Raw genomic sequence first — 115,343 nt, 5'->3', positions numbered from 1 at the left:
CGAAGGTGGCGATGGCGACGGCGATGGCGAGCTCGAAGTTGTTGCCGGCGGCGGTGAAGGCGAGCGTTGCGGTGCGGTCGTAGGTGAGGCCGATCGCCTTGCCGAGGGCGAAGGTGCCGAACCACATCACCGCGAAGTAGACGAGGAGCGGCAGCGCGATCCTCGCGACGTCCAGCGGCTGCGAGGTGACGGTCTTCCCCTGAAGGGCGAAGAGGATGACGATCGTGAAGAGCAACCCGTAGAGCGCCCACGGTCCGGTCTTCGGCAGGAACCTCGTCTCGTACTGCTCCCGGCCCATCCTCCTCTCACCGATCCGGCGGGTGAGGAACCCGGCCGCCAACGGAACGCCGAGGAAGATGACGACGTTCAGGGCGATCTTCCCCATCGAGATGTCGAGCGTCTCGCCCTCGCCGAGGCCGAGCCAGCCGGGCAGCAGGTCGAGGTAGAACCAGCCCAGGACGCCGAAGGCGATGACCTGGAAGACGGAGTTCAGGGCGACGAGGACGGCGGCGGCCTCGCGGTCGCCGCAGGCGAGGTCGTTCCAGATGATGACCATGGCGATGCAGCGGGCCAGGCCGACGATGATCAGGCCGGTGCGGTACTCGGGCAGGTCCGGCAGGAAGATCCAGGCCAGCGCGAACATGAGCGCCGGGCCGAGGACCCAGTTGACGACGAGCGACGAGACCATGAGTTTCTTGTCGCCGGTGACGGCGTCGAGCCTGTCGTACCGGACCTTGGCGAGTACCGGGTACATCATGATCAGCAGGCCCACGGCGATGGGCAGTGAAATGCCGCCGATCTCGACCTCGGCCAAAGCGTCGTTCAGGCCGGGGATCAGCCGCCCGAGCCCGAGGCCGAGGCCCATGGCGAGGAGTATCCAGACGGCGAGGAAGCGGTCCAGCGTCGACAGCTTCGCGACGACCGAGGAATCCGCCGCCTGAGAGGGGGCTTGGGTGGGGGTCACGGACAGGCCCTCTTGTTCTCGGCAGCGGTACGGGCGGATGCGGCCAGGTCGGCGAACTGGCCGGCCAGCTGGGCGATGACGTCCGGCTTCAGGCGGTAGTACGTGAAGCGACCGCAGGGCTCCGTCTCCACCACACCGGCCTCGCGCAGCACGCGCAGGTGGTTGGAGAGGTTGGTCTGCTTGGCGCCCGTCTCCTCGACGAGGTGGGTGGTGCAGAGGGTCTCGCGGGCGAGCAGGGTCACGATCTGGAGCCTGAGGGGATCCGCCAGAACCCGGATCAGATCAGTATCGACTGACGTCATCATGGACTGATACTGTCACATCACTCGCTGCTGATACCAGCCGGGGCTGACCTCTTGCCGGCAAGGAAGAACTGATGACCACCGCTCCGCTCGCGTCCGTGCTCTTCGTCTGCGTCCACAACGCGGGCCGCTCCCAGATGGCCGCCGGATTCCTGCGCCACCTGGCCGGCGACCGCGTCGAGGTCCGCTCCGCCGGTTCGATTCCTGGCGACCAGGTCAACCCGGCCGCCCTCGAGGCCATGGCCGAGGTCGGCGTCGACATCTCCGACCAGCAGCCCAAGGTGCTGACCACCGAGGCCGTCCAGGCGTCCGACTACGTCATCACCATGGGCTGCGGCGACGCCTGCCCGGTCTTCCCCGGCAAGAAGTACCTCGACTGGGCCCTGGAGGATCCGGCCGGCCAGGGTATCGAGGCCGTCCGCCCGATCCGTGACGAGATCAAGGTCCTGATCGAGGGCCTCATCGCCGAGATCGACGCGAAGCAGGAGGCGTGACTCTCTTGACCGACTCGAACCCTGCGACCGTGGACGACGTCCGTGAGGTGATCGTCACAGGCTCCGGACCCGCCGGATACACCGCAGCCCTCTACACGGCCCGCGCCCAGCTCAGGCCCCTGCTCTTCGGCAGCTCGATCTTCGTCGGAGGGTCCCTGACCACGACGACCGAGGTCGAGAACTTCCCCGGCTTCCCCACCGGAATCGACGGACCCGACCTCATGGACAACATGAGGGCCCAGGCCGAACGCTTCGGCGCGGAGATGATCGACGACGACATCGTCTCCGTCGACCTGACCGGAGACATCAAGGAAGTCACCGACAGCGAGATCGCGGAGATCAAGGCCGAGAACGGCATGCGCGCCGGCGTCGTCCTGCGCGACACCTCCACCCGCACGAACCTGCCGGGAGTCTTCGCCGCCGGCGACGTCGTCGACCACACCTACCGCCAGGCCATCACGGCCGCGGGCTCCGGCTGCCAGGCCGCACTCGACGCGGAGCGGTACCTCGCCGCCCTTGCCGACAAGCGCAAGGCCGCCGCGAGCGTCACCGTCGCGGCCTGAGGCCCCAGCGAAGCCCACGCTGTCGGCACTCCCCATGAACACCAGCTCCTGCCCGTCGCGTTGGCGGACCTGCCGGGCAGGAGCTGGCACATTCCACAGGTCGGCTCGACGAGTCGTACCCCAACCGGTCTCTCGTCTTCGTACGGCGGCACGTGAGCACAAGGAGCCGGCAACGGAACGCGTTGCCGGCTGATCTGCTCTGCTCACGGTTCGGACCTGCTCGGCAGACGCCTGCGGAACGGCTGCGACCGCAGGGCCTTCAGCTGGATTCCGGTTCCCCGCACGAGTGGACCGGTGCGCCGATGAGGATGTCGGCGGCGCTGGGGAACTCGGTGATGCAACGGGGGTTGACGGCGTACCGGATGCTGGCACCGGCCCGGCGCCTGGTCAGGAAGCGGACGGTGTGGAGGACATGGGAATCCTTGGCGGCCACGGGGATCGCCTCCACACCGTCGGCAGCGGCGGAGTGCGGACCGGTCGAGCCATCGGGAGCGTGGTCGTCCGCCCACGGTCACGAGGGGACGCGGGCGAGTACAACGGTGCGAACCGTGGCCGGAGCTGTGCGCTCCGGCCACGGTTCGTGTGCGATGACGTGCTCAGCAGCAGGTGCCGCCGGGCTCACACTCCTGCGCGTCGGCATCGACCAGCTTGTGCGCGCGGATGATCGCGGCGTGAAGGCCGTCGGCCGCCTCCTGCGTGAACACGACCTCCGCGTCCTTCAGGCCGACCGCGTCGAGGAGTTCCTTGTACTCGGCCACCGAGAGGGCGCCGGCGATGCACTGGCTGTGTCCGCCCCGTTCGGCCCGCTCCTCGGGGCTGAGCCGGTCCTCTGCGACGACGTCGCTGATGCCGAGGCGGCCGCCGGGGGTGAGGACGCGCGCCATCTCGGCGAAGACGGCGGGCTTGTTCAGCGACAGGTTGATCACGCAGTTGGAGATGATCACGTCGACGGTGTCGGCGGGCAGCGGGATGGCCTCGATCGTGCCCTTGAGGAGGACGACGTTGTCGATCTCGGCGTCGGCGACGTTGCGGGCGGCGAGGGCGAGCATCTCCTCCAGGAAGTCCAGGCCGAAGACGCGGCCGTCGGGGCCGACGCGCCGGGCGCTGAGGATGACGTCCAGGCCGCCGCCGGAGCCGAGGTCCAGGACCGTCTCGCCCTCGCGCAGTTCGGCGACGGCGCTCGGGTTGCCGCAGCCGAGGCTGGCGAGGAGGGCGGCGTCCGGGGCGGTACCGGGGCCGATCTCGTCGTACGCGGCGGGACCGAAGGTCTGCGGGTCGGGCGAGCAGCAGGCGCCGCTCGTCTCGGCTTCCGCGGCCTTGGCCCGGTAGTACTCCCGGACCTCTTCCTGCAGGCTGCCGGCAGTGGTGGTGTCGCTCATGACGGGTGGTCCTTCTCGGTCAGGCGCCGGCGGGGGCGAGGCGGTGCACGGGGCGCGGGTAGGAGGGCTTGAACGACACCGGGGTGGTCGCCGAGGAGGTGACGGCGGCGGCCAGGTCGGCGGCCTTGACGGCCTCGGTGACGGCCGCGTCCAGGGCGTCGGGCTCGCAGGCGACCCGGGCGTTGACGACGGCCCGGCCGGCCGGCGCGTGCGCGTCGACGGCGCGGTCGAGGGTGGGCTGCGCGCCGGACTCGGTGAGGCTGAGCTTGGCGAAGTCGCCGTCGGCCGTCTCCACGGTGATCTTGGCATGGCCGATCACGGCGTCGTGCTCCGCGGCCCAGCCGGACAGCTCCTGAAGGACGGTGCGGGCCCACGCGGTCGCGTCGAAACCGTCCCCGGCGGCGGTGAGGTCGAGCTCCTGGTTCATCCAGGCGAGCTGGGCCTCGGCGGCCGCGTAGCGGTCGTAGTCGATGTCGAGGACGACGTCCTCGTTCGTCGCCGGCGCCTGCCACGCGTCGAGCAGCGTCTCCAGGTGGGCGCCCGTGGTGGCCGAGTAACCGACGACGGTCGCCTTGGGGTTGCTCGTGCGGAGCGAGGCGAGCAGCTCCTCGGCCCGGTCGGCCTTGATGGTGTCCAGCTTGTTCACGGCAATGACGTCGGCCTCGGTGACCTGCTGGCGGAAGAGGTACGACAGATCCGACTCCGGCTCGCCCCGCTCGACGGCACGGGCGAAGGCCAGGTGCCGCAGCGGGTCGACCACGGTGGTCAGCGGGGCGACGACCATGTCGTCGCCGTAGTACTGGCGCAGCGGTCGTACGACGGTGGCCTGGAGGTCCGTGCAGCTGCCGACGGCTTCGGCGATCACCGTGTCGACGCTGTCGGAGGCGACGAGCGCGACGATGGCCTCGACGAGGTCCTCGAACTTGCAGCAGAAACAGCCGCCGGTGACCTCGGCGACGCTGTCGAGCTTGCTGCGCACCAGCTTGGTGTCGACCAGTTCGACGCCCTGGTCGTTGGTGATGACGGCGACCTTGCGGCCCTGCGCCTGGAGCGCGAGCGCGGCGGCGGTCATGGTCGTGGTCTTGCCCGCCCCGAGGAATCCGGTCAGGGGGATGAAGGTGATCATGTGGTCCTTCTCGTCCTTGTCGTGGAGTCGGGCGGGGTCAGCCGCAGCAGCTGTCGCCCGATCCGCCCAAGAGGGGCAGGTTCGCGGGCTGGGCCGGGGCGGGGGACGCGGCGCCGAACGCGGCGCGCCTGCTGTTGCCGAAAGCGTCGAGCCAGGCTTTCGCCTGCGGCCGCAGCGCCGGGTCGGAGAGCAGCATCGAGGTGGTGACCTCGCGCGGCGTGCAGCCGCGCAGCGCCTTCGCCTGGTGGGCTCCGGCGCCGAACTCGACGGTGCGCAGCCCTTCGGCGTAGGCGTCGCGGACGGGCGCGTCGAGGACGAGGGCGAAGTAGATGCCGCTGCGCTCGCCGATCGCCGCGTAGTCGAAGCCGGCCCACTTCGGGAAGAGGCGGTGGTTCTTGCGGATGGTGACGCAGGTGGCGACCAACGCGCCGTCCTTGTAGCCCAGGTAGGCGCGGACGTCCGCGCCCTCGTCGATGAGCGCGGAGAGGATACCGACGATGTGCTCGGGCTCCTCGCCGGCGCCGTTCTTCTCCCTGTTGAGGCAGGTGAGTTCGGCGATGCGGGCGATGTAGGGGCGGATGTCGGTGCCGTCGACGCGCTCGATCGTCACGCCGGCGGCCTCGGCGCGGCGGACGTCGCCCTTGATGCGCTGGCGCTTCTTCAGCGGCAGGGCGGCGAGGTGTCCTTCCCAGTTCGGCGCGTCGAGGCTCATGAAGTCCTCGTAGCCCCAGAAGGTGCTGGACGCTCCGGCTGCGTTGAGCGCGTCGACGAGGGCGTCGTTGCCGCGCCGATCGGGGATCCAGGGGGCGACGATGCAGCGGATGCCGGCTTCGAAGGCGGCGGGCACCAGCTTGTCGACGATCGCCCCCATCAGGGTCGGCGTCCAGAAGTTGTAGGCGACCTCGGTGCGGTAGCCCAGCGGGGAGCCGAGGAGGAGGGTCGGGAAGAAGGGCTCGGTTCCCAGGGCGTCGACCTCGGCGCTGCGCGCGGCGTCGGTCTCGGCGCCGCAGCACACCTCTTCGCCGGAGGGCGCCTGCCACCCCAGGTAGGTGCGCGGCTCGTGGTCGACGACGGGCGGGGTGGTGAGGATGTAACCGGGGAGGAGGGCCAGTTCGCCGCGGGCGCGGTGGGCGAGAGTGTGCCAGGGCTGGATGTCGGGGAGCACCTTCTCCGTGGCGCGCAGCCAGGTGGGGCCGAGGTACGGCCACGAGTCGGTGAGCCCGGCGAGCTCGCCGGTCCAGTCCATGTCCGGGAGGGCCTGGCCGGTGGAGATGACGACGCGGGGTGATCCACCCATGTCAGTGTCCTTTTCGTGTGAGCGGGTGGGTCAGCACTTCACGCAGCAGCGGATCTTGCCGGCGTCTTCGGCGTCGGTCCGGCGCTCCTGCCAGAGCTCCTCGACGCGCTTGTCGGGATGCGTCCACTCGACCCAGAAGCCTCGGTCGACGGTGGCGATGTCCTCCATCCACGGCGAGGAGAGCAGCGGGGAGCCCTTGAAGAGCAGCAGCCGGGTCTGCAGGGCGGTGGGGTCGGTGACCCGCGCCAGGCCCGTCTCGACCAGCCAGTCCTCGAAGCAGAGGAGCTCCTCGTACTCGATCCACGGGGTGAAGGGGATGAACGTCGGGTACAGCTCGAAGCCGATCCGCTCGGCCTCGTCGACCGCCTCGCGCATGTGGTCGACGTCGATGTGCTTGTCGAAGATGCGCAGGATGCGGTTGGAGGGGAACTCCAGGGCGCAGGTGACGCGGCGCAGACCGAGCGAGACGAGCTTCTCCAGCTCCTTCGTGTAGTCCAGGACGTGGTCGACGCGCGTCGTGAACTCGAAGGTGATCGGGCCGATGGCCTCGACGAGACGCTCGACGACACCGATGCCGATGGTGCGCGAATTGAAGAACTCGGCGTCGATGAAGCAGAAGTGCCGGACGCCCTCCTCCGCCAGCTGCAGTGCGTCGGCCAGGACGCTGTCGGCGTCGTAGGCGGCGACGCCACCGTCGTACGCGCCGTAGACGGAGCAGTAGGTGCATTTGTGGTGGCAGCCGCGGGAGGCCTCGATGTTGCCCATCAGGCCGAACGGCGAGTGGTGCGCCGGGTAGTGCACGAGCGAGGGGAACAGGTCCCGCGCGGGCTTGGTGACCGAGATGCGCCGGCGCGGGGGCTTGGGCCGCATGCCCGTGCGGGTCATCAGGGCGGGCACAGCGTCGAGCGCGAGGGTGCCGGCGGCGAGCTGGGCCAGCTCCTCGCTGATGAGCTCGGGCTCCTCCATGATGATGCCGTCGGCGACCTCCAGGAACTCCCGGTGGTTCATCTGCGCGTACTGGCCGAAGGTCACGACCGTGGTGCCGTACGCCTCCGAGACCCTGCGCGCCAGGGCGATCCCCCGCTCAAGGCCCTCGAACTGCTGGACGGAGACGAGCGTGAGGTCGAAGGGGCCTTCCGGAATGGCGTCGGGAAGCAGGTGCGCGTCCCAGCCGACGACGTCGGCGCCGTGATGCTGCAGAGCGGCAGCCGCACACGCGGACGTCAGAGGCTGGAGCTCCGCTTCGAACGCGGAGGCAACCAGAACACGGGCACTACTCACACTTCCCCCCAGGGAGTGATCAAGGAGCGTGACGGATCGAGAGGGGGCCGGGTCAGGGCCCAGGTCGGTAACGACGCTGTCGACCGACCGACGGCCGGAACCCTGCCAGCGTTGAGCGATGTATGTCAATAGATCGATGAATGGCTCAAAGACCATCCCTGTGGACCACCGTCGTCGCGGGGCATCAGTGCCCCGATTCGCCCTCCTCTGTGACTGGATGCGAAGAGAGGTCACTCACCTGAACCCCCTCGCCCACACAGCTGGAAGGCGTCCAGAGCGAGGGTGCCGAGTGCGGTCACCTGGGCTTCGAATGTCGTTGCCGACCGCAGGAGACCCACCTGCCATCTCGACGCATGACTCAAATTCAATCGCCGATCATCGATAATTTCGCCCCACCAGATCTCGCCAGGGCGAGCCCGAGACGGTAGCGTTCGGCCACGGCATCACGGTCCGCACCCGGGGTCAGCGGGTGAACGGCTACCGACGCCTTGATTCTTCAGGCCCTTCAAAGGGGAGTGGGCCGAGCTTCAATCACAGAGACGCGTGCGGACCCGACGGCAACTCGCCACGGTCCGGCGCGAGTTCAACCTGCAAGCGAGAGAGAACTCAGGGAGTTCGGGCTTCAGGCCCTGAACAGTCGTCATCCGCAAGCCCGGTGGTCGCACACCGTCCTCCCGGCGCCCCCGCACTCTCGTCCGGCGCCTCTCCCTGTCCACGCGTCAGGGGCGCGACCGGCGCTCACGTCCACACCTCTTTTCAGGTCCCGACCTCAGACCCGCATGCCCTACGGGTGGCGATCCGCCACCGGCGTTCCCCGATCACCGTCCCTCCATCACCGCAAAGGCACCGCCATGTCTTTCATGTCCACCGAATCCCGCAGCAGAGCAGCGCGCCTCACCGGCCGGCGCGTCCGCCAGGGCGCTTCCGTCGCCTCCGCCTCACTCCTCCTCTCCGCCGCCCTGACCGGCTGCGCCGGCTCCGCGAAGGCCGGCTCGGACGCCATCCAGGCCAGCGGCTCCACCACCGTCGCCCCGGTGGCATCCGATGCGGCCGAGGCGCTGAAGGCCAAGGGCCTGAACATCACCGTCGCCACCCAGGGCGGCTCCGCCGGCGGCATCTCCCAGCTCGGCACCGGCCAGATCAACATCGCGCTGAGCTCCAAGCCTCTGTCGGAGAAGGACCAGAAGGCCTACCCCGACACGGACTTCGTGACCACGCAGATCGGCGCGGACGCCGTCGGCGTGATCATCACGAAGGAAGTGGCCGACGGCGGAGTCAAGGACCTGACCAAGGCGCAGGTCGCGGGCCTGTTCGAGGGGAAGATCACCAACTGGAAGGAGGTCGGCGGCCCCGACCTCCAGGTCTTCGTCTACGACAAGGAGCCCGGCCGCGGCACCCGTGAGGTGCTCGACAAGTTCATCTACGGCAAGGGCGAGGCGCCGGCCCCGCCCAAGTCCGCGAACTACGCCATCGTGGGCGGCAACCTGGAGACCCGCAACAAGCTCAAGTCCACCCGCGGTTCCATCGCCCCGCTGTCCACCGGTTTCATCGAGGGTCACCCCGAGTTGGTCGCCGTGCCTCTGGAAGACGTCGCCCCCACCCTGGAGAACGTGGCGTCCGGCAAGTACCCGATGACCCGCCCCCTGTACATGATCACCAACGGCAGGCCGAAGGACGGCGTCAAGCAGTACATCGACTACATCCTCTCGCCCGAGGGCCAGAAGCTGCTGCCCCAGCACGGCTACCTCACGCGTGAGCAGATGGGCCTCTGATCATGGGTCTCACTCTGGAGCGCCCCACCCAGGCGCCCGGACCCGCCGTGCCGCGGCCCTCCCCCGGGAGCGGCCGCGGCAGCCGGGCGAGATGGGTCTGGGGCTGGGCCTACAGCGGCATCCTGTCGGTGCTGCTCACCCTCACGGTCCTGCTCGGCTACCTGGTCACGGGCATCGCGAGCGGAACCGTCGACTGGACGGCACTGCTCACCTCGTCCACCTGGAGTCCGGGGAACCTCGCGTTCGGCGGCCTGGCCATGATCTACGGATCGGCGGTCGTCTGCGTCCTGGCACTGGTTCTCGCCGTCCCCGTGGGCTGGGCGGCGGCCGTCGCCCTGTCCGAGTACCTTCCGCCTCGCCTCGCCAAGCCGCTGCGCCTGAGCATCGAACTCCTGGCAGCGGTCCCCTCCATCGTCTACGGCCTGATCGGCATCATGGTGATCCGGCCCTTCGTGGCGGATCTCGGTGACGTGCCGGGCGGAGACAGCCTGCTCGCCGCCGGCATCGTCCTCGCCGTGATGATCATGCCGACGATCGTGGCGGTCAGCGTGGACGCGCTGGCCGCCGTACCCGGGCGGTACCGGGAGGCCGCGTACTCGCTCGGCCTGACCCGGCGCGAGGTCGTGCGGTCGGCCGTCCTGCCCCAAGCGCGTCCCGGCATGCGGGCCGGCGTCCTGCTCGGCCTGGCGCGGGCACTGGGTGAGGCCATCGCGGTCTTCATGGTCATCGGCCGCGCCGACGACCGGCTCCCCGAGTCACTCGGAGACGCCTTCTCCTTCCTCGTACGCCCCGGCCAGACGCTCACCACCAAGCTGGCCGGCCCCGAGCCGATGCTCGCAGGCACCTCCGGCCCGTACTTCGCGGCCCTGTGCGGGCTGGGCATCATCCTGCTGACCCTGGTTGCCGTCGCCACCGTGTGGGGCACCCGCGGATCCACGGGACGAGCCGTACGCGTTCCACGTGCCCGGCGGTCCTCCGCATGGCTGCGCATCCCGAAGGACCGGCTCACCACCGCAGTCCGGCTCGGGGCCCTGCTGCTGCCGGGGGCACTCCTCGTCGGCATGCTCGGCATCCTGCTGGCCCGCGGCGGCGCGGCGCTCAATCCGGTCTTCTGGTTCACGGCCTCCGAAGGTGCGGCGGGTGGCGGTATCCGCGACCAGATCCTCGGCACCCTCCTGCTCCTTGCCACCACGGCCCTGATCGCACTGCCGCTCGGCTACGGAGCAGGCATCGTGATCGGCACGCGTGCCTCGGCGAAGACCGCTCGCGTGCTGGAGACGCTGACCGTGGCGGTCGGCGGAACGCCCACGATCCTGCTGGGCCTCGCCGGGTACGTCCTCTTCTGCACGACCATGGGCTGGGGCCGCTCCTGGCTGGCCGGCGCCGTGGTCCTGGTGCCTGTCGTGATCCCGGTGGTCGCCCTCACGACGGCAGGCCGGATTCGGAGCATGCCTGCGGAAATCACCGAGGCCGCGCTCGCGCTGGGCCTCACGAGCTCCCAGTACGTCCGCTCGGTGGTCATCCCGTACACCTGGCCGGCCACGCTCACCGGCCTGCTTCTCGGCCTGGCCCGCGCGGCGGGAGAGACGGCCCCCCTGATCTTCACCGCCACGGTGTTCTTCGGGGCACCCGCCCTCCCGACCGGCATCGTCAACGCTCCGGTCCAGGCCCTGCCCACGCACATCTTCACCCTGTCGCAGGACTCGGGCGCCCCCGAGGCGATCGCCCAGGCATGGGGCAGCGCTCTCGTCCTGGTCCTGATCACCGCGGGCCTGCTCAGCCTCGCGGTCCTCCTGCGCAACCGCTTTGAAGGAGCCCGACGATGGACGACCTGACAACCGGTCTCGCTCCGCTGGACGACGCGGTCGACAAGACTGTCATCGCGGTCCGCGACCTGCAGATCTTCGACGGCACGAAGCGCCTGGTCGGTCCGGTTACCTTCGAGCTGGCCACCGGATCCACCACCGGCCTGTGCGGCCCGTCGGGCGCGGGCAAGTCCACGGTGCTGCGCGCCCTGGTCGACCTGCTGCCCCGCGGGCTCCGCCGCGAAGGTGAGGTGCGGGTCCTCGGCCGTCCCGTCCGGTACGCCAAGGGCGACGCCGGCCTGCGCAGCACGGTCGTCCTGGTGCCGCAGACCCCCGTGGTCTTCGGCGGCAGCATCCTGGACAACGCCCTGTTCGGCCTCCGCCACCTGGTACGGGCGTCCCGGACGGAACTGCACGACCGCGCCGAGCAGGCACTGCGCGAGGCGGGCCTGTGGAACGAGGTCTCCGACCGCCTGGACACGCCGGCCCAGACCCTCTCCAACGGCCAGCGCCAACGACTCTGCCTGGCCCGCGCCCTGGCCCTCGAACCGGCGGCACTCCTGCTCGACGAGCCGACCAGCGCCCTGGACGAGCGGAGCCGCGACACCGTCGAGGAGTCCGTGGCAGCCCTGCGGGGCAACCGGACGGTCCTGCTCGTCTCGCACGACCCCGCGCAGGTGGAACGACTCTGCGACCGGACGGTCCGCATCGACCTGCCGACCACCGCAGCGGCGGTCTGAACGCTCGTCCACCCCACAGGACTCAATGGACTTGGGCCCGCCCTCGCAGCGAGAGCGCGACGGCGGGCCCAGGAGCGTGATCGGGATCTCGGCGGCGCCACCGGCCAGTACCGCGCTGGTCGACGGGCGTGGGTCCGTTCCAGTCCAAGATCCTGCTCAGGCGCCTTACCGCGGGTCGAGGTTCAGCAAGCGGGGACACGTCCGGGACGCATGCTGACCGTTTGCTGACCTGAGGGGGCACATGATGCCCCTGACCTGCGGCGACGCCGAACAGCTAGATCTTGGACTTGAACATGGTTCGCATCACCGCGGTACTCCTGGGCTAGGCTCCCTGCCTGCGTTTTTGCAGGTCAAGTGCTGTTCCAACACTTACAACGAGGCGTGATCCCGGAGCGGCCCGTCACGTGGTCCGCTCGGAGACCGCCGGAAGGACGGTCTCGGCGATGGCGAGGAGCGCGCTGTCGTCCGGGAGGGCTCCGGACCTGCTCCAGACCGTGATGTCGCAGTAGCCGCCCCGGTCCTTCCGGTCGAGGGCCACGGACAGCGTTCTGGACGGAGGGCCCTGCTCGACGGGTCCGCCGGAGCCGCCGCTTCCGAGATCGATCTCGATCGCCATGGTGTGACCGGAGGAGAGGACCGCGGGCCGGTCGAGGACCGAGACCTTGCTGACCTCCGGCTCCTTCCCGAGTTCCATCAGGTTCACGTACTGGGCGATCGACAACTCGTTGTACGCGACCGAGACGTTCACGGTGTAGGTGTCGAACTGGACCTCGGCCTTCGGTCGGGCGACCTTTCCGTCGGTCAGGGGGGCGGTGTCGCTCGTGCCGGATGCCACGGTCGCGGTCTCCGCGGGTGTTCCGAGGAGCCGGGCCAGGTCAGGCGTGTTGAGTGCTTCGCACAGCTCGTCGCCGGTGACAGCCCGGGGCGTCTTCTCGTACGCGCCCGGCAGCGCCTCGCCCTCCCCGCGCGGACACGAGGCGGCCCGAGGCGTGCTGTCGTCTTCCGAGGGCAACACCCGTGGGCCCAGCCACAGCGCGGCACCCAGGACCGCGAACAGGGCCACGGCGGCGACGGCTTGGCCCCATGCGTTGGGTTCCTTCCCCGGGGCGGCCGAGGCGGGACGCCGACCCGCTGGAGGCCGCGGCTGCGGCCGGACAGCGGCGTCGGGCGCCGTGGAGTCCGCGGATGCCGTCGGCCGCGTGTCCCGGCGGGCGCGGAGCGCCCGGATCACCGTGTGGACGCGCACTGCGGTGAACACCAGGAACGCCACGCCGATGCCGACTGCCGGCCATGCATGGTCGTGGAGGGCGAGATACATGATGCGTACCCCGAAGACCGACCCGACCACGATGAACAGGGGCTCACGGACCCAGAAGGGCAGGAGCCGGAAGAGGAGACCGAGCACTCGGCGATCTTGACCTGGTGAGATCGCGTTGGCTGTGGCGGAAGCCACAGTTCCGGCTCAGGACTCAACCGTGATCAACCGAGGGCTTCCGACGGCAGGGCTTCTCACCTGGCGCCGACATGGCCCGGTCCGGGATCCGTACGGGGCGCCAGGTCGGCGCAGACGCGGCCGTCGCACGCCGGGGTGCCGGTGCCGGCGGCGGCAGTGCGGGGGCGGATCGGGACGCCGTTGGCGCGCAGCACGTCGCGAACGTCCAGGATCAGGGGGAAGACCTCGTGGTTGCGGTCCTCGCCCTGCTCGTCCCACGCTCGCTGTTCGGCCTCGACGGCCATGCGGTCCTCCGCGAAGACCCGTTCGGTGAAGTGCCGGATGAACGGCCAGGCCATATGCAGGACGGCGGGGACTCTGGGCTTCTCGATCATGAGCAGGCCGTACGCGTGGCACCTGCGTTGCTCCGCGTCCTCGGGTACGTAGACGGCCCAGAGGCGCAGTGCCGGGCGGTCGGCCTTCTCCGGGACCAGGTCCAGTGTCTGGTACGGGTACGCGGTGCGGATGGTCATGACGTCGCTGGAGGGCCGGCCGCCGATGCCCTCGGCGGCGAGCACGCCCGCGCTGCGGCTGCGCTTGCCCCCGGTGTGCGTGAAGAGGTAGCGGGCCTCGACCGATCGTGGGCCGCTCTCGTACCCCAGCAGCTGCGGCTGGAGTTTGCCGACCACGCCCCGGTGGAGGAACTGGTGGTTCATGTCGAGCAGGTTCTCGTGCATGAACGAGTAGTGGCAGCGCACGGTCCGGGAGAAGGTCATGGTCCGGTACGTCGGTGAGGCGAAGTCGGGGAGCTCGGGCAGTCCGGTGACCGCCGCCTTCTCGGCGTCGCCCGGGAAGACGAACACCAGGCCGTACGCCTCGCGGACCGGGTAGGCGCGCACGCCGCGTGGCGGCCGGCCGTCGCCCTTGGACAGGTACGGGATCTGCGAGATGCGGCCGTCGCCGCGGTAGGCCCAGGCGTGATAGCAGCAGCGGAGCGTCTCGCCGTCCACGACGCCCATGCTCAGCGGCACCTGCCGGTGGGCGCACCGGTCCTCCAGCGCGTGGACGGCACCGCTCCGGCTGCGGAAGAGCGCGATGCGCTCCCCGGCGAACGCGGTCGGCACCACCCGTCCCCTGCGCACCTTCCGGGACAGGGCCACCGGGTACCAGAAATCCGGGTTCGCCCCGAACCGCCGCAGGTCGGGCAGGCCGGACCGGGGGTCACCGCGCTCCCCGGGCCCACCGCGTGCGCTCTTGTCCGACCCGTTCCCGGTCATGCCTCTCCCTCGTACGTGGGCGCCCCTCTCCATCCTGGCCGCAGCCCATGGACGCGCGCCCGCCCTGGACGCCCGGACGGGTGCTTTCGCGGAAAGGGCTGTTCCGCCGGTCACGGGGCACGCGAGCCAGTAGCGTGATCGAACGGAGGCCGACATAAGACATTCCGTGAGACATGGGGGGGTGCGGAGGTGCAGGCGCCTGCGACCGTTGTGCAGCTCGCTCTGCTCGTCCTTCTGGTGCTGCCCGGGGTCACCTACCAGTTCATCCGGGAACGCCGTCGCGGGCCGGTGCCGGGTGAGCGTGATCTGGGCGAGCGGGTGCTGCGGGCGATCGTCGCCTCGATCGCGCTGGACGCCCTGTACGCCGTGGTGGCGGGGCCGGCGCTGGTTCGTCTGGCGCGCGGCACCGGCAGCGGCGGCGGCACCGGCTGGGACGGTTTCGTGGAGCGGCCGCGGATGGTCGGATTCGTCGCCCTGATGCTGTTCCTCGTCGTGCCTGCCGTGGCCGCGGTCGCCGTCTCCCTGGTGGACCGGCAGCGCCGCAAGGCCCGGTTCCTGCGCACGCCCAGCGCCTGGGACCACGCGTTCCGCGACCGCGAACCGTGCTTCGTCCGCGTACGGCTCAAGGACGGCAACTGGGCGGGTGGTTGGTACGGCCACCGGTCGTACGCCTCCTCGTATCCCCACCCGGCCGAGCTGTACCTCGAATCGGCGCGCGTGATGGGTGCCGACGGGTCGTTCGGCGCGCGCGTGCACGGGACGGCGGGGCTTCAGCTGCGGGCGGAAGACTTCGACGTTCTGGAGTTCGTCGAAGCCGGAGAACCGGCCACGGTGCCGGATGAGGAGCGGTGATGGCGTACGAACCCGAGCTCTCGCCCGAAGAGGCGGCGCTGCTGGAGGCGGACGAGGGGCGCGGCTACACCCCGAAACGCGAGGTCGCCGAGCCGGACGAGGCGCCCGGCGGACCGGCCGGCACCTCGAACGGCACCTCGAACGGCACCGAGGACTGACGCGTGGGCGGCCCCGTGGACGAGCCGGCCGCGCGGTTCGGGGAGGCGTTCCGCGTGGCCCGGCACAGCCCGGACCCCGCGTCGGTCGAGAGCGCGGTCGAGCTCGGACGCGCCGTGCTGTCCGAGCTCGACGCGGACGCGGACGCGTCCGAGCGCCGCTCGGTGCTGTCGAACCTCGGGGGCCTGTTGCAGACCCGCTACCACCAGGCCGGCGACTTCGCGTTCCTCCAGGAAGCCGTTCAGCACGTCACGGAGGCGTATTTCCTGGCGTACGAAAGCCCGGAGGACTCGGCGAGCTACGCCAACAACATCGGCATGCTGCTGCACACCGCGTTCCAGCGGAACCAGGACCGCGACACCCTGGCCGACGCGGTGGACTGGAGCCGGAGCGCCGTCGACGAGGCACCGTCCGCGAAGAAGGCGTTCTACCTCGGCAACCTCGTTGTCGCGCTGCGGACGGCCTTCACCGTGACGCAGGACCTCGCCCCGCTGGCGGAAGCCGTCGAGCACGCGCGGGACGCCGTCGACTGCTCCCCCGATGACGCTCTCACCGCCAGGAGTCTGCATTTCCTCACCGTCGTCCTGCGCGACTGGTCCCGCGCCACCGGGGACACCGGTGTCGTGGAGGAAGCCGTCGACGCCGCGCGGCGAGCGGTGGAGTTCACCCCGGCCGGATCGGACGACGTACGCGAACGGCTGAGGCACCTCGCGTACCTCCTCGGCGACCGCTACCGGGCGCACGGAGCACGGGACGACCTGGCCGAACTGCTCCGGGTCCGGCGGACGCTGGTGGCCCACACCCCGGTCACCGATCCGGGGCACTCGCGGAACCTCGTCGATCTGACGACCACGGAACGGGACTGGGCGGCGCTCACCGGCGAGCGCCCGGAGTCGACCGGCTGCTGGGAACGCGCCGACACCGAGGCCGACATGTGCGGCCGCTACGCCGCCGAGTTCCAGCGGAACCGGGACCCGGACCTGCTCGACCGGGCGATCGAGCTCGGGCGCTCGGTGGCGGCGGGGACGCCTGCCGGGCATCCGCGCCGGTGCGTGCGGCTGGACCACTTCGCCGCGGCGCTGGCCACCCGGGGTGAGGAGTTCGGGGACCACGCCGCGCTCGCGGAGGCCGTCGCCGTCGAGCGGGAGGCGGTCGCGTGCACGCCGGCCGGCCATCCGCTGCGGGTCCAGTTCCTCGGCAACCTCGCCGTCAACCTGAACGCGTGGTTCCACGCGACCGGAGACCTGGCCCACGTCGTGGACGCGATCGACGTCGCCCGCCGTGCCGCCGAGGCCTCGGCCGGGCGGGGTGACCACCCGCGTTCGCTCGGGATCCTCGCCGTCGTGCTGCACAACCGGTTCCGGGTGACCGGCGAGCTGCGGGTGCTGTCGGAGGCGGTCGACCACGCGCGGGAGTCCGTCCGCCTCGGCGCGAGCCTGGTCGCCGGACAGGCCCAGCGGCTCTCCAACCTCGGCGCCATCCTGTCCGACCGGTTCACCAGGACGGGCGGGGCGAGCGTGCTCGACGAGGCGATCGACGCGCACCGTGCGGCCGTGGAGGTGACGGCGGACGACGACCCGGAACGGGCGGGGCGGCTGGCCAATCTCGGCGGTGTGCTGGAAATGGCGTACACCAGGTTCGGCGACCGGAACGCGTTGCTGGACGCGATCGCGGCGCGGCGCGCGTCCGTGGCGGCGACTCCGGAGGACAGCCCGCACCGGCCCGGGTACACCGCGAGCCTGGCCACCGTGCTCGGCGACTGGTGCACGAGCCTCGCCTCACCCGCCGCGCCCGCCGTCCACGCCGCCGTGCCTGCCGTCGCGCGACAGGAGCCGCCGGAGCCGGTGGACACGCAGGTTCTCGCCGAGGCGGTCGGCCTGGCCCGGAGTGTGGCGCTGATGCCCGAGCAGGACGCCTACTCCCGGTCCGGTCTGCTGACCGGCGTCGCCAACGTCCTGGCGCTCGGCTTCCGGCACCTCGGCGACGACGACGCGCTGGCCGAGGCCCTCGACTGCTACCGGGAAGCCGCGGCGTCCGCCGGATCGCCCGCGCGGAACCGGGCGGAGGCGGCGGGCCGGTGGGGTGATCTGGCCGCCGAGGCCGGGCGGTTCGACGTCGCCGCCGAGGGGTACGCCGCCGCGGTCCGGCTGCTGCCCCGGATCGCCGGGCGCCGCCTGGACCGCGAGGACGCCCAGTACTGGCTCGGCCGGTTCGCCGGGGTCGCCGCCGACGCGGCCGCGTGCGCGCTGGCCGCCGGTGACGAGGTGAGCGCGGTGACCCTGCTCGAATCCGGGCGCTGCGTGCTGGCCGCCCAGGCGCTCGACAGCCGCGGCGATCTCTCCGATCTGCGCGAGCTGGCTCCCGAGTTGGCCGATCGCTTCCGTACGCTCACCGCGGAGTTCGAGACCGACACCGCGAGCGACCGGGTGGCCCTCGCCGACGAGCTCGACGCGGTGACCGACCGGATCCGCGCGCTGCCCGGGTTGGAGCGGTTCCTGCGGCCGCCGCTGCTCACCGACCTCACCGCGCAGACGCACGAGGGTCCGATCGTGTACGTCAACGTCAGCCGGCACCGGTGTGACGCGCTGATCCTCACTCCGGACGGGGTCCGGCCGCTCCGGCTGGACGGGCTGAGCTCGCAGGCCGTGAGTCAGCGCGTACGCGCTCTGCACACCGCGTTCTCCGAGGGCCGGATGGCCGCGGAGCAGACGGTCCACGACACGCTCGGCTGGCTGTGGGACACCGTCGCGGGGCCGGTGCTCGACGAGTTGGGGCTGACGGAACCACCGGCGGCGGACGGTCCGTGGCCGAGGATCTGGTGGGCTCCGGTCGGGGCGCTCAGCCTGCTTCCCCTCCATGCGGCGGGCCACCACCGCGACGGCGGACCCGCGCTCCTCGACCGCGTCGTCTCCTCGATGACGCCGACGATCCGCGCACTGGGCCACGCCCGCGCGGGCCGCCGCGACGACCGGACCGAGCCGCGGCTGCTGGTGGTCGCGATGCCGCACACTCCGGACGCCCCGGACCTGCCCGGCGCGGCGGCCGAGGCCGGGCACCTGGCCGCCCTCGTCCCGGACGCCACGGTCCTGGTCGGCGCGGACGCGACGCGTGACGCCGTTCTCGACGCCCTGTCCGACGGCGGCTGGGCGCACTTCGCCTGCCACGGGTACAGCGACCCGGACAATCCCTCTGACAGCCACCTCGTGCTGCACGACCACGACCGCGCGCCGTTCCGGGTGCTGGACCTTTCCCGACTGCGCCTGCGGAACGCGGAGTTCGCGTTTCTGTCCGCCTGCGACACGGCCCGTACCACCGCGCGCCTGTCCGACGAGGCGATCCACCCGTTGGCGGCCTTTCAGATCGCCGGCTTCTCCCAGGTGGTCGGAACGCTCTGGCGCGTGGACGACGCTGTGGCACCGGCCTTCAGCCGGCAGGTCTACGGCGAGCTGACGGCCGGTCGATCCGGTGTGCTGTGCGCGTCGGCGGCGGTCCACCGTGCGGTCAGGCTGCTCAGAACGACGTATCCGAACCTGCCGTCGGTGTGGGCCGCGCACGTCCACGCGGGCGCCTGAGCACGGGGCGACCCGGCTGTCGCGCCCTCAGCCGTCGTGCAGGGCCTTCTTGAGTGCGTCGACGGCGAGGGTGCGGGCGACGTTGGCGGCGCGGGTGTCGCGCAGGCTGTCCAGGAGGAGGAAGTCGTGGACCATGCCGGCCACCCGTACGGAGGTCACGTCCACGCCGGCCTCGCGCAGCCTGTTGGCGTAACTCTCGCCCTCGTCGCGCAGGACGTCCGCCTCGTCGGTGATCACCACGGTGGTGAGCAGCCCCCGGAGCTGGTCGAGGGAAGCCCGGAGCGGGGAGGCGTGCACCTCGGTGCGCTGGGCGGGGTCGCTGGTGTAGGCGTCCCAGAACCACTTCATGCCGTCGCGGGTGAGGTAGTAGCCCTCGGCGAACTGGAGGTAGGACGGGGTGTCGAAGTCGGCGTCGGCCACCGGGTACAGCAGGACCCGCGCCTTGAGGTCGATCCCGCCGTGCTCCTTGTTCATCAGCGCGAAGACGGCGGACATGCAGCCGCCGACCGACTCTCCGGTGACGGCGATCCGCGAGGTGTCCAGGCCGTGTTCCGCGCCGTGTTCCAGGACCCACCGGCCGACCGCGTAGTTCTGCTCGACCTGGGTGGGGTACGTGGCCTCGGGTGCACGGTCGTACACGGGGAAGACGCCCGCCGCACCGGCGCCGACGGTGAGTTCGCGGAAGAGGCGGTCGTGGGTCCTGTCGTCGCCGAAGACCCAGCCTGCGCCGTGGATGAAGAAGACCACCGGCAGCGGACCGGTGGTCCCCTGGGGCCGGATGATCCGGGTGCGGACCGTGCCCCACTCGCCCGCGTCCACGTCGACCCACTCCTCGCCGACCTCGGGACGGGGCACGCTCAGGTCGCTCTGCAGGCCGAGCAGAAGGTCACGGCCCTTCTCCGGGGGGACCTCGTAGATCCGCGGGTGCGGGTCCGTGGCCTCGCACAGCTCCTTCGCCGCGGGTTCGAGGCAGGGGGTGATCGGAGGAGGTAGGTCAGTCATGTCGGCTCCCTGTCACGGGCACACGAAATGCCCTTTCCATGGATGGGCGATTCCACCCTTTGCCCGGTTCGTCCGCCGCAACCCGCACAGGAGCCCGTCAGGCGGTCATGCCGCAGTGGCGCACTCCCCCGTCGACCACGGCCCGGACCGCGGACATGCCGGAGGGACCGGGTCCGGCTTCCGCCCCCTCCGGATCGGTCATCCCGACCACGCCGCCGCGTGCGGCTTCCGGCGCTGTACGCTGCGATCATGCAGCCGTCCGTCCCCTCGCCCCCGTCGGACTCCGCGCGGCCCGGTCCGGTCGCGGACCCCGCCCGGCGCGGGCTTCTGACGGAGCGCATCGCCCGTGAGCTGGAGCACGACATCCGCTCCGGCACCATCGCCGTCGGGACGAAGCTCCCGTCCGAGCGGGAGCTCGCCGCACAGTTCGGCGCCAGCCGGAACGTCGTGCGCGAGGTGTTGCGGCGGCTGGAGGCCCAGCATCTGATCGAAGTCGCCCCGGGACGCGGCTCCTTCGTCCGCGAGCAGTCCTCCGGGCAGGCCCGGGGGTACGACGCGCTCTACCGGGCGGGCCGGCCCACCGTCCGGCAGCTGATCGAGGCGCGGATCCCGCTGGAGGTCGAGATGGTCCGGCTGGCGACCGAGCGGGCCACGGACGAGGACATCGCGGCGATGCGGGCCGCCCGGGACGCGCTGGAGTCGGCGACCGACGTCGTCGTCAAGGCCCAGGCGGACATGGACTTCCACGATGCCATCGCGGTGGCCAGCAAGAACCCGGTGCTGCGGATCATGCTGTCCTCGATCGGCGGGATGATGTTCGAGATGATGCTCCGCTCGAACTCCGATCCCTCGATCGGCGAACCCGGCGTGCCGCACCACCCGGAGATCTTCGAGGCGGTCGAGGCCCGGGACGTGGACCTCGCCTGTGCACGGATGCGGGAGCACTTGATGCTGGGGCTGCGGACGTACGGGGCCGATCTCGATGTCCAGGTCGACACGATGGCGCGCAATCACATCGGGACGCTGCTCGACCAGGCCGAGGGCCGCCGGACGCCTCCGGGACGCTAGCCCGGTCCAGCCACCGGAATCTTCGCTTCAGGGTCTGGTCGTAGAGGTTTCCCTGCTGTTACGGTCACGTCCGGATCAACTGGTCCTACCAGTTGGACCAGGTAGGACCAGAGTCCCGCACGCGCACCCCCACACGCACACACCCCCACAAGCACGCACGTACCGCAGAGCAACGCAGAGAAACGAGGACAAGGATGTCCACGAGCAGCCAGCTCCTGAGCCGGCGCGCCTTCGGCAGGCTGGCCGCAGGGGTCGCGGCGGGCGCCGGGGCGGGCGCGCTGAGCGCCTGTTCGGGCGGGGGCGGCACGCCCTCGGCCGGCACACCGTTGCGGATCATGGCGATCAACCACGTCTGGTCGCAGGCGGTCAAGCGCCGCACCGCGGAGTTCGAGGAGCGGATCGGGCGGCGGGTCTCCATGACGCTGCTCACCGCCGACCAGCTCGCGAGCAGCTACAACGTCAAGCTCAACGCGTCGGGCACCGACGTGGACGTGATGATGGTCCGCGCGCTCCAGGAGCAGTTGCTCTTCGGGCACAACGGCTGGCTGGCCGACCTCAGCGACCGGGTCGCCGACGACGCCCGGTTCGCCTGGGACGACTTCCAGGACGCGCCGCGCGAAGCGTCGGTCACGGCCGGGAAGGTGCTGAGCGTCCCGGTGGTGACCGAGCGCCCCGCGCTCTACTACCGCAAGGACCTGGTGGAGGACCTGGGCGGGCCGCCGCGCACCCTGGAGGCCCTGATGGAGGGCGCGCGGGAGCTGACCCGCCGGAAGGACGGGTTCTACGGGTACGTCGGCCGGGGCCAGCGCAGCGGCGCGGTGTCCCAGTGGTCGAGCTTCCTCTACTCGCACGGCGGTGACTTCGTCGTGGACGGCACGTCCGGGATCGGCAGCGCCGAGGCCGTCGCCGCGTACGAGTACTACGGTCGGCTGCTGGCCGGCTCCGGGCCGCCCGGGGCGACCAACATGAGCCTCGAACAGGCGATGCCGATCTTCGCGCAGGGCAAGGCCGCCTTCTTCGTCGACGCCGACGCGATCTACAGCAGCTTCCTCGACCCGAAGGTGTCCCGGGTGCGTGAGACCGTCGGCTTCGCCCCGTTCCCCGCCGGGCCGGCCGGGGCCAGGCCGCACAACATCCCGTCCTGGAGCCTCGGCATCAACACCTTCTCCCGACTGCGCGACGACGCCTGGGAGTTCATCCGGTGGGCCGCCGGCCCCCAGATGTCGGCCGCCCTCCAGTCGGAGGGCATACCGGGCGCCCGCTCCTCGGTGTGGTCCGACCCGAAGACGCTGGCCGCCTTCCCGCCGGAGCTGGCCGAGTCCATGCGGCTCAACGCGGAACGCGGCGTCGGCTACGACCGGCCCCGGGTCCTCCAGGTCGGCCGGGCCCGGGACATCGTCGGCCGTCCGCTGGTCGCGGGCATCCTCGGCGAGTCCGTCCGGCCGGTCGTGCGCGACGCGGACGCGGAGTTCGCCGATTTCCTCGTACGCGACAACCGCCACAAGGAGTCCTGATGCCCGCCACCGAGGCCACCGAGGCCACCAGGAGCACGGCAGCCCCCCGGGGCTCCGCCGTCCGTACGTCGCGCCCGGCGCCGCCCGGGGCCGGGCGGCGGCAGCGGACCTTCGAGCAGGCCAACCGGCGGCTCAAGTGGGCGATGCTCGCCCCGGCCGTGCTCTTCGTCGGCCTGATGATCGTCTTTCCGCTGGTCTTCACGCTGAACCTCAGCCTCACCGACGCCTTCGGCGCGGTCAACGCCGACAGCGCCCACGTCGGTCTGCGCAACTTCGCCGACGCGCTGGGCGACACCCGCCGGTTCTGGCCCGCCGCCCGCCGCACCCTGGTCTTCACCGTCGGTGCGGTGGTGCTGGAGACGGTGCTCGGGCTCGCCCTGGCGATGCTGATGCGGCGGCCGTTCACCGGGATGCGCTGGGTCCGTACCGTGCTCATCGTTCCGCTGCTCGCCACGCCGGTCGCGATCGGCATCCTGTGGCTGCTGATCCTCGACCCCACCAACGGCATCGCCAACCACCTGCTCGAAGCGGTCGGCGTGCCCCGGCAGGAGTTCCTCGGCTCGGTCGGGCAGTCGCTGCCGACGCTGATGCTCATCGACGTCTGGCAGTGGACGCCCATGATGACGCTGCTGCTGCTCGCCGGGCTCACCACGCTGCCCGAGGAGCCGGAGGAGGCCGCCCTGGTCGACGGGGCCAACGCCTGGCAGCGCTTCCGGTACGTCGTCCTGCCGATGCTCGGCCCGACGCTCGCCACCGCGCTCGTGCTGCGCGCCGTCGACGCGCTGAAGACCTTCGACATCCTCTACGCCACCAAGGGCGCGGGCGGCGGTTCGGACTTCGAGGTGGAGACCCTCAACGTCTACGCCTACGGGCTCACCTTCGACTACCAGGAGTACGGCCTGGCCGCCGCCGTCCTGGTCCTGTTCACGCTGTTCATCATCGGTGTCGTGGTGCTGCTGCGCCGCCGGGGCGGAAGGAAGAACGCATGAGTGCCACCCTCTCCCCCGCACGCCCCCGGCGGGGCCGGCCGTACGGGTCGTGGCTGCGCGGGGCCGCCATCACGGTCGTGTCGCTCGTCTTCGCGCTGCCGGTGGTGTGGATGTTCGCCGCGGCGTTCAAGACCAATGTGCAGGTGACCGATCCGTCCGTCGGGCTGTGGTTCACGCCCACGCTGGACAACTTCCGTGCCGTCGTCGAGGCCGGGCAGATCGTGCGCTCGATGGGCAACTCCCTCCTGGTCGGGGTGGTTTCGACGATGCTCTCCGCCGTGATCGCCGTACCGGCGGCCTGGGCGGTGGGCCGGTTCTCGATGCGCCGTACCGGCTCCGTGATCCTCGTGGCGCGCATCGTCCCGGCGATCTCGCTGCTGGTGCCCTGGTACTACCTGTTCGCGCGGATGGGCCTGGTCGGCTCCTACACGGTGCTGATCCTCAGCCATATGTTCGTGTCGGTGCCGCTGATCATGTGGATCATGATCAGCTTCTTCGCGGGGCTGCCGGTCGAGCTGGAGGAGGCCGCCCGCACCGACGGGCTGAGCGCCTTCGGCGCGTTCTGGCGGATCTCGCTGCCGCTCGCGGCGCCGGGCACCGCGACCGCCTCGCTGCTGGCCTTCGTCTTCAGCTGGAACAACTTCATGTTCGCGCTGGTCTTCTCCGACGACCGGACCCAGACCGTGCCGGTCACCCTGTTCAATTTCATCTCCTACGCGAGCACGGACTGGGGCGGCCTGATGGCCGCCGCCTCCCTCATCACCGTGCCCGTCGTCCTCGCCGCCGTCCTCGGCCAGAAGTACCTGGTGGCCGGGCTGACGTCCGGCGCCACCAAGGGCTGAGAGTCCCACTCCCCCGACCTCCGACCCCCACCTGCGGAAAGAGCGCACACGCATGAAGATCGTCGACGCGAAGGTCGTCGTCACCAGCCCCGGCCGCAACTTCGTCACCCTGAAGCTGACGACCGACGAAGGGCTCACCGGCCTCGGCGACGCGACCCTGAACGGGCGGGAACTGTCCGTCGTCAGCTATCTCACCGACCATGTCGCCCCCCTGCTGATCGGCCTCGACCCGCATCGCATCGAGGACACCTGGCAGTCGCTGTACCGGGGCGCGTACTGGCGGCGCGGTCCGGTGACGATGGCCGCCATCGCCGCCGTGGACGTCGCACTGTGGGACATCAAGGCGAAGGCCGCCGGGCTGCCCCTCTACCAGTTGCTGGGCGGCGCGAGCCGGGAGCGGATCGGTACGTACGGTCATGCCAACGGCCGGGACATACCCGAGCTGCTCGACTCCGTACGGGCCCGGCTCGCCGAGGGCTATCCGGCCGTCCGCATCCAGTCCGGCATCCCCGGCCTCAAGGCGGTGTACGGGGTCTCCGACACCGATGACACCGGGGCGCCGGTCCTCCACCAGCAGGCCCGCCCACTGGTGGAGGACTGGGACACCGCGGCGTATCTGCGCCATGTGCCGGCCGTCTTCGAGGCGGTGCGCGCGGAGTTCGGCGCCGAGCTGCCGCTGCTCCACGACGCCCACCACCGGCTCACCCCGGTCCAGGCCGCCCGGCTCGGCAAGGACCTGGAGCCCTACCGGCCGTTCTGGCTGGAGGACTGCACCCCGGCCGAGAACCAGGAGGCGCTGCGTCTGGTCCGCCGGTCCACCACCACGCCGCTGGCCGTCGGCGAGGTGTTCAACACGGTGTACGACTACCAGGCCCTGATCACCGAGCAGTTGATCGACTACGTGCGCTCGGCGGTGACCCACTTCGGCGGCGTCACCCCGCTGCGCAAGCTCTTCGACTTCGCCGCGCAGTACCAGATCAAGAGCGCTGTCCACGGCCCCGAGGACATCTCCCCGGTCGGGATGGCCGCCGCCGTCCACCTGGACCTGGCCGTGCACAACTTCGGCATCCAGGAGTACTCCGGCCACACCCCGCTCACCGAAGCGGTGTTCCGGCACGCCTACACCTTCACGGACGGGTATCTGCACCCGGGCGAGGCGCCCGGCATCGGGGTGGAGCTCGACGAGGAGCTGGCCGCCGCCCACCCGTACGCGCCCGCGTATCTGCCGGTCAACCGGCTCCACGACGGGACCGTGCACGACTGGTGAGTTCCCTTCGCTCATGAGTTCCGCGGGGTCCGGCGTGCGCCGGGCCCCGCACCCACATGGGCCGAAAGAAGTCTTGCGCGATCCCTTGACCCGTGCGGAACGGAGGTTCACAGTACTCACTAATGCGCATTACTAATACGCATTAGTGATCCGGAGGAACACCGTGGAAGAACCCAGGAAGCGGTCCAGGCCGGGCCGGGCGCCGGCTCCCGCAGGCCGCACGTCCCGGCCGCGTCAGGCCGAGGTCGCCCGGCTCGCCGGGGTCTCGCAGGCCACCGTCTCGCTGGTGCTGGGGGCCCGGAAGCAGGGCGCCACGATCTCCGAGGAGACCCGGCGCAAGGTGCTCGACGCGGTGCGGGCCCTGGGCTATGTGCCGGATCCGGCCGCCAGCCGTCTCGCCGCCGCCCGGAACAATCTGCTCGGGGTCTTCAGCTTCACGTCCACCTTCCCCACCGACGTACAGCACTCGTACTACCCCTTCCTCGTCGGCGTCGAGCAGGAGGCCGCCGCCCGGGGCTACGACCTGGTGCTCTTCACCGGCTCCAGCACCGGCGGCGCGGGGGCCGCCGGACCGAACGCACTCAACCGGGTGCGGCTCGCCGACGGCTGCCTCTTCCTCGGCCGCCACGCCCCCGCCGACGAGCTGCTGCGGCTGGTCGCCGACGGCTTCCCCGTGGTGCACCTCGGCCGCCGGGACGAGCTGGAGGGGCTGGCGTGGGTCGGCGCGGACTACATCAGCGCCGCCCAGGAGGTCGTCGCGCACCTCGCCGCGCTCGGGCACCGGCGCATCGTGCTCGTCCGCGAGGACGACGAGGCGCCCGCCTCCACCGACCGTGAGCACGGCTTCCTCAAGGGCCTGGAGGAGGCGGGGCTGCCCGGCGGTCCCGCCGCCGTCTTCCGCTCCGCCGACCCCGAGCGCGACCTGACGGCCGAGCGGCTGCGCGGCTGGCTGGACGAGGGCGTGACCGCGTTCGTCGCGGAGGAGACCGACACCGGCGACGCCTGGCGCGCCCTGCACGGCGCCGCGCACTTCGTCGGCATCGACTGCCCGCGCGACGCCTCGCTCGCCCTGCTCGGCAGCCCCCCGCCGGATCTGGCGGACGGGCCCGTCCCCACCGGCTTCGACGTCCCCCGGCCCCAACTGGGCGCGGCCGCCGTGCGGATGCTCGCCGCGCTGGTGGCCGGGGAGGAGGCGACGGAGCCCCTGGTGGCCTGCACCTTCCGGCCCGGCTCGACGGCAGGACCGGCCCCCGTACACCTCTGACCCTCGTAGACCCGGCCCCGGGAGGAGGCCGGCCGACGCTTCAACGCACCACGTACACCCAGCACTTCAAGGAGAACCGTGACATCCGAACCCGACATCCTCATCGTGGGCGCCGGACTCGGCGGCGTGGCCGCCGCTCTCGCCGCCTGCCGGGCGGGGCGCACCGTCGTCCTCACCGAGGAGACGGACTGGATCGGCGGCCAGCTCACCTCGCAGGCGGTTCCGCCGGACGAGCACCCGTGGGTCGAGGAGTTCGGCACCACCGCCTCGTACCGCACCCTGCGCGACGCGATCCGGGACTACTACCGCCAGTGGTACCCGATGCGTTCCGAGGCGCTGGCGCTGCGCAACCTCAACCCGGGCGCCGGGCGGGTCAGCAAGCTGTGCCACGAGCCGCGCGTCGCCCTCGCCGTCATGGAGGCCATGATCGCGCCGTACCGCTCCTCGGGTCTGCTGACCCTGCTCACCGAGCACCGGCCGGTGGCCGCCGAGGCGGGCGAGGACGACACCGTACGGTCCGTGACGCTGGCCGACCTGCGCGGCGGCAACCGCCTGACGATCAGCGCCCGTTACGTCATCGACGCCACCGAGACCGGCGAACTGCTCGAACTCGCCGGTGTGGAGCATGTGATCGGCGCCGAGGCGCGGAGCGAGTACGACGAGCCGCACGCCCCCGAGGAGGCGCAGCCCCTCAACCAGCAGGGCATCACGGTGTGTTTCGCGCTCTCGCACCACGAGGGCGAGGACCACACCATCGAGCGCCCGGCCGACTACGACTTCTGGCGCACCTATCAGCCGGACTTCTGGCCGGGTCCGCTGCTCGGCTTCCTGGCCCCCGATCCGCGCAGCCTGGAGTCCGTGCCGCGCACCTTCGTGCCCAATCCGGAGCTGGATCCGCTGGACGTCAGCGCCGACCAGTCCGCCGACGCCGGCGACAAGGAGCTGTTCGGCTTCCGCCGGATCCTGGCCCGCAAGCTGCACCGGTCCGGTGCGTTCGACTCGGACATCACGCTGGTCAACTGGCCGCTGAACGACTACTGGTTGAAGCCGCTGATCGGCGACGGCGAGGAGACCTCGGCGGCCGCGCTGGCCGAGGCCCGCCAGCTGTCGCTCTCGGTGCTGTACTGGCTCCAGACCGAGGCGCCCCGGGCGGACGGCGGCACGGGGTTCCCGGGTCTGCGGCTGCGCCCGGACGTCACGGGCACGGCGGACGGTCTGGCGAAGGCGCCGTACGTCCGCGAGTCACGGCGGATCAAGGCCGTCACCACGGTCACCGAGCACGACGTCTCGATCGACATCGTCGGCCCGTACGGCGGCACCCGCTACCGGGACTCGGTCGGCGTCGGCAACTACCGTATCGATCTGCATCCTTCGACCGGTGGCGACAACTACATCGACATCGGTTCGGTGCCGTTCGAGATACCGCTCGGCGCGCTCGTCCCGCGCCGCGTCCGCAATCTGCTGCCGGCCGGCAAGAACATCGGCACGACGCACATCACCAACGGCTGCTACCGGCTCCACCCGGTGGAATGGAACATCGGCGAGGTCGCCGGCGCGCTGGCCGCGCACTGTGTCGCCGAGAGCGTCGAGCCGCACCAGGTCCAGGCCGAGGACAAGCGGTTCGAGGTGTTCGCCCGGCTGCTGGAGCGTGACGGCGTGCAGCGCCACTGGCCGGACGTACGCGGCTACTGACCCCGTACGCGCCCGACGGGCCACGGACTACGAACCACGGCCCACGGACGGCGCGAACGACGCATCACCACCCGCTTCACCGCACGACACCCGCTTCACGCACCACCCCGTTTCACCGCACGGCCCCCAGGGCTCACGCGGAGCGCCGGGCGGGCGCAGCTCCACCTGTACCCGCCCGGCCCCAGGCCCCGGACCTCTCGCGAGGCCCGGACCTGCCGCCCTCGCCCTGCCACCCGCACAAGGAGGTGCCCAGCCATGAACACCCACCGCATACGCGTCGGCATCGACGTGGGCGGAACCTTCACCGACGCCGTGGCCGTAGACGCCACGACCCTGAACCTGCTGGGGCAGGTGAAGGTTCCCACCAGCCACCATCACGAGGACGGTGTCGCCCACGGCATCGTCGAAGCTCTCGACCGTCTGCTGGAGCAGACCGGCCACACGCCCGAGGACGTGACGTTCCTCGCCCACGGCACCACCCAGGCTACCAACGCCCTGCTGGAGGGCGACGTCGCCACCGTCGGTCTGATCGGCATCGGTGCAGGCCCGAGCGCCGCCCTGACCCGTCGGCTGGCCGCGTTCCGCAAGCTGGAGCTGACGCCCGGCAAGCGGCTGCCGCTCGCCTACGGGCATGTGGCCGACCCCGACGACGCGCCCGCGATCCGGGCCGCGCTCGACGCGGTCGTGCGGGAGGGCGCCGAAGTCGTCGTCGCCAGCCAGCCGTTCAGCGTCGACCGGCCCGAGGGCGAGGACGCGGTGGTGGCCGCCGCCGAGGAGCGCGGGCTGCCGACGACGGCGGCGCACGACATCACCTCGCTGTACGGGCTCCACAAGCGGACCCGTACCGCCGTGGTGAACGCCGCGATCCTGCCGCGCATGCTCGCCACCGCCGACCTGGTCGACGCGTCCATCACCAAGGCGGGCGTGAGCGCGCCGCTGATGGTGATGCGCTGCGACGGCGGGGTGATGTCGCTGGACGAGATGCGGCGCAGACCGCTGCTGACGGTGCTGTCCGGTCCGGCGGCGGGCGTCGCCGGCGCGCTGATGCAGGAGCGCATCAGCGAGGGCCTGTTCCTGGAGACCGGCGGCACGTCCACGGACATCAGCGTCGTGCGGCGCGGCAAGGTCGCCGTCCGGCACGCCACGATGCTCGGCCGGACGTCGTATCTCTCGGCGCTCGACGTGCGGACCGTCGGGGTCGGCGGCGGCTCGATGGTCCGGGTCGACGGCGGCAAGGTCGTCGGCGTCGGGCCGCGCAGCGCGCATATCGCGGGGCTGCCGTACGCCTGCTTCGCGAGCCCGGAGGATCTGGCGGACGCGACGCTCACCACGGTCCGGCCGATGGCGGACGACCCGGCCGACTACGCGGTGCTGGACGCCGCCGGGGGCCGCTTCGCGATCACCATGACCTGTGCGGCGAACGCGCTGGGCCGGGTGCCGGAGGGGGACTTCGCCCGGTGCGACCCGGCCGTGGCGAAGGCCGCGATCGCCCCGCTGGCCGCCGCGCTCGGCACCGATGTCGCCACGGCCGCGGCGAAGCTCCTGGACGCGGGCACCGAGCAGGTGAGGTCGGTGGTCGAGGCGATGATGCGCGACTACCGGCTGGACAAGGACACCGCGCTGCTCGTCGGCGGTGGTGGCGGCGCCGCCTCCGTCACCCCGCATCTGGCGGCCGTCACCGGCCAGGAGGGCCGGATCGCCCGGCACAACGAGGTGATCAGCCCGATCGGTGTGGCGCTGGCGCTGATCCGGGAGCAGGTCGAGCGGATCATCCCGGGCGCGGGTCAGGAACAGATCCTCGCCGTGCGCGCGGAGGCCGAGGCCGCCGTCATCGCCCAGGGGGCCGCCGCCGACGGGGTGGAGGTGGAGGTCACCGTCGACCCGCAGACCAGCACCGTACGGGCCGTGGCGACCGGCGCCACCGAGCTGCGCACCCAGGACCGCGCCCACCGGGCCGACGAGGCGGACCGGCTGCGCGCCGCCGCCGACAGCCTGCGGACCGACCCTGCCTCGGTGCGGGTCCTCGCGGGCACGCCCGCCCACACCGTGTACGGCACCGAGGTGCACCGGCGGTTCCGGGCCGACCGGCATCCGGTGCGGGTCGTGGACGCGGACGGCGTCGTACGGCTGCACGCGCCGGACGCCCGGGTGGAGACGACCACCGTGGGGCAGGCGCCCGAGGTCCTCGCGGGGCTGGTGAAGGAGGCCACGTCGTACGGGGACGGCGGGGTGCGCGCCCCGGCGCTGCGGCTGCTGCTCGGTTCCCGGATCGCCGATCTGTCCGGGGTGATCGACCCGGATCCGCTGCTGGCGCTGGCCCGCAGCGAGCTGCGCTCCCGGGCCGCCGACGAACCGGTCGTCGCGGTCGTGGAGGTGCGCTCATGACGGCCGCCCTGCTCGACCGGGCCGCGCGCACGGCCATTTCGGCGCTGGAGGCCGACGACGACGTCGAGTTCGGCGTACGGCTGCTCGCGAACACCCCGACGCACGAGGGGCGCGATCCCGAGCTGCTGCGCCACTGGGCCCGTACCGCCGACGCGTTCGGCGCGGCGCTGCCTCCGGTGGCCTCGACGGCCCGGATCGTGGAGAGCGACGGCGGCCTGACGCGCGGGCTGCTGGCCCGCTACACCTCACGGCCGGCGCCCACCGTCGAGCTGTTCACCGACACCCTGGCGCTCGCCGAGGAGCTGATCGACCTGCTCGGCTGGCGGCACTGGTATCCGGCCGGTTCGGTCCGGGCGGCGGCGATCGCGCACGAGGCGGTGCACGAGCGGCTCCACCACGGCCCGGCGAAGAAGTCGCTGAAGCGCGCCCTGGACCATGTGGTGCTGCGCGCCGGACGGCACACCCTGTACGGCCATGTCGCGGGCGCCGACGAGATCGCCGCCCACGCCCACGCCCGCACGGTCTGCGGTCTGGGCCGCAGTCCGCTCCTGCTGACGGCCGCCCTGGCCACCGCGGCCGAGCCGCGGCACGGGTCCGCGGCCCGATCCCCGCACCCGCACCCGCACGGAAGAGAGAAGTAGCGCCATGGGCATCGTCATCCTTCTTGTCATGGCGGCCGGTGTCGCCGCGATGCTCACCCGCAGGCTGCCCACCGCCTTCGCGCTCGTCATCCTCGCCGTCGTCATCGCGTTCGTCGCGGGCGCTCCGCTGACCGGCGAGAACAGCGTGCTGGACACGGTCGTCCAGGAGGGCGCGCCGGCTCTCGCCGCCACGATGATCGCGATCCTCCTCGGCTCCTGGCTGGGCAAGCTCCTCGACGAGACCGGCATCGCGGGCACCCTGGTGCGCAAGATCGTCGAGTTCGGCGGGGACCGGCCGGTGGTGGTCGCCCTCGGCGTCCTGGCCGTCTCCACGCTGGTCGGCACGGTCACCGGATCGGCTCCGGCGGCGATGCTCGCCGGGATCATCGGCATCCCCGCCATGATCGCCGTCGGCATCCCGAAGGTCACGGCCGCCGGGACGATCCTGATGGGCATCGCCGCCGGCATGCCGTTCGAGCTGCCGATCTGGCAGTTCTTCTCCACCGCGCTGGAGCTGCCGGTCGAGACGGTGCGAGGCTTCATGTTCAAGCTGTTCCCGTTCGCGCTGGCCGCCGCCGTCCTCTTCGTCCTCATCGAGACGCGGCGGCGCGGCGTCGAGCACGCCTGGTCGCTCAAGTCGGCGTCCGCCAAGCCCGTTTCGCGCCGCAAGCAGCTGGGCGACGCCCCGTGGTACGCCCTGCTCACCCCGGTCGTGCCGCTGGTGCTCGCCCTGGGCTTCGAGATCGCGATCCTGCCCTCCATGCTGGCGGGCGTCCTGTTCGCGCTGGTCACGACGACCCGGCCGCGGGAGATGAACAAGCGGCTGCTGCGGACGCTGTACGGCTCGTTCGAGGTCGCGGCCGCTCCGATCGTCCTGTTCGTCGCCATCGGCATCCTGCTGGCCGCGGTGAAGCTGCCCGGTGCGGTGGAGTCGCTGGAGCCGCTGGTCAAGGCCGTCAGCCCGCAGAACCCGGTGCTGTTCGTGCTGGTCTTCACGCTGCTCGTGCCGCTCTGCCTGTACCGGGGGCCGCTGAACGTCTTCGGTCTCGGCGCGGGCATCGCCGGGGTCCTCATCGCCGCCGGCATCTACCCGGCCGTCGCGGTGCTGGGTCTGGCCACCTCGTACAACCAGGTCTTCGGGGTGTCGGACCCCACCAGCACGCAGACCGTGTGGAGCGCGCAGTACGCGGGGGTGACGCCGCAGCAGGTGATGCTGCGGACCCTGCCGTACGTCTGGGCCGTGGCGCTCGGCGGATTCTGCGTCACCGCCGCCAGCTATCTGTGATCGCTCACTCTTCGGGACGGAGAACGACATGACACAGCACGAGGACACCACCCCTTCCGCAGCCGGGGCGTTCCGGCCGAGCCGCCGGATCTTTCTGCGCGGCGCGGTGGCGGGCACGGCGGCGACCGCCGGGCTGATCGCCACCGGGGCCGCGGCCGGGCGCGCCGTCGCGGCCCCCGGCGGATTCCCGGACTACCGCCATCTGAAGCCGCTGCTGACGCCCTCTCAGCTGAAGTACAACCCGACCGGCGAGATCATCTTCCCGTGCATCCGGGGCGTCTACGACAGGCTGGCGAACCCGCTGGGCCGCTACTACCTCTACTACGCCCCGCACGATGCGCCCGGCGGCATCTGCCTGGCGTACGGCGACTCGCTGGAGGGCCCGTTCACGGAGTACCCGGCGAACCCGCTGGTCTCCAACGACTGGCAGCCGCACTACAAGGTCAGCCATGTCTCCTCGCCGCACGTCCTGTGGAACGAGGACGTCAAGGAGCTGTGGCTCTACTTCCACGGCGAGAACCACACCACCCGGCTCGCCCGTTCCAAGGACGGCATCACCTTCACGTACGACCGGACCGTGCTGACCAAGGACATGCTGCCGGCGGGCACCAGCGAGACGTCCTACGCACGGGTGTTCCGGCACGACCTGCCCGCGCGCGACGCGCGGTACGTCATGCTCTTCATGGTCAACAACCAGTCCAACCACCGTGACATCGGCTGGGGCTGGTCGAAGGACGGCCGGGCCTGGACCTTCTCCCAGCAGCCGCTGGTACGCCATGCGGACGTCGGTGTGAACAACCTGAGCGGCCCGCATCTGCTGACCCGGGGCGGCAGTACGTACGTCGTCTACCACACCGGCAAGGAGAACGGCGGGAACATCCTGATCACCGAGGTCGGCAACGACTTCTCCCGCCGCGACCACCTCGGCGTCTTCTACGACTCCGGCAGCGCGGCCCCGGAGAACGGCCGCGCCGCCTCGCCGAGCTTCGGGACGGACCGGGGCGTGCCGTATCTGGTCTACGAGGCGGGCGACCGGCTCGGCGGGTCGATCGCCGTCGCACGCGGCTGACCCATCCCGGCCGGGGTGTGCCGCACGACGAACGGCACACCCCTGCCGCCCTCCCCCGCTGCCTCTTCACCGCAGCCACCGCAGCCTTTCCCCGCCCAGGAGTCGCCCAGTGACGTACGGAACGTTCCTCTCACGCCGCACCCTGCTGACCGCCGCCGGCGCCGCAGGCCTCGCCGCCGCCCTGCCCGCGCCCGCCGCCCTGGCCGCCACCGCCGCACCGAACCTCGCGGCCCTGCCCCCGGTCTCCCCCGACCGGCGCGCCTTCGCCGCCGACGAACAGCTCTACGCGCCCTATCTGGTGAGCCTGGCCGGCATGGTCGGGGACATCAGGACCGGCTCGCCGAACTCCGGTTTCCTGGGCGGCGGCTGGTGGCGCAAGCCCTCGGAGCCGTACAACGCGCGGGTGCAGGAGCACGTCTACACACTCGCCTGGTTCCTCACCACCTCCCGCTCCTGGAACCCGTACCGGGGGAACGCCGAACTGCTCGCGGGGCTGGACGCGGCGCTCGGCCACTATCTGGGGCTGCAGCACGCGGACGGCTCCTGGCCGGAGTACAGCCCGGACGAGCACTCGCTCGCCGCCACCGGATTCGCGCTCGGCTATCTGAGCAAGACCCATGTGCTGCTCAAGAACGCGCAGTTGCTGCCCGCGCGGCGCACCCAGATCGCCCGCGCGACGCGTGCGGCGATGATCTGGCTGCTCAACCCGGCCAACGGGCGGGTGTGGCAGACGCCGATCTCCTTCGCCAACCAGGTCGCCGCCGGGCTCGCGGGTTCGGCCCTGGCGCTGCGGACCAACCCCGACGCGGCGCTGCGCACCCAGCTGAACAACGCCTTCGCCCGGATCGCCCAGCACGGGCAGGGACCGGCCGGCTTCTTCTACGAGAAGGGCGGCACGGACATGAACTACAACTTCGAGGTGATGCTGCCCGAACTGGCCGACGCCTGGCGCCAGTCGAACAACGCCCACCTGGTGGCCATGGCCCGGAAGTACACCGGCTGGCTGGGCTACAACCTGCTGCGCGAGCCGGACGGTTCGGGCTGGTTCAGCAATGTCGCGCCCTCCACCCGGACCAGCGCGCTCGCCTACGACAACACGCGCCCGGATCCGGAACGTACCGCGCTCAACGCCCAGTTCGTGCCGGAGGTTCCGGCGCTCGGGGCGTTCACCTCCGCCCGCGAGGATCTGTCGGCCGCGCGCGCCGCCTGGGCCGACGACGCCGCTCCGGTGGCGGGCCTGACCAAGCAGGACACCTCGCCGCGGATCCTCGCCCACGCGCTCTACGGCGAGCGGTACCCGACCCGGCAGGCCAAGGCCGACGCGGTGCGGGCCCTGCCGTATCTCGCCTCGAAGAACTTCACCGAGCGCCGGACGGACCGGGGCCAGGACTTCCTCTACATCCGGCGGCCCGACGTCTATCTGGGCGCGTATCTCGGCGACCGGGCGACCACCATGGCGCGCACCGGGCTGTCGTTCCTGTGGCACCCGGTGGCCGGCACGGTCATCCAGACCCTCAACGACAACGACCACGGGGTGTGGGCGACCGTACTGCCCGGCCAGGCCCCGGACTCCGACGGGCCGCAGGCCGGACAGTTCCTCGGCGGCAGTCCGTACGCCTTCCGCTTCGCCACCCCCAGCGGCTCGGTCGTCACCGATGTGCGGGTGAGCGACGGGCTGGTGCGGCGCTCGGTACGGGCCGTCTCGTCCGCGACCGAGACGGTGCCGCTGATCCTGAAGGCCTCCGACCGGGTGGTGTTCGGCAACGGCACCACGGTGCCGTGGGGCGGCTCGGCCTCGGCCACCGCCACGGGCCTCGACCTGCACCGGGGCCCGGGTGTCGTCCGGATCCGGTGGGGCGCGGCCCGTGCCGCCTCCGTCGCCGCCGCCTCCATCCGGTATCTGCGCGACGGCAGCCGCAGGATGCACATCCTGAAGATCCCGCACAGCGGCTCGATCGAGGTGAGCATCACGCTCGACTACTGACGGATCTGCCGGTTCGCGCTCCGCGGCCGTGCCCCGCCGTCCGGCGCCGGGCGCGGCCGCGGAGTCCTCAGGAAGGCTCCACCCGATGTCGTACGACCCCCGCCTGGACCCGGAGATGGCGGCGGCGCTGGCCGCCGCCCCGCTGCCGCCCACCGTCCTCCCGGGCCTCACCCGCGAGGGGCTGGCCGCCCTGCGCGCCGCCCGCGCGGCCGCCGTTTTCCCGCCGCCCGCCGAAGGCGTCCGGGTGACCGACCACCGCCTGCCGGGCCCCGGTGCCGTACGACTGCGGGTCCACCGGCCCCGTGCCGCCCCCACCGGGCCGCTGCCGTGTCTGGTGTGGATGCACGGCGGAGGCATGGTGCTCGGCACGCCCGAGATGGACGACGCCCGGCTCTCCGCGTACGTCCTGGAGGCGGGCTGCGCCGTGGTCTCCGTGGACTACCGCCTCGCGCCCGAGCACCCTTACCCTGCGCCCGTCGAGGACTGCTACCGCGCGCTGCGGTGGACGGCGGAGCAGGCGGACGCGCTCGGCGTCGACCCGGAGCGCCTGGCGGTCGGCGGGATCAGCGCGGGCGGTGGGCTGGCCGCCGCCACGGCGCTGCTCGCCCGGGACCGCGGCGGACCGCGCCTCGCCTTCCAGTTGCTGCTCTGCCCGATGCTGGACGACCGCAACACCACTGCGTCCAGCCGGGAGTTCACCGATCCCGTCACCTGGCCGCGCGCCAACAACCTGTACGGCTGGGCGGCGTTGCTCGGCCCGCTCGCCGACGGCGACGAGGTGCCCCCGTACGCGGCGCCGGCCCGCGCCACCGATCTGTCGGGGCTCCCGCCCGCGTACGTCGACGTCGGCGAGCTGGAGGTGTTCCGGGACGAGTGCGCGCAGTACGCGCTCCGGCTCATCGCCGCCGGGGTGTCGACCGAATTCCATCTGTGGCCGGGCGCGTTCCACGGATTCGACGGTGTGCTGCCCCACCTGACCCTCCCGCGCAGGGCCGCCGCCGAGCAGATCGCGGTGTTGCGGAGGGCTCTCGGGAACCCCGCGCAGGGGGCCTGAGTACACCCTCGGTCCGGGTCCGGACGGCCTGCCCCCGTGCGGGGCGGCCGGCAGGGTCGTGGGCGGAAGAACGATCCGCACGGCCGGGGCTTCCCGAACGGCCCGGCCGGAGTCACGTCCAGGGGGACCCATGTACCGCAAGCGCCTCACCGCCGCCCTCGTGTGCACGACCACGCTCGCCGTGGCGTTCGCCGTTACGTCTATACGGCCGGCAGCCGGTACGGCTACGGCGTCGCCTCCGTCCCGCTGAGCTGCGGCGGGGTCTACTGGGGCCACGGCGGTGATCTGCCGGGCGGGTCGGTGGGCGGCGGCCGGGCCCCGGACGGCCGCGGCACCGTCACCGTGTACACCACCACCTGGACCGCCGAGGGCGATGCCCGGGGCCGCTGAGCCCCGGGCACACCACCTGCCGGTACGGCGGCCCCTACCACCGGACGGCGAGCCGCCGCGGACTGCGGGAGGTGGTGCCGGTCCGCCACGCGACCGCGTCCATGGGTTCCGCCAGGGCGAGGGCCGGGAAGCGGGCGGCCAGGCGGTGCAGGGCGAGCTGGAGTTCCGTACGGGCCAGCCAGGCGCCCAGGCAGTAGTGGGGTCCGGCGCCGAAGGAGAGGGTGGGGGCCTCCAGCGGGGCGAACAGGTCGTGGAGGGTGGCGGGCGGAAAGACCTCGGGGTCGCGGTTGGCCATGCCGCAGTCGGCGAGCACGATCGCACCGGCCGGAATCGTCACCCCGCCGACCTCGACGTCCGTGGCGGCGTGCCGGGCGCTGCCCCGGTCGTCACCCAGCGGTACGAGGTGGACGAGGCGGTCGGCGACGCGTCCGGCGGCCTCCTCGTCGGCGCCGATGCGGGGCCAGGCGGTCGGGCGTTCGCCCAGCAGGTAGAGCAGCGCGTTGCCGAGCATGGTCATCGTGCTGTCGTGGCCGCCGACGACGAGACCGCACACCAGGCTCACCAACTGGGCCTCGGGCACGCCCCCTTCCGCGTCGGCCGCCGCGGCCAGGCCGCTGATCAGGTCGTCGCCGGGCGTCCGGCGCCGCTCCGCGAGGAGGTCCGCGCCGAACGCGCTGAACTCGGCGAGGGCCGCAGCCACTTGTTCGCCCTCATGGGTGCCGTCGGAGAAGGCGTGTTCGCTCCAGTACCGCAGCCGGCCCCACGCGGACTCCTCCAGACCCATCAGCCGGCTGATCACCGCCACCGGCAGCGGGAGGGTGAACTCCGCGACCACGTCGGCCGGTCGCTGCTTCGACTCCAGCCGGTCCAGGAGTTCGTCGACGGTCGCGGCGATCCACGGCCGCCAGCGGGCGACGGCCCTCGGGGTGAACGCGCGCCGCAGGGTGCGGCGCAGCCGCAGATGGCCGGGGCCGTCCTGGTTGAACATCAGGTCGGGGTCGTTCACGAGGTCGGGTACGTCGGAGAGGGCCGGTGCGTCGGCGTCGTACAGCCGCTCCCGGCCGAAGCGCGGGTCGGAGAGCACCTGGCGGACGTCCTCGTACCGGCTGACCAGCCAGGCGGGTGCCCCGCCCGGCAGCTCGGCCGGGCGGGGCGGTCCGGGTTTCTCGAAGTGCAGGCGGTGCATCGGTACCGGCGCGGGACACGTGGGCTCGGTGGCGGTCACCATGCCTCCTGGGCGGGGTGGTCGGGGGTGGTTCGGGTGTCGCGCTCAGAGTTCGACGAGGACCTTGCCGCGGTTGGCGGCCCGGTCGTCGTAGAGGCTGCCGTAGGCGGCGGGAATGCGGTCGAAGCCGTGGTGCAGGGTGTGGTCGCAGACGACCTCGCCGCGCCGGACCCGGCCGCCCAGCTCGGTGTGGAGGTCCTGCCAGTTCTGGTCGGTGAACCATTCCAGGGAGAAGATGCCGCGGACGGTGGCGCGCGGGAACATCAGGTAGGGCAGGAGCCGGGGGCCGGTGTCCTCGTTCCCGACCTGGGTCGCCCACTGCCAGCACACCGCCACCTGGCTGCCGATGTTGAGCATGCGGAACACCGCGTCGGTGACGGTGCCGCCGAGGTTGTCGAAGTACCGGTCGACGCCGTCGGGGGCGGCGCGGGCGAGCGCCTCACGGACGGTGTCCTCGCCGTCCCCGTGGCGGTAGACGACCACCGCGTCGAATCCGAGCCCGGTGAGGTAGTCCGCCTTCTCCGGGGACGAGGTGGTGCCGATCACGCGGGCGCCGGCGAGCGCGGCGAGCTGGCCGACGAGGGCGCCGACCGCGCCGGAGGCCCCGCTGATGACGAGGGTCTCGCCGGGGCTGATCGTCATGTACTTGGACAGGGTCCCCCAGGCGGTCATGCCGGGTCCGCCCATCACGCTGAGGGCGGTCGGCAGCGGCAGGGCGTCGTCGTACCACCGGGGGTCGAGCCTGCGGTACGCCGGGAAGACCATGGGGAACGTGCCGGTCTGCCAGAGTTCGGCCGCGCCGGTGCCGATCACATGGGTGCGCCAGCCGCCGAAGCCCTGGACGAGGTCGCCCGCGCGGTGGGCGGCGCGCGGCCCCGCCTCCACCACCTCCATGATCGAGTCGGCGCCCATGTGGCCGCCGATCGGGGTGTCGAGGGCGATGCCCTGGAGGTAGGGGTCGACGGAGACGTACAGGGTGCGCAACAGCATCTCGTCGGGGGCGAGGGTCACGTCGACGTTCTCGACGACCTTCTCGTAGACGCGGTCCACGTCGGGTACGCCCTCGACGTGTTCGCGGACCACCCACTTCGCGATCTTCATGGCTTCCTCTCCGTCGGTGCGGCGGGGCGGACGGGCACGGGGATGACCCGGTGGGTCGGTGGTGGTGCGGTGAGGTCGAGCGAGGCGGTGAAGGGCCGGCCGTCGTCGCGGCAGACGAACTGCATGACGTGGCGTCCGGCGGCGGCGGCCCGGATGAGTCCGCCGGTGGTGGCCCAGACGCCCGACTGGTAGAAGTCGCGCAGCCCGGGAAGCCCGGGGCCGTGTTTCTTGATCAGCTCTTCCAGGGTCTCGCCGCTCTCGACGAAGGGCTGCCAGCCGAGGACGGTGCCGTCGTAGTTGCCGGTGTAGCGGACCTGGGTGAGGGGGCTGGAGACGTCACGGACGACGATCGCGTCCCGCAGGCCGGGGTGGCGCTGTTCCAGGAAGCCGACGAGCGCTTCGCGGGCCCGCCGCTTCGCCGCGTAGTAGCCGCGGCCGTGCCGTACGGGCAGGGTGTGCAGCTCCGTTCCGCCACGGGTGCGGGTGACCTGTTCGGGGCCCTCGTCCAGGGCGCGCCAGGGGGCGATGTCGCAGAAGTAGGTGGCGTAGACGACGGTGGTGCCGTCCGGGGAGAGTTCGGGGTAGTGGCGGCTGCGGAACTGGACGTTGATGCTGGGGTGGCGGATGCCGGTCAGTTCGGCGGCCGTGGCCTCGTCGAGGAGGTAGGTCGTGCAGGGGTCGCCCTCGGGGAAGGGGCGGGAGAGGCCGAGGAAAAGGGTGAAGTAGCCGGGGAAGACCATGCCGGGTTCGTGGATGGTCTCGGTGTAGAGCTTGCGGTAGTCCTCGCCGAGGTATCTGCCCTCCAGGAACTTCATGGTGGTGGTGTAGCCGTCACAGGCCGATACGACGATGTCGGCGCGGAGTTCCCTGCCGTCGCTGAGCCGGACACCGACGGCCCGGTCGTCCTCGACGATCACCGTCTCGACCTTGGTGTTGTACGAGATCTCGCCGCCGAGCCGGCGGTAGCGGGCCTCGATCGACTCGGCGAGCCCGAGCGAGCCGCCCTCGGGGACGCCGGCGGAGAGGTTGGCGTGCGAGGCGAGCTGGAAGTGGAACGGGAGGACGGGGAAGGCCGGGTGCTTCTCGTACAGGATGAAGTTGAAGGCCTCCTGGAGGAGGGGGTCCTTGAACTTCTTGGAGAAGTCGGTCATCAGGACGGTGATCGTGGTGCGGACCGCGTTGAAGTACGGCAGGAACGAGGCGAGCATCCGCCAGCGCTCCCGCCGGCCCATCAGCCCGACGGGCTTGAGGAAGGGGTAGACCGCCAAGGCCTTGCGGAAGCTGCGGAGTTGGGCGCAGAACCTCCGTACGAGGCGGGCGTCGGCGGGCGAGAGGGCGATGAGGTGGGCTTCGAGGCGGTCCGGGTCGGAGTAGAAGTGGACGGCCCGGCCGTCCGTGCCGCGCACGATGTTGAAGACGTCGAAGTGGCGGATCTCCTTGCCCTGGAGTGCGCCGAGCTCCAGCCAGATCTGGTGCATCTCGTTGCCGGGGCCGCTGCCGAGGAGCCAGCTGACGCAGGCGTCCAGGGTGAAGCCGCCGCGCTCCCAGGCGGTGCAGCAGCCGCCGGGGATCTCGTGCATCTCCAGGATGTGGGTGCGGTAGCCGTTCATCCGGGCGTAGCAGCCGGTGGAGAGGCCGCCGAGCCCGGCCCCGATGATGATCATCGTCTCCCGGGGCCGGCGCGCGCTGCTCCGCTCGCCGCTCATGAGCTCTCGCTCTCGCGTGCGGACCACCGGTCGAGCTGGGGCAGGTGCCCCAGCTTCCCGGGGTGCCAGGGTTCGTCGCCCTCGCTCTCCCAGGCCCGGAACTCCAGGCCGAGTTCACGGCAGAGGTACTGGACGGCGAAGCGGCCGGTGGAGGCGGCGCGGATCAGGCCGCCCATGCCGACCCACTGCCCGGCCATGGAGAAGCCGCTCAGTCCGGGCAGCCGCATCCGGTCCTTGCCGACCAGGCGCGCCGCGACGTCGTCGGCGTCCGAGAACGCCTTCCAGGCCAGGATGGAGCCGCCCAGGTTGCCGGTGTAGCGGTGGGTCGTGGCGGGCGTGGCGACCTCGACGATGTCGATGCGCTCCGCGATGCCGGGGCTGCGGCGCTCCAGGAAGTCCCGTACGAAGTCGGCGACTTCGCGTTTGCGCCGGCGGTACTCCTTGCGGTCCCTGGTGCGCAGGTCCTTCCAGTGGGCGTAGTCGCTGAAGTAGGTGCAGTGCAGGACGGAGCGGCCCGGCGGTGCGAAGCCGCCGGAGTAGCGGGAGCGGGCCTGGACGACGAGGCTGTCCTGCAGGGCGCCGGGGAGATGGGCCGCGTCGTCCGGGCCGAGGAGGTGCGTGGTGCTGTGCGCCTCGTCGGGGTCCAGGTCGCCGCGCAGGCCGACGAAGGCGGAGACGACGGCCGGGAAGAGGGTGCCGGGGCGGTGCAGGAGGTCGGTGTAGAGCCGGTCGATCCGGGGGCCGGTGTACCGGCCGCCGAGGAGTCCGTAGACGGTGGTGTGGCCGTCGCAGGCGGAGACCACGTGTTCGGCGAAGTAGCGCTTCCCGCTGCGGAGTTCGATGCCGATCGCCCGGTCGTCCTCGACCAGGATCCGCTCGGTGCGGGCCCGGTAGGTGACCGTGCCGCCCAGGCTCCGGTAGCGCTCCTCGATCGAGCGGGCGAGGCCGAGCGAACCGCCCTGCGGGAAGCCGGCGTTGCCGTGGTGGGCGGCCGCCATGTTGAAGAGGTACGGCAGCAGCGGGAAGCCCTCCGGGTCCTGGAAGAAGATGTTGCGGAACGCCGTGCGCAGCAGCGGGTCCTGGAAGCGGTCGGCGAAGACGTGCATCGGGGTGGCGGCGGTCCGCCAGAACAGCCGGAAGGCGGGGAGCACCGTGCGCAGGGTCCGTGCCCGTTCCCGTACGGTGCGCAGCGCGGGCGCGGTCAGGAACGGGTACAGCTCGATGTCGATGAAGCGCCGCAGGTCCCGGGTGAAGGCCCGGATCAGCGGGGCGTCGGCGGGTGAGATCTCCAGCAGGTGGGCCTCCAGGCGGTCGGGGTCGTTGTAGAACGTCACCGACCGGCCGTTCTCGTCCTCGACCTTGTTGAACAGGTCGAAGTTGGTGACGGTCTTGCCGTCGAGCGCGCCGAGTTCGCTCCACACCCGGTGGGCGTCGTTGCCCGGGGCGGTGCCGATGAGCCACTCGATGCAGTAGTCGAAGAGGTAGCCGTCGCGCGACCAGGCGGTGCAGCAGCCGCCGGGCAGCACGTGCTTCTCGAAGATCCGGGTCCTGGCGCCGCTCATCTGCGCGTAGCAGCCGGTGGAGAGGCCGGCCACGCCCGCGCCGACGACGATGACGCGGGGCGGGGTGCCCGGGGTGCGCTCCCGGCTGGTCCAGTCGGTGGGGTCGTCATCCGCCATGGGCCGGGTCTCCCGTCAGGACGGAGCGCACCAGCTCGGCGTTGCGGGGCAGGTGTTTGGCGTCGAGCATGTCGGCGTGGACGCCGGAGCCGCGCAGGACGGCGGTGGCACCGGTGGAGCTGCCGTGCCAGGTGCCGTGCTCGCCCGCGGCGTAGAGGGCGGCCTTCTCCTCGTCGGTGATCACGCTGACGGTCGCGGCGACCGTGCCGGTGTTGGGGGTGCGGCCGCAGAAGGCGAGGTATTCGGCGGCGTGGGCGAGGGTTTCGCGGGTGACGGCCTCGGATCCGGTGTGTTTGCGCAGGTGGTCGGCGAGTTCGGCCTCGAAGACGGCGATCCCGGAGGCGTCCGGTTCGTAGGCGGTGAGGATGCGGCGGGAGTCGAGGATGACGACGTGCGCGACGCGCCGGCCGCGTCGCTCCAGCTCCTTGGCCGTCTCGAAGGCGAGGTTGCCGCCGAGGGAGTAGCCGAGGAGCCGGTAGGGGCCGTCGGGCCGTGCGGCCTCGATCAGGTCGGCGTACCGGGCGACCTTGTCGTCGCCGGGGAGGTAGTTGAAGCCGATGAGCGTGTGGTCGGGGAGGTGGGCGGCCAGGCCCCGGTAGACGAGCCCGTGTCCGCCGGCGGGCGGGAAGCAGAAGAGGGCGGGGTGCTGTCCGGCGTTGAAGGTGAGGCTGGGCAGTTCGTCGGCGCTGGTGCCGTGCAGGACGTCCTCGACGGTGGCGGCCATGCCGTGCAGGGTGGTGACCTGGTAGAGCCTGCTGACGGGGACGCCGACGCCGAACTCGGTGCGCAGCTGGTGGAGGAGTTCGATGAGCTTGATCGAGCTGCCGCCGAGTTCGAAGAAGTCGTCCTCCAGGCCGATCTGTTCACGGCCCAGGAGGGTCTTCCAGTGCCGGGCGACGCTGATCTCGTACAGGGTCACGGGCTCCTCGTACGGCCGGTCGCCGGTCTCGGCCCGGGGTGCGGGCAGGGCGGCGGTGTCGACCTTGCCGTTGGCGGTCAGCGGCAGGGCGGGCAGTTCGACGAAGTGCGACGGGATCATGTACGAGGGCAGCGAGCGGGCCAGGTGGCGGCGCAGGGCCCGGCCGTCCAGGGTGGCACCGGGCGCGGGGACGCAGTAGGCGCAGAGCGCCGCCTCTCCGCCGGTGTCGGCGCGTACGGTGACGACGGCCCGGGCGAGCGGCGGCCACTGGGCGAGGTGGGCCTCGATCTCGCCGATCTCGATGCGGTGGCCGCGCAGTTTGACCTGTCCGTCGGTGCGGCCGAGCAGATGGACCCGGCCGTGCGCGTCCCAGCGGGCGATGTCGCCGGTGCGGTAGAGCCGCTCGGGCCGGGCGTCGCCGTCGGCGGACCTGCTGAGCGTACGGGTGACGAAGCGTGCCTCGGTCTGCTCGGGGTCTCCGGCGTAGCCGAGGGCGACGCCGTCGCCGCCGATCCAGAGTTCGCCGGGCACGCCGGGCGGTACGGGTTCGCCGTGGGCGTCGAGGACATGGAGGGTGCTGTTGGGGAGGGGACGGCCGATGGGGACCATCGCGCCGGGTTCCAGGTCGTCGACGGGGCCTTCGAAGGACGCGCTGTCGATGGTGGCCTCGGTGAGGCCGTAGGAGTTGACGAGGCGGGTGCCGGGTCCGCACAGCTCGGCGAGCCGGCGGTACTCCCCCACGCTCCAGGCGTCCGAGCCGACCACCAGCAGCTTCAGGAAGTCCAGCCGGAGCCCTTCGCGGGTGCAGTGGTCCATCAGGCCGCGGACGACGGCGGGCACGAACTCGGCGCAGTCGACCCGTTCCTGACGCATGGTGCGGTAGAGCCGAGTGGTGTCGAAGAGGAGGTCGCGGTCGGCCAGGACGAGGGTGCCGCCCGAGCACAGGGCGCGCACCAGGTCGCCGGTGAACACGTCGAAGGACGGTTCGGCCATCTGGAGGTGCACCCGGACGTCCGTCTCCAGCCGGTACTCCTGGCGCCATGCGGCGTGGGCGGAGGCGAGGTTGCGGTGGCTGACGCGGACGGCCTTGGGGCGGCCGGTGGAGCCGGAGGTGGTGATGATGTACGCGGGCGATTCCGGGCCGGCTTCGTCGGACGGTCCGTCCGGGTGCGGCGCGGTGCGGGCGAGCGCGCCGAGCGTGAGCGTCGGGACGGCCAGGGCGCCGGTCTGCTCCGGCCCGGCGTCGTCCGCGACGAGGACGAGCGCCGCGCCGGTGGCCGTCACGAGGTGGGCGAGCCGGTCGGCGGGCTGGTCGGGCCGGAGCGGCAGGTAGGCGGCGCCGGCCTTGAACACGGCGAGCAGGGCGACGATCAGCTCGGGCGACTTGTCCAGGCACAGGACGACCACCGAGCCCTGGCCGATGCCGAGGGTCCGCAGCCGGGCGGCGCTGTCGGCGGCCCGCCGCTCCAGTTCCGCGTAGGTCAGCCGGTGCGCTCCGCCGTGCGGGGAGGGTGTGGTGACGGCGACGGCCGCGGGGTGTTCGGCGGCGACGCGGGCGATCAGCGTCTGGACCGCCGCGAACGGCTCCTCACGGGATCCGGCTGTCGGAAGGGCGGGGCGGCTCCACTCCCCGACGAGCCGTTCCCGCTCCTGGTCGCCGAGCATCTCCAGCCGGGAGGCGGGCTGTTCACCGGGGGCGTGGGTCATCCGGTCGAGGAGGCGGGTGTAGTGGGCGGCCATGCGGCGCATGGTCTCCGGGAGGAAGAGGTCGGTGTTGTACTTGAACACGCAGTGGAACCGACCCTCGGCCTCGTCCTCGTAGGCGGACAGCGTTATGTCGAACTGCCCCTCCTCCTCCGGTAGTTCGATGTACTCAAGGCGGTAGCCGTACTGCTCGGTGGCCACCTTGTGGGTGAGGAGGATGAACATCGCCTGGAAGACTGCGGAGCGGCTGGGGTCGTGCTGGAGGCCCAGTTCCTCGACGAGGAGGACGAAGGGGTACTCCTGGTTGTCGAGGCCGCCGAGGACGGTCCGGCGGACCTGTTGCAGCAGTTCGGCGACGGTCGGGTCGTCGGACAGATCGGCGTGCAGCGGCAGCGGGTTGACGAAGTAGCCGTAGACGGAGGCGAAGTCCTGCCGGGTGCGGCCGGTCACCGGGCTGCCGACGACGATGTGGTCCTGCCCGGAGTAGCGGTGCAGCAGGAGGTAGTAGGCGCTCAGCAGCACCATGAACGGGGTGACGCCGTGGGCGCGGGCCAGCGCGTGGACGCGGGCGCTGAGGGCGTCGTCGAGGACGAAGAACTCGGAGGCCCCGTTGTGGGTCTGGACCGCCGGGCGCGGTTTGTCGACGGGCAGGTCCAGCAGCGGGACCTCGGCCGGCAGATGGGCGCGCCAGTGGTCGAGCATGCCCGCGGCCTCGGGTCCGGCGAGGAAGGCGTTCTGCTGGTTGAGGAAGTCGAGGTAGCGGGCCTCGACCGGGGGGAGCTGCGGTTCCTGGTTGCGGCGCAACGCCTCGTACACCGCGAGGAGTTCCTCGATGAAGGTGAAGGTGGAGATGGCGTCGGAGACGATGTGGTGGACGGCCTTCATGATGATCCAGCGGTCCGGGCCCCGCTTGAAGAGGCGGAAGCGGACCAGCGGGTCGTGGGCGAGGTCGTAGGGCTTGCGGTACTCCTGGACGATCGTCGCGTGGATGGAGTCCCAGTCCTCGCCCTGGACGTCGAAGAGGCCGAGGTCGGTGGCGGCGTCCTCGGAGACCCGCTGCACGGCCTGCCCGTCCACCAGGAGGAAGTTGGTGCGCAGCGCGGGGTGGCGGGCGATGAGGCGGCGGACGGCCTCGAACATCAGGTCCGGTTCGAGGGCGACGTTCACCTCGACGGCCCCGCCGATGTTGTACGCGTAGCCGTCGGGGTTGAGGTGCTTGAGGAACCAGAGCGCCTTCTGGTTCTGGGTCAGCGGGTACTGCCGCTCGTCGCGGTGGAGTTCGACCGCGCCCGCCGCTCCGTCCGGGGTGTCGGCCGCGGCGAGGGCGCTGAGGCCGTCGTGGAGCTGGGCGGCGAGTTCCCCGGCGGGGGTGCCGCTGAGCAGGGCGACCACGGGCAGGGCGACGCCCAGTTCGGCGTGGATCCGGGCCCGTAGCTCCATGGCGAGGAGCGAGTCGAGCCCGAGCTCGCCGAGTCCGGTGGTGGGGTCGATGCGGTCCGTGCCGGTGCGCAGCACGGTGGCCGAGAGCGCGGCGAACCGCTCGGCGACCAGGGCGCGGCGGGTCTCCTCGTCGGCGGCGCGGAAGGTGTCGAGGAATCCGTTGCCGGAGGCGGCGTCGCCCGGTGGGGCGGCGGCTGCCGCGAGGTCGGCGACCAGCGGCGGAGGCGTCGGGTACCAGGCGAGGAAGACGGGCCAGTCGACGACGGTGGCGACGACGAGCTGGGCGTGGTCCTGGCCGATGACGCGTTCCAGGACGGCCATGCCGGTGTCCGGGGAGAGCGAGCTCATGCCCCGGCTGTGCAGGTAGTGCTCGACCAGGCCGAGTTCCTCGATCATGCCGGTGGCCCAGGGGCCCCAGTCCAGGCTGAGGGCGGGCAGGCCCTGGGCGCGGCGGTGGTGGGCGAGGGCGTCCAGGAAGGCGTTCCCGGCGGCGTAGTTGGTCTGGCCGGCCGTGGTCAGGAGGGAGGCGATCGAGGCGAAGAGCACGAAGTGTTCGAGCGGTTCGTCCCGCAGGTGCCGGTGCAGGAGGTGGGCGCCGACGGTCTTGGGGTCGTGGACGGCGTCGAAGGCGGCCCGGTCCAGATCGGCGACGAGCGTGTCGCGGACCTGCCCGGCCAGGTGGAACACCCCGCGTACGAGTGGGGCTCCGCTCTGCCGGTGGGCGTCGAGCCAGCCGGTCAGGGCGTCCTCGTCGGTGATGTCGAGGGTCGCGAGGACGGGTTGCGCACCGAGCGCCTCCAGCTCGCGGAGCAGGGCCACGGCCCGGCCCTCGGCGGTGGCCGGATCGGTGCCGGCCCACTTCTCCCGGGCCGGCACCGGGGTGCGCCCGACCAGGACGATCCGGCGGGCTCCGCGGCGTACGAGGGTGCGGCACAGGAGCCGGCCGAGCGCGCCGAACGCACCGGTGACCAGATAGCTTCCGTCGGCCCGCAGGCGCGGCGGCAGCGGCCGGGTCAGGTGCTCGGCGGGGCGGAGGCGGCTGGTGCGGCGGCCGCCGTCGCGCAGGGCGATCTCCTCCTCGTCGTCGCTGAGCACCTCGGCGAGGAGCGCTTCGGCCTCGGCCCGGTCGCCGTCGGGGCCCGGCCGGCGCCGGGGGTCGAGGTCGATGAGCTTGCCGGGGTGGTCGATGAGCTCCTGGTGGCGCAGCACCCGGCCGATGCCCCAGGCGGGCGCCCCGAGGGGTTCGGGCCCTTCGCCGGGCAGGGCGGGCTGGGCGCCCCGGGTGACGATGTGCAGCCGGCCTCCGCCGCCCCGGGCCAGGAGCAGCCGGGCGAGGGCGATCAGCCCGTACGCGCCCGCGCCGGTGTGGTCGCGGAGGGCGGCCCGGTCGCAGTCGGCGAGGGCGGGCGCGTCGAGGTTCCACAGGTGCAGGACGGCCCCTCGGAACGGCCCGCCGGCGCGGTCCAGGTCGGCGAGGAGCCGGCGCAGATCGGCGTCGGACGCGGGGTCGACGGTGAAGGTGACGCCGTCGCCGAAGGGGGTGTAGGCCGCGCCCCGGCGCACCAGACGGCACCGTTCGCCGCGGGCCGCGGCGAGGGCGGCGAAGGCGTCCGCGACGCCTCCGTTGTCGGCGAGGACCAGCCAGTCGTGGTCGCGGGCGGTGTCCTCGGCGGGCAGCGGCGGGGCCTCGGTCCAGGCGGGTTCGGCGAGCCAGGAGTCGATCGTGGTCCGGGCGACGGCTGTGGCCGCCTTCTCGACGTCGGCGGCGCGGAAGCCGTGGACGCGGCCGAGCGGGGTGCCGTCGTCGGCGTACAGGGCGATGTTCCCGAGGGTGGTGTCCGCGTCGCCGGGGAGCAGGGTGGCGTGGGCCCAGAACGGCTGGTCGCCGATGGGTTCGAGGGCGACCTCGTCGACGGAGAGCGGCAGCCTGATCCCGGTGCCCGGTGCGGGTCCTTCGGGGGTCGGCGGGATCAGCGGGGTCAGGAGGGTCTGGAAGCAGGCGTCGAGGAGGACGGGGTGGAGGTGATGGCCCGCGGCGTCGTCGCCGATGGCCTCGGGCGGGCGGATCCGGGCGAGGACCTCACCGGCGCCGATCCAGACCTCCTCGACGGCCTGGAAGGCGGGGCCGTAGTGGTAGCCGAGGGTGGCCAGGGCGGTGTAGCAGTCGGGGCCTTCGAGGTGGCGGAGGGAGCGGGCCCGGATCGCGGGGGCGTCGAGCGGCGGGGCGGTGCGGCGGCGCTGCCCGGTGCGGACGATGCCGCTCGCGTGCACGGCCCGTTCCCCGTCGTCCCCGGTCGGGGAGGCGATGGTGAAGGCGGCGTTCTCCAGCGAGAGCGACACCTCCACGGTGCGGTCCTCGCCGTCGGGCAGGAAGAGCGCCTTGCGCAGATCGATGTCGGCGAGGACGGCGGTGGTGCCACCGGTGAGCCGCAGAACGGCCTGGGCGGCCATTTCCAGGTAGCCGGCGGCGGGGAAGACCACGGTGTCCTGGATGCGGTGGTCGGCGAGGTAGGGCAGGTCCTCGGTGTCCAGGCGGGCCTGCCAGGTGGGTTCCGTACGGTCGGTGCGGCGGCCGAGGAGGGGGTGGTCGCGGTGGCCCAGGCGGACCTGGGCCACCGGGCGGGGTTCGGTCCAGTGGCGGTCGCGCCGGAAGGGGTGGCGGGGCAGGGTGACCGGCCGGCCGGTCGGCTGGAGTACGTCCCAGTCGACGGTGACGCCCAGGGTGTGGAGCGAGCCGAGGGAGGCGGCGAAGCGCTCGCTCTCGTTCTCCCGGCGGCGGATCGAGGGCAGGGTGAGCCCGGTCGTGCCGCCCGCTTCCAGGCATTCGCGGATCGCGTGGCCGAGGACCGGGTGCGGGCCGATCTCCAGGAACAGCTGGTGGCCGTCGGCGGCGATCCGGTCGACCGCGGAGCGGAAGCGGACCCGGTCGCGGACGTTCTTCCACCAGTAGGCGGCGTCCAGTTCCTCGCCCCGGGCGGTTCCCTCGACGCCGGTGAGATACAGCGGAACCCGGGCCGGTCGCGGCTCCAACGGGGCGAGTTCCGCCAGTAGTTCGTCCTTGATCCGTTCCATGCCGACGCTGTGGTACGGCACTTCGACGGTGAGGAACTTCGCGAACTGCTGCTCGGCCCGCAGCTCCTCCGCCAGCAGGGTCAGCGCCGCCTCGTCCCCGGCCAGGGTGATGGCGGTGGGGCTGTTGACGGCGGCGACGGAGACCCGGTCGCGGTAGGGGCGCACCCGGCGTTCCGCCTCGTCCTCCGACAGGCTGACGGCGAGCATGGCGCCGGTGCCGGCCAGGGTCTGCTGGAGGCGGCTGCGGTGGACGACGATCCGGGCCGCGTCCCGCAGGGAGTAGACGCCCGCTGCGTGGAAGGCGGCGATCTCGCCGGTGCTGTGGCCGACCACGGCGTCGGGGCGCACCCCGTGCGACCGCCACAGGGCGGCCAGGGCGACCTGTACGGCGAAGTTGGCCGGCTGGGCGAGCCAGGTCTCGCTCATCCGGGAGACGGACTCGTCGGCGGTCAGCTCCTCGATCAGCGACCAGTCGGCGAACTCCCGCAGCGCCCGGTCGCACGCCTCGACGGCCTCGCGGAACACCGGTTCCTCCGCGAGGAGTTGGCGGCCCATGCCCCACCACTGGGGGCCCATGCCGGTGAAGACCCACACCAGCCGCCGGTCGGCGGATTCCCGGGCGCGGCCGTGGACGACGCGGGGGTGGGGCTCGCCGCGCCCGTGGGCGGCGAGGGCCTCGTCGAGGGAGGCGCGCGTGGAGTAGACGACGGAGAGCCGCTCGGGGAGATGCTGGCGGCGGTGGGCGAGGGTGTGTCCGAGGTCGTCGAGGGCCACGGCCGGGCCGTTGTCGCCTGCGAGTTCGCCCCGGATGCCCGCAGCCAGTTCCACCAGGGCGTCCGGGTTGCGGGCGCTGAGCGGCAGGATGCTCCAGGGGCGTCCGGCGGGCGGGGCGGCACCGGTCTTCGGCGGGGGCGGCGGGGCCTCCTCCAGGACGACATGGGCGTTGGTGCCGCCGAACCCGAAGGAGTTGACCCCGGCGCGGGCGGGCCCTTCGTGGGCGGGCCAGGCGGTGGGGCGGGTGGGGATCTCGTACGGCAGGGTCGCCGGGTCGATGGCGGGGTTGAGGTTCTCCAGGTTGATGTGGGGCGGGACGGTCCGGTGCTGGATGCTCAGGACGGTCTTGATCAGCCCGGCGATCCCGGCGGCGGATTCGGTGTGGCCGATGTTCGTCTTGACCGAGCCTACGTAGGCACGGGCGCCCGGGGCCCGTCCGATGGCCAGCGCGCGGGCCAGGGCGTTCGCCTCGATCGGGTCGCCGACCGGGGTCGAGGTGCCGTGCGCCTCCATGTACTGGAGGTCTCCGGGGGTGATGCCCGCCTCGGCGCAGACCCGGCGGATGAGGTCGACCTGGGCGTCGGCGTTGGGCACGGTGATGCCGTTGGTGTGGCCGTCCTGATTGACGCCGCTGCCGGCGATCACCGCGTGGATCCGGTCCCCGTCCCGTACGGCGTCGTCCAGGCGTTTCAGCGCGACCAGGCCGACGCCTTCGGCCCGTACGTAACCGTCGGCGGCGGCGTCGAACGTACGGGAGCGGCCCTCGGGCGAGAGGAATCCGCCCTTCGTCTCGGCGACGGTGTACTGCGGGGCCATGTGCAGCAGGGTGCCGCCGGCCAGTGCGAGGTCGCTCTCGCCGTTGTTCAGCGCCTGGCAGGCCAGGTGGACGGCGACCAGGGAGGAGCTGCACGCGGTGTCGATGGACAGGCTGGGGCCGCGGAAGTCGAAGCAGTACGAGATGCGGTTCGACACCATCGTCATCATGGTGCCGGTCGCGGTGTGGGCGGCCAGCGAGGTGAAGCCCAGGTCGGCGAATTGCAGGATCTTGTAGTCCAGGGTGAACGCGCCGACGTAGACGGCGACGTTGCCTCCGGCGAGGTCGGCGGGCCGCTGGCCACCGTCCTCCAGGGCCTCCCAGGCCACTTCGAGGAGCTTGCGCTGCTGCGGGTCCATGTGGTCGGCCTCGCGCGGGCTGATGCCGAAGAACGCGGGGTCGAACTCGTCGAAGCCGTCGATGTATCCGCCGCGGCCGCCAACGAGGCGCCCGGGTTTGTCGCGGAACCGGCTGCCGAGCGTACGGACGTCGTACCGGTCGGGCGGGGTGGGCGTGATGCAGTCCTTGCCCGCCATCAGATTGCGCCAGTACGTGCGGTGGTCCGAGGCGCCGCCGGGCAGGCGGCAGCCCATCCCGATGATCGCCACCTTGTTCCGTAACGCCCGGTTGTTCGCGTCGGCCATTCGAACTCCTCAAGTCGTGGTGGAGCGTCAGGGAGGCGGCGGTCATTCCGGGCCGGGGCCCGGTGCGGGTCTGCGTCGCCAGGGGTGCAGGAGGGCGGCGAGGATCTCGCCGGTGCCGGGGAAGGCCGTGGGGTCCTGGAGACCGACGGCGGTGGGTTCGCGGCCGGGGTACCAGGTGAAGGTGCCGAAGAGGTGGTCCCAGCACGACAGGTCGGAGCCGTAGTGGCCGGCTTCGGACAGATCGGTGCTGTGGTGCAGCCGGTGCTGCTCGGGGCCGGCCAGCAGATGGTTGAGCGGCCCGATGCGGACATCGATGTTGGCGTGGACGAAGTAGCCCTGGGCGGCGACGAAGAGTCCGGCCACCAGCACCGCGGGGCGGGAGAACCCGACGAGGGCCAGGGTCAGCTGGACGAGGCTCTGGGCCAGGACGATGTCCAGCACGTGGTTGACGCCGTTGTTGGCGACATTGACCTTCTCCGGGACGTGATGCACTCCGTGCAGCCGCCAGAGGAGGGCGTTGCGGTGGCTCAGCCGGTGCACCAGGTAGCTGACGAGCGATCCGGCCAGGAGCGCCCCCGGGATCTCGACCCAGAGGTGACGGGTCGGCTCCTCCGGCGAGATCAGGCCGACGGCCAGCGCCACCAGCAGTTGCGCCAGACCGCTTCCGGCCATGGTGAGCAGGAAGTAGATGCCGTACCAGCGCCACTCGTCCTTTCCCGGGTGCCAGTTCCGGTCATAAGGAATCAGCCGTTCCAGGAGGGACAGGTAAGCGATGACCCCGACCAGGAAAAGGGGGCTGACCCAAGCCGGATCCCATTTCAGCCACAATGCGGCCGCACCCACGGAGACGACCGAGAGGAGGAGGACGGGGTAGGCGACGGCACAAAGGAACCGCGCAGGGGAATTACCGACCCGCCCCTTCCGCCCGACCGGAAAGCCGGCCGGAAAGCCAACCGAAAAGTCGGCCGAATAGATTTCGCCATCGGTGGAGCGTTCGTGCTCGTCCATCCGTGACCCTCCGCAAGTGACAGTGCTGGGGGGAGAGACTCATCGCATCGCATCAGCGCAGGCCGGAGCAGCCTGGCGAGTAACAGGAAGCCCGGGTGGCGACCATGACCCCCGCGCTGGCGACTTTCAGACACCCGGCCCGATGACATTCGGCCGTGGCGTGAACTGATGCCCCCGACCCCATCAGCCCAGATCATCTATTTCCCGTTCCCACGGCTTTAATCACGACCGAAGCGCAGAAATTGTGCGGCGCATTTATCTACGGCAGGAATGCGGGGAGGATCGCACAAGCGGATCGCGTGACCGAGGCGGGTTCATATGTGCGAGCAATTCCTTCATAGGATCATCGCTACACCGAAATACGGCGCATTCCGATGCGCCGGTGCCTGATGCCTCACGCTCTGGGGCGATGTCTCACGCTCGGGCGTGCGTCCGGGCGGGGAGCGGTGCGCCCGCGCGGACGCCGCACCACGAAAGCGCCCCCGACCGGCCCCACGCCTTCCGCCGGAGGACACCGGCCTGCGATGATCACCGCGGATCCGACAGCGCGGTCCGGTCGCGCGGCCCGGCGACAGAACCGGCAGCGCATCAGCGAATCGAGGAGTCTCCTTGTCGTACGACGTCGGCGCGGTGCGCGCACAGTTCCCCGCCCTGCGGTCCGGTACGGCGCACTTCGACGGACCGGGCGGCACCCAGACCCCGGCCTCCGTCATCGCCGCGATCGGCGAGGCGATGAGCCGCCCCCTGTCGATCCGCGGCGCCGCCCTGCCCGGGGAGGTGAACGCGGAGGAGATCGTCCTCGGGTTCCGGCAGGCGATGGCGGATCTGCTCGGCGCGGACCCGGGCGGGATCGTGTACGGCCGCAGCGCCACCCAGCTCACCTACGACTTCTCGCGGACCCTGTCCGGATCCTGGAACCCGGGTGACGAGGTGGTGGTCAGCCGGCTGGACCACGATGCCAACATCCGCCCGTGGGTGCGGGCGGCCGAACGCGCCGGGGCGGTGGTGCGGTGGGCGGACTTCGACCCGGCGACCGGCGAGCTGCCCCCGGAGACCATCGGCGCGCAGCTCACCGAACGGACCCGGCTGGTCGCGGTGACCGGCGCGTCCAACCTCATCGGCACCCGGCCCGACATCCCGGCCGTCGCCGGACTCGTCCACCGGGCCGGTGCGCTGTTGTACGTGGACGGGGTCCATCTCACCGCGCACCACACGGTGGATGTGGAGCGGCTCGGGGCTGACTTCTTCGTCTGCTCCCCGTACAAGTTCTTCGGCCCCCATCACGGGGTGCTCGCCGCCCGGCCCGAACTGCTCGACACCCTGCGCCCGGACAAGCTGGCCCCGTCCACCGACGCCGTACCGGAGCGCTTCGAACTCGGCACCCTGCCCTACGAGTCGATGGCGGGCACCCGCGCGGCGGTGGACTTCCTCGCGAGCCTGGGCGCCGGCGCCGATGCCGGCGCCGGACGTCGTGAGCGGCTGCGGTCGGCGTACGCGGCGATCGACGCGCACGAGACGGCGCTGCGGGTGTACATCGAGAAGGCGGTGCGCGAACTGGGCGGGGTGACGGTGCGTTCCCGGGCCGCCGAACGCACCCCCACCCTGCTGCTCACCTTCGAGGGCCGGGACGCGGCGGACGCCTACCGCGCTCTCGCCCGCTCCGGCGTGCACGCACCCGCCGGCTCCTTCTACGCCCTGGAGGCCTCCCGCCACCTGGGGCTCGGTGACAGCGGCGGTCTGCGCGTCGGGCTGTCCGCGTACAACGACATGGACGACGTGGAGCGGCTTCTGACGGGGCTGTCGGACTTCCTGCGGTGAGGGCGGGCTGATACGGCGGCACGCCGGATCGAGCCGAGCCGGCGGGTACGGCGGACACGGTCACCGCGCGCCGAGCGTGGCCAGTACGTCCACCGCGTCGGCCAGCCCGGCCGGATACCGGGCCCCCGGCGGCGGCTCCCCGGCCCAGCCGGGCCCGGCCACCAGGACGACGGGCCGCCTGCGCGCGCCCCTTACGCCCCACTCGATCGCCGCCACCCGGGCCACGAGCGAGCGGCTGGCCGTGCTGCGGGACTGCGCCCAGAGCACCACCGCCGCGGGGCCGGTGCGCCGTACCGCCTCCTCCAGTGCCCCGGCGGGCAGGGCGGCGCCGAACATCCGGACCGGCACGGCCTGTTGGGCGAGGGTGGCGGCGAGCGCCTCCAGGGCCAGCGTATGGGTCTCGCCGGGCACACAGGCCAGCAGGGAGACGCCCGCGCCGGGGGCGGCCGGCCGCGCGGCCGAGAACGCGCGCAGCGCACCGGAGACATGCCACGACAGCAGGTGCTCGACTTCGACGTACCGCTCCCCCGCGGTCTCCCACTTGCGGCCCACCGCGTGCAGCGTCGGCATCATCACCTCGTCCCACGCGGCCGGCAGTCCGTAGCGATCGAGCACCGCGGTGAGCAGCTCGTCCATGGCCGGCGCGTCCAGCCGGACCGCCGCCCGGGCCAGGCCGCGGCACTCCCGGCGGGTCCTGCCGAGCGGAAGCGGTCCGGGGGCCCGGGAGGCGCGCCAGGAGCGTGGCACGGGCGCGTCGCGGGAGGTTCCGGCCAGGACGGCGCGGGCGGCCTCGGCCGGTGGCAGACCCGCGCTCGTCAGACGGCACATGTCCCGCAGCGCCGCGATGTCCGCCCCGGTCCAGCGTCGGTGCCTGCCGCCCTCCCGGGCGGCCGGGCCGATGCCGTAGCGGCGGTCCCACGAGCGCAGCGTCGTCGGCGCGACGCCCAGCAGACGGGCCACCGCGCCGGTGGTCAGGCCCCCGCTCGCCGGGTCCGCCGCAGGGATCGTCACTGGGTCCATAAATTCACCATACGACGCAAAAGCGACGCATGTTGCCCGGTGCGTCGCCGCGCTGTTCGCTGAGTGCATCCGGGCCGGGAACAACAGGAACGAGAGGCGACGGTCATGAAACTGAGCGACGAACTCCCCGTCGATCACCGGCTGGCGAGGGTGTACCGGATCGGTGCGGGCCTCTGCGGCACCATCCTGCTCGCCTTCGGCATCCTCGGCTTCACGCAGCAGCTGGGCTTCTTCGACACCAGCGGCGACCGTATCGCCGGACTGTCGTCCAACGGCCTGCTGAGCCTGATCTCAGTGGTCGTCGGCGTGCTGCTGATCGCCGGGGCCGCGGTGGGCGGCAACGTCGCGTCCACGCTGAACATGGCGATCGGCACGCTCTTCCTGCTGAGCGGCTTCGCCCACCTCTTCATCCTGGACCGGCCCGCGAACATCCTGGACTTCGGGATGCCGAATGTGGTCTTCAGCTTCGTGATGGGGCTGCTGATCCTCGTGTTCGGGATGTACGGGCGGGTGACCGGCGGTCTGCCGCACGACAACCCGTACTGGCGGCACCGCCACCCGGAACAGGCGGCCCGCGAGTCCCGCCGGACGCGCGTTCAGACCTTGCGATAGCGGGCGTTCGCCCAGGAGAACACTCCGAAGGCCACCAGTCCGAGGGCGATGACCGCCAGGAGCCACGGCCCCGCCGGGGTGTCCGTGAAGGAGCGCAGGGTGTCGTCCATGCCCTTGGACCGGTCCGGCCGGTGCTCGATCGCGGCGGCCACGGCGAAGCCGCCCGCCGTGGCGAAGACGGTGCCCCGCGCCGTACCGCCGAACACTCCGGCGACGTCGACGGCGCGGCGGGTCCGCCGGGACATCTCCGACATCTTCAGGTGCTTGTGGAACTTCCGCAGGAGCGCCCGGACCGCGATCCAGAGACCGGCGCACGCCACCGCGGCCCCCGCGACGCCGACGATCCACTGGCCGCCGGGCCAGCCCAGCGCCTTGGCGGTGACGTCCTGCGACTGCTGGTCCGACGACCCGCCGCCGCTGCCCGAGTCACCGGCGGCGAAGGACAGCACGGAGTAGGCCACGAAGCCGTAGAAGACGCAGCGGCCCGCCGCCATGGCCCGCTTGGCGGGCTTGCGCCCATCGGGCCCGGCCTGGCCGAACAGCGCCTCCGACAGCCGCCAGAGCGCCATCCCCACCAGGGCGATGCCGAGCGCCCAGAGCAGGACCTTCCCGAAGGGCTTCTCGGCTATCTCCGCGATCGCGCCGCCCCGGTCGGCCTGTTGGCCGCCGCCGGTGAACGCGATCCGCAGGGCGAGGACGCCCACGAGGACGTAGATCACCCCACGGGCCCCGAACCCGGCACGGGCCCCTGCCTCGACCGCGGTGCTGTTCGCGGCCCGCTTGGCCCGGCCGCGTCCCTGCGCTGCTACTGAACGGGTATTCATGTCATTCCGGTTGCCCCGGTCGGGCGGATCGACGCAGAAACGACGCGACGCGCGGTGCGGACCCGTGCACGGCAGCGTGGTGGTGACGGAGAAGACCACCCCCCGCTCGCCGGAGGAGACATCCGGAGGAGACATCATGACGATCAACCGTCTGCAGCGCACAGCGGCGGCCGCCGCGGCACTCGCCTTTCCCGCCTCTCTGGCGTTCTTCGCTCCGCAGGCCCAGGCCGTGGCTCCCGCCGAACCGTACGGCCCCGCCTGCTCCTCCGTGCCCGCGGAGGGCGCGGGCAGCCTGGAGGGCATGGCGAAGGATCCGGTGGCCACCGCCGCGTCCAACAACCCCGAACTCTCCACCCTTGTCAGCGCGGTGGAGAAGGCAGGTCTGGTCGACACCCTGAACAACGCGAAGGACATCACGGTGTTCGCGCCGACCGACGACGCCTTCGACAAGATCCCGAAGGCGGATCTGGAGGCGCTGCTCAACGACAAGGCGGAGCTCACCAAGGTGCTGACGTACCACGTGGTGGGCGAGAAGATCACGACCCAGCAGCTGGAGGACGGCTCCTTCAAGACGCTGGAAGGGAGCGACCTCACGACGAAGGGCTCCGGCACCGCGTTCACGGTGAACGACAGCTCGAAGATCGTCTGCGGTGATGTGCCGACGGCCAACGCCACGGTCAACCTGGTCGACACGGTGCTCATGCCGCCGTCGTCGTGACGGTCCGGGCACGGTCGACGGGCGGAGGTTCTATACGCTGAGGGCGTGACCAGCGCCGACGACCGACCGACCCGCGGCGGCGCCTCGGAACCCGAGGCGCCGCTCGCGGACCTTCACGCGTTCGCGGTCGAGCTCCGCCGGATGAACAGCGAGATCAACCGGATGACCCACGGTTTCGCGGCGAGCCAGCAGTTGCACCCCACGGATGTGAGCGCGCTCGCCGCCATCCTCGACGCCCCGGCGCCCCTGACACCGGGGGCGCTGCGCGAACATCTGGGCCTCACCTCCGGCGCGGTGACGGCCTGTCTGGACCGGCTGGAGCGGGCCGGGCACATCCGGCGGGCCCGGGAGAGCGCCGACCGCCGGGTGGTGCACGTGTACTACGAGGCGAGCGCCCGGACGGCCGCGCGCGACTACTTCATGCCGCTCGCCGAGGCCACGGCACGGGCCAGGGCGCGCTTCAGCGACCTGACGACCGTGGTGCTGGACGTCGCTGACTCGACCGCGAGCAGCCCGAGACGCCCCGGCGGCGAGCTGACTTCATGCCGCTCGCCGAGGCCACGGCACGGGCCAGGGCGCGCTTCAGCGAGACGGAGCTGACGACCGTCCTGCGCTTCCTCACCGCCATGAACGAGGAGCTGGGAGAGCTTCCCCTGGCGCGTCGCTGAGCCTTTCCCCGGCCGGGCGCGTCCATGGCGACGAGCCGCCGGACCACCCCCCGCGATGTCCCCGCGAGCAGTCCCGTAATGTATTTCAATGATTGAGATTGTTAACCACTGAGATATCTCCACCCCCGGGAGAGACATGTCCACCCCTGCACGGTCGATCCGCTGGCTGATCCCCGTCGTCCTGCTCATCGCGTGGCTCGGCGTCGGCGGCGGGCTGGGCCCGTTCGCCGGAAAGCTCGGCGAGGTCGCCACCAACGATCAGGCCGCCTTCCTGCCCCAGAACGCCGAGTCCACCCAGGTCATCGAAGCGCAGAAGGCGTTCCAGCAGAACGAGACCCTGCCTGCCATCGTCGTCTGGACGTCGGCGGAGAAGGACGCTCCGGTGAGCGACGAGCAGCGGGAGGCCGCCACCGGCGCCCTCGCCTCGCTCGCCGGGAGTGACGGCGTCGTCGGAGCACCGTCCCCCGCCCTGCCCTCGGAGGACGGCCTCGCACTCCAGGGCATCGTGCAGCTGAGCCCCGGTCTCGGGGACGAACTGCCCACGGTGCTGGAGAGGATCGACGAGGCCGGCGCGTCCGTACCCGGCACGACGGTCCAACTGGCGGGGCCGGCCGCCAGTCAGGCCGACCTGTCCGACGCCTTCGCGGGCATCGACGGGCTGCTGCTCGGGGTCGCCCTGATCACGGTGCTCGTCATCCTGCTTCTCGTCTACCGCAGCGTGCTGCTGCCCTTCGTCATCATCCTCGGCGCGGTGTTCGCACTCGCCCTGTCCTGTGCGATCGTCTACGTCCTCGCCGACCACGACATCGTGCGCGTGGACGGTCAGGTGCAGGGCATTCTGTCGATCCTGGTGATCGGCGCGGCGACGGACTACGCGCTGCTGCTCACGGCCCGGTTCCGGGAGGAACTCGCCGTCCACGGCGACCGGTTCGTCGCGATGCGCATCGCCCTGCGCGAGTCCTTCGGTCCGATCACGGCCAGCGCCGCGACGGTGGCGGCCGGCCTGCTCGCCCTGCTGCTCAGCGACCTCACCAACAACCGGGCCCTCGGTCCGGTGGGCGCGATCGGCATCGTCTGCTCGGTCCTGAGCGCTCTCACCTTCCTGCCCGCCGCCCTGGTGCTGCTGGGCCGCAAGGCCTACTGGCCGGCGAAGCCCAAGCCCGCCGACGACCAGGTGTCCGGCGGCCACGGCATCTGGCACAAGGTCGCGGCCCTCGTCGACCGGGCGCCCCGCAAGGTGTGGGCGATCACCCTGGCGGCCCTGATCGCCTGTGCCGCGTTCGCCCCCACGCTCACCTCCAAGGGGGTTCCGCTGGACGAGATCTTCGTCAACGACGCGCCGTCCGTGGCCGCCCAGGAGACGCTGAGCGAGCACTTCCCCGGCGGTTCGGGCAATCCGGCGGTGATCATCGCCGCGGCGGACCGTCTGCCGGAGGTCACCGAGGCCGCCGAGCGCACCGAAGGAGTGGCCTCCGTCGCACCGGTGAGCGCGAGCGGGCGGCCGGGCGGCGAGCCCCTCGTCGTCGACGGCAAGGTCCGTATCGACGCGACCCTCAAGGACGCGGCGGACAGCGACGGAGCCAAGGGGGCGGTGGCCGAGCTGCGCACCGCGGTCCACGCGGTGCCCGGATCGGACGCCCTGGTCGGCGGCTACACCGCCCAGCAGTACGACACCCAGCGCACGGCGGAGGACGACCGCATGCTGATCGTGCCGGTGGTGCTGGTCATCATCCTGGTGATCCTGGTCTTCCTCCTGCGGTCACTGCTGATGCCGGTGCTGCTCGTGGCGACCGTGGCACTGAACTTCCTCGCCACGCTGGGCATCTCCTCGCTGGTCTTCACCCATGTGTTCGGCTTCAGCGGCACGGATTCGTCGGTTCCGCTGTACGGGTTCGTGTTCCTGGTCGCCCTGGGCGTCGACTACAACATCTTCCTGATGTCCCGGGTCCGGGAGGAGTCGCTGCGGCACGGCACCAGGGAGGGCATCCTGCGCGGGCTGACCACGACCGGCGGGGTCATCACCTCGGCGGGCGTCGTCCTGGCGGCCACGTTCGCCGCGCTGGGGGTGATCCCGCTGGCGTTCCTGCTCCAGATCGCGTTCATCGTGGCGTTCGGCGTCCTGCTGGACACGCTGGTCGTCCGGTCGCTCCTCGTCCCGGCGCTGGTGCGGGACATCGGGCCGAAGGCGTGGTGGCCGGGGGCGCTGAGCCGCGAGACACGCTGAGAGGTGCCGTCCGGATCGGGCCCTAGGGTCGGCGCAGCGCGTCCCCCGGGGCCCAGCCCGGGTCCCGGTAGGCCGCCAGGGCCCAGATGACGAAGATGTCCAGGGCGATGACGATCACCGACCAGAGGGGCGCGTACGGCAGGAAGAGGAAGTGCGCGAAGAGGTTCAGGGAGGCGAACACGATGCCGGTCACCCGCGCCCAGCCCGCCCCCTTGAGCACCCCGGCCCCGGTGACGGCCACACAGACGCCGAGCACCAGGTGGATCCAGCCCCAGCCGGTGAGGCTGATCCGGTAGAGGTACTCGCCGACGTCGCCGTAGACGTCACCGTCGGCCAGGGCGGCGATGCCCTCCAGGGCCGCCAGGACGCCCTGGCAGAGCATCAGCACCCCGGCGAAGAGCACACCGCCGGTCACCCAGGGGCTGTCCGGATCGGGGGCCGGCGCGGGCCCGGCCGGGCCGTCGCCGCGCTGCCACGGCGTGTCCCCCTGACCGGGTCCGGGCCGTGGCCCCTGGCCGAATCCGGTCGATGCCACCGTCTCCGGCCCGGACGGCGCGACGGGGCGGGCCGGCGGCGTGGAGCCGGGCCGGGCGGGGTCCTCGCTCATCAGGACTCCTCCCGCGCCTGGCCGGCCTGACCCTTCGCACGCCTGCCGACCACCGCGGCGGCCGCGACCGCGCTGCCCGCGAAGGCCAGCGCGACCATCCAGGGGCGGTCGAAGACATGGCGGGTGGCGTGGTCCACGGAGTAGCGCCCGGGGCCGGTCAGACCGACGGCCGCGGCGGTGAAGCCGAGGAAGGCCGGGTACTCGTAGCCGCCGCCCTGGGCGAAGAAGCCCGCCGGGGCGTGCACGGCCACCGCGCCGGCCATCGCCCCGGCGGCCGCCGCGCCCGCCGCCGGCGTGGCGAGGCCGAGCGCCAGCAGTACGCCGCCGCCCGCCTCGCCGAGCCCGGCGGCCACCGCGCTGTGTTTGGGCGGGTGGAATCCCATCGCCTCCATGGCGGCCGTGGTGCCCTGGATGCCTCCGCCGCCGAACCAGCCGGCCAGCTTCTGGCTGCCGTGGGCAGCGAGCACCGCGCCGGTGCCGACGCGCAGGGCGAGCAGACCGAGATCACGCCGGTTGACCCGGTTGACGCAGACCATGAGGACTCCCGGGGTGAGAGGGCTTCGGGTACGGATCCCACTCTCGTCGGCGGGTGCCCGAGGGGCGCGGCCGACTACGCCGTACGGGGCACGGGCCGGGCGCCGCAAGGGCCGCACTGCGACGCAGATCATTGTGCAACTTGTTGCATAACCGCAGGGCGGTGGTCTACAACTGACCCGACGACCCTGTGCGGAGGAGACCCCATGAGCGCCCCCCTGAGCCTGTACCCGAACCTGCTGAGCCCGCTGGATCTCGGGTTCACCACCCTTCCCAACCGGGTGCTCATGGGATCGATGCACATCGGTCTGGAGGAGGCCGAGCGCGGCTTCGAGCGGATGGCCGCCTTCTACGCCGAGCGCGCCCGGGGCGGCGTGGGCCTGATGGTCACCGGCGGCATCGCCCCCAGCGAGCGGGCCTGCTCCTTCCCCGGCGGGGCCAAGATGACGACCGAGGCGGAGGCGGAGCAGCACCGGGAGATCACCTCGGCGGTGCACGCGGCGGGTGGCCGGATCGCGATGCAGATCCTGCACTTCGGCCGGTACGCGCACCACCCCGACCTGGTCGCGCCGAGCGCGCTCAAGGCCCCGATCAGCGGGTTCACCCCGAACGCCCTGACCGACGGCCAGGTCGAGGAGACCATCGAGGAGTTCGTGCGGGCGGCGGAGCTGGCCCGGTTCGCCGGGTACGACGGCGTCGAGATCATGGGCTCCGAGGCTATCTGGACGGCCGCGAGGATCGTGCGCCTCGCGAAGGCGATCGAGGCGGCGGGCGCGACGATCATCAACACCGGCATCGGCTGGCACGAGGCCCGGATCCCGACCATCGCCACCTCCGTGCCGCGCGGCGCGTTCAGCTGGGTGACCGAGAAGGTGCGCGGCGCGGTCTCCGTACCGCTGGTGACGAGCAACCGCATCAACACCCCCGAGGTCGCCGAGGAGATCCTCGCCTCCGGCCGGGCGGACATGGTCTCGATGGCCCGGCCGTTCCTGGCCGACCCGGAGTTCGTCGCGAAGGCGGCGGCGGGCCGGGCGGACGCCATCAACACCTGCATCGGCTGCAACCAGGCCTGTCTGGACCACATCTTCAGCCTCAAGATCACCTCTTGCCTGGTCAACCCGCGCGCCTGCCACGAGACCGAGCTGGTGCTCTCGCCCACCCGGACCCGCAAACGCGTCGCCGTGGTCGGCGCCGGTCCGGCGGGTCTCGCGTGCTCGGTGACGGCGGCCGAGCGCGGGCACGCGGTGACCCTGTTCGACACGGCGGACGAGATCGGCGGTCAGCTGAACGTGGCGCGCCGGGTGCCGGGCAAGGAGGAGTTCGACGAGACGCTGCGCTACTTCCGGACCCGGCTGGCGGAGCTGGACGTCGAGGTGCGCCTGTCCACCCGGGCCGACACCGGGAGCCTGGACGGTTACGACGAGATCGTGCTCGCCACCGGCGTCGAGCCGCGTACCCCGGCGATCCCCGGCGCCGACCACCCGAACGTCGTGAGCTACCTGGACGTGCTGCGCGACGGGGCGCCGGTCGGCGACCGGGTGGCGATCGTCGGCGCGGGCGGCATCGGCTTCGACGTCGCGGAGTTCCTGACCGACGGCGGCGACGCGGCGAGCCTGGACGCGGACACGTTCTTCCGGCAGTGGGGCGTGGACACGGCGTACGAGGACCGGGGCGGGCTGCGCGCCCCCGAACGCCCGAAGTCGCCGCGCGCGGTGCACCTGGTGCAGCGCAGGAGCTCCAAGGTCGGCGCGGGGCTCGGCAAGACGACCGGCTGGATCCACCGCACCGAACTGCGCCACCGGGGCGTCGAGATGATCGCCGGGGCCTCCTACGACCTCATCGACGACGAGGGCCTCCACCTCACCGTCGACGGTGAGCGGCGGGTGCTGCCGGTCGACACGGTGGTGCTGTGCGCGGGCCAGGAGCCGCGCCGCGAGCTGTACGAGGAGCTGAGCGCGGGGGCCGTGCCGGTCCATCTGATCGGCGGCGCGGACGTGGCGGCCGAGCTGGACGCGAAGCGGGCCATCCGCCAGGGCACGGAGCTGGCCGCCTCGCTCTGAGCCCGCCCTTCGGGGAGCCCGTACCGCTGTGCGCCCCCGTCCTTAGGATGCACTCCATGTCACTGCCGCACGCGATTCTCACCGCTCTGCTGGAGAAGCCGTCCTCGGGTCTGGAACTGACCCGCAGGTTCGACCGGTCGATCGGCTACTTCTGGTCGTCGACGCATCAGCAGATCTATCGCGAGCTGGGAAAACTGGAGCAGTCCGGGCGGATCAGGGCGCTGCCCACGGCGGTGCCGGCCCGGGGGCAGAAGAAGGAGTACGAGGTGCTGCCCGCGGGCCGCGAGGAGCTGGCGGCGTGGGTCGCGCTCCCCGAGGACCCTCGGCCGGTCCGTGATCCGCTGCTGCTGCGGATGCGGGCGGCGGCGGTCGTCGGGGCGGACGGCATGGGCGCGGAGCTGCGCCGTCACCTCGCGCTGCACGAACGCCAGCTGGCGGAGTACCGCGAGATCGAGGAGCGCGGCTTCACCCCCGCGCCGACGACCGCCGAGGACCGGCTGCGGTATCTGGTGCTGCGGGGCGGCATCGACCTGGAGACGTTCTGGATCGGTTGGCTGACCCGGGCCATCGCGGACCTGGACGACTGACCGCAGAAAGCCTCACGGGCGGGGCGCGGCTTCACGGGTGCGGCTCGGCGTCATGGGTGCGGCGCGCCGCCCGCCCGTACGGCCATGGGTTCGGGGGCGACCGCGAGGCGGGGGCTGCCGATGACGACCCGGGTGGGCACCGGGTCCACCGGGGCGGCGACCGGCTCCTCGGCCGCGCCGCCCCGTTCCGTGTTCCGCGCCTGGGCCCGGCTGAGGAGGATCACCCCGCGCACGGCCGCCGCCGCGCCGAGGAGGGCGAGCGCCAGGCTGACCGGCCCGCCCTGGAGGCGCTCGCCGAGCAGGGCCAGGCCGATCGCTGCGGCGGCGACCGGGTTGGCGAGGGTGACCACCGCGAGCGGCGCGCCGAGCCCGCCCCGGTAGGCGGTCTGGGAGAGCAGCAGCCCGCCCATCGCGAAGGCGGAGACGAGCAGCGCCACCGTCAGCAGCCGCCAGCTGAACAGCGGGCCGCCGGAGTGGTCGGTGACGGCGACGGTGAGGGTCTGGGTGAGCGCGGAGGCGACCCCGGAGGTGATCCCGGAGGCCGCCGCGTGCCGCAGCCCCGGCCGGGCCCCGGGCCTGCCAAGGCCGGCGACGACCGCCATGGTGATCGCGCCCACGCCGAGCGCCTCGGGAAGGCTGAGCGTCTCGTGCGGGGCGGAGCCGCCCGCGGTCAGGAGCAGGGCGCCGAGGCCGAGCAGGGTCAGGGCCGTGCCCCGCCACTCGACCCGGCCGACCCGGCGGCCGGCCGCCCGCGCCCCGAGCGGCACGGCGACGACGAGCGTGAGCGCGCCGAGCGGCTGGACCAGGGTGAGCGGGCCGTAGGCGAGCGCGGCGACGTGCAGCAGCGCGCCCGCGGCGTTGAGGCCGACCGCCGACCACCAGGCGCCCCGGCCCAGCAGCCGCAGGACACCGGTGGCGGGGTCGGTACGGCCGGCAAGCCGGGACTGGGCCACGGCGGCGGCCGCGTAGGCGGCGGCGGAGACGAGGGAGAGCGCGACGGCGAGCAGGGTGGCGTTCATCGCGCGGCCCCGGCCCGGGCACGCGCCCGCGATCCGGCACCGGCGGCGGGCTCGAAGGACCGGGCCGGCACGACCGACGCACCGGCGCCGCGCCCGGAGGCCCCCGGCGCGAAGGCCGCGTGCCCCGCCGCGCCGTTCGCGTACGCCGGTACGGAGGCCCCGTCGCCGCTCCCCCACAGCCCCGGACCGGGCGGCCTGGCCGGGGCGTCGCGCACGGAGAGCGGCAGCCGGAACGCGGCGAGGGCGACGGCGAGCAGCGCCGCGACGACGATCGCGTCGAGCCAGTAGTGGTTGGCCGTGCCCACCACGACGAGCAGGGTGAGCGCCGGGTGCAGCAGCCACAGCCAGCGCCACCGGGAACGAGTCGCGACGATCAGCCCGACGGCGACCATCACGGCCCAGCCGACGTGCAGCGAGGGCATCGCGGCGAACTGGTTCGCCATCGTGTCCGTCGCGGGCGTCTGTCCGTACACCGTCGGCCCGTAGACCTGCCCGGTGTCGACCACTCCGGCGACCGGCAGCATCCGGGGCGGGGCCAGCGGGAACAGGAGGTGCAGCACCAGGGCGGCGGCGGTGAGCGCTGCGAGCACACGGCGCGCCCAGACGTAGTGCCGGGGGCGGCGCCAGAAGAGCCAGACCAGGAAGAGAACCGTGGCCGGGAAGTGCACGGTGGCGTAGTAGGTGTTCGCCGCGTGGATCAGCGGCCCGCTGTGCAGCAGCAGCCCCTGGACCGCGCCCTCGCCGGGAAGGTGCAGGGCGCGTTCGAGGTCCCATACGTGCCCCGCGTTGCGGAACGCCTCCTCGACATGACCGTTGGCGGCCCGGCGGCCGAACTTGTAGGCCAGGAAGAGTCCGGCCACGAGAAGGAACTCGCGGACGAGGGGCGGTCGGGCACGTATGTCCGGCTCCTGGTCCGTGGGCTCGGTGCGGGCGTACGTCACCCGGTGCCCCCTTGGATGCGAAGCGGTGTCAGGACGGCCCGGTGAGATCCACGCCGTATCGATACGCCAGTGTACCGATACGTTGGCGTATCGGTACACGCGCGTATCGGTACACTGGCGTATCGAGAACCTCGCCGCACCGCCGCAGGAGGTAGAGCCCATGCCGTCCCCCGATTCCGCACCGGAGTCAGCCCTCGCGTCCCGCCGGTCGAAAATCACACCGGAGCGGGCGCAGGAGCTCTACGCGGCGGTGCTGGAGCTGTTGCGGGAGAGCGGTTACGAGTCGCTGACAATGGAGGGCGTCGCCTCGCGCACCCGCTGCGGGAAGTCGACGCTGTACCGGCAGTGGGGCTCCAAGCCGGAGCTGGTGGTGGCCGCTCTGCACGGCACCCGCCGGATGCGGCTGCCGAACATCGACACCGGGACGCTGGCCGGGGACCTGCTGGCGGCCGCACGGGCGATCGGCGAGGCGTCGGAGAGCGACACCCCGCTGATGCACGCCCTCAGCCATGCCGCGCTGCAGAGCCCGGAGCTGTTGTGCGCGCTGCGCGAGGCGCTGATCCTGCCGGAGATCGCGGCGATCGACGCGATGGTCCGGCGGGGCCAGGCGCGCGGCGAGATCGCGGCGGACCTCCCGGGGGCCGAGTTCGTGGCGGCCCAGCTGCTCGGCGTGATGCGCGCCCGGCCGCTGCTGGAGGGGCGTTACGCCGACGCGGCGTATCTGACCAGGTTCGTGGAGATGGCGGTTCTCCCGAGCCTCGGGCTCACGGCGGGAGCGCCGGAGTCCTGACAGACGTGGACCGGTCCCAGCGGATGGGGACGGTCCACCCGCGCCGCACCGTGGGGACGGGGGCGGCGCACCGCCCGGCCGGCCGGTGACCTCCGCGGAGGCCACCGGCCGCCCGTGTGTCCGCACCCTTTCCCTCAAGACCCACCTCTATCCTGCCTAACAAGCGCTTGGTAGATTCCGGACGGAGGCGGGCGCGGGGACGGGACCCGGCGACGCTCCGGAACCACGGGCGAAGGGCGGACCATGGACCTGTCCCACGCGATGGACTTCACCGGTCGGGCGGTACTCGTCACCGGCGGCACCAGGGGCCTGGGGGCCGCGATGGCGCGGGCCTTCCTCGCGAGCGGCGCGGACGTCATCGTGCCGGCGGCGGACGCCGATTCGGCGACCGTCTCGCCGCGCTTCGTCGAGAAGGTGGTCGCACTCAACCTCCTCGGCCCCTTCTACACGGCCCAGGCGGCGAATCTGGTGATGCGGGAGCAGCCGGACGGCGGGACCGTGATCAACATCGGCAGCGTCTCCGCCCACGACCCGCAGCCCGGCACCGCCGCCTACTCCGCCGCCAAGGCGGGCCTGCTCGGGCTGACCCGGGCACTGGCCCTCGAATGGGCGCCGCGGGTCCGGGTCAACCACATCACCGTCGGCCCCGTCCGCACCGAGAACGCCACCGCGCTGTACGGCGACGACGACGGGGCGGCGGTGGCGGGCATCGTCCCGATGGGGCGACTCGCGGAGCCGGACGATGTGGCGCGGGCGTGCCTCTGGCTGGCCGGCGACCTCTCCTCGTACGTCAACGGCGCCGACCTCGCCGTGCACGGGGGCGGCGAGATCCCGGCCAGACACCCGAGCCGCCGGACGGCCGAACCCCCCTTTTCGTCATCTTGACACTATCGACCTTCGCCCCTTATCGTCGCCATGACGAAATCGAGGGGGTCACCATCATGGCCGACATCACCCGGCGCTTCGGCTGGCGCCACCTGCGCTCCGCGCCCACCGCCCACATCCGCCACCACAAGCGCGGCCGGCTCGCCCACGACGGTCAGGGGCTCAGCTTCTGGTACCGGTCGCTGTCGGCGGCGCTCTCCGAAGTACCGGTCGACGACCGGGAGCTGGCCATGGCGTTCCACGCCCGTACGTCCGACTTCCAGGACGTCACCGTGCAGGCCACCGTCACCTACCGGATCAGCGATCCGGCCGAGGCGGCGAACCGGCTCGACTTCTCCGTGGACCCGGACACCGGCAGCTGGCGCGGCGCACCCCTGGAGCAGATCGCCACCCTCCTCACCGAGACCGCGCAGCAGCACACGCTGGACGTGCTGGCCCGCACCCCGCTCGCGGCGGCCCTGGTGGACGGTGTCGCGTCCGTACGCGAACGGGTCGCCACCGGTCTCGCCGCCGAGCCCCGGCTCCCGGCCACCGGCATCGACGTGGTGGCCGTGCGCGTCGTCGCGATCCGCCCCGAGGCCGAGGTCGAGCGCGCTCTGCGCACCCCGGCACGCGAGCAGATCCAGCAGGAGGCGGACCGGGCGACCTACGAACGGCGGGCCGTCGCCGTCGAGCGCGAGCGCACCATCGCCGAGAACGAGCTCGCCAGCCAGATCGAACTGGCCCGGCGGGAGGAACAGCTGGTCGACCAGCGCGGCACCAACGCCCGCCGTGAGGCCGAGGAGAAGGCCGGGGCCGACGGCGTACGGACGGAGGCGGAGGCGTCCCGGAAGGTGCGCCTGGCCCGCGCGGAGGCCGAGGCGGCGCGCGAGACGGGCGCGGCGCGGGCCGAGGCACAGGCCGCCTGGCTGCGGGTGCACGGCGAGGTCGATCCGGCCACGTTGCACGCCCTGGCGGCGACCCGGCTCGCGGAGAACCTGCCGCGCATCGAGAGCCTCACCCTCTCCCCCGACGTTCTCACCGGGCTGCTCACCAGGCTCGGGCGTCCGGCGGGCGGTGCGGGCGCGTGAGCCTGGCCCCCCGGGCGGTGCTCGTCCACCGGCGGACGGAGTACGAGGAGCTGCTCGCCCGGCACGGGACGCACGGACAGGCCGCGTTCTTCCTGTCCAGTCGGGGCCGCTCGATCGACGAGGTGGCGCGCCGCCACGAGGACACCCGGCAGGCGCTGCGCGAGGTGGCGGCGGCGGTGCCGCTCACCTGGCGCAGCTCCCGGGTGGAGCGGGCTGACCTGGACCGCTTCCTGTTCGCCCCGGAGGACGTGGTGGTCGTGGTCGGCCAGGACGGGCTGGTCGCCAACACCGCGAAGTATCTGTCCGGGCAGCCGGTGGTGGGCATCGACACCGACCCGGGGCGCAACCCCGGCGTCCTGGTCCGCCACCGCCACGCCGACGCGGCCGCCCTGCTGCGCGCCGCGACCGCCGCCGGGGGCGGGGCGGAGGAACTGACGATGGTCGAGGCCGTCGCCGACGACACGCAGCGCCTTCTCGCCCTGAACGAGATCTACCTCGGGCCGCCCGGCGGCACCAGCTGGGCCCGCTCGCCGTGACGCGCGGCTCCTGTGGTTCGTGCGTGAGGCCTGGCCCTCCCCGGCGACCGGGACGTCGAGGGTGGCGGGCGAACTGGGGCGGGGGCAGCGGCTGCGGCTGACCGTGGAGTCGGACCGGATCGTGGTCTTCGGGGACGGGATGGAGTCCGACGCCCTGGAGCTGACCTGGGGTCAGAGCGTACGGCTCGGCATCGCGGAGAGGTCGCTGCGCCTGGTGACCTGAGTGCGCCCGGCCCGGCCCCGTTTCGCTACGGTGGTCCGCACTCGTACGCCTACCGGAGAGCGGAGAACCAGCACCATGCCGGCCGACCCTGTCACCGAGACCGCCCGCAACACCCGCCCGCCCACGGCGCAGGCGGCGCTCGGGGTCGGAGTGATCGTCGAGGACGGCCGGGGGCGCGTCCTGCTGGGCCGGCACCACAGCGGTACGTGGGAACTGCCGGGCGGGAAGGTCGACGCGACGCACGAGTCGATCGCCGCGGCGGCCGCGCGGGAGCTGCGCGAGGAGACGGGCCTGGTGGCCGACGAGGCGTCCGTGGACGTCATCGCGATGGTCCACGATGTGATCGGCGGGATCAACCGCATCAGCATGGCGGCCGTCGTACAGCTCGCGTCCGGGGTCCCGGAAGTGACCGAGCCGCACCTGATCAGCGCCTGGCGGTGGATCGCGCCCGAGGAACTGCCGGCCCCGCTGTTCGATCCGTCGGCACAGATCCTGGCGGCCTGGCGACCGGAGCTGGGCATCACCCATCCGCCCGCGCATGTGCTGCGGATCGCCCCGGCCGAGAACCGCGGCTGACGCCGCTCCCCCGCTCGTGCACCTCTCCCATGGCCCCCATACCTACAGATGCGGACCAACCAGACCCACTGTATGAATAAGGGACCATTCGTGCGATCGGAGTAGGCCCATGGACGATTACCCGCTCCTGAACGTCTTCCTGACCATGCTGTACCTGTTCCTGTGGGTCATGTGGTTCTTCCTGCTGTTCAAGGTGATCACCGACCTCTTCCGGGACCACTCGCTGAACGGCTGGGCCAAGGCGGGCTGGCTGGTGCTCGTCATCCTGCTGCCGTATCTGGGCGTGCTGATCTATCTCGTCGTCCGCGGGCGCAGCATGCACGAACGCGACGAGAAGCTGGCCAAGGATTCGGAGGCAGCGTTCCGCAGCTACGTGCGCGACGCCGCGGCGAGCCAGGGCGGATCCAGCGGCGGCAGCGACCACGTGAACGCTCTGGCGAAACTCGCCGAGCTCAAGGACAAGGGCGCACTCAACGCCGAGGAGTACGAGCAGGCGAAGGCGAAGCTGCTCGCCTGAGTCCGAGCGGCAAGGACTCCATCACCGCGTGCGGAGCGTGGGGACCGGCCACCGCCAGGTTCCGGTAGTGGCTGGGCGACATGCCGAAGCGCGCGAGGCCCTCGCGCCCGCCCGTGACGGTGCCGGTCGCTTCGGCCTGTGCACCGGCGGGGCGAAGCTTCGACCGGTCTTTCGTTCACTACGGCCCCCGCCGCCGCTTCGACCGGTCGAAGCGGCGGCGCGGTGCTCAATCGGCCGTGTTCACCGCCGTCTTCACCAGTTCCCGTACCTGGCGCACGATGTCCGAACGGTTGCGCTCGAAGTCCGGGTCGGTGACTCTGCCCGTCTGCGGGTTGGTGTTCTCCGCGCCGAACTGCAGGACCGGGGTGTGCAGATGACCGCCCGACAGCTTCGACAGCCCCAGCCGGTCGCGCAGCAGGGTGGCCCGGTAGGCGATCTCGTTGGAGAGGTAGTTGCCGCCGCCCCCGGCCCGCGCCGCCGAGCCGGGGGTGGGCCCGTCCGGCCTGGTCACCGGCTGGGTTCCACCCGCCGGGATCTCGGTGACCCCGGTGTTGTCGTACACCGGGAAGCGGCCCGTGTCCGCCTCGGTGAGCTGACCGTACGGGAGGGTGGTGGAGGTCCACTGCGGCTGCGAGTCCGGGTCGGTGACGGGGACGAGCCCGGTGCTCGCCACGTTCTCGTTGTCGGGGAAGCCGCCGCGCCAGGCGCCGTTGGTGCGCTCCACGTCGAATCGGCCCTGGCGGCCCTGGCTGACGGTGGTGAACAGGTCCAGGTGCGGCAGATGCGGGGCGAGGGCCCGCTCGACGGCGCCGTCGGCGAAGTCCGCCCAGCGCACCGGGAAGACGACGGTTTCGATCCGGGCCGGTCCCTCGGCGGTCTGCACCAGGGTGCCGTCCAGGGCGAGCGCACCGGCGCCCGAGGGGTTGCCTGTCCGGGTGTCCGTGTCGAGCGTGAACGGATCGAAGCCGGTGACGAGGACCCGCTTCATCGGGTGGCCCGGGTAGCGGATGTCGCCCTGGCCGCGCGATGAGGTCTCCAGGGCGGCGTGCAAGGCTCTGCGCTGTTCGTCGTTCAGCCCGAACCGGGGCTCCCACTCGCGCAGTTCGCGGCTGAGCGCGAGTCGGGCCCAGTACAACGGGCGGTCGTCGCCCCGGCTCAGGTCGCCCGTGACGGGTCCCCGGCCCTGGGCGCGGTCCACGGCGCGCCGCCACAGCTCCGAGCCGTGGCGGGTCACCGTCCGCTCCACCTGCGCGTAGCTGCGGGAACCCCGCAGGGCACGCTCGAAGCGCGGAGCGAAGGCGTCGAACGCGCTGCGCCGCAGGATCTCCTGCGGGGCGGCCCGGTCGAGACGCTGCTCCTCGACGGTGGCCGCCATGGGAGTGCGGGCGGTGTCGGCGGCCAGCGCCGTGGCCGGCAGGGTGGGTCCCGCGACGGCGAGCAGGAACGCCACACCGCCAAGACCGAGCCGGGTGGTTGCAGAGAGTTGGTGCGACACGTGGGCCCTTTCCGTAGAGCGGTCGGTCGCAGTATCGCGGCACTGCCCGAGGCGATGCCATGGGGCAGGAGTGGTACGGACACATCGGGGAAGGGCGACGGACGACGAGGACGCCCAGCCCCCCTTTGGCCAGCCGCCTCTCGAGGGCGTTGAGAGGCAGCACTTCCGCTCCCCCGCTCGCCGGGCGGAGCAGCCGTTCGGCGACGAGATCAGGAACTTCCGGCGTGCGGACGCCGCCCCCCGGTCCGCCTCCACGGTCCACGCGACCAGCACACCGAGCGTCCACTCATCCAGCCCGTCCAGGAAGTCCGGGACAACATGACGTGGCGTGCCGTCGGACGCTTCCGGTACTTGCGCCGTCAGCCGACGTCTCGGAGCCCGGTCCTTCCCAGAGGCGCCCAGCCGCGCTCTGCCACCGGAACTACCAGCGCACGAGTGCACCGGACACCCGGCTGTTACCGCCGAGCACTGCAAAAGCCGGGTCCGCACACGGCAGCTCGGGCATGGGAAGGGCCATGGCAGCCGCAGCCACGACGAGCTCCTCCCGGTTCACGACCGGCTGGAGGCGGCGCCGGGCGACGGCCCCGGCCGTCTGCGCCGAGGCGAGGATCAGCGCACGGTCGAGACGTACGGGCCGGGGGCGTCAGTCGGCGTATCCGGCTGGGTTGAGGCTCTGGAAGTGCCAGGAATCACGGCACATGGCGGCGAGGTCACGCGAGGTCGACCAGTTCCAAGCCCTGGTCACGGCAGTGGGGTCGGCGACGAGAGCGGCAACGTCTCCGGGGCGACGGTCCGTGACGTCGTAGGGAATGCGGCGACCGGTGGCATCCTCGAAGGTCGCGATGAGCTGAAGGACGGATGAGCCCACACCGGTGCCCAGGTTGAAGGTACGCATCCCTGCCTCGTCATCGAGGTGCTCAAGGGCGACGCGGTGTCCTTCAGCGACGTCCATGACATGGACGTAGTCGCGTACGCCGGTGCCGTCGATCGTTGGGTAGTCGTCGCCGAAGACCCTGAGCCGGGCGAGCCGCCCGAGGGCCACCCGGGACACGTAGGGCATGAGGTTGACGGGGACCCCGCGAGGGTCCTCGCCGAGAAGACCGCTGGGATGCGCGCCGACCGGATTGAAGTAGCGAAGGTTCAGCACATTCATGCTCGGCACGTGTCGGCAGACGTCGGCCAGAATCTGTTCGCAGAGCCACTTCGAGGAGGCGTACGGATTCGTGGGGGCAACCGGGTCCCGTTCGGTCAGGGGCACCTTCACGGCGTTGCCGTATACCGAGCAGGATGAGGAGAAGACCAGACGGCGCACCCCGTACTCCCGCATCACGGACACGAGCGCCGTGGTGCCGCCGACGTTGTTGTCGTAGTACTCGACGGGCATTCCGACCGACTCTCCCACCGCCTTCTTCGCCGCGAAGTGGATGACCGCTTCTATGGGGTGCGCACGGAACACCTCGGAGAGTGCCGGCCGGTCGCGTATATCCATGACGTACAGGACCGGGACGGCGGTGTCGGCGATCTTCGCCACGCGCTCCAGCGAGTGGGGTGAACTGTTGGAAAAGTCGTCGACCACGACGACCTCGTAACCATGCTGAAGCAGTTCGACGCATGTGTGGCTCCCGATGAAACCTGCGCCTCCGGCCACCAGAACCGTTGCGGGCATGCTGCACCTCTTCTTCACACTCGGCTACCTGCACCGGGACGCTATCCGTTCCCTGCAACACATGAACAGTGCCAAAGTCTATGTCTTTCGTCAGGCTTGCGGGAAGCATACCCACGTGACCTGCGGGGGCCGGGATCGCCGTGAAGTGGGTCATTAAGCGAGCACTTGACGTCGATGCTCTCTGCAAGCTTCGCTGCTACGCTCATCGAGCAATGCAAAACACTCGACACAATTAAAGGAGTGACGGTGACGGAATCCAACGAGGGCGATTTCAGCAAGTTCCTCGGTGACCTCGAGACCTCCGAGCTCGAACACATGGCCACCGCGCACCACAGCGCGGTGAACGTACGCGAGTGGGCCGAGTCCACCAAGCCGGAAACCAACGGCTGAGTCGGGCAAAAATGACAGCCACGGCCACCGGAACAGGTTCCGGAATACCCATAGCGGGCGCATCCGACCCGGTCACTCTGATTCTGAAGCTTGTCGGAGATGTCTGTAACATCAATTGTTACTACTGCTTCGAGAAGCGTAAAGGAGGCGAAGCGGACGACTTTGAACGCATGACCCTCGAAGACGTCCGCGCCGCCTTAGATCTGATGGAGGGCCGTCCGGTGGCCGTGCACCTGCACGGTGGCGAGCCTCTTCTCTACGGCCGGGAGAACACGCGTGCACTGCTCGCCGAGCTGAGCGAACGCAAGACGGTTACGACGATCCAGATACAGACCAATGGAGTTCTGCTCGACGACGAGTGGCTCGACATACTGGAGAGTTCGACACCGGCGGTCGAGATCGGGCTTTCCCTCGATGGGGACGAACAGCACAATTCCTACAGGGTCAACTTCGCCGACCGGCAGACCACGGGCCAAGTGATGGAATCCATTGAGCTGCTCGGCAGGCGATCGATTCCATTTGGTGCCATTTCGGTCATCCATGATCGGAATGTCGGAGATCCCGACGCCCTGTTCGATTTGGTCGAAAGAATACCGAGTCTGGTGAGTCTCAACGTCGTCCCCTGTTACGACCAGGGAACGACACCCCGCACCGTGCCGATCGGCAACAAGGGTCTCATCGAACTCATCGATTCTACGAACGGCTCCGTCGGCGACTCCTGGGCGGTGGACCCCGACGCGTATCTGGCATTCCTTCAAAGATTCACCGAGCGCTGGATCTCCGAGGGCGCCTACCGGCGGTTCAACGTAGAGCCGATCATGAGCGCAGTGCGCCGTCGGCGCGGCATGGCCCCCCGCATGTGCCACTACTCGGAGAGCAAGTGCGGGCACATCTACACCCTGTACCCGGGCGGTCGCTTCGGCAGCTGTGACGAGCTGCCTGCCGCCGACTCGCTTCTCGCCCACGACGTGAAAAAGGCCTCGGCGACCACCCTCGCCGGAGCATGGGGCACGCCGCTGGGACGCAAGCAGCTACGGATCATCTCGGCTCCGTTGGAGGACTGCTCCACGTGTTCGGCCCAGCCGCTGTGCGGCGGCGGATGCATGGCGACCCGGCTGCGGCTGCGTGCCGTCGACCGTGCGGAGGACTACTGCGGGTACCGTCGCGCCTTTGTGTTCTGGCTCGACGGCATCATGCAAAAGCTGGAGGAACAGGATGCTTGACACAGAGATCACGACGCTCGTGGCCAAGGGACGCCAGGAACGCAGGAGCCGCCTGCTGACAGCGCTGGGGAACGTGGCACCCGGTCTGCGGCCCCGGTTGCAGCCGCTGGCGGACACGACGGACTCCTGGCATCACGCAGTCCTGGCCCACCTGGAGACGAACGCACGACTGTGGGCCCGCCGCGACCAGGAGAACTTCGCATCGCGCGTGAGCGGTCATCTCGACGCGCTGATGGCGACCGAACCCGGGCCCAAGACCGTGCAGGCCGCTGACTGCGACCTGTACGAGGACGCACCGTACGACTCCCCTTGCTGGCTGCTGCGACCTGACACCCTCGTACGTCCGCTGGCTCAGCTCTACCCCGGGGCGCTCGAACTCCTGCACTCCGACCCTCTTTTCGACGAAGTCATCCGGATCGGGGCCGGCGTCGTGGTCGCCAACGGCCGGATCCAGGCGATGTCCGCGAACAATTCCTGGACGCTGGCCGGGCTCGACTCCAGCATCTTCATGGACGTGCCCGAGTCTCCGCTCCGGGTGGCCGAGGCGGTTCTTCACGAGGCGTCCCACAACCTGCTGTTCGAGACAGTGCGGACCGAGGGACTCTCGCTGCCACCGGAGCACGCCTGGTACTCGCCCTGGAAGAAGACCGAGCGCCCCGCCTACGGGTTCCTCCACTCCGTCTACGCCTTCTCCCAGCTCGTGGCGTTCTGGGAGCGGACGGCGGCGCCCAGCGAGGTCGAGGAGCTCTACCGTCGGCTCCGGCTCACCGAGGAGACCGCGAACCTGAGGTCCATCAAGGACTCGGCCGAGGCTGCGATCGCCCTGCTGGGGCCGTCCGCGTCAGCACGCCTGGTCACGGACGCCTACACCACGGCGCTGTCGGTCCCGGTAACGGCGTGACTGCTGGGCTGCCCGTCCGTGTCGCCGTGCAACTCGATCCGTCCACGGACGACGGGGCGCGCATGGCCCCGCTCCGGGCAGCCGAGATGCGCTACCTGGGCGCTGCCCGGGGGAGCGTCGTCATTGACCTGATGTGCGGCGTGGGCCATTACGCGACGCTGCTGCCCGGGGTGCGCTATCTGGGCGTGGACCACGACCCCGAGATGATCCGGACGGCCCGGACGCGGCGGCCCGGGTGCCACGGCTTCGTGGTCGCGGACGCCGCGCGTGTGCCAGTGCGGCCCGCGTCCGCCGATCACGTGATCCTGACCTACGAAGGGCTCAACTCCTTTCGTGACGAGGCGGCCCGGCGCCGGGTCCTGGGAGAGGTGTCCAGGTGCCTGCGTCCGGGCGGAACCGCGCTGGTCGATCTGTGGCGCCCTGATGAAACCCCGGCGCCGGATGACGATCGCAGCCATGTCCCTCCGCAGGCCCTGTCCGACCTCGCCGATCACGTCGGTCTCGACGTGATCGGCGAGGCCCGGCTGCACAGTCAAGCCCTCAGCGACAAGGCCGAGACCAGCGCGTCCGGCCAGTTTCTGCTACGGAGAAGGGATTCTCGATGACGGAGTCAGGTCCGTGCGGTGACCGGCTTTGAGACACTCATGTCGCTGCGGCGGGCGGGTGGGATGCGCCGGCCTCGAAGGTTCAGTGGTCGTGTGTGAGGGCCCCGAGCACGTTGCGGCGGCATCGGGCAAGCGTGAGGACGGCTTGTCTTGAGGACCTTCTTCTCCCTCGGACCGCTTGCGCCGACCGCCCCCGTGGCGGGATCGCCGTCGGCCGGCTCCAGTGTGCCGCCCAGCAGTTCCAGCAGCTCGGCCTCGTTGTTCGCCACCTGGCACGAGAGCACCCTCGCGGCCTCGGCGTCGATGACGGTGCAGTGGTGCGCCGCCTTGCCCGCGTCCGGCCTACGGCCACGAACACGGCCGAACGATGACAGCCGCACCCGGCGCCCTTGGATGTCCCGCTCTTGCGAGTGACCCGAAAGCGAACCCACGAAGAAAGGTATGGAGGACCATGAACTCGGCCGTACCCGACCCCCGGGCACCTGTCGGCATCTACATGCTCGACGGGCGGTTGATCAGCCAGTGGGTCACGCTGGTTGAGCCGATGCTCCACGCCGAACATCTGGCGGTGCTGTCCTCACTCTGCTCCGAGGGCGTGGTCAACCCCTTGGAGGCCGACTGGTGGAGCAGGCTGTCCTCTCGGCCGGGTGGGGTCTGTGCCGCCGCCCGCGACCTGGGCGTCGGCAGCGGTGACTGGCCGTCGTACGCCGCGTCGTTCACGCGGGTCGCCGAGCGCGTATGGGTGCACGAGCGGGTGAGCGGGGCCGGCTTCGCCTACAGCGCGGTTGCCCGACTGCTCGAGGACACCAACTTCGGCTTCTTGCTGGACATCGGACCCTCCGCCCTGCTGGACGACGCCGCGCGCCCTGGTCCGGCGAGCCCCTATCTCGCGGTGCCCACGGACGTGGCGCCGGTGGACCTGCTAGAGGCCCTGGTGCGGTGGGTCGGCCGTGTATGGGCCGAGACCATCGACGACACGACCGAGCGGCCTGTCGCCGTGGACATGTTCGTCTGGGGAGTTCTGTGCGAACTGGCTCTCCGCATCGAGAGGCTGCGGGTGTCAGGAGATCTGGTCGGGGACGTGCTGCGCCGCCGTGACGAACTGGCCCCGGCCGAGGGCCCCAAGGACACCGTCCACACCGAACTCGTCCGGCGCAGGCACCACTCCATGGCAGCCGAACTGGCCCTGTGCTGGTGGCCGGACAGCAATCGCTATGAGCGCACGCTCGACTCCGGATTCGACTACGTCGCACACCGCGACGACGCGCTGCGTGTAACGGAGGAGAAGTAGCCGGTGTTCATCGCCATCGAAGGAATCGACGGAGCAGGGAAGACGACTCTGCGACGGGCCCTTGCCGAGCGCTTGTCAGCACGCCATCCGGTGCACCTGGTAGGTCAGAACAGCTGGCTGAGCGTGCCGGTCGCCCGTGCCATCTCAGGCGTCAAGTTCGCCCGAGCCAGCATGCACAGCGCCGCCGACGTCGACGACTACCGGACCGATAAGTTGCTGCACTACCGGCTCAACATCGAACCCGCGCTCCCCCACGGTTCGGTGATCGCGGACCGCTATGTGCTCAGCGACCTTGTCTACCGCAGCGTCCTCGAAGGGCGGGACATAGGTGTCCTCATAGACGCGCTGCTCAAAGGGTCGCTGCCGCTGCCGAGCCTCACCCTCTATCTGGACATCGCCCCGGAACTGGCATGGCAGCGCATCCTGAGCAGGGCCAAGCCGTTGAGGCCCTACGAGACGGAGGAGAACCTCAAGTCCCTGGTCTCGGCGTTCCACCGGCTGGGCCCGCAGTTGCCCGGTTTCCATCCGGTCCCGGTGACGGAGGACACCACACCGGAGGAGCTGACCGATCTGGCCGAGCGCCTCGTCGCGGAGCTGGTGGCATGACCACGGCTCACGACGCCGCCCTGGACACCAGCGTGCCCGAGTTCGCCCGTAAGGTGCTCGTGCCGCCGACCGAGATCCTGGCCGATCTGCGGGCATCCGGCCTGGACGTCGCCGACGTCATCGCTTTCACCGGCAGCAATACGCTGGTCGGCGGCACGGTCGACGGCGAGGCCGCGGTGCTCAAGGTGGCCTGGGGCTACCGCGACGTGATCGACGGGCTGCCGCCGGCACTGCGGCCGGCGGCGTACGGTTTCACCTTCTACCAGCGCGACAACGCCGCTGCCCGGGCACGGGGCGAGGCCGCCTTCCGCCGCGAGGCCGAACTCACCGCGGCTCTGTCCGGCCGTCCCGGCACGCCCGTCCTGCTGGCCCCCCTGTCGAGAACAGCGGGCGGCCGAGCATACTTCGCGACCGCCCGGTGCTCCCAGGGGTCCGTGGCCGCCGGCGTCGCGGACGGCTGGCTGCTCGCGCCGGACGCCATCGGCCCCTGGCTGCGGCAGGGCCTGTCCGCCATCGGCCGGACGCACGCCCACGGCATGGTCCACGGCGAACTCGGCCCGGACAACATCCTGGTCGACGGTGACCTGCCGGTCATCGCGGACTTCGGCTCGGCCCGCCCCCTCGTACCGGTGACCGAGCACCGGCCACCGCCCAGGTCCGCCTGGATCCGGGGCGAGTTGCACTGGCCCCCGGAGTACGCGGTTGACCACCGCGACCCCCGCCCCACCGCGGACCTCTATGGGCTGGGTTCCACCACGATCTTCGCGGTGACCGGTCGCTATCCGCGTTACGGTGCCGACCTCGGCACTCTGCTGCCCGCCCGTTGGGCTCGGGTCCTGACGTCGCTGGTGGCACACGATCCGGCCGACCGGCCACCGACCGCCGAGGCCGCCCGTCGGCTGTGCAACTGAGCAAGCTCACGAAAGAGGAGGACCATGGCTCGCGTACGAGTCGCGGTGTACGTCACAAGGCCGTCCGGAAACGGACCGGAACTGCTGTCCTTCGCTCATCGGGACTTCCCCGACGCGGGTATCCAAGTGCCCGCGGGGGGCGTCGATCCCGGGGAGGACCTGGAGACCGCGGCCCGGCGCGAATGCATGGAGGAGACGGGCATCGCTGCGATCCGTGACCTCCGCGCCCTCGGTGTCGATCAGTCACCGCACCCGGCGACCGGCCAGGACCGGGTGACAGTCTTCTTCCACGCCGTGATCGATCAGACGGCACCTGATGAGTGGAGGCACATCGTCGGCGGGGTGGGTACCGACGACGGGATGGTCTTCGACTGCCGGTTCGCCCCCCTCGCCGAGGTGGGTCCCACGTTGGTGGACGGCCAGGACGGCTTTATCGATCAGATTCCGGCCGGCCGAGGGTGGGCTCTCGCGGAGGCCCGCGACCTCATCGAGCGGCTGCGATCGCAGAGCGACGGGACGAAGGGCCTGCCCGCTTCGCAGGGAGCCGTCCTGCTGGAGCGGTCGGGTCAGGTCCTGCGCGACCTCGACCACGTCACGGTCACCGAGATCGGAGCCCACACGCGGGCCTCCGCACATCCCGAACCATCCGCCGACGCCGTCGACCTGTCCTCGGGCAACCCCGATCCGCAGCTCCTGCCGGACGCCGAGCGCCTGGCCGGAGAGGCCGAACCGGTCCTGGCACTGTACGGCGAGCCTCGTGTTCTGCCGCGCTTCGCCGAAGCGGTCAGCGCTTACGCCGAGGAAGAGGGCATGCCCGTCGGAGGCCTGCTCCCGTTGCCCGGCGGGCTGTTCGCCATCGAGTACATCCTGTCCACCCTGCTCTCGCGCGGCGACCGGGTCGCCGTCGAATCGCCGGGTCATCAGGGGGACGTACTGCTGCTGCGATCGCTCGGGCTGAACGAGGTGCCCGTCTCCGTCGACCGGTACGGCATGGCACCGGAGGCGTTGCGAGCGGTCGCCGGTGACGTCCAGGCGGTCCTCATACGGCCCCGGGCCCAGAACCCGCTCGGCGCGGCGGTGACGCCGGAACGTGCCGAGGAGCTGCGCGCGGCGCTTGCCGGAACCGATGCGCTGGTCGTCCTGGAGGACCACTGCGGCCCCGTGGCCGGCGCTCCGTTCGTCTCCCCCGTCGCGGACGATCACCCCGCGGTACTCACCGTGCACTCGTTCAGCAAATGGGTGGCGCCGGACCTGCGCTGTTCCGTCGTGACGGGAGAGCCGTTCCTGGTCGACCTGCTGGACCGTCGCCGCATGCTCGGCGGCGGCTGGCTCAGCCGCCACACCCAGTCCCTCGTGGCTGCGGCGCTGACCAGCCCCTGGGCGAGCGAGATCCTGCAGAACGCGCGCCTTCATTATGCGGCGCGCAGGTCGGCGCTGTTCGACGCGCTCGGGGCACACGGCATCGAAGCGCTGGCCGAGTCGGGCCTGAACGTGTACGTCGGTGTGGGCGACGAGGAGCGGGCAGTCACCGGTCTGGCCGAACGGGGCTGGCTGGTGTCGCCCGGCCGGTCCTTCGGCGATGTCCGCGGCGGCATCCGTATCACCGTGGCGACACTGGCCGAGTCGGATACCAAGCGGCTCGCCGACGACATCGCGACGGTGGGCGGTCGATCATGGTCGAGGTGAGGCTGCTCGCCGCGGTCGAGGACGAGTTGGGGCGGGAAGTCGAGTCCGTCCACATCGGGCGCAGCACGTCGGTCGCGGTGCTCGCCGACGGCGCGGTCGGCTGCGCGATGAACTACGACCGCTACCGCTATGCGGGACAGGCCCTGCGGGAGGACCCGCGAGCGCTGGACGCGGACACGCTGGCCGCGATGCTCGACCGCACGCCCGGAACGATCACGAGCGTGGGCGATGCCCTGGCCGCGTCTCCTTCGAGTCTGTCGGAGCTGACCTGGGCCAGTGTGCGGATCGCGGTGGTGAACGCGGCCTCTCGGCACCTGTTCGCGCCGACGGCGCTCGCCGCGCAGGGGCTGGCCAGGCTCGACCTCGCCTTCGACGACGTCCAGGCACCACGACCCGACTCGACGGCGGGACGCCGGTTCCGAGAGGTCTTGGACGGGGTGCTGCCCGCGGGCTGCACCGTGGGTGTGATCGGCCTCGGTGGTCTCCTGGAGACGCTGGCGCAGCACCCCCATGTGAGCCGCATCGTGCTCGCCGACGCCCATGTCGATGGCCGGACCGAGCATGTCGCCCGCCTGCTGTCCGGGCTCGAGGCGCTGGCACCGGACACCCGGGTGAGCGTCGTCGACTCCGGCCTGAGGGATCTGGCCGCGGTCAGCGACCTGGTCCAGGTGACGCCGTCCTCCTTGACCAACGGGACGATGGAGGACGTCCTGGAGGCGACGGCCGGCCGGCCGAAGCTCGTCGTGGGGCCCACGGGGGCGTCGGCGCCCGCGGCCTGGTTCGCCGAGGGGGCGGTCCTGCAGGTCACGGAGGTCAAGGACCGTCGGCTGTCGCGGGCGTACCACTATGACGAGTATCTGTACCACTGGTTCAACGAGTACGACCACCGGACCGTGATCCACCACGATCCCTCACCACAGGAGGGACTCCGGTGACCGGTGACCCGCGTGCGGACGCCATCACGCTGTTGCTCACCCTCACGGACACGCGGCCGGATGTCGAGCGCGCGGAGGCGCTGATCCGCGGCGGCATCGACTGGGACCTACTGCTCGCTCAGGCGACCAGGCACCGAGTCCTGCCGCTGGTCGCCAGAAACCTGCGGGACGGCAACCTCTTCACGCCCAGCGCGTACGGGTACGCGACGATGGATGTGTACCTGGGGGCCTACGAATACCACCGGCACCGGAACGAGGCGCTGCGCGACGAGTTCTCCACGGTCGCCGGGGCACTGGACCGGGCCGGGCTGTCGTTCGCCCTCCGCAAGGGCCTCCTGCTCGCCACCCGCTACTACCGGGACCTCGGTGTGCGCCCGATGATGGACATCGATCTGCTCGTGGACCGCGAAAGCGGCGCCGCCGTCGTGGACGCCCTGGCGGGGCTCGGGTACTCCACGGGCAAGGTGTCCGACAACGGCCGGGTGATCCATCCCCTGCCGCGCGACGAGGAACTGTTCTGGCGGCTGCACACGAATGTGCTGCCGCCGCTGTTCCGGCTGACCGGTGACTCCACCGTACGGATCTACAACGTGGACCTCAGCCGAGAGCTGTCACTGCCCGGTTCGGGGATGCAGATCTCGACCCGCGAGGTGCTCTCCCGTGCCCGTACGGTGACCATCGGCACCGTGGACACCCTCGCCGCCGGCCCGGAGGACCTCGTCCTCGACCTGTGTGCGCACACCTTCAAGGAATCGACGACGCTGCGATACCTTCACCGGCTCAAACACCAGCGGCTGATCCAGTACTCCGACCTTCGCGAAGTGCTCCGCGCGGAGAGCGACACCCTCTCGTGGGATGCGCTGATCCGGCGCGCGCAGGGGTACCGGGCCACCGCGGCGCTCTACTTCACCTTGTCCCACTTGGAGGCCATGTGGCCCGGTAGCGTCCCGGCGGCGCCACTGGCCGAGCTCGGCGTCGGCCTGGATCCCTCGTTCCTGGACCGGTTCGGCGCGTTGGACCTCGATGAACCGATGACGTGGGACACGGACTTCCGCACCCGGATGTTCGATCAGCGCAGTGAACTCCCCCTGCCCCGGGGCGCGTCCGCGGTCTGACGGACGGAGCGCGGATCAGACACTGTCCAGCCGGAGAGAGGCCCGCACCGCGATGCGGTGCGGGCCTTCAGCGTGACGCCCCGGACGCTTCCGGGGCCTGGGATCGACTTCCCTGCCCTAGCTCTGCGCCCGCATGGCCGCGAAGTACTCGTTCTGCGTGGGGAGTTCCGCGACCAGTCGGCGGGCCTTGTCGCGGATCGCCTGGAACTCCAGGAGCGCCGCCTTCTTGTCGGCGATGTCCAGGGCGGGTGAGGGCCGCACCGGGATGCCGCCGGTACCGAGCAGGATGCAGTTGTACGAGTACGGGGGGAGCCCGTGGTAGTAGGGGAAGACGGTCTCGGAGTCCGGCAGTTTGGACTGCCACCGTTCCATCCGCTCGGCCAGAGCTTCGGGAACCTCACGGGTCTTGGTGTCCCGCCAGTACTGGTTGTCCGCGCGCTTGGCCCCCCGGTAGTGCAGGACGAGAAACTCGCGGACGCCGTCCATGACGTGGGCCACCGAGTTGTTGTAGAGCGTGCGCAGGGAGGGGTCCCAGTCGCTGCCGGGGAAGAACTTCACCAGCTGCTCGATGGCGTGGTGGATGAAGAAGATGCCGGTCGACTCCAGCGGCTCGACGAAGCCGGAGGACAGTCCGATGGCGACGCAGTTGTTCACCCACGACCGCCGGGTGCGGCCGATGCGCATCCGGATGTGGTTGGCGGGGACGTCGGCGGCCTCCGGGCCGACGAATTCGCGCAGCGTGCGCTCGGCCTCCTCGGGGTCCAGGTAGTCGCGAGCGTAGACATATCCGGTGCCCACCCGGCTGATCAGCGGGATGGTCCAGATCCAGCCGGCGTCCTGCGCGGTGGCGGTGGTGCACGGGCGCAAGGGCTCGCGGTCCATGTCCAGGGGAACCTGCAGTGCCACCGCGCTGTCGTTGGGCAGGGAAGCCTGGTACGACTCGAAGGGCTCGTCCAACGCCTTGTTGATCAGCAGCCCCTTGAAGCCGGTGCAGTCCACGAACAGGTCGCCCCCGACGGCGCCGTGATCCTGGGTACGCAGGCGCTCGATCCAGCCGCGGTGGTCGCGCTCGACGTCGAGGACGTCGTCGACGATGTGCCGTACGCCGCGCTCGGTGGCGTACCTGCGCAGGAAGTCGGCGAGCAGACTGGCCTCGAAGTGGTACGCATAGGGGAACTGGGCGCCCTGGAACTCGGCGATGGTGGAGCGGGCCAGCGGCTTCTCGCCGCGCTCCACGAAGTCCTGGTCGATCAGCGTGCCGTCGAGGTAGCGGGGGCTGCGGTTGGCGTCGCACAGGGAGGCCATCACGAAGCAGTCCGTGTCGAACCGCGTGGTGGTGGGGTGGCGCAGCCACCAGTCGGTCAGCGGGAAGCCGTCCACGGAGCGCAGCTGTTCGAACGGGTGGTAGAAGTGGTGGCCCGGCTCGCGCCAGTTCTCGAACCGGACCGCGAGCTTGTACGTGGCGTTGCAGGCCGGCATCCAGTCCTTCTCCTCCAGTTGGAGGAACTCGAAGAAGTGCCGGATGTCGCTGAACGTCGCCTCGCCGACGCCGATCGTACCCACCCGTCCGGATTCGACGAGCGTGACGTCGACGCGGTCGCCGAAGGCGGCGACGAGGTAGGACGCGGTCATCCACCCCGCGGTACCGCCGCCGACGATGACGACCTTGCCTATTCGCCCTGTGGTTTCGCCCTGCCCCTGCTGCGCCATCGAAAATGCACTCCCCGGGATAGGATTGCGCCGCGAAATTCCGCGGCCTGCAGAAGTGTTGCGGTGCGCGGGCTCGCTGAAGGAGCCTTTTTGAGGAGGTCCAATGGTCTTGTGGAGGAGACCGGAGACATCGGAGAATGCGTGCTCGGATTCGGACCTCCGGTCACGCTAGCCGGGCGGCCATCGAGGCGGAAAGCATTTCAGTCACGGCTGACGGACGGGCCTTCCGCCGTTTCCGTCGGGCCGCGGGGCCGGGCCCTGGGGCGAAAGTCGGAGGGTGCCGGGCTATGCCTCGCCCGCCGCGTCCGGCCCGCCCGGCCAGACGTCGGGTACAAGGCGCCGGCGCGCGGCGCGCCACAGGTACGCGGCGCCGTCGGACCCGGCGGTCCCGGTGCCGCCGCCGAGGAACCGTTCGGCGAGCACCGCGTGGCGCGACCGCCAGACGGCGAAGGCTTCGTCGAAGTCGAGCAGCGCGCCACGTACGCGCTCGACGGACTCCCGTTCCGTGCGGTCGGCGGCGAAGTCGCGGTACGCCTCCTGGACGGAGCGCTCGTCCAGGCGTGCCCGCAGCCGCTTGCGGTCGGCGTCCGTGTAGCCCGCGGTGTTGAGGAAGCGGGAGTCGCGCAGGCCGCAGAGGTATTCGATCTCGCGGTACTGGGCGGACTGGAAGCCGCTGGCGTCCCCGAGCGCGTCCCGGACAGCGTGGAACGCCTCGGTGGAGAGCGTCGCCAGGCCATCGAACTGGTGCACGAGGGTGGCGACCAGCACGGGCAGCGGCGCAGCGCGGCGCACCGCCAGCGCACCGTCACGGGCGTCCAGGGCGACCCGTACCGCCTCCAAGTGCCGCAGCACGACGGCGAAGTAGATCTCGCAGGACTGGTGCGTGGCCAGGAACAGGACGTGGTCGACGTCGTCGTCGTGCACGCGCGCGACCTGCAGCAGTTCGTCCAGTCTGAGCACCTGCCCGTAGGGCAGGGACGCGGTCGGGCCGGTCAACGGCATTTCCCCTCCTTCACAAACCGGTCGGTCCTCGCCGGTGCGGATACCCGCAGGAATTCCAGCAGCGCGCGGTTGACCGCTTCCGGCCGCTCCAGGTAGCCGAGGTGTCCGCAGCCCTCGATGACCTCGAAGCCCGCGCCGGGCACGGCGGCAGCCACCTCCCGGCCCATGGCGGGCGGCGCCATGACGTCGTCGGCGAAGGCGATGACGTGGCAGGGGACGTCGATGCGCCGGTAGGCGTCGAGGCGGTCCGGCATCGGGTAGAGGCGCTGTTGGTCGCGCGCGGCGCGGCCGGGGGGCGGAGCCAGCTCGAACACCTCCAGCCAGTCCGTGAACGCCTGCTCGTCGGCGAAGCCGCGCGGTGACAGCTCGGTCAGCGCCTTGACCACGGCACGGTAGCTCGGCGGCAGTTCGATGCCCAGGTCGTCCAGTTCCTGTTCGGCGAGGCTGAGCGCGGTGTGGAGCGGGTCGCTGCGGCCCCTGGTCGCCATCAGGACGATGGCGTCGACCAGGTCGGGGCGGGTGAGCGCGAGTTCGGCGGCGACGCGTGCACCCAGCGAGGTGCCCACGACGGTGCACGGTCCGAGGTCCAGCCGCGTGACGAGCCCGGCGGCGTCGGCGACCAGGTCGTCCACGGTGAAGCCGGAGGCGCCCGGACCGTCGGGACCGAGCCCGCGGTTGTCGAAGGTGACGACCCGGTTGCCTGCGGCGACCAAGGCGGGGACCTGGTGCAGGTGCCAGGCGCTGCCGGTGGCTCCGGCTCCCATGACCAGCAGTACGGGAGGTCCGTGACCGAGGTCCCGATATGCGAGCCGTACGCCGTTGACAGCTATCACGGGCATGGGCACTCCTCACTTTCGATGGGCTGCCTGAACAGTTTCCGGAATCCCGCCCGATGGGCAAGAACCATTTACCCCAGACTGAAAGACTTCCGCTTCACCCGATCGCTGTTACGTTGCGATGCGAGGGGCTGCGGCAGCGCGCCCTCACCATATTCCGATCCCGCAGAAACGGAAGGGCGAACAAATGCCGTACAGCGATGTCGACCGATTCGCCGGCGAGTCGACAGCCGTTTCCGAGGATGCGGTGCCGGTCGTGGAAGCGGAGGCGGCGGCCGGGGACGGCCTCGGTTGGCTCCGCACGCACGCCGCCGCGCTGCGGTCCGTCGCGGTCGAGCGGGGCGCGGTCCTGGTGCGGGGGCTGGGGCTGCGCGAGCCGGCCGACGCGGCCGCGGCGAGCCGGGCCCTGACCTCGGAGCTGATGACGGAGTTGGAGGGCTTCGCCCCGCGCACGGCGCTGCCGGGCGGGGTGTACTCGTCCTCCCAGTGGCCTCCGGACCAACCCATGTGCATGCACCACGAGTTGTCGAACGCGGCCCGCTACCCCAGATGGCTCGTCCTGTCCTGCCTGGAGCAGGGCAGCAGCGGCGGAGCGGTGTCCGTCGCCGACGCGCGGGCGGTCCTCGCCGGCCTGCCTGCCGACGTCGCGGCGTCGTTCGAGCGGGACGGCTGGCAACTCGTGCGCAACTACAGCCCATTGCTCGGAGTGGCGCTCGCCGACGCCTTCGGCACGGACGACCGGGCGGCCGTGAGCGCGTACTGTGCGGCACACGGCATCGCCCACGAGTGGACGGAGGCGGGCGGGCTGCGCACCCGGCAGACCCTGCCCGCGGTGGTCGAGCACCCGCAGACCGGTGAGCGCTGCTGGTTCAACCAGATAGCCTTCCTCAACGAGTGGACCATGGACCCGGCGGTACGCGAGCTGCTGCTCGCCGAGTTCGGCGCCGACGGCCTGCCCTTCACGACGTTCCGGGGCGACGGCACCGCCCTGGACCGTGCGACCGTCGACACCATCAACGAGGTGTACGACCGCCACGCGGTGGCGGTGCCGTGGCGGAAGGGCGATCTGCTCCTGATCGACAACATCGCCGCCGCGCACAGCCGCGCGCCCTACCGCGGGGAGCGCCGGGTCGTCGTGGCGCTGGGCGATCCGCTGGCGCGCGTCCGGCCGTAGGGCTCGTCCGCCGGGACGCGGGGACCGGGACGCCCCGACCCCGCGTCCTCCGGCGCGGTGACGTCGACGCGCAGCAGTCCGCAGGCCCGCGCCAGCACATCCGCGACCTCGGCGGAGCTGTCGCCCCGGGCGATGACGTACCCGATGCGGCCGTAGGCGTCGACCGGCGGCGCCACCGGCCGGCCGGGCTCCCGCGTCAGGACGACGCGCTCCACACCGGGCAGCACCCGGGCCTCCTCGACGCCGTGGACGCCGGCGAGGAGGCCGGTGCGGTCCGCCACGAGGAACTGGATGCCCGCCGCACCGACGCGGGTACCGGGCAGTTTCGGGACGCCTCCCGCGTCGTGGGCGACCTGTGCGGCCACCAGGTCGGCGCCGGTCACCAGCCGGAACAGCTCGGGAATCATGCCGCCGGCCAGACGCGGATTGACCTCCACGACGGCGGGCCCGGCCTCGGTCAGCTTGACCTCGGTGTGGGCGGCGCCGCCGCGCAGCCCGACCACCTTGAGGGCGGCGAGTACCACCGACTCCAGCTCGGAGGCGGGCTCCGCGTCCGGACGGCCCGGGAGCAGATGCTGGTGTTCCACGAAGGCGGGCGCACCGGTCACCGACTTCTCCACCACGCCGAGCACCACGTGTCCGGCGTCCGTGCCGAAGGTCTCCACGCTGTACTCGGGCCCGGTCAGCAGGGACTCGACCAGGGCGCGGCGCGCAGTGGGCTGGCCGCGTCCGTTGCGCTCCACGGCGAGCACGTCGGCCGCGTGCCGGGCCGCCTCATCCGCGGTGTCGCAGCGCCGCACCAGCGTCGAACCCGAGTCGTCGACGGGCTTGACCACGCAGGGCAGGCCGACCTCGTGTGCGGCTGCGCGGGCGGCGTCGGGGCTGGTGACGACCCGGAACCGCGGCTGGTGCAGGCCCGCTTCGGTGAGAGCCCTGCGCAGGGCGCCCTTGTCGCGGCACAGTGCCACGGCCTCGGGGTCCTGCGCGGGCAGTCCGAGGGCGCCGGCGAGGCGGGCGGCGGTCTGCTGGTAGAGCTCGCTGGTGCTGCCGACGGCGGCCAGTTCCGCGTCGCGCGCCAGCAGGGCGGTGAGCCCGTCCAGGTCTTCGGTGTCGCAGGTGTGTACCTCGGCGCCGGTGCCGTCGAGACCCTGGTAGCGCGAGGGGTCGTTGGTGAGCAGCAGCGGCCGGTACCCGGCCTCCGCCGCTGCGCTCAGGGCCAGCATGCCGGTGCCCGTGGTGTTGGACTCCACGAAGGCGTACGTGGGCAGGGGCTCCTGCGCCCCGTTGCCGCGGAAGGACCAGGTGCGGGCCTCGATGCCCCGGCCGACGCGGCGCGGTCGGGTGGCGACGGGCTGCTCGGCGAGGCGTTTGCTGATCCAGTACGCGTCGCTGTAGACGGTGTCGGTGTACCGGTCGCCGCGGTCGGGGAAGATGCCGACGGCGCGAGCCCCCGGCGGGAGCGTCGCCGCCAGGTGGGTGAGGACGCGGTAGACGGATCCGGCGGTGTTCCCGGCGAAGACCTTTTCGTGCCGGGCCAGTTCACGGGTGGCGGCGAACGCCTCGTGGTCGTTCAGCCAGTGCACCTCGTCGATGACGCCGTGGTCGAGGTTGGGCGGATGGAGGCTGTTGCCGAGCCCGCTCTGCAGTCGCTGGGGGACGTCGGGCTGCCCGAACAGGACGCTGCCGACGCAGTCCACCCCGATGACGTGCAGGCCGGGTGAACTCTCGCGCAGCACGCGTGAGGTGCCGCAGAGGGAGCCGCCGCTGCCGACCGCGCCGACGATCGTGTGCACGTCGCCGAGGTCGGCGACCAGTTCGTCCACCAGGGTGCGGTAGGCGGCGGGGTTCTCGGGGTTCTCGTACTGCTGGGGCCAGAAGGCGCCGGGGAGGCCTTCGAGCAGTTCGCGCAGCCGCGTCAGGCGGGCGCCCTGCCAGCCGTTCTCGTCCATGGCCGGTACCACGTGGACCTCGCAGCCGAGTGCGGTCAGCTTGGCGAGGGTGACCGGGTCGATGCGCGGATCGGTGACGATGTGCACGGGGTGGCCGAGCAGGGTGCCGACCAGGGCGACGCCGAGCGCCATCGTCCCCGAGGAACTCTCCACCACCGGTGCTCCGGGAGCCAGGGCGCCGGTCCGGCGCGCCTCGGTGAGGATCCTCTTCGCCACCCGGTCCTTCATCGCGAAGAGGTTCTGCAGCTCCAGCTTGGCAAAGACCTCGACCCCCCGGTCGGCTCCGACGCGCAGCCGCACGACCGGGGTACGGCCCACCGCGTCGATCAGGCTCTCTGCACCCATACCAACCTCACTTCATCGTGGAAACCGTCCTGCGCCGGTGCCTGTTCGTCATGGGTCCTGCCGGAACCCCAGCGTCACGTAGGTGGTCACGTTTCCGGCGAGGGCGAAGCAGCCCCGTGACGCGTGCACGATCTTGCGGGCCCAGTGCGGGTCCGAACGGTCGACGAGAATGCCCAGGGACGTGCCGCTGTGCGCGACGACGACACCTAGACCGCCGATCTCCTCGCACAGTGCGATCATCCGGTCAAGCGTCCGCTTGGGCCGCAGCGCCTGGTTGAGCACCGCGCTGCGGGTCGCGACGGCTCCGGCCTCGGCAAGGTCGCCAACGCGCACCGCCTCGGTCAGGCGCGCGAGCAGCCGCGCGTACTCCCTCCGGTCCGCGTCGGAGAACGGTTTGGGAAGCCGATTGAAGGCGACGGTGTCGACGGTGCCGCCTTCGTCGATCCCGACCACGGACATGGGGCGCAGCGCCCCGAGCGCGCGGCGCAGCTCCACCCGGCGGTGGTCGAAGGCGACGATGCCGTCGTAGAGGACTCCGTCGGTGGGCTCGATGCGGCGCAGGTACGACTCGATCCTGGCCGGCGGCATCGCGATGCCCAGTGCGTTGCCCACGGCCCGTGCCGTGGCCACCAGGTCGGCCGACGAGCTGGCGAATCCCTTGCCTTCCGGCAGGGTGCTCTCCAGGACGAGCACTCCGCCGACGGGCGCCGGATGGTCGTCCAGGATCATCGACAGCAGGCGTCGTGCCTTGTGTTTGTGGTCCGGCACGACCCGCAGCCGGTGCGCCGCGGGGCCGCTGCGGAAGGTCGCCACGCTCCAGCGCGCGATGGGCAGCGTCACCAGGAAGTCCTCGCCGCCGGGCAGGACTCCCTGGAGCAGTTCACCGAAGGTGCCGAAGGCGGTGCTGACCCCGGTCATGCCGCGGTAGGGAAGTCCGACCCGGCCGCGTTCGGTCAGCAAGGCGTCCTCGCCCCGGTGATGTCCGCGAGCGCCTGGTCCAGCTCCGCGGCGCCGCGGCCCATCCGCGTCTCGCGGGCCGTACTGATCTCCTCGAAGCGGTCGAGGCCGGCCGAACCGGCGGCACAGGCTCGGCGGACCTCATCGGGGTTGGTGGAGCCGGTGCTGCGCTTGGCGCGCAGGGCACCCGGTACGTCGAAGGCGGCGCGCAGCAGGTCACCGGCCGCAGGCACGGAGTGGCCGGCCTCCTCGGCGATGCGCTGGAGCAGCGCGGCGTCGGGCTCCAAGGGGCTCAGCGCCGCCTCGGTCGCCGCCACCACGTAGCGGCCGGCGACGACCTGTGCGGTGCGCCAGGGGACGCCCGCGCGCAGCGTCAGCAGGTTCGCCAGGGTGAAGCCGCCGAAGTGCTCGGCCTCGCAGGCCTCCCGTGTGCGGTCTGCGCGGAAGACGAGGCGGTCCAGTACCGCGGTGAACAGCCGCAGCACGGACAGTGCGGTGTCGAACGCGGCGGGTACCTGTGCCGATGCCTCCTTGGAGATCTCCACGGAGTTGGTGAACGGGGTGGAACGCTGCGCCGCCGCGATGCCGAAGTGCGCGGCGGTCAGATGGGCCGTGCGGGCACGGATGCGTTCGAGCACAGGGAAGTTCTTCTTCTGCGGCATGGCGGAGGAGATCCCCGACCATTCGTCGGGCAGGTCGATGAAGCCGTGTCCGGCACCGCCCCATGTCATCAGGTCGGTGGCGAACCGGCTCAACGCCGTACCGAGCAAGGAAAGTTCCGCGGTCGCCTCCAGCGCCCAGTCTCGCTGCGCGACGGCGCGCAGGGCGTGCTCGCTGACATGGTCGAACCCGAGAAGTCGCGCCATGCGGGCGCGGTCCCAGGGCAGTTCCTGGCCCGCCATCGCCCCGGCCCCCAGCGGGCAGGCGACGCTGCGGTGCACCGCTTCGATCCGGCGCAGCGCGTGGAGTACCTGCTCGACGAGGGCGGACAGGTAGTAGGCGGGGCTGATGATCTGTGCGGGTTGCGCGTGGGTGTAGCCGGGCAGCAGTACGTCTTCGTGGCGTCGCGCGGCGTTCAACGCGGACCGCCCGAACGCGACGAGCGCTGCCTCCACCTCCAACAGCCGGGACCTGCCGTAGCACGCCTGGGCGGTGGCCTGGAGGTCGTTGCGGCTGCGGTCGACGTGCCAGGCGGGGGGCAGTGTGGGGACGCGGGCGGTGACGAACCGCTCGATCGCAAAGGCGATGTCGCTCATGGTGTCGGCGGCGACCTCGCCGACCGCGGCAGGGTCCGCCCCGGCGGCGGTCAACTGCGCCTCCAGCGGGCCGATTTCCTCGGCGGTCAGGAGGTCGAGCCGGTAGTACTCGGCGAGCAGGACCTTCTCGGCCTGGATGTAGTGGGGCAGCAAGTTGGCAAGCTCGTAGCGCAGTTGTGGTTCGAGTACCTCGCTGCGAAGCAGACCGTGCGGATCCGCCGAGATGCGTCCGGTAAGCAAGGGCCCTGCCGAATTGCCGAACGGTGCCACCGCTGGCCCCCAGTCACATCGATCGGAATGCCCGAATGGGACGACGCGCTTGTGGATCAACGGTGCCAGTGAGGCGTCAGAGGTGTCAACGAGCTGTACCTGAGGCGGAAAGTGCCTGCGCACAGCTGGTCCCAAGGGGTTGATAGCCGCGTGTGGGCATTGGATAGTCTCGGCGGGTGATGTGGCGTACCGACAAGGGTGGATCGCGTGCGGGCCGCCAGGTCCCGGCTCGTTGGGCGGCGGCGGGGTCAGCACTGCGCGACGTGGCGCTGTGGCTGTCGCTCTCCGGGGTCGGACTCGTGTGGTACCTGGAGAACGACACGGCGTCCTCCGCACTCCTGGACGTGGTGGTGCCCGCGCTCGTCCTCGCGGTGGCGGTGCCCGGCAGCCGCAAGCACCCCTGTGCGGCGCTGCTGGCCGTCAACGGACTCTGCGCGCTGGGCCTGGTGCAGGGGACCAGTCCGGCGAACCCGTACCTCCTGGCGCTCGCGGTGTCGAGTTACCTCCTGGGTTCGCGCTCCGCCACGGCCGGGACGTCGCTGCTGGCGTTCGGCGGCGCCATGACCGTCAACCTGGTGCTCTGCGCCGTGTTGCGGGTCCCCCTCGTCTGGTGGTTCTACGTGGTGACGATGGTGCCGTCGGCGCTATTGCTGCCCTGGCTCGTGGGCCGGTACCGCCAGGCTCGCGCGGCCCTGGTGAGGGACGGCTGGCAGCGGGCGATGAGCCTGGAGCAGCGCCAGCGCGCGGTGGCGGAGGAGGCCCGGCTGCGAGAGCGCACCCGGATCGCGGCAGACATGCACGACTCGCTCGGGCACGAACTGAGCCTGATTGCGCTGCGCGCGGGCGCCCTTGAGCTGGAGCCCGATCTGCCGGACCGGCTCCGGGCCGATCTGACCGAGCTGCGGACTGCCGTCTCCGACGCGGTGGACAACCTGCGGGACACCATCGGCGTCCTGCGCGAGAGCGCCGATCCGGTATCGACGGCTCCGACGGCGGAGTCGGTGGAGGACCTCGTGCACCGGGCCGCCACGTCCGGTGTCGAGGTGTCCCTGGTGCGCGAGGGCGCGGCGCCCTCGCTGGCACCGCTGGTGGACCGCGCGGTGTACCGGGTGGTCCAGGAGTCCTTGACCAATGCCACCAAGCACGCGCCGGGCAGCAGGGTGGAGGTCCGCATCCGGCACGAGGCCGGAGAGACCGAGGTCCGCGTGGTCAACTCGGCTCCGCCCGGCGCGGCGTCGGCCGGACGCGGTCGCCGGCCGACGCCGGGCAACCGTGGTCTGACGGGTATGCGGGAGCGGGTGGCGGTGATCGGCGGAATGCTCCGGGCGGGCCCCCACGGGGGCGGCTTCGAGGTGAGGGCCACGGTGCCCGACCGGGTGAGCGCGGACCGGTCGCACGTAGCGGGGGGCCCTGCGCGTGCGACGGGTTCGGCATCGACGCGGCAACTGGCGGTGTCGCAGCGGCGGGCCAGGCTGCGCTTCGCAGCCGCGTTCGTGGTACCCGCGGGAGTGGCTCTGACCGTGCTCCCGGCAGCCATCGTGTTCGCGTACCAGCTGAGCACATGCGTCCTGCGGCCCGGGGTCTACGAATCGCTGCGCGTCGGGCAGGGGCGCGCCGAGATCCAGCAGCGACTTCCCGAACGGCAGTTCCCCTACCCGACCGACGACATGCGAGCGGCCCCGAGACCTCCCGGCGCCACCTGCGCGTTCTACCGGTCCAGCGGAGACCTCCTGGAGGAGGTGGATGTGTACCGGCTCTGCTACGCGGGCTCCCGGCTCGTCGCCAAGGACGTGCTGCCGGGCCGTTCGGACGGCTCCTGAGTGCCGTTCGCCGAGAGGCGTGCGGCCAGTGAGCGGCCGATGGTGGCGATATGGGCGGGCACGGTGAGCAGTTGCTCGTGCTCGGCGTCCACCGGGTGGTCCTCGATCGCGCCGTCCACGAAGGGCCGCCAGGCCGTGGCGTCCACCCGGCCGCGCAGCTCTGGAGGCATGTGCACGGCCGAGAACATCAGCAGGTCGCCGCGGTAGCGCCCGGGCCGGTGGGTCGCGAGGAGCCTGCTGTGGTGTATCCACGCGTCCTTCATGGCCAGCAGCGTGCGGTCGCCGACGGCGGCGAGCGGATGCTGCTCACCATGCAGGAACTCCAGGTAGCGCGCGACGAGTCCGCTCCGGTCGGCCGTCAACTCCGCCTCCTCGAAGGGGAAGTCCGCGGCGGTGAGGTTGTCGACCAGCAGCTTGTCCTCCAGTTGCCGCAGAGCGCCTTCCAGCACGTCCTGCTCGGAGACGCCGGATGCCCCGGAGACGTCGGAGACGTTGGGGTAGGAGTCCACGAGGCCGAGCAGCTCCACCTCCTCTCCCGCGTGCTGGAGCCGCACCGCGATCTCGTGGGCGACGACTCCACCAAAAGACCAGCCGAGCAGCCGGAACGGGCCATCCGGCTGGATCTCGCGGATCTGCTGGAGGTAATCAGCGGCCATCTCGCCGACGTCGGCCGGCGCCTCCCCCGGTCGGCTCAGCGCGCGGGCCTGAAGCCCGTAGACCGGGATGTCACTGGCCAAGTGGGTGAGCAGACCGGAGTAGCACCAGGCGACGCCGCCCCCCGGGTGCACGCAGAACAGCGGTCGTGCCTCGCCCTTGGTCCGCAGCGGCAGCATAGGGGCGAAGGAGTCACGGGTGCCGCGGCTCTCCACCGCCCGGGCGAGGTCTGCCGGGGTGGGCGCCTCGAACAGGTCGCGCACGCCCAGCTCGGCCTCCAGCTGCTCGTTGACCCGTACGGTGACCTTGGTCGCGAGGAAGGAGTGCCCGCCGAGCTGGAAGAAGTCGTCGTCGGGCGTGACGCGCTCGATACCGAGCACCTCAGCGAAGATCGCGCAGATGCGCTTCTCCGCCTCGGTGGCCGCCGCACGGGCCGTCGGCCTGGCGATGTCCATGCCCAGCAGCGCCCGGCGGTCGAGCTTGCCGTTGCGGGTCAGCGGAAGCGCGTCCACGACGACGAAGTCGGCAGGCACGAGGTGGTCAGGCACGGTACGCAGCATCCTGGCCCGCAGCTCGCGCGGGTCGGGGGCACCACCGGGGGCGGGGGTCACGAAGGCGATCAGCGAGGTCGCGTCGCGGGCGAGGACGGCGGCGGCGCCCACCTCGGGGTCGCTCCGCAGCACCGCGGCCACCTCGCCGGGCTCGACCCGGAAGCCCCGAATCTTCACCTGGTCGTCGACTCTGCCCAGGTGGTGCAGCCGCCCGTCGGCGGAGCGGCGGACCCGGTCGCCCGTACGGTACATGCGCTCCCCCGGCGCACCCGAAGGGCAGGCGACGAAGCGCTCCGCGGTGAGCCGGGGTCGCCCCCGGTATCCGCGGGCGACGGCCGCCCCCGACACGTACAGCTCCCCCGGGACGCCCGGGGGGACGGGCCGCAGTTCATGGTCGAGCACATGGACGCGCACGTTGGGCAGCGGGCTGCCGATGGCGGGGGCGGCCGGCCAGTGCGCGGGGTCGACGGGCAGGGGCTCGGCCGTCACCACGTGGGTCTCGGTGGGCCCGTAGTGGTTGTGCAGCCTCGGCCGGAGGGTGGCCGCCGACCAGTGGCGTCCGATGGCGCCGTCCGTGAGCAGGGGTTCACCGGCCTGTGCGACGTGCCGCAGGGCCCTCAGCTCCACCCCAGCCTCCAGGGCACTCGCGCACACCGCCTCGATGACGAGCGTGGGGGCGAGTAGTTCGTGGACGCCGGTTTCCTTCAGCCAGGCCACCATGCGGTCGGGGTCACGGCGGACGTTCTCGGGGCAGATCGCGAGGGTTTTGCCGCAGAGCAGGGCCGATGCGATCTCCTGAACGCTGACGTCGAAGCCGGTGTCGGTGAACTGCGCGGTGACCGATCCGTCGGGGACGGGGAGCGCCTTCTGGTGCCAGTGCAGCAGGTTCTGCACGGCGCGGACGGTCATCTCGACGGCCTTCGGCTCCCCCGTAGAACCCGATGTGTACATGACGTACGCGAGGTGTTCCGGCAGCAGGGGGCCGCCGCGCTCGTCGTCCGTCACGGAAGCCTGCGGCACTGCCGCGAGCGTGGTGTCATCGAGCAAGAGCGTGCTGTGGTGCCGCGGCAGCCGCGCGGCGATGTCCCGAGTGGTGAGCAGCACCGTGGGTCGGGCATCGCGCAGGACGAACTCCTGCCGCCTGCTCGGAAGTTCGGGGTCCAGGGGAACATAGGCGGCCCCCGCCTTGAGCGTGCCGATGAGCCCTCGGACGAAGTCAGCGCCACGAGGCAGCGCCAGGACCACGACGGCGTCCGGGCCCGCGCCGTGGGCGAGCAAAGCCCTGGCCAACGCGTTCGTCTGCGCGTCCAGCTCGGCGTAGGTGAGGGTGCCGTGCTCGTGCAGGATCGCGCAGTGCTCGGCGCGGCGTCGAGCCTGCGCGCCGAACAACTCCGGCAAGGGAGTGGAGGGCACGTCGCGCGCGGTGTCGTTCCAGGCCCGCATCACCTCCAGTTCGTCGGGGAGCGTGATGCTCGTGGCTCCCACCGTCAGTTTCGGGTTGCCAGTCACCTGTTCGAGTACGCACACCAGGCGCAGCGTCAGGCGGTGGGCGGTGGAGGCGTCGAACTGAGCCGTGTCGTACTCCAGCACTCCGGTCAACCCATCCGCCTCGCCCTGGGCCGTACGGAGTTCACCGAAGGACAGCAGCAGATCGAACTTCGCGGTGGCGGTTTCGGCAGCCAACGGCCTGACCGTCAAGTCGCCCCCGCCGACGGCGGCCACGTCGGTGATGCCTGCGGTGTTGTTGAGGGTAAGCATGACCTGGAAGAGGGGATGGCGGGACAGCGACCGCTCGGGGTTGAGGACCTCCACCAGCCGCTCGAACGGCAGATCCTGATGCGCGTACGCCTCCAGATCCGACTCCCGCACCCGCGCCACCAACTCACGGAACGTCGGATCACCCGACACATCCGTACGCAACACCAGACTGTTGATGAACAACCCCACCAAGTCATCCACCGCATCATCACCACGCCCGGCGACAGGGGTCCCGATCGGTATGTCCTCACCCGCACCCGACCGCGCCAACAACACACCCAACGCCGCCTGCAACACCATGAACACACTCGCACCGCACTCACGAGCCAACCGCACCACACCCGCATGCACCCCGGCAGGCACCGTGAACTCCACCCGCCCACCACACTGCGAAGAAACCGCCGGACGCGGACGATCCACCGGCAGAGCGATCTCCGCGGGCAGGTCGGCGAGCTGCTCCCGCCAGTACGCGATCTGCGCCGAGACCAGACTGTCCGGGTCATCCTCCGAACCCAGCAACTCTCGCTGCCACACCGCGAAATCCGCATACTGCACCGGCAACACCGGCCAACCAGGAGCAGCGCCCTCCGCCCTCGCCCCATACGCCGCGACGAGGTCGCCGACGAAGGGCCGTAGCGACCACGCGTCGGTCGCTATGTGGTGGACGAGCAGGAGCAGAGCGTGCTCATCGGGACCGAGCTCGAACAGAGTGGCCCGGATCGGAACGTCGACCGTCAGATCGAAGGCATACCGAGCAGCCTCCTCCAACCGCTCCGAAAGCTCCTCCTGCCCACACGACGAAACAGACCACGGAACCGCGACCCCAACATCCAGCACCCGCTGATACGGCCCCTGAGCATCCTCGGCGAAGACCGTGCGCAGACTCTCGTGCCGCGCCACGACATCACCCAACGCCAACCGCAAAGCCTCCCGGTCCAACCTGCCGCCCAACCGCAACGCCAACGGCACGTTGTAAGCCGCACCCGGACCCTCCAGCTGATGCAGGAACCACAACCGCTGCTGACCGAACGACAAAGGCAACCGCCCCGGACGACCCCCCGCCCGCAACACCGGCACACAACTACGGCCCGCACCCTCCAACACCCCATCGAGCCCCGCGACCGTCGGAGCCTCGAACAACTGCCTCACCGACAACTCAGCGTCCAGAACAGCGCGCACCCGACCCACCAGACGCGTCGCCAACAACGAATGCCCACCCAGAGCAAAGAAATCATCATCAATACCGACCGCCGGCACACCCAGCACCTCAGCGAACAGACCACACAGAATCTCCTGCCGAGGAGAGCCCGGCCCACGCCCCGAAACCACAACCACCTCAGGCTCCGGCAAAGCCCGCCGGTCCACCTTCCCATTCGGCGTCAACGGCACCTCATCCACCACGACCAACACGGGAACCATGTAATCCGGCAGACGCCGACCCACCTCCGCACGCACCACACCCAAATCGAGAACCACACCATCTTCGGGAACCACACCAGCAACCAACCGACGGTCCCCCGCCACATCCCCGCGAACCACCGCGACCGCCCGGGCCACACCCCCACAACCCACCAACGCCGACTCAACCTCACCAAGCTCAATACGGAAACCCCGCACCTTCACCTGATCATCAACCCGGCCCACATAACCCAGCGAACCATCAGAACGCCACCGCACCACATCACCCGTGCGATACATCCGCTCACCCACACCACCAAACGGACACGCCACAAAACGCTCCGCCGTCAAACCCGCCCGACCCCAATACCCCCGCGCAACACCAGCACCCGCCACATACAACTCACCCGACACACCCACAGGCACCGGCCGCAAAAACCCATCAAGCACAAACACCCGCGTATTCACCAACGGCCTTCCGATGGTGACGTCCGGCCCCGAAATCGCGGTGGCGGTTGCGTAGACAGAGGCTTCGGTCGGGCCGTAGCCGTTCCATACGGAAGCCAGGGATTCCACCAGCGTTCCGGCCATTTCATCGGAGAAGGGCTCGCCGCCCAGCATCGCGTGAACATGCTTCAGCCGATCCCCCGCAACCCCCAGAATCTCCCGCCACAACGACGGCGTCGCCTGCACCACCGACACACCCGACGACACCACCAAATCCACCAACAAACCCGCATCACCAACCACTTCGGAAGACGCCAACACCACACAACCACCCGACGTCAACGGACCGAACAACTCCAACACCGCAATATCAAAAGCAAAAGTCGTCAACGCCAACACACGCCCCGAACCCACCACCCCCCGCAAACCCGCCAACACATTCACCACACCACCCTGCGACACCACCACACCCTTCGGCCGCCCCGTCGACCCCGACGTATACACCACATACGCCGCCTCATCCCGACCAGAAACCACCCCCAAAGAACCCGAAGAAACCTCAGCAAGCCCGGACACCACCACCAAGTCATCCAACAAAACCAACGGCACACCCTCACACCCGGCAACACCAGCCCCCGACACCGAAATCACCGCCGCCGGCGCACAATCCCCCACCACAAAAGCAACCCGTTCCGCCGGATACGACAAATCCACCGGAACATAAACACCCCCCGCCTTCAACACACCCAAAAACGCCACCACCGCATCCACCGAACGCGGCAACGCCACCACCACACGCGACTCCCCACCCACCCCCAACAACCTCAAATACCACGCCAACCGATTCGCCCGACCATCCAACTCCCCATACGACACCACACCACCCTCGAACTCCACCGCCACAGCCCCCGGCGCCCGCACCACCTGCTCCTCGAACAACCCCGACAGTGAAACCTCCGACAGAGCCAGGTCCTCCCCTCGGTGCGCGGCAGGGTGCAGGCGCTCGGCGGGAGCTCGTACGTCGAGACGGCCGACCGGGACCCGCGTCTCGTGGACGACGGCGCGCAGAGCCTGAAGGAGTTGCTCACCCAACGACCGCGCCCCGGCTTCGTCGACGGCGTCCGTGCGGTATTCGAGGCGCAGACGCAGACGTTCCCCCGGGTGGACGAGAAGGGTCAGGGGGTAGTGCGTGGCATCACGGCCGCGCATGTCGGTGATGCGCAGCTCGCCGCCCGATTCGGCGTCGCCCACCGTGCCGTGCGGCGCGGCCGGGTAGTTCTCGTACACCAGCAGCGTGTCGAACATCTGAGTGGTGCCCGTCAGGCCGCTGAGTTGCCGGATGGACGGGAGGTCCAGGTGGTGGTGCGGCAGGAGCCGGGTCTGTTCCAACTGGACCCTGGTGATCAGGTCCTCGAGGTGCTCGGCGGGCCGCAGTCGCACGCGCACGGGGACGGTGTTGATGAAGAGGCCGACCATGGTTTCGACGCCTTCGACGTCCGCAGGACGCCCGGACACCGTCGCTCCGAAGACGATGTCGTCCTTGCCGGTGAACTGGGCCAGCACAAGGGCCCATGCGGTCTGGACGAGCGTGCTCGCGGTGACCCCGAGGCGGCGAGCCACCGGGGCGAGAGCGGCGGTCGTGGCGGCGTCAAGCTCCAGCTCGAGTTCGTCGGGCAGCTCGGGGGCGGGAGCCGTCTGCGCGTCCGGTGCGATCAGCGAGGGTTCGTCGAAGCCGCCCACGGCCTCGGCCCACGCCGCCCGGTCGGCGGCGCGATCCCGCCGGGAGAGCCACTCCAGGTGGTCACGGGGCGAGCGCACCCGCGGCAGCTCCGAGTCATCACCCCCCGTGGCATACAAGGTGACGAGGTCGCGCAGCACGATCGGCAGCGACCACCCGTCGAGCAGCAGGTGGTGGTTGGACATCACGAAGACATGCCGGTCCCGCGCCACGCGGATGCACAGGAAGCGGACCAGGGGCGGGGTCGCCAGGTCGAAGCGCTCGTAGCGGTCGGCGCGCAGCAGTTCCTCCAGACGCTGGTCGCGCTCCGCGTCACGGATGTCCGTCAGGTCGTGCTCGGCCCAGGGCAGAGGGACATGACGGGGTATCAGCTGTACCGGCCTGCTGAGCCCCTCGTGCCGGAAGGCGGCCCGCAGGCCGGGGTGCCGTGCGAGGAGGGACTGCGCCGCCTGCTTCAGCGAGGGCACGGACAGGTCACCGGTCAGCTCGACGACCAGTTGGACGGCGTACACGTCGGGAGCGTCGCCGCTGTAGAGGCGGTGGAAGAGGAGACCTTCCTGGAGCGGGGAGAGCGGCAGGATGTCTTGCAGGCCCGAGGTGTTCACAAGGTCCTCCACTCGGCTTCGAGAGCGTCGATCTCGTTCTGGCTCAGTCCTGCTCCGAGCAGGTCCGACGGGGTACGGCCGCCCGCGTCCGGCGCGGCGGTATGGTCGGCCAGGGCGCCCAGGACGTCGAACCAGGTTCTGGCCAGCTCTTCCATGCGGTGCTGTTCGAACAGTCCGTCCGCCCAGGTCCAGATGGCGACGAGGTGGGTGCCGGTGTCGTCCTCACGCACCATCGTGTTCAGTTCGACGGCGTGGGGCAGGGGGATGCGGGCGTCGTCCGTGCCGCCCAGGCCCTCCAGCCTGCCCAGACTGTGGCTCGTCCGGTCGGCCGAGCCACGGGTACGACCGAGGTTGTTGTATCCGATCTGTGCGGTCGGCAGCACCTTGAGTACCTCGGCCGTACGGGGGTTGAGGTACCTCAGCAGTCCGTAGCCCGACCCGTCGCCCGGTACGGCCCTCAGCTGTTCCTTGACCGTCTTCAGCGCCTGCCCGGCCGCGGGTCCTGCGGCCAGCGCGCCGCCGATGTCGACGCCGGCGAGGTCCAGGCGTACCGGATGGATGTCGGTGAACCAGCCTACGGTCGTCGTCAGGTCCGCCCCCGGCACCAGCTCCTCGTGCCTGCCGTGGGACTCCACGTCCACGAGGAGGCCGGCTCCGGTGCCGCGCCAGTGCGCGACGGCCAGCGCCAGGCCGGTGAGCAGCACGTCGTCCACACCCGCGTGGAACGCCGCGGGTACGGCGTCGAGCACACGCCCCGCGACGTCGGGGGGCAGGGTGAGGGATAGGCTCCGCGCACTGCCCAGCGTGTCCTGGGAACGGTCCAGGGGGCGGCTGCCGAGTTGCTGTTCCGGGCCGGACAGCAGCCGGACCCAGCCGTCGGCCTCGGCCGTACGCTCGGGGCTGTGGGCCGCGGTGTGCATTGCGTGGGCCCAGCGGCGCAGTGACGTGCCGACGGGGCGGAGCTCGGGGGTGCGCCTCTCCCGGTGGGCGTTCCAGCACTCGATCAGTTCGGGCAGCAGGATGCGCCAGGACACCTCGTCGACCGCGAAGTGGTGGATAACGAGCAGGACCAGGCCCGGCTCTCCGGCACCGCGGTCGAACCACACCACCTCGACGAGACGGCCCTCGCGCGGGGAGAGCCGGGCCCGGGCGGCGTCGGCCTCGGCGGCCACGCGGGCGGACACGTCGTCGGGGGATTCGCCCGGCTTGCGGGACAGGTCGACGCGGCGCACCGCTCCCGCGATGTCCATCGTGTCGGGTTCCCGCACTTCAAGGACCTGGTCATCGCCGTCACCAACCAGCCGCAGCCGCAGCGCGTCGTGGCGGCGCACGACGGTGTCCACGGTGGCCACGAGCGTCCCGATATCGCTTCCCGGCGGCAGCTCCACCAGCCGGGACTGGGCGAACCGGTCGATGGGGCCGCCGAGTTCGGTGAAGCGCCGCAGCACAGCTGTGGGCCTCAGCGGTCCTCCGTCGTCGGTGTGCTCCAGAGCGTCGGCCCTCTCGCGCGAGCACGCGGCGGCGAGCGCGGCGGGCGTCTGGTGGGTAAACACGTCGCGCGGGCTCAGGTCGAGTCCGGCAGCGCGCGCCCTGCCGACGAGCGAGATCGAGGAGATGCTGTCGCCCCCGATATCGAAGAAGCGGTCATCGGGCCCGGCCGCTTCGAGGCCGAGCACATCGGCGAAGATCGCGCACAGCAAGGTCTCGCGGCGACCGCGCGGCGTGGCTCGTACGGTGTGTTGCGGCCTGGGCAGTGCGGCGCGGTCGGCCTTGCCGTTCGGGGAAAGCGGCAGCTCCTCCAGGACGACGAAGGCCGAGGGAACGGCGTGGCCGGGCAGAGTGGCCGATGTGAACGCCCGCAGGGACTCCGCGTCGAGCCCGGCACCGGGTTCCGGCACGGCGTAGCCGACCAGCCTGCGCTGTCCCGGCTGGTCCTCACGGACAGTGGCCGCGGCCTGCGCGACGCCGGGGCAGCGCAGCAGCACGGACTCGATCTCACCCAGCTCGATCCGGAATCCGCCGAACTTCACCTGGTCGTCGCGGCGACCGGCGAACTCCAGAGTGCCGTCGATCCGTCGGCGTGCGAGGTCCCCGGTGTCGTACATCCGCTCTCCGGGGCTGCCGAAGGGATCGGCGACGAATCGTGCTGCCGTGAGGTCCGGTGCCCGGTGGTAGCCGCGGGCGAGTCCGGTGCCCGCGATCCACAGCTGCCCGACAGTGCCCGGCGGCACCGGCCGCAGTCGGGTGTCGAGTACGTAGATCCGCTTGTTGCGGAACGGGAAACCGATCGGCACCGAGCCGGTCGCCCGCCCGGTCTGTCCGGCGCTCAGAGGCCCGGCCCCGTCGTCGCCGGTCGCTTCCGGGCGGGCGGGCCTGATTTCCCCGGCGGTGGCCGCAATGGTCGTCTCGGTGGGCCCGTAGCCGTTGAACAGCCGGTGCCGGGCGGACCAGCGCCGTGCGGTGGCCGGCGGGCAGGTGTCGCCCGTGACGGTGATGACCAGGCCGGGCGGCAGCTCCTCCTCCGTCAGGCTGGCGACGACGGCGGGCGGCAGGGTCATGTGGGTGACACCCGCAGTGGAGACGAACCGCGTCAGGTCCTTGCCCAGGGCCTGGTCCGCCGGTGCCAGGACGAGCGTCGCCCCGGAGAGCAGCGCGCCGAACACATCCCACAGGGAGGCGTCGAAACTGGTGGACGCCATTTGCAGGACGCGGCAGCCCCGCCCCAGCTCCCAGCGGTCGACGGCGGTGGACACCATGCTCGGCAGACCGCCGTGCGGGATGACCACGCCCTTCGGGCGGCCGGTCGAGCCGGAGGTGTAGATGACATAGGCGGCGCTGTCCGGGCCTGTGGGGATCACGGCGTGGCCGGTCCCGACCTCGGAACCGTGGGCGGGGTCGGCCGTCAGGACGGTCGTCACCTCCGGCGCATCCAGAATCAGCAGAGGCGTGCCCTCGTGCGCGATCCGCTCGCGCAGGCCCTCCGCGGTGATGACCAGCTCCGGCGCGCTGTCCTGGAGCATGAAGCGCAGGCGGTCATCCGGGTATCCGGGGTCGAGGGGGAGGAACGCGCCGCCCGCCTTGAGGACCGCCAGGATCGCCACCACCCACGCCTCGGAGCGTTCCAGCGCGATGCCCACGAACGCTTCCGGTCCGATACCGCGCTCGGCCAGGAGGCGGGCCAGGTGGTTGGCGCGGAGGTCCAGGTCCGCGTAGGTCAGCGTCGTGGTGCCGAAAACGACGGCTGGGTCGTTCGGGGCGGATGCCACGCAGGCGTCGAACATCGCTGTCACCGTGGTGGCGGCCACGGCGTGTCGTGTGTCGTTCCACCCGTGTACGACGTCGTGCCGCTCGGCAGGAGTGAGGACTTCGTAGGCGTCCAGCCGGTGATCGGGGTCGGCGGTGAGTGAGACCAGGAGGTGTACGAGGCGTTCGGCGAGCGCTGCGCAGGTCACCCGGTCGAACAGGTCGGCGTTGTACTCCAGGATGCCGTGGAGGCCGTTGCCTTCGGGGATGCCGCCGGGGCTTTCGGTATCGGGCAGGCCGACGAAGGCAAAGGTGAGGTCGTTCTTGGCCTCGCCGGTTTCCACCGGCTGCGGCCGCACCACCAGCCCCGCCAGCTCTTGGATCTGCTGGGACGCGGAGGCCACATCGGTGTTGTTGAGGGTGAGCATGACCTGGAAGAGGGGATGGCGGGACAGGGACCGCTCGGGGTTGAGGACCTCCACCAGCCGCTCGAAGGGCAGATCCTGATGCGCGTACGCCTCCAGATCCGACTCCCGCACCCGCGCCACCAGCTCACGGAACGTCGGATCACCCGACACATCCGTACGCAGCACCAGACTGTTGATGAACAACCCCACCAGGTCATCCACCGCATCATCACCACGCCCGGCGACAGGCGTGCCGATCGGTATGTCCTCACCCGCACCGGAACGCGCGAGCAGCAACCCCAGGGCCGCCTGCAACACCATGAACACACTCGCACCGCACTCACGAGCCAACCGCACCACACCCGCATGCACCCCGGCAGGCACCGTGAACTCCACCCGCCCACCACACTGCGAAGAAACCGCCGGACGCGGACGATCCACCGGCAGAGCGATCTCCGCGGGCAGGTCGGCGAGCTGCTCCCGCCAGTACGCGATCTGCGCCGAAACGAGACTGTCCGGATCGTCCTCCGAGCCCAGCAACTCCCGCTGCCACACCGCGAAGTCCGCATACTGCACCGGAAGCACCGGCCACTGCGGAGACTGACCGCTCACCCTCGCCGCATACGCAGCACTCACGTCACGCACCAGGGGACGGACCGACCAGCCGTCGCTCGCAATGTGATGCACCAGCAGAAGCAGCACATGCTCGTCGGCGTCCAGTTCGAACAGCATCGCCCGAAGAGGCAGGCTCCTCGTCAGGTCGAACGGGTGCCGCACTGCGGCTGCCAGCTCCGTCGCCAGTTCCTCCGCCGAGACGCGGATGCTCACGACCTCCGGTTCGCTGTCAGCTGCTTCACGTACCACTTGGTAGGGGCCTTGCGTGTCTTCGGCGAAGACCGTGCGCAGACTCTCGTGCCGCGCGACGACATCACCCAACGCCAACCGCAAAGCCTCCCGGTCCAACCTGCCGCCCAACCGCAACGCCAACGGCACGTTGTAAGCCGCACCCGGACCCTCCAGCTGATGCAGGAACCACAACCGCTGCTGACCGAACGACAAAGGCAACCGCCCCGGACGACCCCCCGCCCGCAACACCGGCACACAACTACGGCCCGCACCTCCAACACCCCATCGAGCCCGCGACCGTCGGAGCCTCGAACAACTGCCTCACCGACAACTCAGCGTCCAGAACAGCGCGCACCCGACCCACCAGACGCGTCGCCAACAACGAATGCCCACCCAGAGCAAAGAAATCATCATCAATACCGACCGCCGGCACACCCAGCACCTCAGCGAACAGACCACACAGAATCTCCTGCCGAGGAGAGCCCGGCCCACGCCCCGAAACCACAACCACCTCAGGCTCCGGCAAAGCCCGCCGGTCCACCTTCCCATTCGGCGTCAACGGCACCTCATCCAGCACCACGACCACCGACGGAACCATGTACTCCGGAAGGCTCCGGGCACACTGCGCACGCAGCGCCGCCCCGTCCACCACCGCACCCGACTCCGCCGTCACATACCCCACCAACCGACGGTCGGCCTCATCGTTCACCCGAACCACCGCGACCGCCCGGGCCACACCCGCACAGCCCACCAACGCCGACTCAACCTCACCAAGCTCAATACGGAAACCCCGCACCTTCACCTGATCATCAACCCGGCCCACATAACCCAGCGAACCATCAGAACGCCACCGCACCACATCACCCGTGCGATACATCCGCTCACCCACACCACCAAACGGACACGCCACAAAACGCTCCGCCGTCAAACCCGCCGACCCCAATACCCCGCGCAACACCAGCACCCGCCACATACAACTCACCCGACACACCCACAGGCACCGGCCGCAAAACCCATCAAGCACAAACACCCGCGTATTCACCAACGGACCACCAATAGAAACATCCGAACCCGACACCACCACCCCACTCGTCGACCAAACCGTCGTCTCCGTCGGCCCATAAACATTCACCACCGACGCCACCGAATCCACCAACAAACCGCCACATCACCCGGCAACGCCTCACCCCCACCAACGCATGAACATGCTTCAGCCGATCCCCGCAACCCCAGAATCTCCCGCCACAACGACGGCGTCGCCTGCACCACCGACACACCCGACGACACCACCAAATCCACCAACAAACCCGCATCACCAACCACTTCGGAAGACGCCAACACCACACAACCACCCGACGTCAACGGACCGAACAACTCCAACACCGCAATATCAAAAGCAAAGTCGTCAACGCCAACACACGCCCCGAACCCACCACCCCCCGCAAACCCGCCAACACATTCACCACACCACCCTGCGACACCACCACACCCTTCGGCCGCCCCGTCGACCCCGACGTATACACCACATACGCCGCCTCATCCCGACCAGAAACCACCCCCAAAGAACCCGAAGAAACCTCAGCAAGCCCGGACACCACCACCAAGTCATCCAACAAAACCAACGGCACACCCTCACACCCGACAACCCCAGCCCCCGACACCGAAATCACCGCCGCCGGCGCACAATCCCCCACCACAAAAGCAACCCGCTCCGCCGGATACGACAAATCCACCGGAACATAAACACCCCCCGCCTTCAACACACCCAAAAACGCCACCACCGCATCCACCGAACGCGGCAACGCCACCACCACACGCGACTCCCCACCCACCCCCAACAACCTCAAATACCACGCCAACCGATTCGCCCGACCATCCAACTCCCCATACGACACCACACCACCCTCGAACTCCACCGCCACAGCCCCCGGCGCCCGCACCACCTGCTCCTCGAACAACCCCGACAGTGAAACCTCCGGCAAGGCCACACCCGTCGCATTCCACCCCTCCAAAACCCGATGCCGCTCCTCAGGCACCAACACATCAATCCCACCCACCGGAACATCCGGCGAACCCACAACCACACCCAACAACCACACCAAACGCCCCACCAACAACTCAGCAGAACACCGATCAAACACATCCAAAGCAAACGTCAACCCACCCCGCAAACCAGAAGAAGCGTCGGGCGAGAAGGCAAAGGAAAGATCGACCTTGGCGCTCTCCGCATCTGTCTCCATCGGGCTAACGGAAAGATCCCGCAGAACGGGCAGCGCTCCGATTTCCGGAGCATTGTTGAGGGTGAGCATGACCTGGAAGAGGGGATGGCGGGACAGCGACCGCTCGGGGTTGAGGACCTCCACCAGCCGCTCGAACGGCAGATCCTGATGCGCGTACGCCTCCAGATCCGACTCCCGCACCCGCGCCACCAACTCACGGAACGTCGGATCACCCGACACATCCGTACGCAACACCAGACTGTTGATGAACAACCCCACCAAGTCATCCACCGCATCATCACCACGCCCGGCGACAGGGGTCCCGATCGGTATGTCCTCACCCGCACCCGACCGCGACAACAACACACCCAACGCCGCCTGCAACACCATGAACACACTCGCACCCGACTCCCGCGCGAACCCCGCCACCCGCTGCATCACATCCGCGGACACCACGAAATCCACCCGGTCACCCCGGTAACTCGCCACCGCCGGACGCGAACGATCCACCGGCAACTCAATCTCCGCCGGCAACCCCGCCAACCGCCCCCGCCAATACGCGACCTGCGCCGAAACGAGACTGTCCGGGTCATCCTCCGAACCCAGGAGATCCTGCTGCCACACCGCGAAATCCGCATACTGCACCGGCAGTGTCGGCCACTCAGGCAGCACCTCATTCACCCTGGCCCCATACGCGGCACTCAGGTCACGCACCAGTGGGCGCACGGACCAGCCATCGCTCGCGATGTGATGCACCAGCACGAGCAGCACGTGTTCCTCGGCACCCAGCTCGAACAGCACTGCCCGCAGCGGAAGTTCCCGTTCGAGGTCGAAAGCGTGACGTGCGGCAGCCGCCAGTTTCGCCGCGAGCTCGCTCTCCGAGCAGCGGACCACCGCAAACTCGGGTTCGCAGTCGGCCACTGCACGTATGACCTGATACGCGCCCTGCGTGTCTTCGGCGAAGACCGTGCGCAGACTCTCGTGCCGCGCGACGACATCACCCAACGCCAACCGCAAAGCCTCCCGGTCCAGCACACCACTCAACCGCAACGCCAACGGCACGTTGTAAGCCGCACCTGGACCCTCCAGCTGATGCAGGAACCACAACCGCTGCTGACCGAACGACAAAGGCAACCGCCCCGGACGACCCCCCGCCCGCAACACCGGCACACAACTACGGCCCGCACCCTCCAACACCCCATCGAGCCCCGCGACCGTCGGAGCCTCGAACAACTGCCTCACCGACAACTCGGCGTCCAGAACAGCGCGCACCCGACCCACCAGACGCGTCGCCAACAACGAATGCCCACCCAGAGCAAAGAAATCATCATCAATACCGACCGCCGGCACACCCAGCACCTCAGCGAACAGACCACACAGAATCTCCTGCCGAGGAGAGCCCGGCCCACGCCCCGAAACCACAACCACCTCAGGCTCCGGCAAAGCCCGCCGGTCCACCTTCCCATTCGGCGTCAACGGCACCTCATCCAGCACCACGACCACCGACGGAACCATGTACTCCGGAAGGCTCCGGGCACACTGCGCACGCAGCGCCGCCCCGTCCACCACCGCACCCGACTCCGCCGTCACATACCCCACCAACCGACGGTCGGCCTCATCGTTCACCCGAACCACCGCGACCGCCCGGGCCACACCCGCACAGCCCACCAACGCCGACTCAACCTCACCAAGCTCAATACGGAAACCCCGCACCTTCACCTGATCATCAACCCGCCCAACAAACTCCAGAACACCATCAGAACGCCACCGCACCACATCACCCGTGCGATACATCCGCTCACCCACACCACCAAACGGACACGCCACAAAACGCTCCGCCGTCAAACCCGCCCGACCCCAATACCCCCGCGCAACACCAGCACCCGCCACATACAACTCACCCGACACACCCACAGGCACCGGCCGCAAAAACCCATCAAGCACAAACACCCGCGTATTCACCAAAGGCTTTCCAATGGGGGCGGGCCGGCCAGGACGGTCGCCCTCGCAGTGCCAGTAGGTCACGTCGACCGCGGCCTCGGTCGGCCCGTAGAGGTTGTGGAGTTCGGCCCCGAGCGTGCGGTGGAATAACTCCTCGGTGGCAGCGGACAGGGCCTCACCGCTGCACAGCACACGCTTCAGTCCGGTGCACGCCGCAGCCGTGGGTTCACGCAGGAAGGCATCCAACATCGACGGCACGAAGTGCACCGTCGTGATACCGGCAGACTGGATGAGCCCCGACAGATACGCCGGCTCTCGGTGACCTCCTGGCCGCGCGAGGACGAGCGTCGCTCCGCTCAGCAGGGGCCAGAAGAACTCCCACACCGAGACGTCGAAGCTCGCCGGCGTCTTCTGGAGGACTCGATCCCGAGAGGTGAGGCGGTATTCGTCCTGCATCCACCGCAATCGGTTGACGATTCCCCGGTGCGGTACGAGGACGCCCTTGGGCTCTCCGGTAGAACCCGAGGTGTAGATCAAGTAGGCCGGATGCGACGAGGAGACCTGAGCGAGCGGCGGGTGCTCCCCGGTGAACGACTCGGTCTGCCGTCGCGTAGCGGGGTCGTCCACCACGACGACCTGGAGACCGGTGGGCGCGGGGAGCCTGCTCTTTAGTTGCCGAGTGGTCAGCAATGCCGTGGGTTCCGCGTCGGCGAGCATGAACGCGATGCGCTCGGCCGGATACTCGGAATCGACGGGCAGGTAGGCGCCACCCACCTTGAGTACCGCGAGCAAGGCCACGACCAGGTCGAGTGACCGGGGTATCGCCACCGCCACCCGGCTCTCCGGCCCGGCTCCCATGGACCTGAGCAGGTGGGCCAGGCAGTTGGCGCGCCTGTCGAGTTCTCGGTACGACAGCGCGGAGCCCTCGAATTGCAGGGCACGGGAGTCCGGAGTCCTGGCCACCTGCTGTTCGAACAGTGCCGACAGCGACGTCGCCTCCGTCCCCGCCCTCTCCGCAGCCGTGTCGTTCCACTCCTCCAGGATCTGTCGCCGCTCGCCCTCCAGCAGCATGTCCGCCCGGCTGACGGGGGCATCCGGAGACTCCACGGTCACGGTCAGCAACCGCACGAGGCGGTCCGCGAGGAGCTGGGCGGACTCGCGGTCGAACCGGTCGGTGCTGTAGTCCAGGACGCCTCGCAGCCCGCCGTTGTCCCGGCGCTCGCCCAGATGGAAGTTGAGGTCGTAGCGCACGGTGCCGGTCTCCACCGGGTGCAGCACGACATCGATGACGCCTGCGGCGTCGGTGCCCTCGCCGCGCTCCGGTGCTGGGGTGACGCCCGCGTTGTTGAGGGTGAGCATGACCTGGAAGAGGGGATGGCGGGACAGGGACCGCTCGGGGTTGAGGACCTCCACCAGCCGCTCGAACGGCAGATCCTGATGCGCGTACGCCTCCAGATCCGACTCCCGCACCCGCGCCACCAACTCACGGAACGTCGGATCACCCGACACATCCGTACGCAACACCAGACTGTTGATGAACAACCCCACCAAGTCATCCACCGCATCATCACCACGCCCGGCGACAGGGGTCCCGATCGGTATGTCCTCACCCGCACCCGACCGCGCCAACAACACACCCAACGCCGCCTGCAACACCATGAATACGGTGGTGTTGTTCGACAGGGCGAACGTTTGGATCCCGGCATGCACGTCCCCGGGCACGCTGAACGTGACACGGGCGCCGCGGTGGGAGGCAGCAGCCGGCCGCGGGCGGTCCGCAGGCAGCTCGATCTCCGTCGGCAGGTCGGCGAGCCGCTCCCGCCAGTACGCGATCTGCGCCGAAACGAGACTGTCCGGGTCATCCTCCGAGCCCAGCAACTCCCGCTGCCACACAGCGAAATCCGCATACTGCACCGGAAGCACCGGCCACTGCGGCTCACGGCTCGCCACCCGTGCCTCATAGGCTGCGACGAGGTCGCGGCGCAGAGGGTCGACCGACTGACCGTCACCGGCTATGTGGTGGACGAGCAGGAGCAGAGCGTGCTCATCGGGACCGAGCTCGAACAGAGTGGCCCGGATCGGAACGTCGACCGTCAGATCGAAGGCATACCGAGCAGCCTCCTCCAACCGCTCCGAAAGCTCCTCCTGCCCACACGACGAAACAGACCACGGAACCGCGACCCCAACATCCAGCACCCGCTGATACGGCCCCTGAGCATCCTCGGCGAAGACCGTGCGCAGACTCTCGTGCCGCGCCACGACATCACCCAACGCCAACCGCAAAGCCTCCCGGTCCAACCTGCCGCCCAACCGCAACGCCAACGGCACGTTGTAAGCCGCACCCGGACCCTCCAGCTGATGCAAGAACCACAACCGCTCCTGGCCGAACGACAAAGGCAACCGCCCCGGACGCACCCGTGCCCTGACCGCCGGCGCACGCCCCCGATCGGCCCCGTCCAACGCCCCATCGAGCCCCGCGACCGTCGGAGCCTCGAACAACTGCCTCACCGACAACTCAGCGTCCAGAACAGCGCGCACCCGACCCACCAGACGCGTCGCCAACAACGAATGCCCACCCAGAGCAAAGAAATCATCATCAATACCGACCGCCGGCACACCCAGCACCTCAGCGAACAGACCACACAGAATCTCCTGCCGAGGAGAGCCCGGCCCACGCCCCGAAACCACAACCACCTCAGGCTCCGGCAAAGCCCGCCGGTCCACCTTCCCATTCGGCGTCAACGGCACCTCATCCACCACGACCAACACGGGAACCATGTAATCCGGCAGACGCCGACCCACCTCCGCACGCACCACACCCAAATCGAGAACCACACCATCTTCGGGAACCACACCAGCAACCAACCGACGGTCCCCCGCCACATCCCCGCGAACCACCGCGACCGCCCGGGCCACACCCCCACAACCCACCAACGCCGACTCAACCTCACCAAGCTCAATACGGAAACCCCGCACCTTCACCTGATCATCAACCCGGCCCACATAACCCAGCGAACCATCAGAACGCCACCGCACCACATCACCCGTGCGATACATCCGCTCACCCACACCACCAAACGGACACGCCACAAAACGCTCCGCCGTCAAACCCGCCCGACCCCAATACCCCCGCGCAACACCAGCACCCGCCACATACAACTCACCCGACACACCCACAGGCACCGGCCGCAAAAACCCATCAAGCACAAACACCCGCGTATTCACCAACGGACCACCAATAGAAACATCCGAACCCGACACCACCACCCCACTCGTCGACCAAACCGTCGTCTCCGTCGGCCCATAAACATTCACCACCGACGCCACCGAATCCACCAACAAACCCGCCACATCACCCGGCAACGCCTCACCCCCCACCAACGCATGAACATGCTTCAGCCGATCCCCCGCAACCCCCAGAATCTCCCGCCACAACGACGGCGTCGCCTGCACCACCGACACACCCGACGACACCACCAAATCCACCAACAAACCCGCATCACCAACCACTTCGGAAGACGCCAACACCACACAACCACCCGACGTCAACGGACCGAACAACTCCAACACCGCAATATCAAAAGCAAAAGTCGTCAACGCCAACACACGCCCCGAACCCA

The 115,343-nt window shown here is 70.9% G+C and carries 81 protein-coding genes and 2 pseudogenes (2 of these 83 only partly in view); 48 read left to right on the top strand and 35 right to left on the bottom strand.

Features of this window, described 5'->3' with window-relative positions:
• Positions 1–964 carry the 5' portion of an ACR3 family arsenite efflux transporter gene (gene arsB / locus KV381_RS33250; protein ID WP_030076696.1) on the bottom strand. 119 nt of this gene lie to the left of the window's left edge, so only the first 964 of its 1,083 coding nucleotides appear in the window; its start codon is at positions 962–964; its stop codon lies off the left edge, out of view.
• Positions 961–1,269: a helix-turn-helix transcriptional regulator gene (locus KV381_RS33245; RefSeq protein WP_030076694.1), complete on the bottom strand. Its 309-nt coding sequence runs from the start codon at positions 1,267–1,269 to the stop codon at positions 961–963. Before KV381_RS33245 ends, arsB begins: the two co-directional genes overlap by 4 nt.
• Positions 1,270–1,340: 71 nt before the next feature.
• Between KV381_RS33245 and KV381_RS33240 the strand changes: the two genes are divergently transcribed.
• Positions 1,341–1,760: an arsenate reductase ArsC gene (locus KV381_RS33240; protein WP_030076692.1), complete on the top strand. Its 420-nt coding sequence runs from the start codon at positions 1,341–1,343 to the stop codon at positions 1,758–1,760.
• Between the two features lie 29 nt (positions 1,761–1,789).
• Positions 1,790–2,323, top strand: a complete 534-nt coding sequence (locus KV381_RS33235; RefSeq protein ID WP_218786965.1) for an NAD(P)/FAD-dependent oxidoreductase — start codon at positions 1,790–1,792, stop codon at positions 2,321–2,323.
• A gap of 259 nt (positions 2,324–2,582) precedes the next feature.
• Here KV381_RS33235 and KV381_RS33230 read toward each other — a convergent pair whose 3' ends face one another.
• The 5 genes from KV381_RS33230 to KV381_RS33210 all read right to left on the bottom strand — a co-directional run bounded on the left by KV381_RS33230 (position 2,583) and on the right by KV381_RS33210 (position 7,406).
• The gene (locus tag KV381_RS33230; RefSeq protein ID WP_158101234.1) at positions 2,583–2,756 is read right to left on the bottom strand and encodes a hypothetical protein; all 174 of its coding nucleotides are present in this window, start codon (positions 2,754–2,756) and stop codon (positions 2,583–2,585) included.
• A gap of 163 nt (positions 2,757–2,919) precedes the next feature.
• Positions 2,920–3,702 (bottom strand): methyltransferase domain-containing protein, encoded by a 783-nt coding sequence (locus KV381_RS33225; protein WP_218786964.1) that lies wholly within the window; start codon positions 3,700–3,702, stop codon positions 2,920–2,922.
• Positions 3,703–3,721: 19 nt separating this feature from the next.
• A complete protein-coding gene (locus KV381_RS33220; protein ID WP_218786963.1) occupies positions 3,722–4,828 on the bottom strand; it encodes a GTP-binding protein in 1,107 nt (368 codons plus the stop codon).
• Positions 4,829–4,865: 37 nt separating this feature from the next.
• Complete coding sequence (locus KV381_RS33215) at positions 4,866–6,125, bottom strand: GNAT family N-acetyltransferase (protein WP_030076686.1); 1,260 nt, start codon at positions 6,123–6,125, stop codon at positions 4,866–4,868.
• Positions 6,126–6,155: 30 nt separating this feature from the next.
• Positions 6,156–7,406, bottom strand: coding sequence for an RCCLKC-tail radical SAM protein (locus KV381_RS33210; RefSeq protein WP_030076684.1), 1,251 nt, complete (start codon positions 7,404–7,406; stop codon positions 6,156–6,158).
• Between the two features lie 860 nt (positions 7,407–8,266).
• On the opposite strand from KV381_RS33210, the gene KV381_RS33205 reads away from it, so the two are divergent.
• Genes KV381_RS33205 through KV381_RS33195 form a run of 3 tightly spaced genes read left to right on the top strand, consistent with a single transcriptional unit; the run spans position 8,267 to position 11,723 of the window.
• Positions 8,267–9,178, top strand: coding sequence for a phosphate ABC transporter substrate-binding protein (locus KV381_RS33205; RefSeq protein WP_030076682.1), 912 nt, complete (start codon positions 8,267–8,269; stop codon positions 9,176–9,178).
• Between the two features lie 2 nt (positions 9,179–9,180).
• Positions 9,181–11,013 (top strand): phosphate ABC transporter permease subunit PstC, encoded by a 1,833-nt coding sequence (pstC, locus tag KV381_RS33200; RefSeq protein WP_078845877.1) that lies wholly within the window; start codon positions 9,181–9,183, stop codon positions 11,011–11,013.
• Positions 11,001–11,723, top strand: a complete 723-nt coding sequence (locus KV381_RS33195; RefSeq protein WP_050504727.1) for an ATP-binding cassette domain-containing protein — start codon at positions 11,001–11,003, stop codon at positions 11,721–11,723. Before pstC ends, KV381_RS33195 begins: the two co-directional genes overlap by 13 nt.
• Before the next feature lie 400 nt (positions 11,724–12,123).
• Here the strand turns inward: KV381_RS33195 and KV381_RS33190 are convergent, their stop codons facing one another.
• Together KV381_RS33190 and KV381_RS33185 are read right to left on the bottom strand one after the other, a co-directional pair.
• Positions 12,124–13,128, bottom strand: a complete 1,005-nt coding sequence (locus KV381_RS33190; protein ID WP_030623012.1) for a DUF6215 domain-containing protein — start codon at positions 13,126–13,128, stop codon at positions 12,124–12,126.
• Between the two features lie 104 nt (positions 13,129–13,232).
• Positions 13,233–14,432, bottom strand: a complete 1,200-nt coding sequence (locus tag KV381_RS33185) for an aromatic ring-hydroxylating dioxygenase subunit alpha (RefSeq protein WP_218786962.1) — start codon at positions 14,430–14,432, stop codon at positions 13,233–13,235.
• Between the two features lie 189 nt (positions 14,433–14,621).
• On the opposite strand from KV381_RS33185, the gene KV381_RS33180 reads away from it, so the two are divergent.
• From KV381_RS33180 to KV381_RS33170, 3 genes are read left to right on the top strand one after another with little or no spacing between them, the layout of a single operon-like run.
• Complete coding sequence (locus tag KV381_RS33180; RefSeq protein WP_032789869.1) at positions 14,622–15,284, top strand: DUF6338 family protein; 663 nt, start codon at positions 14,622–14,624, stop codon at positions 15,282–15,284.
• Positions 15,284–15,442: a hypothetical protein gene (locus KV381_RS33175; RefSeq protein WP_181007958.1), complete on the top strand. Its 159-nt coding sequence runs from the start codon at positions 15,284–15,286 to the stop codon at positions 15,440–15,442. The genes KV381_RS33180 and KV381_RS33175 overlap by 1 nt, the downstream gene beginning before the upstream one ends.
• Positions 15,443–15,445: 3 nt before the next feature.
• The gene (locus tag KV381_RS33170; protein WP_256995205.1) at positions 15,446–19,012 is read left to right on the top strand and encodes a CHAT domain-containing protein; all 3,567 of its coding nucleotides are present in this window, start codon (positions 15,446–15,448) and stop codon (positions 19,010–19,012) included.
• 27 nt (positions 19,013–19,039) lie between these two features.
• Here the strand turns inward: KV381_RS33170 and KV381_RS33165 are convergent, their stop codons facing one another.
• Positions 19,040–20,014 (bottom strand): alpha/beta hydrolase, encoded by a 975-nt coding sequence (locus tag KV381_RS33165; RefSeq protein WP_030076667.1) that lies wholly within the window; start codon positions 20,012–20,014, stop codon positions 19,040–19,042.
• A gap of 249 nt (positions 20,015–20,263) precedes the next feature.
• On the opposite strand from KV381_RS33165, the gene KV381_RS33160 reads away from it, so the two are divergent.
• The 14 genes from KV381_RS33160 to KV381_RS33095 all read left to right on the top strand — a co-directional run bounded on the left by KV381_RS33160 (position 20,264) and on the right by KV381_RS33095 (position 37,458).
• The gene (locus KV381_RS33160; RefSeq protein ID WP_030076665.1) at positions 20,264–21,082 is read left to right on the top strand and encodes a FadR/GntR family transcriptional regulator; all 819 of its coding nucleotides are present in this window, start codon (positions 20,264–20,266) and stop codon (positions 21,080–21,082) included.
• A 194-nt stretch (positions 21,083–21,276) separates the two neighbouring features.
• A complete protein-coding gene (locus KV381_RS33155) occupies positions 21,277–22,596 on the top strand; it encodes a sugar ABC transporter substrate-binding protein (RefSeq protein ID WP_218786961.1) in 1,320 nt (439 codons plus the stop codon).
• Positions 22,596–23,585 carry a carbohydrate ABC transporter permease gene (locus tag KV381_RS33150; RefSeq protein WP_218786960.1) on the top strand — a complete coding sequence of 330 codons (990 nt, stop codon included), beginning with the start codon at positions 22,596–22,598 and terminating at the stop codon, positions 23,583–23,585. Before KV381_RS33155 ends, KV381_RS33150 begins: the two co-directional genes overlap by 1 nt.
• Positions 23,582–24,427, top strand: a complete 846-nt coding sequence (locus KV381_RS33145; RefSeq protein WP_218786959.1) for a carbohydrate ABC transporter permease — start codon at positions 23,582–23,584, stop codon at positions 24,425–24,427. The genes KV381_RS33150 and KV381_RS33145 overlap by 4 nt, the downstream gene beginning before the upstream one ends.
• Positions 24,428–24,479: 52 nt before the next feature.
• Complete coding sequence (gene manD, locus KV381_RS33140; protein WP_030623027.1) at positions 24,480–25,694, top strand: D-mannonate dehydratase ManD; 1,215 nt, start codon at positions 24,480–24,482, stop codon at positions 25,692–25,694.
• 163 nt (positions 25,695–25,857) lie between these two features.
• On the top strand, positions 25,858–26,958 hold the full coding sequence (locus tag KV381_RS33135) for a LacI family DNA-binding transcriptional regulator (protein WP_030623029.1): 1,101 nt from the start codon (positions 25,858–25,860) through the stop codon (positions 26,956–26,958).
• A gap of 78 nt (positions 26,959–27,036) precedes the next feature.
• Positions 27,037–28,650, top strand: a complete 1,614-nt coding sequence (locus tag KV381_RS33130; protein WP_193462804.1) for an FAD-dependent oxidoreductase — start codon at positions 27,037–27,039, stop codon at positions 28,648–28,650.
• 255 nt (positions 28,651–28,905) lie between these two features.
• Positions 28,906–31,035 (top strand): hydantoinase/oxoprolinase family protein, encoded by a 2,130-nt coding sequence (locus tag KV381_RS33125; protein ID WP_030076650.1) that lies wholly within the window; start codon positions 28,906–28,908, stop codon positions 31,033–31,035.
• Positions 31,032–31,676, top strand: a complete 645-nt coding sequence (locus KV381_RS33120; protein WP_030076648.1) for a hypothetical protein — start codon at positions 31,032–31,034, stop codon at positions 31,674–31,676. Before KV381_RS33125 ends, KV381_RS33120 begins: the two co-directional genes overlap by 4 nt.
• Before the next feature lie 4 nt (positions 31,677–31,680).
• On the top strand, positions 31,681–32,961 hold the full coding sequence (locus KV381_RS33115) for a TRAP transporter large permease subunit (RefSeq protein ID WP_030076646.1): 1,281 nt from the start codon (positions 31,681–31,683) through the stop codon (positions 32,959–32,961).
• 28 nt (positions 32,962–32,989) lie between these two features.
• Positions 32,990–34,030: a hypothetical protein gene (locus tag KV381_RS33110; protein WP_030623038.1), complete on the top strand. Its 1,041-nt coding sequence runs from the start codon at positions 32,990–32,992 to the stop codon at positions 34,028–34,030.
• Positions 34,031–34,139: 109 nt separating this feature from the next.
• On the top strand, positions 34,140–36,014 hold the full coding sequence (locus KV381_RS33105; protein WP_030623040.1) for a hypothetical protein: 1,875 nt from the start codon (positions 34,140–34,142) through the stop codon (positions 36,012–36,014).
• A gap of 85 nt (positions 36,015–36,099) precedes the next feature.
• Positions 36,100–37,068, top strand: coding sequence for an alpha/beta hydrolase (locus KV381_RS33100; RefSeq protein ID WP_218786958.1), 969 nt, complete (start codon positions 36,100–36,102; stop codon positions 37,066–37,068).
• A 162-nt stretch (positions 37,069–37,230) separates the two neighbouring features.
• Positions 37,231–37,458: a hypothetical protein gene (locus KV381_RS33095; protein ID WP_373461178.1), complete on the top strand. Its 228-nt coding sequence runs from the start codon at positions 37,231–37,233 to the stop codon at positions 37,456–37,458.
• A gap of 34 nt (positions 37,459–37,492) precedes the next feature.
• Here the strand turns inward: KV381_RS33095 and KV381_RS33090 are convergent, their stop codons facing one another.
• Genes KV381_RS33090 through KV381_RS33065 form a run of 6 tightly spaced genes read right to left on the bottom strand, consistent with a single transcriptional unit; the run spans position 37,493 to position 53,544 of the window.
• Positions 37,493–38,683, bottom strand: coding sequence for a cytochrome P450 (locus KV381_RS33090; protein ID WP_218787347.1), 1,191 nt, complete (start codon positions 38,681–38,683; stop codon positions 37,493–37,495).
• A 45-nt stretch (positions 38,684–38,728) separates the two neighbouring features.
• Entirely contained in the window at positions 38,729–39,784 is a 1,056-nt protein-coding gene (locus tag KV381_RS33085) for an NADP-dependent oxidoreductase (protein ID WP_030076635.1), read from the bottom strand.
• Positions 39,781–41,490 carry an NAD(P)/FAD-dependent oxidoreductase gene (locus tag KV381_RS33080; protein WP_218786957.1) on the bottom strand — a complete coding sequence of 570 codons (1,710 nt, stop codon included), beginning with the start codon at positions 41,488–41,490 and terminating at the stop codon, positions 39,781–39,783. Before KV381_RS33080 ends, KV381_RS33085 begins: the two co-directional genes overlap by 4 nt.
• Positions 41,487–43,169 (bottom strand): NAD(P)/FAD-dependent oxidoreductase, encoded by a 1,683-nt coding sequence (locus KV381_RS33075; RefSeq protein ID WP_218786956.1) that lies wholly within the window; start codon positions 43,167–43,169, stop codon positions 41,487–41,489. The genes KV381_RS33080 and KV381_RS33075 overlap by 4 nt, the downstream gene beginning before the upstream one ends.
• A complete protein-coding gene (locus tag KV381_RS33070) occupies positions 43,159–52,536 on the bottom strand; it encodes a non-ribosomal peptide synthetase/type I polyketide synthase (protein ID WP_218786955.1) in 9,378 nt (3,125 codons plus the stop codon). The genes KV381_RS33075 and KV381_RS33070 overlap by 11 nt, the downstream gene beginning before the upstream one ends.
• 42 nt (positions 52,537–52,578) lie before the next feature.
• Positions 52,579–53,544, bottom strand: a complete 966-nt coding sequence (locus KV381_RS33065) for a sterol desaturase family protein (protein WP_218786954.1) — start codon at positions 53,542–53,544, stop codon at positions 52,579–52,581.
• A 609-nt stretch (positions 53,545–54,153) separates the two neighbouring features.
• Here KV381_RS33065 and KV381_RS33060 point away from each other — a divergent pair.
• Positions 54,154–55,362: a cysteine desulfurase-like protein gene (locus tag KV381_RS33060; RefSeq protein WP_218786953.1), complete on the top strand. Its 1,209-nt coding sequence runs from the start codon at positions 54,154–54,156 to the stop codon at positions 55,360–55,362.
• 60 nt (positions 55,363–55,422) lie between these two features.
• On the opposite strand, the gene KV381_RS33055 is transcribed toward KV381_RS33060, so the two are convergent.
• A complete protein-coding gene (locus tag KV381_RS33055; protein WP_218786952.1) occupies positions 55,423–56,382 on the bottom strand; it encodes a MerR family transcriptional regulator in 960 nt (319 codons plus the stop codon).
• A 105-nt stretch (positions 56,383–56,487) separates the two neighbouring features.
• Here KV381_RS33055 and KV381_RS33050 point away from each other — a divergent pair, with 105 nt between their 5' ends.
• Positions 56,488–56,994, top strand: a complete 507-nt coding sequence (locus KV381_RS33050; protein WP_050495444.1) for a DUF4383 domain-containing protein — start codon at positions 56,488–56,490, stop codon at positions 56,992–56,994.
• On the opposite strand, the gene KV381_RS33045 is transcribed toward KV381_RS33050, so the two are convergent.
• Positions 56,979–57,818, bottom strand: a complete 840-nt coding sequence (locus KV381_RS33045; RefSeq protein WP_030076619.1) for a DUF1206 domain-containing protein — start codon at positions 57,816–57,818, stop codon at positions 56,979–56,981. The two genes, KV381_RS33050 and KV381_RS33045, sit on opposite strands and share 16 nt — an antisense overlap.
• 136 nt (positions 57,819–57,954) lie before the next feature.
• On the opposite strand from KV381_RS33045, the gene KV381_RS33040 reads away from it, so the two are divergent.
• The 4 genes and pseudogenes from KV381_RS33040 to KV381_RS33030 all read left to right on the top strand — a co-directional run bounded on the left by KV381_RS33040 (position 57,955) and on the right by KV381_RS33030 (position 61,428).
• Positions 57,955–58,536 (top strand): fasciclin domain-containing protein, encoded by a 582-nt coding sequence (locus tag KV381_RS33040; protein ID WP_218786951.1) that lies wholly within the window; start codon positions 57,955–57,957, stop codon positions 58,534–58,536.
• Between the two features lie 45 nt (positions 58,537–58,581).
• Complete coding sequence (locus KV381_RS33035) at positions 58,582–59,136, top strand: MarR family winged helix-turn-helix transcriptional regulator (protein ID WP_256995204.1); 555 nt, start codon at positions 58,582–58,584, stop codon at positions 59,134–59,136.
• A pseudogene (locus KV381_RS36775) lies at positions 59,076–59,204 on the top strand (MarR family transcriptional regulator); the annotation flags it as partial. The gene KV381_RS33035 and the pseudogene KV381_RS36775, both read left to right, overlap by 61 nt.
• A 136-nt stretch (positions 59,205–59,340) precedes the next feature.
• Positions 59,341–61,428: an MMPL family transporter gene (locus KV381_RS33030; protein ID WP_218786950.1), complete on the top strand. Its 2,088-nt coding sequence runs from the start codon at positions 59,341–59,343 to the stop codon at positions 61,426–61,428.
• A gap of 22 nt (positions 61,429–61,450) precedes the next feature.
• Here the strand turns inward: KV381_RS33030 and KV381_RS33025 are convergent, their stop codons facing one another.
• The gene (locus KV381_RS33025) at positions 61,451–62,035 is read right to left on the bottom strand and encodes a hypothetical protein (RefSeq protein WP_218786949.1); all 585 of its coding nucleotides are present in this window, start codon (positions 62,033–62,035) and stop codon (positions 61,451–61,453) included.
• Positions 62,035–62,571, bottom strand: coding sequence for a DoxX family protein (locus KV381_RS33020; protein ID WP_030076608.1), 537 nt, complete (start codon positions 62,569–62,571; stop codon positions 62,035–62,037). The genes KV381_RS33025 and KV381_RS33020 overlap by 1 nt, the downstream gene beginning before the upstream one ends.
• 216 nt (positions 62,572–62,787) lie before the next feature.
• On the opposite strand from KV381_RS33020, the gene KV381_RS33015 reads away from it, so the two are divergent.
• Together KV381_RS33015 and KV381_RS33010 are read left to right on the top strand one after the other, a co-directional pair.
• Positions 62,788–64,629, top strand: a complete 1,842-nt coding sequence (locus KV381_RS33015; RefSeq protein ID WP_306438626.1) for an FAD-dependent oxidoreductase — start codon at positions 62,788–62,790, stop codon at positions 64,627–64,629.
• 56 nt (positions 64,630–64,685) lie between these two features.
• Complete coding sequence (locus KV381_RS33010) at positions 64,686–65,216, top strand: PadR family transcriptional regulator (protein ID WP_030076604.1); 531 nt, start codon at positions 64,686–64,688, stop codon at positions 65,214–65,216.
• A 50-nt stretch (positions 65,217–65,266) separates the two neighbouring features.
• Here KV381_RS33010 and KV381_RS33005 read toward each other — a convergent pair whose 3' ends face one another.
• Both KV381_RS33005 and KV381_RS33000 read right to left on the bottom strand, forming a co-directional pair.
• On the bottom strand, positions 65,267–66,235 hold the full coding sequence (locus tag KV381_RS33005) for a hypothetical protein (RefSeq protein WP_193462800.1): 969 nt from the start codon (positions 66,233–66,235) through the stop codon (positions 65,267–65,269).
• Positions 66,232–67,176 carry a phosphatase PAP2 family protein gene (locus tag KV381_RS33000; RefSeq protein ID WP_218786947.1) on the bottom strand — a complete coding sequence of 315 codons (945 nt, stop codon included), beginning with the start codon at positions 67,174–67,176 and terminating at the stop codon, positions 66,232–66,234. The genes KV381_RS33005 and KV381_RS33000 overlap by 4 nt, the downstream gene beginning before the upstream one ends.
• A 160-nt stretch (positions 67,177–67,336) precedes the next feature.
• On the opposite strand from KV381_RS33000, the gene KV381_RS32995 reads away from it, so the two are divergent.
• The 6 genes and pseudogenes from KV381_RS32995 to KV381_RS32970 all read left to right on the top strand — a co-directional run bounded on the left by KV381_RS32995 (position 67,337) and on the right by KV381_RS32970 (position 71,773).
• A complete protein-coding gene (locus KV381_RS32995) occupies positions 67,337–67,966 on the top strand; it encodes a TetR/AcrR family transcriptional regulator (RefSeq protein WP_030076599.1) in 630 nt (209 codons plus the stop codon).
• A 243-nt stretch (positions 67,967–68,209) separates the two neighbouring features.
• Entirely contained in the window at positions 68,210–68,851 is a 642-nt protein-coding gene (locus KV381_RS32990; protein ID WP_218786946.1) for an SDR family oxidoreductase, read from the top strand.
• 56 nt (positions 68,852–68,907) lie between these two features.
• Positions 68,908–69,921 carry an SPFH domain-containing protein gene (locus KV381_RS32985; protein WP_218786945.1) on the top strand — a complete coding sequence of 338 codons (1,014 nt, stop codon included), beginning with the start codon at positions 68,908–68,910 and terminating at the stop codon, positions 69,919–69,921.
• Positions 69,918–70,680, top strand: a pseudogene (locus KV381_RS32980) (hypothetical protein). The gene KV381_RS32985 and the pseudogene KV381_RS32980 overlap by 4 nt, the downstream one beginning before the upstream one ends.
• A 75-nt stretch (positions 70,681–70,755) precedes the next feature.
• A complete protein-coding gene (locus KV381_RS32975; RefSeq protein ID WP_103538974.1) occupies positions 70,756–71,256 on the top strand; it encodes an NUDIX hydrolase in 501 nt (166 codons plus the stop codon).
• Between the two features lie 109 nt (positions 71,257–71,365).
• Complete coding sequence (locus KV381_RS32970) at positions 71,366–71,773, top strand: SHOCT domain-containing protein (protein ID WP_103538975.1); 408 nt, start codon at positions 71,366–71,368, stop codon at positions 71,771–71,773.
• 226 nt (positions 71,774–71,999) lie between these two features.
• Here KV381_RS32970 and KV381_RS32965 read toward each other — a convergent pair whose 3' ends face one another.
• Positions 72,000–73,268, bottom strand: coding sequence for a pyroglutamyl peptidase (locus KV381_RS32965; RefSeq protein ID WP_103538976.1), 1,269 nt, complete (start codon positions 73,266–73,268; stop codon positions 72,000–72,002).
• A gap of 643 nt (positions 73,269–73,911) precedes the next feature.
• Positions 73,912–74,934, bottom strand: a complete 1,023-nt coding sequence (gene galE / locus KV381_RS32960) for a UDP-glucose 4-epimerase GalE (RefSeq protein WP_103538977.1) — start codon at positions 74,932–74,934, stop codon at positions 73,912–73,914.
• 246 nt (positions 74,935–75,180) lie between these two features.
• Here galE and KV381_RS32955 point away from each other — a divergent pair, with 246 nt between their 5' ends.
• From KV381_RS32955 to KV381_RS32910, 10 genes are all read left to right on the top strand, one after another.
• On the top strand, positions 75,181–75,324 hold the full coding sequence (locus KV381_RS32955; protein WP_181008059.1) for a hypothetical protein: 144 nt from the start codon (positions 75,181–75,183) through the stop codon (positions 75,322–75,324).
• 11 nt (positions 75,325–75,335) lie between these two features.
• Complete coding sequence (locus KV381_RS32950) at positions 75,336–76,547, top strand: radical SAM/SPASM domain-containing protein (protein ID WP_103538978.1); 1,212 nt, start codon at positions 75,336–75,338, stop codon at positions 76,545–76,547.
• Positions 76,540–77,448: an HEXXH motif-containing putative peptide modification protein gene (locus KV381_RS32945; protein ID WP_103538979.1), complete on the top strand. Its 909-nt coding sequence runs from the start codon at positions 76,540–76,542 to the stop codon at positions 77,446–77,448. The genes KV381_RS32950 and KV381_RS32945 overlap by 8 nt, the downstream gene beginning before the upstream one ends.
• 26 nt (positions 77,449–77,474) lie before the next feature.
• Positions 77,475–78,053, top strand: a complete 579-nt coding sequence (locus KV381_RS32940; protein WP_218786944.1) for a class I SAM-dependent methyltransferase — start codon at positions 77,475–77,477, stop codon at positions 78,051–78,053.
• A gap of 451 nt (positions 78,054–78,504) precedes the next feature.
• Positions 78,505–79,344, top strand: a complete 840-nt coding sequence (locus KV381_RS32935) for a hypothetical protein (protein WP_103538981.1) — start codon at positions 78,505–78,507, stop codon at positions 79,342–79,344.
• 3 nt (positions 79,345–79,347) lie between these two features.
• Complete coding sequence (locus KV381_RS32930; protein ID WP_103538982.1) at positions 79,348–79,950, top strand: hypothetical protein; 603 nt, start codon at positions 79,348–79,350, stop codon at positions 79,948–79,950.
• Complete coding sequence (locus tag KV381_RS32925; RefSeq protein ID WP_181008060.1) at positions 79,947–80,861, top strand: hypothetical protein; 915 nt, start codon at positions 79,947–79,949, stop codon at positions 80,859–80,861. Before KV381_RS32930 ends, KV381_RS32925 begins: the two co-directional genes overlap by 4 nt.
• Positions 80,862–80,885: 24 nt before the next feature.
• Entirely contained in the window at positions 80,886–82,547 is a 1,662-nt protein-coding gene (locus KV381_RS32920) for an aminotransferase class I/II-fold pyridoxal phosphate-dependent enzyme (protein WP_103538984.1), read from the top strand.
• Positions 82,535–83,482: a Rossmann-like domain-containing protein gene (locus tag KV381_RS32915; RefSeq protein WP_103538985.1), complete on the top strand. Its 948-nt coding sequence runs from the start codon at positions 82,535–82,537 to the stop codon at positions 83,480–83,482. Before KV381_RS32920 ends, KV381_RS32915 begins: the two co-directional genes overlap by 13 nt.
• Entirely contained in the window at positions 83,479–84,597 is a 1,119-nt protein-coding gene (locus tag KV381_RS32910; RefSeq protein WP_181008061.1) for a nucleotidyltransferase family protein, read from the top strand. Before KV381_RS32915 ends, KV381_RS32910 begins: the two co-directional genes overlap by 4 nt.
• 117 nt (positions 84,598–84,714) lie before the next feature.
• On the opposite strand, the gene KV381_RS32905 is transcribed toward KV381_RS32910, so the two are convergent.
• The 3 genes from KV381_RS32905 to KV381_RS32895 all read right to left on the bottom strand — a co-directional run bounded on the left by KV381_RS32905 (position 84,715) and on the right by KV381_RS32895 (position 88,148).
• Positions 84,715–86,307: a tryptophan halogenase family protein gene (locus tag KV381_RS32905; RefSeq protein ID WP_218786943.1), complete on the bottom strand. Its 1,593-nt coding sequence runs from the start codon at positions 86,305–86,307 to the stop codon at positions 84,715–84,717.
• Between the two features lie 285 nt (positions 86,308–86,592).
• Positions 86,593–87,309, bottom strand: a complete 717-nt coding sequence (locus tag KV381_RS32900; RefSeq protein WP_103538988.1) for a tryptophan 2,3-dioxygenase family protein — start codon at positions 87,307–87,309, stop codon at positions 86,593–86,595.
• Complete coding sequence (locus tag KV381_RS32895) at positions 87,300–88,148, bottom strand: alpha/beta fold hydrolase (protein ID WP_103538989.1); 849 nt, start codon at positions 88,146–88,148, stop codon at positions 87,300–87,302. The genes KV381_RS32900 and KV381_RS32895 overlap by 10 nt, the downstream gene beginning before the upstream one ends.
• 184 nt (positions 88,149–88,332) lie before the next feature.
• On the opposite strand from KV381_RS32895, the gene KV381_RS32890 reads away from it, so the two are divergent.
• Positions 88,333–89,319, top strand: coding sequence for a TauD/TfdA family dioxygenase (locus KV381_RS32890; RefSeq protein ID WP_103538990.1), 987 nt, complete (start codon positions 88,333–88,335; stop codon positions 89,317–89,319).
• Here the strand turns inward: KV381_RS32890 and KV381_RS32885 are convergent.
• From KV381_RS32885 to KV381_RS32875, 3 genes are read right to left on the bottom strand one after another with little or no spacing between them, the layout of a single operon-like run.
• Positions 89,256–91,613: a pyridoxal-phosphate dependent enzyme gene (locus tag KV381_RS32885; RefSeq protein ID WP_218786942.1), complete on the bottom strand. Its 2,358-nt coding sequence runs from the start codon at positions 91,611–91,613 to the stop codon at positions 89,256–89,258. The two genes, KV381_RS32890 and KV381_RS32885, sit on opposite strands and share 64 nt — an antisense overlap.
• A gap of 48 nt (positions 91,614–91,661) precedes the next feature.
• Positions 91,662–92,573: a kinase gene (locus KV381_RS32880; protein WP_306438563.1), complete on the bottom strand. Its 912-nt coding sequence runs from the start codon at positions 92,571–92,573 to the stop codon at positions 91,662–91,664.
• Complete coding sequence (locus KV381_RS32875) at positions 92,567–94,066, bottom strand: argininosuccinate lyase (protein ID WP_256995203.1); 1,500 nt, start codon at positions 94,064–94,066, stop codon at positions 92,567–92,569. Before KV381_RS32875 ends, KV381_RS32880 begins: the two co-directional genes overlap by 7 nt.
• A 209-nt stretch (positions 94,067–94,275) precedes the next feature.
• Here KV381_RS32875 and KV381_RS32870 point away from each other — a divergent pair, with 209 nt between their 5' ends.
• On the top strand, positions 94,276–95,916 hold the full coding sequence (locus KV381_RS32870) for a sensor histidine kinase (RefSeq protein WP_103538992.1): 1,641 nt from the start codon (positions 94,276–94,278) through the stop codon (positions 95,914–95,916).
• Here the strand turns inward: KV381_RS32870 and KV381_RS32865 are convergent.
• The 5 genes in view from KV381_RS32865 to KV381_RS32860 are tightly spaced (at most 14 nt apart) and all read right to left on the bottom strand, a layout consistent with a single transcriptional unit that may run on beyond the window.
• The gene (locus KV381_RS32865; RefSeq protein WP_218786941.1) at positions 95,856–103,067 is read right to left on the bottom strand and encodes a non-ribosomal peptide synthetase; all 7,212 of its coding nucleotides are present in this window, start codon (positions 103,065–103,067) and stop codon (positions 95,856–95,858) included. The genes KV381_RS32870 and KV381_RS32865 overlap by 61 nt on opposite strands.
• Positions 103,064–107,812 carry a non-ribosomal peptide synthetase gene (locus KV381_RS36765; protein ID WP_256995259.1) on the bottom strand — a complete coding sequence of 1,583 codons (4,749 nt, stop codon included), beginning with the start codon at positions 107,810–107,812 and terminating at the stop codon, positions 103,064–103,066. Before KV381_RS36765 ends, KV381_RS32865 begins: the two co-directional genes overlap by 4 nt.
• A gap of 10 nt (positions 107,813–107,822) precedes the next feature.
• On the bottom strand, positions 107,823–108,698 hold the full coding sequence (locus KV381_RS36760) for a phosphopantetheine-binding protein (protein WP_256995202.1): 876 nt from the start codon (positions 108,696–108,698) through the stop codon (positions 107,823–107,825).
• A complete protein-coding gene (locus KV381_RS37155) occupies positions 108,692–108,907 on the bottom strand; it encodes a hypothetical protein (protein ID WP_373461222.1) in 216 nt (71 codons plus the stop codon). The genes KV381_RS36760 and KV381_RS37155 overlap by 7 nt, the downstream gene beginning before the upstream one ends.
• A 14-nt stretch (positions 108,908–108,921) precedes the next feature.
• A protein-coding gene (locus KV381_RS32860; protein ID WP_256995201.1) for a non-ribosomal peptide synthetase crosses the window boundary here: on the bottom strand, positions 108,922–115,343 show its 3' portion. 5,092 nt of this gene lie beyond the right edge of the window; the window shows 6,422 of its 11,514 coding nt (coding positions 5,093–11,514); the start codon falls outside the window, past its right edge; its stop codon occupies positions 108,922–108,924.

This window comes from Streptomyces sp. WY228 (assembly GCF_019287315.1).
Classification (GTDB): Bacteria; Actinomycetota; Actinomycetes; order Streptomycetales; family Streptomycetaceae; genus Streptomyces; species Streptomyces caviscabies.
The sequence above is the reverse complement of the archived record's forward strand: the minus strand, read 5'-3'. Positions and strand labels throughout refer to the sequence as shown.

What these genes read in the sequence shown, in the direction of transcription:
- KV381_RS33245 (WP_030076694.1), bottom strand. Translation starts at nt 1,269, where the DNA reads ATGATGACGTCAGTCGATACTGATCTGATCCGGGTTCTGGCGGATCCC.
- KV381_RS33240 (WP_030076692.1), top strand. Translation starts at nt 1,341, where the DNA reads ATGACCACCGCTCCGCTCGCGTCCGTGCTCTTCGTCTGCGTCCACAAC.
- KV381_RS33225 (WP_218786964.1), bottom strand. Translation starts at nt 3,702, where the DNA reads ATGAGCGACACCACCACTGCCGGCAGCCTGCAGGAAGAGGTCCGGGAG.
- KV381_RS33220 (WP_218786963.1), bottom strand. Translation starts at nt 4,828, where the DNA reads ATGATCACCTTCATCCCCCTGACCGGATTCCTCGGGGCGGGCAAGACC.
- KV381_RS33215 (WP_030076686.1), bottom strand. Translation starts at nt 6,125, where the DNA reads ATGGGTGGATCACCCCGCGTCGTCATCTCCACCGGCCAGGCCCTCCCG.
- KV381_RS33205 (WP_030076682.1), top strand. Translation starts at nt 8,267, where the DNA reads ATGTCCACCGAATCCCGCAGCAGAGCAGCGCGCCTCACCGGCCGGCGC.
- pstC (WP_078845877.1), top strand. Translation starts at nt 9,181, where the DNA reads ATGGGTCTCACTCTGGAGCGCCCCACCCAGGCGCCCGGACCCGCCGTG.
- KV381_RS33195 (WP_050504727.1), top strand. Translation starts at nt 11,001, where the DNA reads ATGGACGACCTGACAACCGGTCTCGCTCCGCTGGACGACGCGGTCGAC.
- KV381_RS33185 (WP_218786962.1), bottom strand. Translation starts at nt 14,432, where the DNA reads ATGACCGGGAACGGGTCGGACAAGAGCGCACGCGGTGGGCCCGGGGAG.
- KV381_RS33175 (WP_181007958.1), top strand. Translation starts at nt 15,284, where the DNA reads ATGGCGTACGAACCCGAGCTCTCGCCCGAAGAGGCGGCGCTGCTGGAG.
- KV381_RS33165 (WP_030076667.1), bottom strand. Translation starts at nt 20,014, where the DNA reads ATGACTGACCTACCTCCTCCGATCACCCCCTGCCTCGAACCCGCGGCG.
- KV381_RS33160 (WP_030076665.1), top strand. Translation starts at nt 20,264, where the DNA reads ATGCAGCCGTCCGTCCCCTCGCCCCCGTCGGACTCCGCGCGGCCCGGT.
- KV381_RS33155 (WP_218786961.1), top strand. Translation starts at nt 21,277, where the DNA reads ATGTCCACGAGCAGCCAGCTCCTGAGCCGGCGCGCCTTCGGCAGGCTG.
- KV381_RS33150 (WP_218786960.1), top strand. Translation starts at nt 22,596, where the DNA reads ATGCCCGCCACCGAGGCCACCGAGGCCACCAGGAGCACGGCAGCCCCC.
- KV381_RS33145 (WP_218786959.1), top strand. Translation starts at nt 23,582, where the DNA reads ATGAGTGCCACCCTCTCCCCCGCACGCCCCCGGCGGGGCCGGCCGTAC.
- manD (WP_030623027.1), top strand. Translation starts at nt 24,480, where the DNA reads ATGAAGATCGTCGACGCGAAGGTCGTCGTCACCAGCCCCGGCCGCAAC.
- KV381_RS33125 (WP_030076650.1), top strand. Translation starts at nt 28,906, where the DNA reads ATGAACACCCACCGCATACGCGTCGGCATCGACGTGGGCGGAACCTTC.
- KV381_RS33120 (WP_030076648.1), top strand. Translation starts at nt 31,032, where the DNA reads ATGACGGCCGCCCTGCTCGACCGGGCCGCGCGCACGGCCATTTCGGCG.
- KV381_RS33115 (WP_030076646.1), top strand. Translation starts at nt 31,681, where the DNA reads ATGGGCATCGTCATCCTTCTTGTCATGGCGGCCGGTGTCGCCGCGATG.
- KV381_RS33110 (WP_030623038.1), top strand. Translation starts at nt 32,990, where the DNA reads ATGACACAGCACGAGGACACCACCCCTTCCGCAGCCGGGGCGTTCCGG.
- KV381_RS33100 (WP_218786958.1), top strand. Translation starts at nt 36,100, where the DNA reads ATGTCGTACGACCCCCGCCTGGACCCGGAGATGGCGGCGGCGCTGGCC.
- KV381_RS33085 (WP_030076635.1), bottom strand. Translation starts at nt 39,784, where the DNA reads ATGAAGATCGCGAAGTGGGTGGTCCGCGAACACGTCGAGGGCGTACCC.
- KV381_RS33080 (WP_218786957.1), bottom strand. Translation starts at nt 41,490, where the DNA reads ATGAGCGGCGAGCGGAGCAGCGCGCGCCGGCCCCGGGAGACGATGATC.
- KV381_RS33075 (WP_218786956.1), bottom strand. Translation starts at nt 43,169, where the DNA reads ATGGCGGATGACGACCCCACCGACTGGACCAGCCGGGAGCGCACCCCG.
- KV381_RS33070 (WP_218786955.1), bottom strand. Translation starts at nt 52,536, where the DNA reads ATGGCCGACGCGAACAACCGGGCGTTACGGAACAAGGTGGCGATCATC.
- KV381_RS33065 (WP_218786954.1), bottom strand. Translation starts at nt 53,544, where the DNA reads ATGGACGAGCACGAACGCTCCACCGATGGCGAAATCTATTCGGCCGAC.
- KV381_RS33055 (WP_218786952.1), bottom strand. Translation starts at nt 56,382, where the DNA reads ATGGACCCAGTGACGATCCCTGCGGCGGACCCGGCGAGCGGGGGCCTG.
- KV381_RS33050 (WP_050495444.1), top strand. Translation starts at nt 56,488, where the DNA reads ATGAAACTGAGCGACGAACTCCCCGTCGATCACCGGCTGGCGAGGGTG.
- KV381_RS33045 (WP_030076619.1), bottom strand. Translation starts at nt 57,818, where the DNA reads ATGAATACCCGTTCAGTAGCAGCGCAGGGACGCGGCCGGGCCAAGCGG.
- KV381_RS33040 (WP_218786951.1), top strand. Translation starts at nt 57,955, where the DNA reads ATGACGATCAACCGTCTGCAGCGCACAGCGGCGGCCGCCGCGGCACTC.
- KV381_RS33030 (WP_218786950.1), top strand. Translation starts at nt 59,341, where the DNA reads ATGTCCACCCCTGCACGGTCGATCCGCTGGCTGATCCCCGTCGTCCTG.
- KV381_RS33025 (WP_218786949.1), bottom strand. Translation starts at nt 62,035, where the DNA reads ATGAGCGAGGACCCCGCCCGGCCCGGCTCCACGCCGCCGGCCCGCCCC.
- KV381_RS33020 (WP_030076608.1), bottom strand. Translation starts at nt 62,571, where the DNA reads ATGGTCTGCGTCAACCGGGTCAACCGGCGTGATCTCGGTCTGCTCGCC.
- KV381_RS33010 (WP_030076604.1), top strand. Translation starts at nt 64,686, where the DNA reads ATGTCACTGCCGCACGCGATTCTCACCGCTCTGCTGGAGAAGCCGTCC.
- KV381_RS33005 (WP_193462800.1), bottom strand. Translation starts at nt 66,235, where the DNA reads ATGAACGCCACCCTGCTCGCCGTCGCGCTCTCCCTCGTCTCCGCCGCC.
- KV381_RS32995 (WP_030076599.1), top strand. Translation starts at nt 67,337, where the DNA reads ATGCCGTCCCCCGATTCCGCACCGGAGTCAGCCCTCGCGTCCCGCCGG.
- KV381_RS32990 (WP_218786946.1), top strand. Translation starts at nt 68,210, where the DNA reads ATGGACCTGTCCCACGCGATGGACTTCACCGGTCGGGCGGTACTCGTC.
- KV381_RS32985 (WP_218786945.1), top strand. Translation starts at nt 68,908, where the DNA reads ATGGCCGACATCACCCGGCGCTTCGGCTGGCGCCACCTGCGCTCCGCG.
- KV381_RS32975 (WP_103538974.1), top strand. Translation starts at nt 70,756, where the DNA reads ATGCCGGCCGACCCTGTCACCGAGACCGCCCGCAACACCCGCCCGCCC.
- KV381_RS32970 (WP_103538975.1), top strand. Translation starts at nt 71,366, where the DNA reads ATGGACGATTACCCGCTCCTGAACGTCTTCCTGACCATGCTGTACCTG.
- galE (WP_103538977.1), bottom strand. Translation starts at nt 74,934, where the DNA reads ATGCCCGCAACGGTTCTGGTGGCCGGAGGCGCAGGTTTCATCGGGAGC.
- KV381_RS32950 (WP_103538978.1), top strand. Translation starts at nt 75,336, where the DNA reads ATGACAGCCACGGCCACCGGAACAGGTTCCGGAATACCCATAGCGGGC.
- KV381_RS32945 (WP_103538979.1), top strand. Translation starts at nt 76,540, where the DNA reads ATGCTTGACACAGAGATCACGACGCTCGTGGCCAAGGGACGCCAGGAA.
- KV381_RS32935 (WP_103538981.1), top strand. Translation starts at nt 78,505, where the DNA reads ATGAACTCGGCCGTACCCGACCCCCGGGCACCTGTCGGCATCTACATG.
- KV381_RS32925 (WP_181008060.1), top strand. Translation starts at nt 79,947, where the DNA reads ATGACCACGGCTCACGACGCCGCCCTGGACACCAGCGTGCCCGAGTTC.
- KV381_RS32920 (WP_103538984.1), top strand. Translation starts at nt 80,886, where the DNA reads ATGGCTCGCGTACGAGTCGCGGTGTACGTCACAAGGCCGTCCGGAAAC.
- KV381_RS32915 (WP_103538985.1), top strand. Translation starts at nt 82,535, where the DNA reads ATGGTCGAGGTGAGGCTGCTCGCCGCGGTCGAGGACGAGTTGGGGCGG.
- KV381_RS32905 (WP_218786943.1), bottom strand. Translation starts at nt 86,307, where the DNA reads ATGGCGCAGCAGGGGCAGGGCGAAACCACAGGGCGAATAGGCAAGGTC.
- KV381_RS32900 (WP_103538988.1), bottom strand. Translation starts at nt 87,309, where the DNA reads ATGCCGTTGACCGGCCCGACCGCGTCCCTGCCCTACGGGCAGGTGCTC.
- KV381_RS32895 (WP_103538989.1), bottom strand. Translation starts at nt 88,148, where the DNA reads ATGCCCGTGATAGCTGTCAACGGCGTACGGCTCGCATATCGGGACCTC.
- KV381_RS32890 (WP_103538990.1), top strand. Translation starts at nt 88,333, where the DNA reads ATGCCGTACAGCGATGTCGACCGATTCGCCGGCGAGTCGACAGCCGTT.
- KV381_RS32885 (WP_218786942.1), bottom strand. Translation starts at nt 91,613, where the DNA reads ATGGGTGCAGAGAGCCTGATCGACGCGGTGGGCCGTACCCCGGTCGTG.
- KV381_RS32870 (WP_103538992.1), top strand. Translation starts at nt 94,276, where the DNA reads ATGTGGCGTACCGACAAGGGTGGATCGCGTGCGGGCCGCCAGGTCCCG.